General features: G+C 54.8%; 102 protein-coding genes and 1 riboswitch (1 of these 103 running past the window's edge). Of the genes, 47 read left to right on the top strand and 55 right to left on the bottom strand.

Annotated features, from left to right (window positions below; translation table 11 throughout):
- Positions 1 to 107: 107 nt before the first annotated feature.
- Entirely contained in the window at positions 108 to 1,895 is a 1,788-nt protein-coding gene (locus O5O45_RS21885) for a GAF domain-containing protein (protein WP_305901460.1), read from the bottom strand.
- Between the two features lie 317 nt (positions 1,896 to 2,212).
- Here O5O45_RS21885 and ltaE point away from each other — a divergent pair, with 317 nt between their 5' ends.
- Both ltaE and O5O45_RS21895 read left to right on the top strand, forming a co-directional pair.
- Positions 2,213 to 3,220, top strand: coding sequence for a low-specificity L-threonine aldolase (gene ltaE / locus O5O45_RS21890; protein WP_305901461.1), 1,008 nt, complete (start codon positions 2,213 to 2,215; stop codon positions 3,218 to 3,220).
- Between the two features lie 220 nt (positions 3,221 to 3,440).
- Positions 3,441 to 4,190, top strand: a complete 750-nt coding sequence (locus O5O45_RS21895) for a DUF975 family protein (protein WP_127968450.1) — start codon at positions 3,441 to 3,443, stop codon at positions 4,188 to 4,190.
- A 62-nt stretch (positions 4,191 to 4,252) separates the two neighbouring features.
- Here the strand turns inward: O5O45_RS21895 and O5O45_RS21900 are convergent, their stop codons facing one another.
- The 8 genes from O5O45_RS21900 to O5O45_RS21935 form a co-directional block, all read right to left on the bottom strand.
- On the bottom strand, positions 4,253 to 4,642 hold the full coding sequence (locus tag O5O45_RS21900; protein WP_305901462.1) for a DUF2721 domain-containing protein: 390 nt from the start codon (positions 4,640 to 4,642) through the stop codon (positions 4,253 to 4,255).
- Positions 4,643 to 4,780: 138 nt separating this feature from the next.
- A complete protein-coding gene (gene choV, locus O5O45_RS21905; protein ID WP_371747869.1) occupies positions 4,781 to 5,959 on the bottom strand; it encodes a choline ABC transporter ATP-binding protein in 1,179 nt (392 codons plus the stop codon).
- A gap of 45 nt (positions 5,960 to 6,004) precedes the next feature.
- Complete coding sequence (choW, locus tag O5O45_RS21910; RefSeq protein ID WP_305901463.1) at positions 6,005 to 6,850, bottom strand: choline ABC transporter permease subunit; 846 nt, start codon at positions 6,848 to 6,850, stop codon at positions 6,005 to 6,007.
- A 12-nt stretch (positions 6,851 to 6,862) separates the two neighbouring features.
- Positions 6,863 to 7,801, bottom strand: coding sequence for a choline ABC transporter substrate-binding protein (locus O5O45_RS21915; protein WP_305901464.1), 939 nt, complete (start codon positions 7,799 to 7,801; stop codon positions 6,863 to 6,865).
- A 66-nt stretch (positions 7,802 to 7,867) separates the two neighbouring features.
- The gene (gene betA / locus O5O45_RS21920; RefSeq protein ID WP_305901465.1) at positions 7,868 to 9,544 is read right to left on the bottom strand and encodes a choline dehydrogenase; all 1,677 of its coding nucleotides are present in this window, start codon (positions 9,542 to 9,544) and stop codon (positions 7,868 to 7,870) included.
- Between the two features lie 9 nt (positions 9,545 to 9,553).
- On the bottom strand, positions 9,554 to 11,017 hold the full coding sequence (gene betB / locus O5O45_RS21925) for a betaine-aldehyde dehydrogenase (protein WP_305901466.1): 1,464 nt from the start codon (positions 11,015 to 11,017) through the stop codon (positions 9,554 to 9,556).
- Positions 11,014 to 11,610 (bottom strand): choline-binding transcriptional repressor BetI, encoded by a 597-nt coding sequence (betI, locus tag O5O45_RS21930; protein ID WP_305901467.1) that lies wholly within the window; start codon positions 11,608 to 11,610, stop codon positions 11,014 to 11,016. Before betI ends, betB begins: the two co-directional genes overlap by 4 nt.
- A 365-nt stretch (positions 11,611 to 11,975) precedes the next feature.
- Positions 11,976 to 12,452: a winged helix-turn-helix transcriptional regulator gene (locus O5O45_RS21935; RefSeq protein WP_305901468.1), complete on the bottom strand. Its 477-nt coding sequence runs from the start codon at positions 12,450 to 12,452 to the stop codon at positions 11,976 to 11,978.
- A 134-nt stretch (positions 12,453 to 12,586) separates the two neighbouring features.
- Here O5O45_RS21935 and O5O45_RS21940 point away from each other — a divergent pair, with 134 nt between their 5' ends.
- Positions 12,587 to 14,890, top strand: a complete 2,304-nt coding sequence (locus O5O45_RS21940; protein ID WP_305901469.1) for a molybdopterin-dependent oxidoreductase — start codon at positions 12,587 to 12,589, stop codon at positions 14,888 to 14,890.
- A 104-nt stretch (positions 14,891 to 14,994) separates the two neighbouring features.
- On the opposite strand, the gene O5O45_RS21945 is transcribed toward O5O45_RS21940, so the two are convergent.
- Positions 14,995 to 15,891, bottom strand: coding sequence for an alpha/beta fold hydrolase (locus O5O45_RS21945; RefSeq protein WP_305901470.1), 897 nt, complete (start codon positions 15,889 to 15,891; stop codon positions 14,995 to 14,997).
- Positions 15,892 to 16,085: 194 nt separating this feature from the next.
- Here O5O45_RS21945 and O5O45_RS21950 point away from each other — a divergent pair, with 194 nt between their 5' ends.
- On the top strand, positions 16,086 to 17,129 hold the full coding sequence (locus tag O5O45_RS21950) for a GlxA family transcriptional regulator (RefSeq protein ID WP_305901471.1): 1,044 nt from the start codon (positions 16,086 to 16,088) through the stop codon (positions 17,127 to 17,129).
- Here O5O45_RS21950 and O5O45_RS21955 read toward each other — a convergent pair.
- The 4 genes from O5O45_RS21955 to O5O45_RS21970 form a co-directional block, all read right to left on the bottom strand.
- On the bottom strand, positions 17,126 to 18,592 hold the full coding sequence (locus O5O45_RS21955) for a sensor histidine kinase (RefSeq protein ID WP_305901472.1): 1,467 nt from the start codon (positions 18,590 to 18,592) through the stop codon (positions 17,126 to 17,128). The genes O5O45_RS21950 and O5O45_RS21955 overlap by 4 nt on opposite strands.
- A 26-nt stretch (positions 18,593 to 18,618) precedes the next feature.
- On the bottom strand, positions 18,619 to 19,476 hold the full coding sequence (locus O5O45_RS21960; RefSeq protein ID WP_305901473.1) for a hypothetical protein: 858 nt from the start codon (positions 19,474 to 19,476) through the stop codon (positions 18,619 to 18,621).
- Positions 19,424 to 20,179 (bottom strand): MBL fold metallo-hydrolase, encoded by a 756-nt coding sequence (locus O5O45_RS21965; protein WP_305901474.1) that lies wholly within the window; start codon positions 20,177 to 20,179, stop codon positions 19,424 to 19,426. Before O5O45_RS21965 ends, O5O45_RS21960 begins: the two co-directional genes overlap by 53 nt.
- Positions 20,180 to 20,424: 245 nt before the next feature.
- Positions 20,425 to 21,108 carry a hypothetical protein gene (locus O5O45_RS21970; protein WP_305901475.1) on the bottom strand — a complete coding sequence of 228 codons (684 nt, stop codon included), beginning with the start codon at positions 21,106 to 21,108 and terminating at the stop codon, positions 20,425 to 20,427.
- 583 nt (positions 21,109 to 21,691) lie between these two features.
- Between O5O45_RS21970 and O5O45_RS21975 the strand changes: the two genes are divergently transcribed.
- The 6 genes from O5O45_RS21975 to O5O45_RS22000 all read left to right on the top strand — a co-directional run bounded on the left by O5O45_RS21975 (position 21,692) and on the right by O5O45_RS22000 (position 27,980).
- Complete coding sequence (locus O5O45_RS21975; protein WP_305901476.1) at positions 21,692 to 22,474, top strand: type IV pili methyl-accepting chemotaxis transducer N-terminal domain-containing protein; 783 nt, start codon at positions 21,692 to 21,694, stop codon at positions 22,472 to 22,474.
- Between the two features lie 380 nt (positions 22,475 to 22,854).
- A complete protein-coding gene (locus tag O5O45_RS21980; protein ID WP_305901477.1) occupies positions 22,855 to 23,640 on the top strand; it encodes a type IV pili methyl-accepting chemotaxis transducer N-terminal domain-containing protein in 786 nt (261 codons plus the stop codon).
- A 160-nt stretch (positions 23,641 to 23,800) separates the two neighbouring features.
- On the top strand, positions 23,801 to 24,649 hold the full coding sequence (locus O5O45_RS21985; RefSeq protein WP_305901478.1) for an alpha/beta hydrolase: 849 nt from the start codon (positions 23,801 to 23,803) through the stop codon (positions 24,647 to 24,649).
- A 176-nt stretch (positions 24,650 to 24,825) separates the two neighbouring features.
- Complete coding sequence (locus O5O45_RS21990; RefSeq protein ID WP_305901479.1) at positions 24,826 to 25,743, top strand: hypothetical protein; 918 nt, start codon at positions 24,826 to 24,828, stop codon at positions 25,741 to 25,743.
- A gap of 161 nt (positions 25,744 to 25,904) precedes the next feature.
- The gene (locus O5O45_RS21995) at positions 25,905 to 27,173 is read left to right on the top strand and encodes a pectate lyase (RefSeq protein WP_305901480.1); all 1,269 of its coding nucleotides are present in this window, start codon (positions 25,905 to 25,907) and stop codon (positions 27,171 to 27,173) included.
- A 153-nt stretch (positions 27,174 to 27,326) separates the two neighbouring features.
- Complete coding sequence (locus O5O45_RS22000) at positions 27,327 to 27,980, top strand: HAD family hydrolase (RefSeq protein ID WP_305901481.1); 654 nt, start codon at positions 27,327 to 27,329, stop codon at positions 27,978 to 27,980.
- A gap of 38 nt (positions 27,981 to 28,018) precedes the next feature.
- Here O5O45_RS22000 and O5O45_RS22005 read toward each other — a convergent pair whose 3' ends face one another.
- Both O5O45_RS22005 and O5O45_RS22010 read right to left on the bottom strand, forming a co-directional pair.
- Positions 28,019 to 28,243, bottom strand: a complete 225-nt coding sequence (locus O5O45_RS22005; RefSeq protein ID WP_127968414.1) for a hypothetical protein — start codon at positions 28,241 to 28,243, stop codon at positions 28,019 to 28,021.
- Between the two features lie 133 nt (positions 28,244 to 28,376).
- Positions 28,377 to 30,689: a M4 family metallopeptidase gene (locus tag O5O45_RS22010; protein ID WP_305901482.1), complete on the bottom strand. Its 2,313-nt coding sequence runs from the start codon at positions 30,687 to 30,689 to the stop codon at positions 28,377 to 28,379.
- 264 nt (positions 30,690 to 30,953) lie between these two features.
- On the opposite strand from O5O45_RS22010, the gene O5O45_RS22015 reads away from it, so the two are divergent.
- Positions 30,954 to 31,982: an AraC family transcriptional regulator gene (locus tag O5O45_RS22015; RefSeq protein WP_305901483.1), complete on the top strand. Its 1,029-nt coding sequence runs from the start codon at positions 30,954 to 30,956 to the stop codon at positions 31,980 to 31,982.
- 11 nt (positions 31,983 to 31,993) lie between these two features.
- Here O5O45_RS22015 and O5O45_RS22020 read toward each other — a convergent pair whose 3' ends face one another.
- The gene (locus tag O5O45_RS22020) at positions 31,994 to 32,245 is read right to left on the bottom strand and encodes a PnuC protein (RefSeq protein WP_305901484.1); all 252 of its coding nucleotides are present in this window, start codon (positions 32,243 to 32,245) and stop codon (positions 31,994 to 31,996) included.
- Positions 32,246 to 32,578: 333 nt separating this feature from the next.
- Between O5O45_RS22020 and O5O45_RS22025 the strand changes: the two genes are divergently transcribed.
- The 4 genes from O5O45_RS22025 to O5O45_RS22040 all read left to right on the top strand — a co-directional run bounded on the left by O5O45_RS22025 (position 32,579) and on the right by O5O45_RS22040 (position 35,149).
- Positions 32,579 to 33,253 carry an esterase/lipase family protein gene (locus O5O45_RS22025; RefSeq protein ID WP_305901485.1) on the top strand — a complete coding sequence of 225 codons (675 nt, stop codon included), beginning with the start codon at positions 32,579 to 32,581 and terminating at the stop codon, positions 33,251 to 33,253.
- 34 nt (positions 33,254 to 33,287) lie between these two features.
- On the top strand, positions 33,288 to 34,163 hold the full coding sequence (locus O5O45_RS22030) for an SGNH/GDSL hydrolase family protein (RefSeq protein WP_305901486.1): 876 nt from the start codon (positions 33,288 to 33,290) through the stop codon (positions 34,161 to 34,163).
- 88 nt (positions 34,164 to 34,251) lie between these two features.
- On the top strand, positions 34,252 to 34,707 hold the full coding sequence (locus tag O5O45_RS22035) for a thioesterase family protein (RefSeq protein WP_127968402.1): 456 nt from the start codon (positions 34,252 to 34,254) through the stop codon (positions 34,705 to 34,707).
- Between the two features lie 13 nt (positions 34,708 to 34,720).
- Complete coding sequence (locus O5O45_RS22040; protein ID WP_305901487.1) at positions 34,721 to 35,149, top strand: hypothetical protein; 429 nt, start codon at positions 34,721 to 34,723, stop codon at positions 35,147 to 35,149.
- 17 nt (positions 35,150 to 35,166) lie between these two features.
- Here the strand turns inward: O5O45_RS22040 and O5O45_RS22045 are convergent, their stop codons facing one another.
- From O5O45_RS22045 to O5O45_RS22065, 5 genes are all read right to left on the bottom strand, one after another.
- Positions 35,167 to 36,042: a type 2 periplasmic-binding domain-containing protein gene (locus O5O45_RS22045; RefSeq protein WP_305901488.1), complete on the bottom strand. Its 876-nt coding sequence runs from the start codon at positions 36,040 to 36,042 to the stop codon at positions 35,167 to 35,169.
- 162 nt (positions 36,043 to 36,204) lie between these two features.
- Positions 36,205 to 36,936: a glycine-rich domain-containing protein gene (locus O5O45_RS22050; protein ID WP_305901489.1), complete on the bottom strand. Its 732-nt coding sequence runs from the start codon at positions 36,934 to 36,936 to the stop codon at positions 36,205 to 36,207.
- Positions 36,937 to 37,047: 111 nt separating this feature from the next.
- Positions 37,048 to 38,259: an Ig-like domain-containing protein gene (locus O5O45_RS22055; protein WP_305901490.1), complete on the bottom strand. Its 1,212-nt coding sequence runs from the start codon at positions 38,257 to 38,259 to the stop codon at positions 37,048 to 37,050.
- Positions 38,249 to 38,764 carry an outer membrane beta-barrel protein gene (locus tag O5O45_RS22060; protein ID WP_305901491.1) on the bottom strand — a complete coding sequence of 172 codons (516 nt, stop codon included), beginning with the start codon at positions 38,762 to 38,764 and terminating at the stop codon, positions 38,249 to 38,251. Before O5O45_RS22060 ends, O5O45_RS22055 begins: the two co-directional genes overlap by 11 nt.
- A gap of 364 nt (positions 38,765 to 39,128) precedes the next feature.
- The gene (locus O5O45_RS22065; RefSeq protein ID WP_305901492.1) at positions 39,129 to 39,707 is read right to left on the bottom strand and encodes an HD domain-containing protein; all 579 of its coding nucleotides are present in this window, start codon (positions 39,705 to 39,707) and stop codon (positions 39,129 to 39,131) included.
- A gap of 383 nt (positions 39,708 to 40,090) precedes the next feature.
- Here O5O45_RS22065 and O5O45_RS22070 point away from each other — a divergent pair, with 383 nt between their 5' ends.
- Positions 40,091 to 41,179, top strand: a complete 1,089-nt coding sequence (locus tag O5O45_RS22070; RefSeq protein ID WP_305901493.1) for a beta-galactosidase — start codon at positions 40,091 to 40,093, stop codon at positions 41,177 to 41,179.
- Positions 41,180 to 41,362: 183 nt separating this feature from the next.
- On the opposite strand, the gene O5O45_RS22075 is transcribed toward O5O45_RS22070, so the two are convergent.
- The 4 genes from O5O45_RS22075 to panB form a co-directional block, all read right to left on the bottom strand.
- Complete coding sequence (locus O5O45_RS22075) at positions 41,363 to 42,253, bottom strand: type 2 periplasmic-binding domain-containing protein (RefSeq protein ID WP_305901494.1); 891 nt, start codon at positions 42,251 to 42,253, stop codon at positions 41,363 to 41,365.
- Between the two features lie 139 nt (positions 42,254 to 42,392).
- Complete coding sequence (locus tag O5O45_RS22080; protein WP_305901495.1) at positions 42,393 to 42,902, bottom strand: endonuclease V; 510 nt, start codon at positions 42,900 to 42,902, stop codon at positions 42,393 to 42,395.
- Positions 42,903 to 42,941: 39 nt separating this feature from the next.
- Positions 42,942 to 43,505: a 3'-5' exonuclease gene (locus O5O45_RS22085; RefSeq protein WP_305901496.1), complete on the bottom strand. Its 564-nt coding sequence runs from the start codon at positions 43,503 to 43,505 to the stop codon at positions 42,942 to 42,944.
- A gap of 99 nt (positions 43,506 to 43,604) precedes the next feature.
- On the bottom strand, positions 43,605 to 44,441 hold the full coding sequence (gene panB, locus O5O45_RS22090; RefSeq protein WP_305901497.1) for a 3-methyl-2-oxobutanoate hydroxymethyltransferase: 837 nt from the start codon (positions 44,439 to 44,441) through the stop codon (positions 43,605 to 43,607).
- A gap of 346 nt (positions 44,442 to 44,787) precedes the next feature.
- Between panB and O5O45_RS22095 the strand changes: the two genes are divergently transcribed.
- The gene (locus O5O45_RS22095) at positions 44,788 to 48,579 is read left to right on the top strand and encodes a response regulator (protein ID WP_305901498.1); all 3,792 of its coding nucleotides are present in this window, start codon (positions 44,788 to 44,790) and stop codon (positions 48,577 to 48,579) included.
- A gap of 44 nt (positions 48,580 to 48,623) precedes the next feature.
- Here O5O45_RS22095 and O5O45_RS22100 read toward each other — a convergent pair whose 3' ends face one another.
- From O5O45_RS22100 to O5O45_RS22115, 4 genes are all read right to left on the bottom strand, one after another.
- Positions 48,624 to 49,388: an SDR family oxidoreductase gene (locus O5O45_RS22100; protein WP_305901499.1), complete on the bottom strand. Its 765-nt coding sequence runs from the start codon at positions 49,386 to 49,388 to the stop codon at positions 48,624 to 48,626.
- Positions 49,389 to 49,553: 165 nt separating this feature from the next.
- The gene (locus O5O45_RS22105; protein ID WP_305901500.1) at positions 49,554 to 51,221 is read right to left on the bottom strand and encodes a lytic polysaccharide monooxygenase; all 1,668 of its coding nucleotides are present in this window, start codon (positions 51,219 to 51,221) and stop codon (positions 49,554 to 49,556) included.
- A gap of 267 nt (positions 51,222 to 51,488) precedes the next feature.
- Positions 51,489 to 52,217 carry a carbonic anhydrase gene (locus tag O5O45_RS22110; protein WP_305901501.1) on the bottom strand — a complete coding sequence of 243 codons (729 nt, stop codon included), beginning with the start codon at positions 52,215 to 52,217 and terminating at the stop codon, positions 51,489 to 51,491.
- A 134-nt stretch (positions 52,218 to 52,351) separates the two neighbouring features.
- Complete coding sequence (locus O5O45_RS22115) at positions 52,352 to 52,819, bottom strand: thioredoxin family protein (RefSeq protein WP_305901502.1); 468 nt, start codon at positions 52,817 to 52,819, stop codon at positions 52,352 to 52,354.
- 289 nt (positions 52,820 to 53,108) lie between these two features.
- On the opposite strand from O5O45_RS22115, the gene O5O45_RS22120 reads away from it, so the two are divergent.
- The 7 genes from O5O45_RS22120 to O5O45_RS22150 all read left to right on the top strand — a co-directional run bounded on the left by O5O45_RS22120 (position 53,109) and on the right by O5O45_RS22150 (position 61,316).
- Positions 53,109 to 55,946, top strand: coding sequence for a monovalent cation/H+ antiporter subunit A (locus O5O45_RS22120; RefSeq protein WP_305901503.1), 2,838 nt, complete (start codon positions 53,109 to 53,111; stop codon positions 55,944 to 55,946).
- Entirely contained in the window at positions 55,947 to 56,312 is a 366-nt protein-coding gene (locus O5O45_RS22125) for a Na+/H+ antiporter subunit C (RefSeq protein ID WP_305901504.1), read from the top strand. It begins immediately after the preceding gene.
- On the top strand, positions 56,312 to 57,817 hold the full coding sequence (locus tag O5O45_RS22130) for a monovalent cation/H+ antiporter subunit D (protein ID WP_305901505.1): 1,506 nt from the start codon (positions 56,312 to 56,314) through the stop codon (positions 57,815 to 57,817). Before O5O45_RS22125 ends, O5O45_RS22130 begins: the two co-directional genes overlap by 1 nt.
- Positions 57,817 to 58,320 carry a Na+/H+ antiporter subunit E gene (locus O5O45_RS22135; protein ID WP_305906237.1) on the top strand — a complete coding sequence of 168 codons (504 nt, stop codon included), beginning with the start codon at positions 57,817 to 57,819 and terminating at the stop codon, positions 58,318 to 58,320. Before O5O45_RS22130 ends, O5O45_RS22135 begins: the two co-directional genes overlap by 1 nt.
- Positions 58,314 to 58,583, top strand: coding sequence for a K+/H+ antiporter subunit F (locus tag O5O45_RS22140; protein ID WP_305901506.1), 270 nt, complete (start codon positions 58,314 to 58,316; stop codon positions 58,581 to 58,583). Before O5O45_RS22135 ends, O5O45_RS22140 begins: the two co-directional genes overlap by 7 nt.
- Before the next feature lie 27 nt (positions 58,584 to 58,610).
- On the top strand, positions 58,611 to 58,970 hold the full coding sequence (locus O5O45_RS22145; RefSeq protein WP_305901507.1) for a Na+/H+ antiporter subunit G: 360 nt from the start codon (positions 58,611 to 58,613) through the stop codon (positions 58,968 to 58,970).
- 150 nt (positions 58,971 to 59,120) lie between these two features.
- The gene (locus tag O5O45_RS22150; protein ID WP_305901508.1) at positions 59,121 to 61,316 is read left to right on the top strand and encodes a YgiQ family radical SAM protein; all 2,196 of its coding nucleotides are present in this window, start codon (positions 59,121 to 59,123) and stop codon (positions 61,314 to 61,316) included.
- 16 nt (positions 61,317 to 61,332) lie between these two features.
- Here the strand turns inward: O5O45_RS22150 and O5O45_RS22155 are convergent, their stop codons facing one another.
- The 3 genes from O5O45_RS22155 to O5O45_RS22165 form a co-directional block, all read right to left on the bottom strand.
- Positions 61,333 to 61,932: a hypothetical protein gene (locus O5O45_RS22155; protein ID WP_305901509.1), complete on the bottom strand. Its 600-nt coding sequence runs from the start codon at positions 61,930 to 61,932 to the stop codon at positions 61,333 to 61,335.
- Between the two features lie 146 nt (positions 61,933 to 62,078).
- Positions 62,079 to 62,399 (bottom strand): hypothetical protein, encoded by a 321-nt coding sequence (locus O5O45_RS22160; RefSeq protein ID WP_305901510.1) that lies wholly within the window; start codon positions 62,397 to 62,399, stop codon positions 62,079 to 62,081.
- 41 nt (positions 62,400 to 62,440) lie between these two features.
- The gene (locus O5O45_RS22165; RefSeq protein WP_305901511.1) at positions 62,441 to 66,796 is read right to left on the bottom strand and encodes a PAS domain S-box protein; all 4,356 of its coding nucleotides are present in this window, start codon (positions 66,794 to 66,796) and stop codon (positions 62,441 to 62,443) included.
- Positions 66,797 to 67,117: 321 nt separating this feature from the next.
- Between O5O45_RS22165 and O5O45_RS22170 the strand changes: the two genes are divergently transcribed.
- A complete protein-coding gene (locus tag O5O45_RS22170; RefSeq protein ID WP_305901512.1) occupies positions 67,118 to 67,492 on the top strand; it encodes a cupin domain-containing protein in 375 nt (124 codons plus the stop codon).
- 53 nt (positions 67,493 to 67,545) lie between these two features.
- Here O5O45_RS22170 and O5O45_RS22175 read toward each other — a convergent pair whose 3' ends face one another.
- The 3 genes from O5O45_RS22175 to O5O45_RS22185 all read right to left on the bottom strand — a co-directional run bounded on the left by O5O45_RS22175 (position 67,546) and on the right by O5O45_RS22185 (position 70,713).
- Complete coding sequence (locus O5O45_RS22175; protein ID WP_305901513.1) at positions 67,546 to 68,142, bottom strand: DUF488 domain-containing protein; 597 nt, start codon at positions 68,140 to 68,142, stop codon at positions 67,546 to 67,548.
- Positions 68,139 to 69,002 carry a DHH family phosphoesterase gene (locus O5O45_RS22180; RefSeq protein WP_305901514.1) on the bottom strand — a complete coding sequence of 288 codons (864 nt, stop codon included), beginning with the start codon at positions 69,000 to 69,002 and terminating at the stop codon, positions 68,139 to 68,141. Before O5O45_RS22180 ends, O5O45_RS22175 begins: the two co-directional genes overlap by 4 nt.
- A 142-nt stretch (positions 69,003 to 69,144) precedes the next feature.
- Positions 69,145 to 70,713: an inorganic phosphate transporter gene (locus O5O45_RS22185; RefSeq protein ID WP_305901515.1), complete on the bottom strand. Its 1,569-nt coding sequence runs from the start codon at positions 70,711 to 70,713 to the stop codon at positions 69,145 to 69,147.
- Positions 70,714 to 70,884: 171 nt separating this feature from the next.
- Positions 70,885 to 70,976, top strand: a riboswitch (SAM-I-IV-variant riboswitch).
- Between the two features lie 241 nt (positions 70,977 to 71,217).
- Between O5O45_RS22185 and O5O45_RS22190 the strand changes: the two genes are divergently transcribed.
- Both O5O45_RS22190 and O5O45_RS22195 read left to right on the top strand, forming a co-directional pair.
- Entirely contained in the window at positions 71,218 to 71,577 is a 360-nt protein-coding gene (locus tag O5O45_RS22190; protein WP_305901516.1) for a hypothetical protein, read from the top strand.
- A gap of 170 nt (positions 71,578 to 71,747) precedes the next feature.
- A complete protein-coding gene (locus O5O45_RS22195; RefSeq protein ID WP_305901517.1) occupies positions 71,748 to 72,851 on the top strand; it encodes a GGDEF domain-containing protein in 1,104 nt (367 codons plus the stop codon).
- 5 nt (positions 72,852 to 72,856) lie between these two features.
- Here O5O45_RS22195 and O5O45_RS22200 read toward each other — a convergent pair whose 3' ends face one another.
- Positions 72,857 to 73,312, bottom strand: coding sequence for an EVE domain-containing protein (locus O5O45_RS22200; protein ID WP_305901518.1), 456 nt, complete (start codon positions 73,310 to 73,312; stop codon positions 72,857 to 72,859).
- A 188-nt stretch (positions 73,313 to 73,500) separates the two neighbouring features.
- On the opposite strand from O5O45_RS22200, the gene O5O45_RS22205 reads away from it, so the two are divergent.
- Both O5O45_RS22205 and O5O45_RS22210 read left to right on the top strand, forming a co-directional pair.
- The gene (locus O5O45_RS22205) at positions 73,501 to 73,950 is read left to right on the top strand and encodes a flavodoxin (protein WP_305901519.1); all 450 of its coding nucleotides are present in this window, start codon (positions 73,501 to 73,503) and stop codon (positions 73,948 to 73,950) included.
- A gap of 202 nt (positions 73,951 to 74,152) precedes the next feature.
- The gene (locus O5O45_RS22210; RefSeq protein WP_305901520.1) at positions 74,153 to 76,771 is read left to right on the top strand and encodes an EAL domain-containing protein; all 2,619 of its coding nucleotides are present in this window, start codon (positions 74,153 to 74,155) and stop codon (positions 76,769 to 76,771) included.
- 5 nt (positions 76,772 to 76,776) lie between these two features.
- Here O5O45_RS22210 and O5O45_RS22215 read toward each other — a convergent pair whose 3' ends face one another.
- Both O5O45_RS22215 and tesB read right to left on the bottom strand, forming a co-directional pair.
- Positions 76,777 to 77,775 (bottom strand): MBL fold metallo-hydrolase, encoded by a 999-nt coding sequence (locus tag O5O45_RS22215; protein ID WP_305901521.1) that lies wholly within the window; start codon positions 77,773 to 77,775, stop codon positions 76,777 to 76,779.
- Positions 77,776 to 77,862: 87 nt separating this feature from the next.
- Positions 77,863 to 78,726 (bottom strand): acyl-CoA thioesterase II, encoded by an 864-nt coding sequence (tesB, locus tag O5O45_RS22220; protein WP_305901522.1) that lies wholly within the window; start codon positions 78,724 to 78,726, stop codon positions 77,863 to 77,865.
- A 237-nt stretch (positions 78,727 to 78,963) separates the two neighbouring features.
- Here tesB and O5O45_RS22225 point away from each other — a divergent pair, with 237 nt between their 5' ends.
- The 3 genes from O5O45_RS22225 (at position 78,964) to rimK (ending at position 81,868) form a co-directional block, all read left to right on the top strand.
- Positions 78,964 to 79,200 (top strand): cysteine-rich CWC family protein, encoded by a 237-nt coding sequence (locus tag O5O45_RS22225; RefSeq protein WP_305901523.1) that lies wholly within the window; start codon positions 78,964 to 78,966, stop codon positions 79,198 to 79,200.
- 249 nt (positions 79,201 to 79,449) lie between these two features.
- Positions 79,450 to 80,934, top strand: coding sequence for an OmpA family protein (locus O5O45_RS22230; RefSeq protein WP_305901524.1), 1,485 nt, complete (start codon positions 79,450 to 79,452; stop codon positions 80,932 to 80,934).
- A 22-nt stretch (positions 80,935 to 80,956) separates the two neighbouring features.
- Complete coding sequence (gene rimK, locus O5O45_RS22235) at positions 80,957 to 81,868, top strand: 30S ribosomal protein S6--L-glutamate ligase (RefSeq protein WP_305901525.1); 912 nt, start codon at positions 80,957 to 80,959, stop codon at positions 81,866 to 81,868.
- A gap of 17 nt (positions 81,869 to 81,885) precedes the next feature.
- On the opposite strand, the gene O5O45_RS22240 is transcribed toward rimK, so the two are convergent.
- Entirely contained in the window at positions 81,886 to 83,046 is a 1,161-nt protein-coding gene (locus O5O45_RS22240; protein ID WP_305901526.1) for an NAD(P)/FAD-dependent oxidoreductase, read from the bottom strand.
- Between the two features lie 52 nt (positions 83,047 to 83,098).
- Positions 83,099 to 83,266, bottom strand: a complete 168-nt coding sequence (gene rd, locus O5O45_RS22245) for a rubredoxin (RefSeq protein ID WP_011394749.1) — start codon at positions 83,264 to 83,266, stop codon at positions 83,099 to 83,101.
- A 235-nt stretch (positions 83,267 to 83,501) separates the two neighbouring features.
- Between rd and O5O45_RS22250 the strand changes: the two genes are divergently transcribed.
- From O5O45_RS22250 to phoR, 5 genes are all read left to right on the top strand, one after another.
- Positions 83,502 to 84,059 (top strand): hypoxanthine-guanine phosphoribosyltransferase, encoded by a 558-nt coding sequence (locus O5O45_RS22250; RefSeq protein WP_305901527.1) that lies wholly within the window; start codon positions 83,502 to 83,504, stop codon positions 84,057 to 84,059.
- Positions 84,060 to 84,116: 57 nt separating this feature from the next.
- Positions 84,117 to 86,090 carry a monovalent cation:proton antiporter family protein gene (locus O5O45_RS22255; RefSeq protein ID WP_305901528.1) on the top strand — a complete coding sequence of 658 codons (1,974 nt, stop codon included), beginning with the start codon at positions 84,117 to 84,119 and terminating at the stop codon, positions 86,088 to 86,090.
- A 49-nt stretch (positions 86,091 to 86,139) separates the two neighbouring features.
- A complete protein-coding gene (gene ubiA / locus O5O45_RS22260; protein ID WP_305906238.1) occupies positions 86,140 to 87,042 on the top strand; it encodes a 4-hydroxybenzoate octaprenyltransferase in 903 nt (300 codons plus the stop codon).
- 138 nt (positions 87,043 to 87,180) lie between these two features.
- Positions 87,181 to 87,873, top strand: coding sequence for a phosphate regulon transcriptional regulator PhoB (phoB, locus tag O5O45_RS22265; RefSeq protein WP_011394745.1), 693 nt, complete (start codon positions 87,181 to 87,183; stop codon positions 87,871 to 87,873).
- Between the two features lie 56 nt (positions 87,874 to 87,929).
- A complete protein-coding gene (gene phoR / locus O5O45_RS22270; RefSeq protein WP_305901529.1) occupies positions 87,930 to 89,258 on the top strand; it encodes a phosphate regulon sensor histidine kinase PhoR in 1,329 nt (442 codons plus the stop codon).
- Between the two features lie 6 nt (positions 89,259 to 89,264).
- Here phoR and O5O45_RS22275 read toward each other — a convergent pair whose 3' ends face one another.
- From O5O45_RS22275 to O5O45_RS22285, 3 genes are all read right to left on the bottom strand, one after another.
- Positions 89,265 to 90,143 carry a response regulator gene (locus O5O45_RS22275; RefSeq protein WP_305901530.1) on the bottom strand — a complete coding sequence of 293 codons (879 nt, stop codon included), beginning with the start codon at positions 90,141 to 90,143 and terminating at the stop codon, positions 89,265 to 89,267.
- A gap of 115 nt (positions 90,144 to 90,258) precedes the next feature.
- Positions 90,259 to 91,032 carry a sulfate transporter CysZ gene (cysZ, locus tag O5O45_RS22280; protein WP_305901531.1) on the bottom strand — a complete coding sequence of 258 codons (774 nt, stop codon included), beginning with the start codon at positions 91,030 to 91,032 and terminating at the stop codon, positions 90,259 to 90,261.
- Between the two features lie 52 nt (positions 91,033 to 91,084).
- Positions 91,085 to 91,900 (bottom strand): hypothetical protein, encoded by an 816-nt coding sequence (locus O5O45_RS22285; protein ID WP_305901532.1) that lies wholly within the window; start codon positions 91,898 to 91,900, stop codon positions 91,085 to 91,087.
- 27 nt (positions 91,901 to 91,927) lie between these two features.
- Here O5O45_RS22285 and O5O45_RS22290 point away from each other — a divergent pair, with 27 nt between their 5' ends.
- Positions 91,928 to 92,326, top strand: coding sequence for a VanZ family protein (locus tag O5O45_RS22290; protein WP_305901533.1), 399 nt, complete (start codon positions 91,928 to 91,930; stop codon positions 92,324 to 92,326).
- A 475-nt stretch (positions 92,327 to 92,801) separates the two neighbouring features.
- Here O5O45_RS22290 and O5O45_RS22295 read toward each other — a convergent pair whose 3' ends face one another.
- Complete coding sequence (locus O5O45_RS22295; protein WP_305901534.1) at positions 92,802 to 93,476, bottom strand: class I SAM-dependent methyltransferase; 675 nt, start codon at positions 93,474 to 93,476, stop codon at positions 92,802 to 92,804.
- Between the two features lie 364 nt (positions 93,477 to 93,840).
- Here O5O45_RS22295 and O5O45_RS22300 point away from each other — a divergent pair, with 364 nt between their 5' ends.
- The 6 genes from O5O45_RS22300 to O5O45_RS22325 all read left to right on the top strand — a co-directional run bounded on the left by O5O45_RS22300 (position 93,841) and on the right by O5O45_RS22325 (position 99,363).
- Positions 93,841 to 94,659, top strand: coding sequence for a mechanosensitive ion channel family protein (locus O5O45_RS22300; RefSeq protein WP_305901535.1), 819 nt, complete (start codon positions 93,841 to 93,843; stop codon positions 94,657 to 94,659).
- Positions 94,660 to 94,737: 78 nt separating this feature from the next.
- Complete coding sequence (locus tag O5O45_RS22305) at positions 94,738 to 96,024, top strand: OmpA family protein (RefSeq protein WP_305901536.1); 1,287 nt, start codon at positions 94,738 to 94,740, stop codon at positions 96,022 to 96,024.
- A gap of 171 nt (positions 96,025 to 96,195) precedes the next feature.
- Positions 96,196 to 96,723 carry an aminoacyl-tRNA deacylase gene (locus tag O5O45_RS22310; RefSeq protein WP_127968330.1) on the top strand — a complete coding sequence of 176 codons (528 nt, stop codon included), beginning with the start codon at positions 96,196 to 96,198 and terminating at the stop codon, positions 96,721 to 96,723.
- Positions 96,724 to 96,763: 40 nt separating this feature from the next.
- Entirely contained in the window at positions 96,764 to 97,561 is a 798-nt protein-coding gene (locus O5O45_RS22315; protein WP_305901537.1) for a substrate-binding periplasmic protein, read from the top strand.
- Between the two features lie 102 nt (positions 97,562 to 97,663).
- Positions 97,664 to 98,947 carry an FAD-dependent monooxygenase gene (locus tag O5O45_RS22320; RefSeq protein ID WP_305901538.1) on the top strand — a complete coding sequence of 428 codons (1,284 nt, stop codon included), beginning with the start codon at positions 97,664 to 97,666 and terminating at the stop codon, positions 98,945 to 98,947.
- A 53-nt stretch (positions 98,948 to 99,000) separates the two neighbouring features.
- Positions 99,001 to 99,363, top strand: coding sequence for a histidine triad nucleotide-binding protein (locus O5O45_RS22325; protein WP_305901539.1), 363 nt, complete (start codon positions 99,001 to 99,003; stop codon positions 99,361 to 99,363).
- Between the two features lie 47 nt (positions 99,364 to 99,410).
- Here O5O45_RS22325 and O5O45_RS22330 read toward each other — a convergent pair whose 3' ends face one another.
- The 10 genes from O5O45_RS22330 to O5O45_RS22375 all read right to left on the bottom strand — a co-directional run bounded on the left by O5O45_RS22330 (position 99,411) and on the right by O5O45_RS22375 (position 112,615).
- A complete protein-coding gene (locus tag O5O45_RS22330; RefSeq protein ID WP_305901540.1) occupies positions 99,411 to 100,298 on the bottom strand; it encodes an alpha/beta hydrolase family protein in 888 nt (295 codons plus the stop codon).
- 101 nt (positions 100,299 to 100,399) lie between these two features.
- Positions 100,400 to 101,767, bottom strand: coding sequence for a sodium:proton antiporter NhaD (nhaD, locus tag O5O45_RS22335; protein ID WP_305901541.1), 1,368 nt, complete (start codon positions 101,765 to 101,767; stop codon positions 100,400 to 100,402).
- Positions 101,768 to 102,342: 575 nt separating this feature from the next.
- Positions 102,343 to 103,170 carry a DUF2059 domain-containing protein gene (locus tag O5O45_RS22340; RefSeq protein WP_305901542.1) on the bottom strand — a complete coding sequence of 276 codons (828 nt, stop codon included), beginning with the start codon at positions 103,168 to 103,170 and terminating at the stop codon, positions 102,343 to 102,345.
- Between the two features lie 126 nt (positions 103,171 to 103,296).
- Positions 103,297 to 103,689 (bottom strand): gamma-glutamylcyclotransferase family protein, encoded by a 393-nt coding sequence (locus O5O45_RS22345; RefSeq protein WP_305901543.1) that lies wholly within the window; start codon positions 103,687 to 103,689, stop codon positions 103,297 to 103,299.
- A gap of 98 nt (positions 103,690 to 103,787) precedes the next feature.
- Positions 103,788 to 104,507, bottom strand: coding sequence for a phosphate signaling complex protein PhoU (gene phoU / locus O5O45_RS22350; protein ID WP_305901544.1), 720 nt, complete (start codon positions 104,505 to 104,507; stop codon positions 103,788 to 103,790).
- Positions 104,508 to 104,545: 38 nt separating this feature from the next.
- Positions 104,546 to 105,418, bottom strand: coding sequence for a phosphate ABC transporter ATP-binding protein PstB (gene pstB, locus O5O45_RS22355; protein WP_371748013.1), 873 nt, complete (start codon positions 105,416 to 105,418; stop codon positions 104,546 to 104,548).
- A 54-nt stretch (positions 105,419 to 105,472) separates the two neighbouring features.
- Entirely contained in the window at positions 105,473 to 107,137 is a 1,665-nt protein-coding gene (gene pstA, locus O5O45_RS22360) for a phosphate ABC transporter permease PstA (RefSeq protein WP_305901546.1), read from the bottom strand.
- 66 nt (positions 107,138 to 107,203) lie between these two features.
- Positions 107,204 to 109,480, bottom strand: a complete 2,277-nt coding sequence (locus tag O5O45_RS22365) for an ABC transporter permease subunit (protein ID WP_305901547.1) — start codon at positions 109,478 to 109,480, stop codon at positions 107,204 to 107,206.
- A gap of 274 nt (positions 109,481 to 109,754) precedes the next feature.
- On the bottom strand, positions 109,755 to 111,446 hold the full coding sequence (locus O5O45_RS22370; protein WP_305901548.1) for a TIGR03545 family protein: 1,692 nt from the start codon (positions 111,444 to 111,446) through the stop codon (positions 109,755 to 109,757).
- Between the two features lie 197 nt (positions 111,447 to 111,643).
- Positions 111,644 to 112,615, bottom strand: coding sequence for a PstS family phosphate ABC transporter substrate-binding protein (locus O5O45_RS22375; protein ID WP_305901549.1), 972 nt, complete (start codon positions 112,613 to 112,615; stop codon positions 111,644 to 111,646).
- A 343-nt stretch (positions 112,616 to 112,958) separates the two neighbouring features.
- Between O5O45_RS22375 and O5O45_RS22380 the strand changes: the two genes are divergently transcribed.
- The 3 genes from O5O45_RS22380 to O5O45_RS22390 form a co-directional block, all read left to right on the top strand.
- Positions 112,959 to 113,498 carry a TRAP transporter small permease subunit gene (locus tag O5O45_RS22380; RefSeq protein ID WP_305901550.1) on the top strand — a complete coding sequence of 180 codons (540 nt, stop codon included), beginning with the start codon at positions 112,959 to 112,961 and terminating at the stop codon, positions 113,496 to 113,498.
- 1 nt (position 113,499) lies between these two features.
- Positions 113,500 to 114,879, top strand: a complete 1,380-nt coding sequence (locus tag O5O45_RS22385; protein ID WP_305901551.1) for a TRAP transporter large permease — start codon at positions 113,500 to 113,502, stop codon at positions 114,877 to 114,879.
- A gap of 98 nt (positions 114,880 to 114,977) precedes the next feature.
- Positions 114,978 to 115,343, top strand: partial view of an acyl-CoA thioesterase gene (locus tag O5O45_RS22390; protein ID WP_305901552.1) — the 5' portion only. 30 nt of this gene lie beyond the right edge of the window; the window shows 366 of its 396 coding nt (coding positions 1–366); its start codon is at positions 114,978 to 114,980; its stop codon lies beyond the right edge, outside the window.

Genomic DNA, 115,343 nt, shown 5'->3' on the forward strand with positions numbered 1-115,343 from the left:
TTATTTGTTCGCTAATTTGATCCGCATGAGTGGGCACAACCTTTCCACGAATCGAATTATAAATCAAGTTGAGAGATGGCATAGCCCGCTATGCAGGCCGCTTAGCCTCAGACCGCCTGTTTGCGGGGACTGGCGCGGTATCCGCTGTCGATGGAGAGCGCGCACAGGCCCGCCAGCGCCCGTACGAACGCCAGCCTCTCTTCCGGCGCAGCCATGCCACTTTCTTCATCGGGCTGAAACAACAGACATAACAGACCAATGCGTCGCCCCTGACGATTCTTGAGTGGCATCGCTACGGCGCTGAGACGCTCGCTGCCCACGTGATTCAACAGACTTTCATGGGTGCCGCAACGGGCGGCGGAGTCGTAGGTGACGGCGATAACGCTTAGATCCTCCTGGTAGGTCGCCTGCACAAAGGCGATATTTTGATCAGACAAACGCAGCGATGGCATAGCATGATGGGTTTTGGCGCCGTGACGGGTCTGGAAGCACGCCGGCCACAGATGCTCTTCTTCAGGATCGATAAGATAGACCAAAGACCCTTCCGCCTGACTCATATGCATCGCATTCAGGGACACTTCGTGTAGCAAACGGTCGAAGTCCTGCTCTTCCGCCAGCGTGCGAGTCAACCCAGTGAAGCGGCTGATGGTGTTTTTCATCAGCTCAATCGCAGACGCGAGGGAGTCGATATCACTGATGGAGGACTTCACCGTCAGTGGCGACACGAAATCCAGCCGCTGGATACGCCGGGTTTCCTCCGCCAGATTTTTAAGCGGGCGCGCAATCTGGTTGGCGAAAAACAGGGCGAACGGCAAAGCCAGAATTACGATAATCAGAGTAATAATGCCGGACTGATTGGTGATTTCGTAAGCCTCGGCCAATAACTCAGATTCCGGCGCCAGTATCATCAGGTTGGCGGTGAAGCCCACCAGATTAACGGGACGGGTCACCCCCAGCCAGCGTTCGCCATGGGAGTCAAAGAAGAAATCAGAGTCGGAGGATTCTTTCTGCCGCGCGATAAAGTCGCGAATCTCAGGGCTTTTCAGATCCGCCAGTTGCAATATGCGCAGTTTCTCGGGGTCGTTGTCCACCACGATCGAGGCGGGATCCAGACTACCAATCACGCTACCGTCATGGGTATAGATCAGCATTTGCGAGGTAGGACTGACCCGATTCTCCTGTAAGGTCTGCGACAACGATTCCAAGGTGATGTCCGCCGCGAACACAGCGCCGCTGGAGGGATCCTGCTTTACAGCCGTCACCCCGACCTTGCCGATAAAATAATATAAATAAGGTTGTGTGGTGGTGACGTCGCGAGTATAAGCCGCCAGGCGATACCAGGGGCGCACCGTGGGATCGTAATTGGTGTAGCCGAGGTCTTTCTCGCCAATTCGATTCAGCGCTTCATCGTAGTAGAAACGCATAAAGGCGTTAGCTCCGTCGCTGCGCTCAATGTTGTCCACCACATAATGCGCGCCCAATGGCGCGTCAAAACGCTTCAGCAGATATTCCGAGTTCAGGTTACGAATGATGAAGTATTCCGAGTCCGCATACCCTACGGATAAAGCAGCGACTTGCGGCTGCGCGCGTAAAACGGCGACCAGACTGGGCAAGTGCTGCAAACGGCCTTCAAGGTCGCTTTCCTGCATCAACGGCGATAGTGAGAGCAGTTTGACGGTGGCGGAGACGGGGGAGTAGCCTGCGTAAAACGCGCCGCTGACGTCTGTGGCGACTCTATCGAACAAGTGATGGGTGGACGTAATGAATATGTCCGACATTTTCTGGTGGTGAAACCAACCAAGTACTGCGCCGAAAGTCAGTAACAGCGCAATAAAGGCCATCGCCAAATGAAACTGGATTGAGTGCTTGGCTCTACGTCTTTTAGTTCGAAACACGTTGTCGTCCGAATCTGGGCGTGTTAATCCTTACTACCCTCAATACGGTTTACTTAGCCGCATAAACCGTCGACTACAGAGGCATACGTAGTAACACGTAACTTTAACACAATTGGGAGGGCCAGGCTCCGCAATTTCGCGATTAATCCGTAATATTCGCTCTGGTCTAGTCCTTTAAAAAAAGTCAGGGGCGCTCAGAATTACCAAATTAGCATTGGCTTGACAACTCGTTCCTGTCCTCTCGGACAGGATACCCGGCATCAATGATTTGGGCTGCCCGACCAAAACAGAACATTCTATCGCATTGGGATCCAATTATGATTGATTTTCGCAGCGACACCGTTACCCGCCCCAGCCAGACCATGAGAGCCGCCATGGCGGCCGCAGAAGTCGGCGATGACGTCTACGGCGATGACCCAACGGTCAACCGCCTGCAGGACATGGCGGCGGAGATGCTGGGCTATGAAGCCGCCCTGTTCGCCTGCAGCGGCACCCAAACCAACCTGCTGGCGCTGCTCACCCACTGCCAACGCGGCGACGAGTACCTGGTAGGCCAACAGGCGCACACATATAAATATGAAGGCGGCGGCGCGGCGGTGTTGGGGGGTATTCAACCGCAGCCTATCGAGCATGATACGGACGGAACTATCCCGCTGGCGAAAATCGAAGCCGCTATCAAGCCAGACGACTTTCATTTCGCCCGCACCCGCCTGCTTAGCCTGGAAAATACAATCGGCGGCAAGGTGATTCCGCAGGATTACATCAGAAACGCAACGGACCTGGCCCGCCGCCGGGGGCTCGCCACGCACCTGGACGGCGCCCGTCTGTTCAATGCGACCGTCAAGCAAGGCATAGACCCCAAAGAGGTAACGCAGTACTTCGACTCCGTTTCTATTTGCCTGTCAAAAGGCCTCGGCGCGCCAGTCGGATCCTTGTTGTGCGGCGATAAAACCTTCATCGACACCGCGCGGCGCTGGCGCAAAGTCTGTGGCGGCGGCATGCGGCAGGCTGGCGTGCTGGCGGCGGCGGGCATCATTGCACTGCAGTCAGGCGTTGAACGGTTACAGGAAGATCACGACAACGCCGCCTATCTGGCGCAACGCCTGGCGGAGACCAATCTGTTCGATATAGATATGAGCCTGGTGCAAACCAATATGGCGTTCGCCACCTACCGAGGAGAAGACCTCAATGCTCTGGCGCAGCATCTGAAGGCGCAAAATATTTTAATTTCGCCTTCTCCAACCATCAGATTCGTCACCCACCTCGATATTTCACGGGATGACATTAATCGACTGGCGCAAGCGGTGATGGCGTTTAAAAAATAAGTGCTGCATAGTGGGGCCTGATTAAAGGCTCCACTACTTTGCGTCCAGCTCAGAAACACCACAAATAGTTCTCTTTTTGAGCAACTTCCCTCCTTGCGGCACAAGCTGCGTAACTCTTTGTAAAAAATAAATTTTCCAGTCTGGCTACCTGTTAGGAATAATATGCTATATTTTGTCTGTTAATTATTTTTAATAAAACAACGGGCATTAAGGAATAACTATGAGCGACGTTTATTCTACTCCGCAATCCAACCTCACTCCGGAGCGTAGTGGAGACCGCAGGTGGGGCTCGCTGGAAGACGGCGTTAACGGCAACTACCACTTTCGGGTGGGCGAACTGATCAGTGAGGCCTGGGAGCGCACCAGTGGGGCCAAGCTGACAATGATCTTAGCAGGTATTGTTTACTTCGCCGTCATGTTCGGCGTATCACTGGTTATGGGCTTTGTCGTAGGAATTGTAGGTCCAGACAGCGGTGGCGCTGCTATCGTCTTCGCCATACTAAACCAAATAGTTATCACAGCCGTATCGCTGCCACTTGGCATGGGTCTATTCATGCTGGGCTTGAAGCGCTCTGTCGATGCGCCTTTAAATGTTGGGGAGGTATTCAACTACTTTAATAAAGCGCTGCCTTTATTATTAACTGTAATCGTGATGTACATCCTGATTTTCATTGGTTTCATACTGTTAGTAATACCCGGTATTTATTTGGCGGTGAGTTATTACTTGGCGCTGCCACTGGTTGTTGAGAAAGATCTGTCAATCTGGCAAGCCCTGGAGGCCTCTCGCAAAGCCATCACCAAACGCTGGTTCGCCGTTTTGGGTCTGTTCCTGTTGCTGGGCTTGATTAACTTTGTCGCAATGATTCCACTGGGTATTGGCCTGATTTGGACGATCCCCATGAGCATGATCTGCTACGGTGCGCTGTATCGGAATATCTTCGGCGTTGAAGAGCAAACGATGGCGGGCTAGCCGCCACTCAGCTCCAGGAAAGAAAAAGCCAGCGTCATGCTGGCTTTTTTATTACGCGGATATCAGAGGTCTTCCAGATTATTCAACTGGATGCTCAACGCAGCGCCAGAGATATGAATCTCCACCAGACAAATAATCAAAGAACCTAACAAAAACAATAAACTCCCTCCAAGCAGCCATTCCCCAACATACTCCAACTCCAAAATCAGACTGCCCATGGAAAGCGTACACATAATAAAAGCCATTACTCCCAGACTCTGCATCCAGCGAATCAGATGAATCCGCTTCCGCAAATGCAGAATCTGCTGCTTCATATGACGCTCCTTCGTCTCATTCAATTGCTTGTACAAAGAACGTATCAACTGAGCGATCACCAGAAAGCGGTTGGTGTAAGCCAATAATAGGAGGGATATGGCTGGAAACAGCAGAGCGGGCGTGGAGATATTCAGCATAATAGTGCGTGGCGCAAGTCTCAATTTAACAACAAGAGAAAACCATCAAATCACAAAGCGACATGGGGCGCCAGATGGATGAGGCATCGCACAGGGAATGATAGAAAAGAAAACGGCTCGCAAAGCGAGCCGTTAAGATCAGTTGTCGTCGAGGTGACGGCCCAGGAGGGCGTGGTAGATGTTCTGGTCGTTGATGACGCCGGATATTTCCTTTTCGCCACCGACCAATATGGCATGGCCAGTGAAATGGCGGATGGCCACCACGTCCCGCATAAGCGTATCCGCAGGAATGATCGTGGGTAGCTTTTGCAGGCTTTCCACCTCCTGCTCCGAACTCCAGCGTTGCACGGGGAATACGGCGTCGGCATATCGAACCTGGCTGTCCTCCAGCTTGTCCGCCGTTTTCAGCCAATAGTCGTAGCGCTTACTGACGCAGATTTCATCCGCCACCTTTTCCGCCGTCGTCAGCGGACGCATCAGCGATTGCGCAAGCAGCACATTGACCGGATTGGTGTGCGATACAAAACTGCGCACATAATCATTGGCGGGATTCAACACTATGTTTTCCGGCGTGTCATGCTGCACGATGCATCCGTCTTTCATAATGGCGATATGGTTGCCGAGCTTCAGCGCCTCATCCAGATCGTGGCTGACGAAGATCACCGTTTTGTTCAGTTTCTCCTGCAAGCGCAGCAATTCATCCTGTAGCTGATTTCGGATCAGCGGGTCCAGTGCGGAAAAGGGTTCATCCATTAGGATGATGTCGGACTCCATCGCCAGCGCCCGCGCCAAACCAACCCGTTGCTGCATACCGCCGGACAGCTCGCCGGGCTTGGTGTCGCGCCATTGCGCCAGTCCCACCAGCTCAAGTTGCTCATCCACCCTCTTTCTCACCTGAGCACGGTTCATGCCTTTCATTTCCAGGCCGAAAGCGACATTCTCTCCCACCGTCAGCCAAGGCATTAGTGCGAACTTCTGAAACACCATGGTGATGCGCTCCAGCCGCAGCTTACGCTGCTGCTCGACAGGCAGGGCGAAGAAGTCCTGCTCGCCTTCTTCCGTGGTGATGAGCACCTGCCCTCGGGCCACTTGATTCAAGCCGTTCGCTGTGCGCAACAAACTGGACTTACCGGAGCCGGACAGCCCCATCAGCACACAGATTTCGCCCTTTTCCACTCTCAGGCTGGCGTTATTGACGGCGACGGTGTGTCCGGTGCGGTCGAGAATCGCTTCCCGATCCTGGCCTTCATCCAGCAGAGCGATAGCCTGCTGAGGCTGGTCGCCGAACACCACGTCTACGTTTTTAAACTCAATCATGGCAATTGCCCACTACTTTTTCAGCAGAGACCAAGCGCAGCGCGCTCAGGCTCTTTTAAACAGTCTGTCCAATAAAATGGCGATCAGTACGATAGCCAGCCCGGCTTCAAATCCAGTGGCGATATCCACCGTATTCAAGGCGCGCACCACCGGTTTGCCCAGTCCGTCGGCGCCGACCAGGGCGGCGATGACCACCATGGACAAAGACAGCATGATGCACTGAGTGACGCCCGCCATAATGCTAGACATCGCTGCGGGTATCTCTACTTTCAGCAGTAACACGCTGGGTTTGCAGCCAAACGCTTTGCCCGCTTCCAATAATTCTTCCGGCACCTGTGTAATGCCCAAGTGAGTCAGGCGGATTGGCGCGGCGATAGCGAAGATCACGGTTGAAATCAGGCCAGGCACCACTCCCAGACCAAATAACGTCAGGGTCGGTATCAGATAAACAAAGGTCGGGATCGTCTGCATCAAGTCCAGCAAGGGCCGCATGCCACGATACAACCAGGGACGATGCGCGGCGGCGATGCCGATAGGAACGCCGAACAGCACGCAGAACCCGGTCGCAAACAGGACCAAAGCCAGTGTTTCGATCGTCTCCTCCCAGTACCCCATATTCCAGATGAGGCCCAGAGCGATCAGTGCGAACAAAGGCGATGACCAATTGCGATGACGCCAAGCGGCGAAAGCCACAATGGCGGCGATAAATAACCAGGGCGGTGCAAACAGCAGCGCTTCGGTGAGCCCCTGGATCAGGTATTCCAGACAAACGGCGACGCCGTCGAAGAAGGCGCCGCCATGGTCGATGAGCACATCGACCAGGCTTTCCATCCAATCGCCGACTGGCAGTTTGTAGCTGCTGAGAGCGCTTAAATTACTACTCCAGTCCATACCTGCGCCTGCTTACATCAGGTCCAGGTGTTTTTTCACTGCCGGCGCCGCTGGCTTGCCGTCAATGGTTTTCACGCCCTGCAACCAGGCTTCGACGCTGTCGAAGTTTTCTTTCAACCAGGCTTTGGCCGCCGCTTCAGGCTTTTTCTTGTCATCCAGAATAGCGCCCATGACTTCGTTTTCCATTTCCAGGGAAAACTCCAGGTTGTTCAGCAGTTGCGCCAGGTTACCGCACTCATTCATCAAGCCTTTGCGCACATTGGTGAATACAGACGCGCCGCCGAAGTTGGGGCCGAAGTAGTCATCGCCGCCGCTGAGATAGGTCAGCTCAAAGTTGGCGTTCATCGGATGCGGCTCCCAGGCCAGGAACACAATCCACTCTTTACGCTTGACGGCTCTTTTCAGCTGCGACAGCATGCCTGCTTCACTGGACTCCACCACTTTGAACTCCTTCAGGGCGAAAGCGTTTTTATCGATCATGTCCTGAATCAGACGGTTGCCGTCATTGCCAGGCTCAATGCCGTAAATACGGTCTTTGAACTTATCCGCGTGCTTGGCGATATCCGCGAAAGTCTTCACGCCCGCTTCCGCCACATAGGAAGGCACCGCCAACGTGTACTTGGCGCCGTCCAGGTTCTTACCGACGACTTCAACGGACTTGTTTTCCACATAGGGGCGGATATCCGCTTCCATGGTCGGCATCCAGTTGCCCAGGAATACGTCCACATCGCCATTCTCCAGCGACTTGTAAGTCACCGGCACAGACAGTAACTGGGATTCTGTGGAATAGCCCAGCCCCTGTAGAATGACGGAGGTCAACGCGGTAGTCGCAGTGATGTCAGTCCAGCCGACATCCGCAAAAGTGACTTCTTTGCAGCTTTGCGCGCTGTAGGCGTTAACACTCGTCAATAACATCAGACCGCTGATTAACAGTCGCTTGAAGTGGTTCATTATTTTTCCTCTCTTCAATCGTTCCAGAAATGGTTGGGGTCCGCCCTCTCAATAGGACGGCCTTGGCTACCGCTGCTTGTTCGCGTAGTCGGGATGAATCCAGACTGGCGCGTCGCTGGGCGGCAGCATCGAAACACCAAGAATGTGATCGGCGCACTTTTCGGCCATCATAATGGTCGGCGCATTCAGGTTGCCGCTGACGATACTGGGCATGATGGACGCATCCACCACCCTCAGCCCCTCAACGCCTCTGACTTGCGCCTCGGCATTCACCACCGCCATGGGGTCGTCATCCGCCCCCATTTTGCAGGTACAGGAGGGGTGGTAAGCGCTATCAGCCCTCTCACGGATGAATGCATCTATTTGCTCGTCGCTCGTCACCGCCGGGCCAGGACGCAGCTCTTCGCCACGGAATGGATCGAACGCTTGTTGCGCGAAAATCTCCCGGGTCAGCTTCACGCACTGACGCATTTCCCAGCGATCGCGCTCCGTCGCCAGATAGTTCGGCTCCAACAGCGGATGCTTACGCGGATCGCGGGAGAGAATCTTCAGATAACCTGTCGACGTTGGCCGCATAGGGCCCACATGGGCCTGATAGGCGTGCAGCTGCGGGTCCACGCGCCCGTGGTCGATCACCTGCGACGGCAGGAAGTGGTATTGGATATCCGGATGCTTCACGCCCGCTTCAGTGCGGATAAAACCGCCCGCTTCCAGGTGCGCGGTGCGGCAGGCGCCACTGTCGTGATTCAGGAACCACTTCACGCCTTCCAGTGTCTTACGGGGCTGCTTGGTGTAGGTGTACAGAGTCAACGGTTGCGCACACGCTTGCTGAACATAGAACTCCAGGTGATCCTGCAGGTTCTGGCCAACGCCGGGAACGTGCGCAACTACTGGAATGCCCAGAGACTGCAACTGTGTTTCATCGCCGATGCCGGACAGCATTAACGTCTGCGGCGAGTTAATGGCGCCGCCGGACAAAATGACTTCACGCTCCGCTTTCACCTTGATCAGCGCGCCGTTTTGTTCGTACTCAACGCCAATGCAGCGGCCTTTGTCGAATAACAGACGGGTCACCATCGCGCCGGTCTCGGCCGTCAGGTTGGGCCGAGATAAAGCCGGACGCAAATACGCCTGCGCTGCGCTCCAGCGTTTGCCGTGCTTGATGGTCATATCCATCACGCCCACGCCTTCCTGCTGATAGCCGTTCATGTCTTCGGTGTAGGGATAGCCGGCTTCCATCCCTGCTTTGATGAACGCGTCGAACAAGGGATTCTTTTCGTCACCGGTATGCACGTTCAAAGGGCCGGCGTTGCCGCGATAGGCGTCGCCGCCGCGCTCACGGGTTTCCGCCTTACGAAAATAAGGCAGCACGTCTTTATACGCCCAGCCCTTGGCGCCTTCTTCTTCCCAGCGGTCGTAATCCAGCGCATGTCCACGGATATACACCATGGCGTTGAGGGCGGAACCGCCGCCCCACACTCTTCCCCGCGGCCAATACAGGCGGCGATTGTTCATGAACGCCTGGGGTTCGGTGTGGTAATACCAGTTGTACTTGTCGTCCGCCAGATTGAAAGTCAGTGCGGCGGGCATGTGAATCTTCCAGGTATCGTCTTTGCGGCCCGCTTCCAGCGCCAGCACATTGAACTTGCCGCTTTCGGACAAGCGATTGGCCAGTACGCACCCAGCGGAGCCGGTCCCGACGATGATGTAATCAAAACTATTGGTAAACTGCTTGTCAGCCATAACGCTCGCTCAAAAAGGTGATTCCAGGTCCGTCATGCCGACGTAGACGGCCTTCAGTTGGGTGTAATGATTCAGGGTGGCCATGCCGTTTTCGCGGCCGATGCCGGATTGCTTGTAGCCGCCTACCGGCATCTCCGCCGGCGAATAGCCAAAGCTGTTAATCCAGCAGATCCCCGCCTGCAGCCTGCCGATCACACGGTGGGCGCGACGGATGTCATTGGTGAACACTGCGGCGGCCAGACCATATTCCGTATCGTTGGCGCGCCGAATGACTTCTTCTTCGTCCTCAAAGCTGAGCACACTCATGACGGGCCCGAATATCTCTTCCCGCACGATGCTCATGTCATCGCGACAGTCGGCGAATACCGTGGGGGCGACGAAATAGCCGTCCTCTACACCTTGCGGGCGCACCCGCTCGCCGCCGCAGATGAGCCTTGCGCCTTGCTGTTTGCCCAGTTCGATGTAGCCCATGACTTTTTCCAGGTGCGGCGTGGAGATCAACGCCCCCAGATTGGTGTCGGGATGCATGGGGTCGCCAATGCGCACATTACTTTCGACGCGCTCTTTCACTCGCGTCAGAAAACGGTCGTAAATCTCTTTGTGCACAAACACGCGCGTGCCGTGGGTGCAGACTTCGCCCTGGGTGTAGAAGTTTCCGAGCAGGGCGGCGGAGACGGCGTTTTCCAGATCGCAATCATTAAAAATCACCAGCGGAGACTTGCCGCCCAACTCCATGGTTACGTCTTTCAGGGTGGCGGCGGAGTCCGCCATCACCTTCTTGCCTGTTCCCACTTCACCGGTGAAGGAGACTTTGGCGATACCCGGGTGGGCGGTCAGCATGCGACCCACGCGATGATCGCCCTGCACTACGTTGAAAACGCCGGCGGGAACGCCCGCCTCGATAAAAATCTCCGCCAGCTTCAAGGCGCCCAACGGGGTTTCCTCAGAAGGCTTGAACACCATCGCATTGCCCGCCGCCAAAGCGGGCGCAGATTTCCAACAGGCGATCTGCAAGGGGTAATTCCAGGCGCCGATGCCGGCGCAGACGCCTAACGGCTCCCGGCGCGTGTAGTAAAAATCTTCGCCCAGGGATTGCTGATTACCTTCGATAGACGCCGCCAGACCAGCGAAAAACTCAATACTGTCAGCGCCGGTCACTACATCCACGACACTTGCTTCCTGCCAGGGCTTGCCGGTATCCAATACTTCGATGCGCGCCAGCTCGTCGTTTCTTTCCCGTAACAAGGACACGGCTTTCTGCAACACGCGTCCCCGTTGCATGCCGGTCATCGCGGACCATTCGGCAAACCCGCGCTGCGATGACTCCACCGCCGCCTGCACCAGACTTTCGCAAGCCTGTTCAACGCGGTAAATCAGTTCGCCTGTAGCGGGATTCACCACATCGAAGGTCTCGTTCGATGTGGACGCCCGATAAGCGCCGTCAACAAAAGACTGATAAACAGGAATGCTCATGCTTTGTGTTTTCCTTCAAACAACTCACTTACGTAGTTCTTACAAATGCGCTCCGCCTGTACGACGGACAATCCGCCGGAACTGAGCGCGCTGCGCAGCCACAAACCATCGATCAGGGCGGCGATGGCGTGGGCCTGATCCTCGACCTGGGAAGGCGGCAGGATTTCCCGCAGGCTTACTTTCAAATTGGAGAACAATCGCCGTTCATTGACCCTTTGTAATCGAGCCAGTCGCGGGTCATGCATCGCCTGAGCCCAGAAGGCCATCCAGGTTTTCGCCGCGCGCTCGCTGACCTGCAGCTTGCTGAAGTTGGCTTCGACAATGGAAAGAAGGCGGCTGTGAGGCGAGCCGTTCGTGGATTTGGCCAGTTCTTTCAGCAGGGACTCTTTTAGCGCCCCCAGCAGATAGCGCACGGTGGCCTCCATCAGCGCCTGCTTACCACCGAAGTAATGACTGATGATGCCGGTGGAGACCCCTGCATAACGACTGATGGAGTTAATAGTCGTGCCCTGAATGCCATAAGCCTCCACGGACTTAAGGGTGGCCTCGATAAGCTGCTCTTTTTTCTCTGCTTCGACGACGATTTTGGGCATTTTTTATTGATTGAATGTTCAATTAAAAACACACCCTAATAGTTTGAATTCAATATTTCAATTTTGAAAAACAAGACAAGACAGCCAACGCGCCTAACGAAAAGCAGATTAATTTACTTTAATTACAAATAATTAGGCGATAACTTCAGAAATGGATTCGCTTATTGTAATTTTTTGTAACAGTACGATATTTAGCACTCTAATTAGAAAAGAAGCCGAATTTCCAAATTTACTTTGAATAGCAACAATCTCTCAAAGAAGAGCTGACAAGAAGTGGATGCACGACAGGGGAGAAACAGAGAAACAGAAATTATCTCAGCGTCAGCCAGACACCGATAAAGGCGCCAGATGTCGCGCCTCTGGCTTTACTCGCCAGCCTTCTTCGCCAATGCGTTGAGCCCAGGACCCAGCATAGGTTTCACAGACTTGGCGTCAATCGGTTCGCCACATTCAGAGCAGATCAGCGTGGCCGTCATCTTCTTGCCGCAGCCCAGGTGGACATACTCCACCGGCGGACCCGCATCGCCGGCCATATATTTGTCGCCCCACCCCGCCATAGCGAGAATTACGGGGTACAAATCCATCCCCTTGCGGGTGAGCCTATACTCATAACGGGCCGGGCTCTCCTGGTACAGCGCTTTACGCAGCACGCCGCTCTCCACCAGCTTATTCAGTCGATCCGACAGGCGATGGCGCGTGATCTCCAGGCGCTTTTGAAACTGCTCAAAACGACGCACGCCCAGAAACGCTTCGCGAATGACCAGCAGGGTCCAGCGGTCGCCGATGACAGATAAAGTGCGTGCGATTGAACAAGGGATATCTTGGATTTCATTCCAGCGCATAGGTGAGTACGGCGTCTTATCTGGGTTAGCGGAGGAGAAATGGAGAATGACGGAAGTATAGCTTTACAGGTTCCAGTTTGGAATTTACTATTTTTAAAGTTCCAAAATAGAACTAACAAAAAAGGAGAATGATCATGCCTGGCGACAAGACCGTTGAAGAGCCCGCAGACCAACAAGAGTGGCGGCCTACCGCATGCATTCTATGCAGCATCAACTGCGGCCTGGAGATGCAGGTGGACCAAGGACGCATCGTCAAGGTCAGGGGCGATAAGCTGGCGCCGAATTCAGAGGGCTACATCTGCCAGAAAGCCGCCAAACTTGATCACTACCAGAATCACCCGGCCCGTCTGCGACAACCTCTAAAACGCTTACCAAACGGCGATTACGCCCCTATCTCCTGGGATGCAGCCATCGCCGAGATCACCACACGCATGCGCGACATAAAGGCCCAACATGGCGGCGGCGCATTCGCCTATTACGGAGGCGGCGGTCAGGGCAATCACCTGGGAGGCAGTTATTCCGGCGCATTGCGGGCGGCGCTGGAAACGCCCTACTTATACACCGCGCTGGCGCAGGAAAAGACCGGGGATTTCTGGGTAAACGGAAAACTGTTCGGCCGCGAAAGCTGCTTTGTGCTGGAAGGGATGGAACACTCCGATTACTGCATCGTGCTGGGCGCCAACCCTTATATGGCCCACGGCGTGCGCAAAACCCGGGACCTGCTGAAAGCCTACAAGAAAGATCCCAACCGCACCCTGGTCGTCGTTGATCCGCGCGTCAGCGAAACCGCCAAAGAGGCGGACATTCATTTGCGGGTGCGTCCGGGGATGGACGCTTACCTGCTTTCCGCCATTATCGCCGTCATTTTTCAGGAAGCGTTGGAAGACAAAGAATTCCTGCGCCAACACACTCACGGCTACGACGAATTGCGCCGTCATTTCATCGACCTGCCGGTAGAGCAATACGCCACCACCGCCGGCGTAGATCCCGACCTGGCGCGGCAGGTCGCCCGCGGATTCGCCGCCGCCAAATCCGCGACGGTCAGAGCGGATCTCGGCATTCAACACAGCTTACACAGCACACTGAATTCCTATCTGGAAAAGCTATTGTTTCTGGTGACCGGCAACTTCAACAAGCAGGGCGGCAATCATTTGATGGCCCAATTCGCCCCGTTGATCGGCCATTCCAAAGCTGATGATCAGAAAACCGCCGTCACGGGTATGTACGGCATCGCCAAACTGTTCCCGCCAAACATTTTGCCGCAGGAAATCGATAGTGATCATCCTGACCGCATCCGCGCCTTGGTGGTGGATAGCGCCAATCCCGCCTTATCCGCCGCTGACACAGAGGCCTATCGGCGCGCGTTCGAGAAACTGGAACTGATGGTGGTGATTGACGTGGCGATGACCGAAACCGCCCGCCATGCGCACTACATATTGCCAGCGGACAGCCAGTTTGAAAAAGTGGAGTCCACCTATTTCACATTCGGTTTCCCCACCAGCTATTACCATCTGCGTCGCCCCATACTGCCACGCAGTGGCGATACGCTTCCCGAGCCAGAAATCTACCGACGTCTGTTGGTGGGCCTGGGGGCCATTCCCAACCGCTTCCCGCTACTGGAAAAGGCGGCCAAACTGGACCGTAGACTTCCCTTCAGCCGCGCCTTTCCATTAGCGCTGGCGGCGGCGTTGAAACGCCACCCACAGTGGCGCAAGTACGTCCCAGTCATTTTATACGCCACCCTCGGCAAGGCGCTGCCGGAAGGCATGCAGTCCGCAGCGGCGATCTGGGGCGTCTGCCAGATGTACGCCGCCAAGTTCGGTTCGCAAGTCCGACGCACGGGGCTGCAAGGCAAAGGCTACGCATTGGGGCTGGCGCTGTTCAACCGTTTCCTGGAGAGTCCCAGACCTGCGCCTATCGCCACCTTCAAGGTGGAGGAAACCTGGAATCTGATTAAGACCAGGGACAGCAAAATAAACCTGTATATACCCGAACTGACTGAGTGGCTGGATCGTTTGAAAACAGAGGCCCTCAGTGAAGATAGGGATTACCCGTTCATCCTCGCCGCCGGCGAACGCCGCGCCTATAACGCCAACCAGATCTATCGCGGACCGGAGTGGCGCAAAACGGATAAGGAAGGCGTATTGCGCATTCATCCGTCCGATCTGGCCAAACTGGGGCTGGTTTCCGGGGATAAAGTGCGCTGCCGTTCCCGACGTGGCGCGGTGGAAGCCATCGCCTCCGCGGATGAGAGCGTTCTCCCTGGCGTGCTGACCTTGCCTCACGGCTTCGGCATGCTCTATGAGGATGAACAGGGAAGGCAGTTGCGCAATGGTCCGGCGATCAATATGCTCACCGACACAGATCACTGCGATCCCATCGCCAAGACGCCCTATCACAAATACGTGCCAGTTGCGTTGGAAGCGGCGGAAGCCTGAGGACAGCAAAAAGGCGACGATACGCGCTCATTAATGAGGTCGTATCGTCGCTGCGCCAGCCTGTCCGAGGGACCGTCCCTTAACCGCAATGTCCCTCACCGGCGTTAATCAGGGAGTCGGTTTATGAACTTCACAACTTCGTCGATGACGCTTTCATCCCGCAATACCCGGTAATGGCCCAAACCCGCGGTCTGTAAGAAACGACTGCCGCGCCATTTGAGCGCCAGCGCTTCACCGTACGCAGCGGGAACTTCCGCATCGTCTATATCTGATACGATCATCCCTTCCGCCTGGATGAGTGGAACGTTTTTCATCAACGACAAACGGTCCCAAATATCGTCGCCAAACTCCTGCTCCATCAGTTTGCAATGTGCGAGCATGACGGCGTCTGGAACCTGTAGGCGCTGCTGGAACACATCCAATACCACCCGCATGTCCGCCGGCGGCGCCAGCATAATGACTTTATTGGTCAACAGCCCTTGCCGCACCGCCAGGGCGGTGGCGATAGAACCCAGAGAATGGGCGACCACCGCGTGCACGCCCAATGTCTGCGCCGCCACTTGCAGGATCGCATCCTGCATCTGCAGCACATTGGTGCGCACGCCCTGAGCCCGTCCATGACCGGGCGCGTCAAAGGCCACCACTCGATACCCATGTTCCACCAAGGGTTTCACCATCGCGCCAAACTGCACGCCGGAGCCGGACCAGCCGTGCGCGCACAACACCACCGGGCCTGTTCCCCAGCTATAAACCGGGATAGTCAACGCGCCCACCTTCAGGTTCATAAACACATCCGCCTTATCCAACAGGGCGTCAAAACGCGAGCCCAGACCATAACGCTGCGGTGTGAACCACAGACGGTTAAGCATGCGGCCAGCGCCTTGAGAGGATATGCGGGCGTACGCACGAATCGCCCAACGCATAGCTTTCAAGGCGAAGGGAGCCTGCGGTTCGCGCAGAGGCTTGGACGGGGCGACAACCAGGGGAATATTCGCAGACATGGCGCTTCTCCTCTTAACTTGCTGAATACAATCGCTGGCGTCACGCCGTTTTCCGGGGCTTTGTCGCAGCGGCTATGACTACAAGATAAGGATTGCAATGCATTAGCGGGAGTGTCATATTTGACACTTAAATTGCTTTTTATGACATTTCATCTTTTCCTTTTTCACGACCGAACAGGATGAAGGAGTCGCCCATGAAGATCGTTTTACTCGCCCTTCCCCACTGCGCCGCCGCCTCTGTGCATGGCATTCTGGATATATTCATTACGGCGAATTACTGTCACGCCCGACTGTCCGGCGCTGCCGGTAAACGTCTCCAGGAGCCTTACTTCAACATCAAAGTCGTGTCGCAGAACGACCAGCCCGTTATCGCCTATAACGGCATGGCTATTGCGCCGAATGCGGCTTTCGGGTCAGTAGAGCCGGATCTCATCATCGTCGCCTCCGCAATTGAAGCCATCACTGCCGGCGCCGCCCTGCCTGAACATCTGGCGCAATTTCATGAGGCTTACGAGTGGCTCCGCAACCACGCCCAACGCGGCGCAGTGATCGCCAGCGCCTGCACCGGCAGTTTCGTTCTGGCCGAAGCCGGACTCCTGGAAGGCAAAACCGTCACCACGCACTGGCGCGCCGCAGAGCATTTCCGCCAGCGTTACCCGGACATCAGATTGGACATAGATCGATTGCTCATCGATAGCGGCGACATCATCTGCGCGGGCGGCGCCACCGCCTATATCGACCTCAGTTTTCATCTGATCGAACGCTTCGCAGGTCAGGGACTGGCGTCCGCGGTGTCCAAACTGCACCTGTTCGATAGCAAACGCCAGCAACAAACGCCTTACATCACCTTCTATGGCTACAAGTCCCACAAAGACAACGCCGTAAAAAAAGCGCAGGAGTGGATGGAGTCTCACTACGCCGAACACTTTTCCGTGGACGATGTGGCGGCCTTGGCCGGCCTGGGAGGACGTACATTCAAACGCCGCTTCAAGGAAGCCACCGGCGAGAACCCGATCAATTACCTGCAACAATTACGGGTGGAAGCGGTGAAGCACCAATTGGAGACGACGCTCAAGTCGTCGAATGAAATCATTTGGGAGGTCGGTTACGAGGATATCAGTTCGTTCCGGCGACTCTTTAAACGAGCCACCGGATGCACGATGGAGCAATACCGCAAACGCTTCAGTTATGTGACGCCGCCGCGGGTAGGCGTCCCGGCTCTGGAAGGACGTATTTAGGCTGGAATAGACACTTTGATGCGGGCGCCCGCTTGCGTGTTTTCCGACTCGAAGCGTCCGCCCAAGCTCATGGCGCGTTCGCGCATGGAGATCAGCCCAATGCCCGCGTCCTTTTCCTGTGAAGGCTTAAAGCCCACGCCATCGTCCTGAATCACCAATTCATAATCCTTGGGACGATGTAAGGAAATCGCCACTTCTTTCGCCGCGGCATGCTTGACCGCATTAGTGACGGCTTCCTGCACAATACGATAAATGCCGATGTTGCGCTCTTCATCCAAGTTGTCGCAGTGATCGCCAATCGACAACATAAACGAACACCCACTTGAAGACTGATTGTAATTGTTCACCAGCTCTTCCAGAGCGCCACTCAAGCCCAGCGTATCGATAATCTCAGGCCGCAGCCGGGAAACCAGGCTTCTGGCCGAGCTGTAAGCATCCGTAACGATGGATGTAATTTTCCCGCCCATGCTGGCGATCTGCGCGTCTTCGCCGCCTTCCCGGGCCAACTGCTCAATTTTCTGAGAGTACATTTTGATAGCGACCAGGGTGGCGTTGAAGTTGTCGTGAATTTCCTGAGCGATCAATTTACGCTCGTCTTCCAACGCAGTGCGCAGCGTCTTGCCGAGCATGCGATTTTCCTCAACCGCCACTTCAAGCGCGTGAGTTCTCTCTCTCACCTGCGCCTCAAGGATGTTTTTGTGGTCGAGAATTTTCTCGCGATAGGCCAAAAACGACTGCAGCAACTGCCGTATTTCCATAATGTTGCTGCCGGCGAACTGGTGCGCCCCCAGTCGATTCAGTTCTTCCTTGGCTTCAGTGTCGTCCACGGAGTCAACAAACCGCGTCAGCTCCCTTACCGGAGCGGTTAGCGCCCGCGACAGTAGCAACGAAAGCGCCACACCGGTCGCCAGGATAAAAATCAACGCCATGGAGCTGATAATCAGGGTGTCCACAAGGTGTTCTCGTTTGATCAGCCTGGGAACCAGAAATGTCACCAACGAACCGATTTGTTCTCCCGAGGAGTGCTCAAGCACCGGCGTCACTTTGCGAATAAAGGAAACGCCATCCGCTACCGCCTCAAAAGGAGCCGTGGGCGCTCCCTCGAACTTAAATGCGCCAGCCTCAAGGTTCTCCCAGTCGTAGCAGCAGGGAACGTCAACCGCGGCGGACTTGTGACTGGCCGCCGCCACCTTGCCGTCGGCGTCCAGCACATAGGCGAACAGAAGAGGGCTTTCCTTAACCAATTGCGCCAAAGCGTCTTCAATATGGACAAAGTTGCCCCGTCCAAGCAGCACGGAAATATGCTGCCGGTTAATCAACCCGGAAGTCTGATTGGAGACCTTGATCGAGTTCGCCAGCACCTGATACTGGTGTACGAAAAAGGAAACCGCGAATCCAAACAAAGCGACCAGAACCGTAAACTTGATGCAACGCTGAAACGAGTACTTTCTAAAACTATCCATATTGTTAGACGCACGTTGTTAGCTGATTAAATTCCCTTAAAAGAATATACGCTGTAGATATACTCTTCGCCCTTGCGCACCGCATAGGGGCCGCCGCATTCAACAGGCAGCGCCGTATCCTCCTTGGAGAAAATCAGCATGACGTCTCCCGCGCCATAAGTCCGATGATTTCCGTTCAATTGAAGGAATTCGACCTCTCCTTTATCAAATCCCGGATCCAGGTCTTTTACTGACACCTGATACGTGTCCGGGCAAACGATAGGGTCGTAGGAAAATACGGAAGGCGCTTTATAGGCTTGCGCAGGTTCGCCCATGACGTTGGTCATGTCGATAGAGGCGTCGCCATACTGCAGTGAGTTGTTGAGTTCGCCGTACACCACCGCCTTCACATACCAGGCCCAAAAAGCGGCCTTTTTCAGGTATTTATCTTCCACCTTCGCTTCCTCGCGAGTGGGAAGAATCACCTGTACTTCGCCGTCTCGCTTGCTTAACGGCGCGGCGTCCTTGGCGCTGGCCAGGATGGTTTGCGGATGGTTGGCGATCTGCGCAGGCATGAAGGTAATGTAGTCATCGTCGCCGATAAAGTAGACGTTATCGTACCGCCACTCTTTCGACGACAATTCGCTCACCGGCACGCCTGAAAAAACGTGCTCCTTCTTCTCACTATTCAGATATCGGTGTGGCGTATTGGAATAAACGTCGATGCGCTTGTCGCTGTCATTCGTCTCCACCACACGATAGTCCGCGGCGTTTTTATTGATGACGAAGATTTCCTTGGCGACGACGTTGAGCGACAGCGCACAAGCGCCGGCAGTCAGTAACGCGCTGGTTTTAAAACTCGAAAGTTTGCCCCGAACGGGTGATAAACAGTTTGTCCTTTTCAATCTCATTCTCCCTTACTAACTTATCATAGGTCTCAGTAATGACGCTGATTTCATTCCGGCACATATGGGTGACGCCAACACTGGCGGCCACGTCGGATTGAGCGAGTTGCAGCACTTCGCTGAATGAATAGTGACTGGGGATATTGTTGTTAAGCTCGTAGACTTCCTGCAAATGCAGTTCGACGCCTTGAATCAGCTCAACGGCTTCCGGCGTCAGCTTGCCGTCTCCAGAGATAGAGAAGGAACGGCCGTCAAAATCCAGTCGATACAATAAGTTCGGGATAGAGTGTACGGTGGGCGCGCAGCGAATGGAAACATCCCCGTATTTTTTACTGTCCAGGGCGCCAAACTCGGCGAACTCAATCGTGTACTTGAAATACTTGGGCACGCCGGGATAGCCGTGCTCAAGAAGACTTTTAATGAAACTTTCCGTGCCCGCAGGTCCCCAGATCTTCAGAGGGCGGGTTCTTTTTTCTTCCAGATAGCGGACCAACAAAGGTACGACTCCGAAGGAGTGATCCGCATGGTGGTGGGTCAGCAGCACCAGATCAATGTTCTGATGCAAATCGCCCGCCCATAAGCGGGGCGGAACCTGATAACCGCAGTCGATAAGAATGGAGCCATCGGCGGACTGCAACAGGAACGAGGTGTTGCACTCTTCCGAGAAGGCCTCTCCATTACCGACAATCAGCAAATTCTTCATAACAAAAGCTTTCCGTGTTTTCCATTTTCCATCTCATCGCGCAACGCGGAGATGGCGCTCCCATGCCTGCATGGCGGCAACCTGTTGATTGCCGTCGGGATTATGCCACTAACCTATTGGTTTATAAACGGGACGCCATTGACTGTAATGAAAGGCGTTGAAATATAGGGGGGGGGAAAGAAAACGCAGAAGCAGGCCGACGTTGAGTCGTCGGCTGCACAATTCCGTGAAATGAAAGCGCCCGGTCAGAGAGGTTGGAAATTAGGAAACAGTTCGCGGGTAATCCCAGGACCGCCGCCCTTCCCTACGTTGTAGTAAATGGTCCACAGACCGCCGGTGCGCACGCCGAACACGCTAGTGGGGCTGGCGTAACCTTCTCGCGCCTTGGCTCCGTAGTCACTGGGCTTGAGCATTTGCAGACCCGCGTGGGAAATCACGTTGTTAGTGATGAGTTGCTCGGTGACTTGTCCATAGAACTGGTCCTGCGCGGCTTGCAGATCAAAGTTATATTCTTTGATATCCCCGCTGTTGGGGAAGTTAACCAGATTTTCATTGGCTGGCTGGCAGTTCATGTGCACAACAAAGGGGGATACCGGATTACCCGACACGACGAAGCAGCATCCGGTCAAGTTGGCGGTAACGAAGAAGTTACAGGCGCCTTGAAGCTGTCCCACGACAGCGCGCCATCCCCGCCAGGGCAACCAATAGCAGTTGCCGTTATGAGCAGTGGCGACGGTGACGGTTTTGCCGCCCGCCACATGGGCCCCTTCCTGCAAATTGGCCCGCTCCAGCTGATTCACCAGATAGCAGTTGCGTTGGATGTTATTACATTTGACGCTGTAGGTAGCATGAGAAATATTTGAGGACTCCGCGCCGGTCACGGTAATTGACTTGTTCGCATTCTGTTTAAAAATATCCGCCAGGGCCATCTTGTCGTCTCCTTAAACTCGTTATTGCTGACAGTCACTGCAGCCTCGCCTTAGTTCTTACTCGTTTTGGGAAGAGGCGCCCCGCCGCGCGCGTGACCGGATACTAAACCTAGCGTCAATCCAGCTATGGCGCCCCTCATATTTTTTTATAATGTTTTGTTATCAGAACTAATTTTATTCATCTATAAACCCATGCAGCGGAGAAAGCAGCGAGAGTCAGGCCGTTTTTAAATCAAAAAAACAGTCATCCTTTGATGCTTTTTTCAAACATAACCGTCAATACACCCGGCGATAAGAACGTGACATACAATTCGTAAAAGAAAAACAATGTAAAATTTATTAAAAATAATACAGTATAACGAATCATATACTCGCCTCTTTTTCTTCATTGAAATGCAACTTTTAGTTACATAAGTGTGCATTAAATTCACTATTACAAAACATATTGACACATATATTTTGTAAGAAACGAACAGTGTCTATTGACTTCGTAAATTACTTATATGTCAAAGGCCAATTGGCGCTTGATTTTTGATCTAAATCCTTCAATATGCACGCCATTTTTAGCACTAGGTAAACTTTAATGCAGTCGTTCAGAAAGATTTGTTTCTTACTTGTCACACTTACCGCATTCGGCGCCAGCCTGGCTCGCGCGGAAATATCGAGCATGGATCAGGCTCTGGACATAGCGGGTCAACAAAGAATGTTGAGTCAAAGAATCGTTAAAGCCTATTTATTGATTGGACAGGACATTCTTCCTGACAAATCTTCGATTCAATTACATGACAGTGTGGCGCAATTTGAATCTCAACTGTCCGACTTGGAAGGCTATTTAAAAGCGGGGGAAATGGCGCGCGATTTGAAATCAGTTCGTAAAGAATGGGCCTCCTTCCGCAAATTGGCCACTACCGCTCCCAACCAGGAAAATGCCGCAAAGCTGATCCAGCAAAGCGAAGAACTGTTGAGCCTGACTCAGGGCGTCACCAGCAACCTGGAAAAACAAGTCGCCGGCACGAAAGGCCGTCTGATCAATATTTCCAACGAGCAAGGCATGCTGTCTCAGAAAATCGCCATGTACTACTCTGCAATGAGCTGGAACCTGGGTGTTTCCGACCTGGAAAACGATTTTAAAGCTGCGGTTAAGAAATACGACGCAGGCTTGAGCGAGCTGCGTAAAGCTGACGCTAACAGTGAAGAAATCAACAAGGCGCTGGATAAAGTCATTTCGCAGTGGTCATTCTCCCATTCTGGTTTCGAGAAAATGGACGGGCAAGACTTCGTACCCTTCGTTATCGCTATGACCACTGAAAGCATGTTGAAAAGCATGCGCAAGATTTCGGACATGTACGCAGGCCTGAAAAGCTAGTCCGCAAAGGCTGAACTCACACACCAAGTTCCTGTTTTATTCGTCTTCTTCGTTTAGTGCGGCGCAAGCCGCACTCTTTTTCCCACAAGTTCAACCTCTTTTTCCTTTCCTTACCAGCGCGCAGTCCACCGCCTAGAAACGCCTCCTTGCAACTCGCAACGCAACTCACGCGCCCTCTCCTCTTGTTTCTGAAAGTCTTTTTTGCCTCCGCCCGACATCGCTCTTTGTCCATACCCACAAATTTCCGGTTTATTTGGCGCCTAACTTGCGCCAGATCAGCGATGCGTTAACTACCTACCCAGTTACCACATCGTAAGCATCTGATATCTATAGATTTTAACTTAGACTGCACCAGATTGAACCACATGAGGTAAATGCATATGCGCCATATAAGGAACTTTAGTCTGCTTGTTTTCTCCCTTTTCGCACTATCCTGGAGCTACACGGTCACCGCAGACATTACCGACCTGGACGAAGCCATCAACAAGGCAGGGCGCCAACGTATGTTGAGTCAGCGCATTGTGAAATCATATTTGCTGATCGGTCAGGATATTCAGCCAGATAAATCTTCAAGCCAGCTCACGGAGAGCGTCGCCTTGTTCGAACAGCAATTAGGGGAACTTGAAGCTTATTCAAAGTCGCCGCAGGTCTCAGGGCTACTAAAGTCCGTGCGCAAGGAGTGGGCCGGGTTTCGTCAATTGGCGACGGCTAAGCCAGCGAAGGACAAAGCCATTGCGCTGATCAACGCCGGAGAGCGCGTTCTCGCACTCAGCAACAAAGTCGTGCTGTCACTGGAACAGCAGTCTGGCGCTCCCAAAAACAAAATGATCAATCTCTCTGGCCGGCAACGAATGCTGTCCCAGCGCATCGCACTTTATTACTCCGCATTGAGCTGGAATCTGGATCAGGCGGATCTGGAAAAGAGCTTCACCCAGGCGGTTCAGGAATATGATGAAGCTCTACATGAGCTACGTCAGGCGAAAATCAACAATCAGGACATCAACGCCGCGTTGGACAAAGTGATTTCCCAGTGGAGCTTTTCACGCTCTGGATTCCAGTTGATGCAAGGCCAAAGCTTTGTGCCTTTCATCATCGCCACCACCACAGAAGGCATGCTGAAGAATATGGAGACCATCACGGGTCTTTACGAGAATCTGCAAAGCTAAATATCCATCCGTGCTCCGGCGCAGCTCAACGTTGCGCCATCACTCTGCGACAGGTCCTGTAATAACCGGTTTCCGAAAGGGTCGCGAACCGACATACTTCGCTATAAGCGTTCCAGCGCCGATGCGGACGTCTGTCGCCACAATGAAGTCACCCGATCCCATGAGAAAACTCAAAAAAACTATCGCTTTCGCCACAGGCGCACTGACGCTCGGTCTCGCGGCGGTGTGGACCGCCGGTGGCGCGCTATCCGCATCGGTCAATCACACCCTTCCCTCACCCCCCGCCTCGCTGCACGCGCAAGCGGTGCAGTTTGACGGCGTCAGCGGTTGGTATGCGCCTGCGGTCGGCCAGCAATGCGTGCTGCTTCTACACGGCGTGCGTTCTGATCGCACCAGCATGATCAGACGCGCCCTGTTCCTCCAGAAGTCAGGATATTCCTCATTGCTGATAGATCTTCAAGCCCATGGCGAAACGCCGGGAGAGCAGATCACGTTTGGTTACCGCGAGTCCGACAACGTCAGGTCCGCCGTCGCCTATTTACGCACGCAACGCCAGTGCGCCAAAGTCGCGATTATTGGCGTATCTCTCGGTGGGGCGGCAAGCTTGTTGGGACAGTCGCCCGCGCCTGCGGACGCTTATATTCTGGAAGCCGTTTACCCCAACATCGAACAAGCTGTCAGTAATCGACTTTCGATGCGACTCGGCCTACTGGGAGAATGGTTAGCGCCACTATTAACCGCACAGATTCCTCTACGTTTGGGCGTAAGCATAAATGAGCTGAAGCCGGAAGAGGCCATCAAGCGCGTGCAAGCGCCTGTCCTGATCATTGCCGGCACAGCGGATGAACACACGACCTTACCGGAATCAAAGCGCCTTTTCGCCAATGCTCCAGAACCCAAATCTCTCTGGCTGGTGACAGGCGCCCATCATCAGGATTTCTATGACTTCTCTGCACAAGAGTATGAGGAACAGGTAACCAGATTTCTTCGCAGGTCCCTGAAGCGTTAATCGCTCCACGCCTCAAGATCAAGCCCAGCAATTGTCATGGCTAGACACCTGATCACTCAACCAGTCTAAGCCGTTTAACCGGTTTCACAGCCTGAGTAGATTAACTACTATTCAATGCGCTCAACGCATATTGATTAACAAACAACCACTACAACCTAATAACAGGAGTCATGGATATGACCAGGTTCTCAGCCGGCATTTCGGCGTGCGCATTCGCCTGTGCGGCGGCGGCCATTTACCTGTGGGTTGAAAATAAAAATCTAGAATTTAAATTCGACCAAGAAAGAAAACGTTTTCAAGAACATGCGCAACAGCAAGCCGCTCGTTATCAGGACGCCATCGACGCGTTCAACGCCTATCTTGAGCAAGCCGGAGAGCCAAAGGGACAGCATGCGTCTCTCCTGAGACCGGAGTCACACACTACCTCCGCCCAAGCCGAGGCAGTCCGCTCACCGCAAGCTTACGCCGCAGCGCAATCTCTATTGGAAGCAGGAGAACTAAGCTGGCGACAGGCCGTCAACGAAAAATACCGTGTGCTGTTTTCCGAAATATCTCTCGACGCCTCAACTGAAAAACAACTGCAAAATCTGCTACAGGAACGAGAGCGTCTCGCCGCGCTGCCCACCGTCAACTACTTCACCGCCCCAGACAGTTTTACAGAGCACGCCGAGCTGCGCGTCATGGCCCTGGACGAGCTGGACCAACGCATCGTCGAACTACTGGATGCAAATAGCTCACGCCTGTTTGAACTCACCCGCAATTCAGAGTTTGAACAACATCAACTCAAGGAAGTCACCGACAGTCTGAGCGCCGCCAATCCGCTCAGTCGGGAACAGGAGCGTACACTGCTCCTCGCCAAACTCCGCCACAAAGAAGCATTTAATATCGCCATGCGCGATTACGCCGCCGCCCAGGGCAACAAACGCGCTATGGCGGATGAAGCCATCAAAGCGCTGACCCGTTATCGCGATGACTATTTGCAGGAAGCCGCCGCCTATCTCAACGAGGAGCAAATGGCGGCGCTGACGGATTATGAAGCACTGAGCTTTGAAGAGATGGAAGACAGTCTGCTCGCCTCCCTGCAGACGCAATGAGCGGGGAGGCCTCAGAAGACCAGCGTAGGCAGGAGGAAAAGCAAATCAGACCAGGCTCAACCGGATCAAGCCGACGCCGCACACATCACTACGGATAAGCCAAAACAACAACAGCACATTCGTTTCCAGGGTAAACAAAAAACATAAATTCGGAGAACACGATGTTTCGTAAACTCGCTTTAGGCCTGACTCTGCTTGCTTCAGCAACAAGTATTCAAGCCGCCGCCAATAGACCAGACGGCTTCACCACCATTTGTAAAAGTGGGCAGAGATGCCTGGTGGGCAGTCAAACTCAGGTGGCTTTTGGGGCCGCCGGGAAGTTCGTTTTTAAATCGCTAAACGGCGCCTTCTCCTGTGACGTCGCCACTTTCGGAGCCGACCCCAATCCCGCCAAGTCCGTGAAAGAATGTTCCGTCCCTGAAAACGTCACCCATCCCGGCAATGGCGCGGGCGCCGCTGTCAATGTGACACTGAAGGCCAGCAGCGGCGACGGCAAGGTGGAGTTGTCGTGGAGCGCCAGCAGCGCCCTGCGCAATGTGCAGGTAATGCGCGACACCGACGCTAACCCCATTGGCCGTCAACGCATCGCCAGACTCGCCGGCGACGCCCGCACTTTCACTGACGCCAATGCCAGAAACGGAACCACTTACTGGTATTGGATCAAGTACACCGATACTAACGGCAAAGTCTCCAACTCCGCCGCACAAACCACCACTCCATCCGGCGGCTCCGGCAACGCAGACGAATGTTTCGCCGGCGCCACCATCAGAAATAAAAGCGTGGATTGCGGCGGCAAGACCATCGGGTTGTCCTGCAACAACGATGACGAACATCAACCGCCGGTGCTCACCCTGATCAACGCCAGCGTGAAGAACCTGCGTATCGCCGCCGATGGCGGTTCCGATGGCATTCACTGCAACAGCGGCAATTGCACGCTGGAAAATGTGGTCTGGGAAGACATCTGTGAAGACGCCGCCACCCACTCTGCGGAAGGCGGAACTATGACCATCATTGGCGGCTGGGCTTACAACAGGAATGGCGGTCCCGGCGGCAAGCCGGACAAGATCTTCCAGCATAACTCCAAGAACAGCACGACTATCATCAAAGGCGACTTCACCGTCAAAGGCGACAACGGCAAGCTATGGCGTTCTTGCGGTGACTGCAAAAACAATGGCGGTCCCCGCCACCTGATTGTGGAAGATGTCTTCATTGAAGGAACGCTTTCCAGCGGGCTCGCCGGCGTCAACAGCAACTACAAGGACACCGCCACCATTCGCAACCTGAAAGTTAAAAACTACGATACCCGCAAACCCAAAATTTGCGTCGAATACGAAGGGGTGAAGAAGGGAGACGGCAAATCCAAGAAGAAAGGCGAATTCTGGAACACCGCCAGCTGCAAGGTGGATAAATCAGACGTTTCCAGCTACTGATTTCCCCGTTTCCATTTATCAAAATGGTTTCTCCTAACCGGGGGAAGCCATTTCTTTTCCCTGCCTAGACACACGTATAAATGCCGTTAGGGCGATCCGACCGTTATACTGTCCGAACGCACCTCCTCTTACTTACTCACCCTGGATCAATGCATGCAGAAGTATATGTACGACGCTATTATTTTTGATTGCGATGGCGTGCTGGTGGATACCGAGCGCCTGACCAACGAAGTATTCATGAGCCTGCTGGCGGAACAGGGGCTGCATTTGTCCCATATGGAAATGCACACCCACTTCACCGGGCAAACCACAGAAGCCAATCTGATCACCGCTGCCGGCCTGCTGGGGCGGCCGCTACCGGAAGACACCCACCATCGACTGCGCACCGGCTTCTGGGAAGCCATGCACACCGGTCTGACAACCGTCCCCTACGTCGAAGAAACATTGCAGTCTATCCGTCTGCCTAAAGCCATGGCCACTAACGCCTTGCGCGAAGACATGGAGTTCAAACTCAGCCGAACCGGCCTGCATGCGTATTTCGATCACTGTTTCTGCGTTGAGGATGTTGAGAACCCCAAACCGGCGCCGGATATCTATCTGCGCGCAGCCTCCGCCTTGGGAGCGGCGCCTGAACACTGTGTGGTGGTGGAGGACTCCACAGCGGGCATCACCGCCGCTGTGGCCGCAGGTATGACGGTGTACGCCTATAGTGCGGACATGGATGCGGAAAAACAAAAGGCCGCGGGTGCGGCCTTATGCTTTCATGACATGAGAGAACTGATCCATTTATTGAGCCGGCGGCCATAACGCAATCCGGGCGGCCACTGGCTCATTACGCGCCTGCCTCAGGCGCTTTCCAACGCTAATAGATTCAGAGGCATGCCCACCTCTGCTTCTATTTTTTTGTACTCCTCCTCCAAATAATGAAGAAGGTGATTCAAACTCACCAAATACTCGAAGTGACTTTCCGAATCGTTTAAGAAGCCGCCGTCCATAATCGCGCGATTGAATTGAATCGCATCCGATACGGCTTGCAGAAGAATGGGAGCAAGTTCATTTCTGATATTCATTTTGATTTTGTCTCTATACTGCCGCGTTGTTATTTTTGAGGGTGGCAGCCTCCTCCGGGCTGAAGGTCCGGCGCCGCGTCAAAGTCCCAGCGGGCCGGCAATAAAAGGGGCGACAAGCGCCCCTCAACGCAGATTATCTCAGCGTGATTTCGTCGATAGCGTACCAACGGCCGTAGTTGCCGTAACGCATGGTGACCAACACGTACTGAGAGTTGGCTTGCAGCGGGATATCCACGGCGCCGGAACGATACTGTCTTATGCGTTGCGCGCGCACCCACTGGCCGTTCTGCCAGACGTAGATATCATAAGACCCGGCGAAGTTGCCGCCATCCCAATTGATGGTCATACCGGACATGCTTCTGGCGCTGCCCAGATCCAACATCACCCACTGTTGCTGATAGCTGTTGTAGATGGTGGAGGACACCCAAGGCGTAGACAGAGAACCGTCATGCAGATTGGAAGGCAGGTATCTGTTGCTATAGGTGCTGGAGGCCTTCGCGCTGGAAATCGAAACGGAGCCAGTATCGCCGCCGTTATCTCCACCGTCGTCACCACCGTTATCGCCACCATCATCTCCGCCGTTGTCGCCGCCGTCGTCTCCACCGTCATCGCCGCCATCGTCACAAGGCGTCCAACTGCCCTGCACTTTCACTGCGTCGAAAGACTCATGAATGGAATGCCATTCCTGGGAACATTCGCCGTACAACGTTTCCGCTGACTGCGCCAAACGGGTCCGCGCGGAAGCAAAGTTGGTGGAGGCCGTGAATAGATTAGTGTTGGCGTGATAATAGATCGCCAACGCTTTTTCCATTCCAATGCCGGTCACCCGGTTGGTGGTTTTACCGCGAGGATGCACGCCGCCTTCAGACAACAGATAAAACGCCAGATTCATGATGCCGCTGTTAAGATGAACGCCACCGTTATCCTGCGTACCGGTGTAACGGGAATCGTAGCTGTCGCGACTCTGCCCATCGGCCACAGGGTCGCTCATGTCGCGCATCATGCTGCCGTTCACAGAAGCCTTCTCACCCAGCGTCCAGTTGCTGCGCTGAGGCTTCAGGCCGCCGGAAGGTTTACCGCTCGAGCTGCCGCCGGACATAATGTAAGTTTCGGCGCCAGCGCCAAAAATATCAGACAGCGCTTCGTTGATAGCGCCGGACTCGTTGCGATAGGTCAAGTTGCTTTCAGAGAACGTCACGCCGTGAGTCAACTCGTGGGCGACGATATCCAAGGCGCCAGCAGGGTTCTGTAGCATGCTGCCGCCTTCACCGTAGATCATCTGCTCGCCGTTGAAGTAAGCGTTATCGCCGGAGCAGCCGCCGTTCGGAGATGAGAACATGGCGTGTACGGTGCTGACCATCTTCTTACCGCGGCCGTCAAAGGAGTCGCGGTTGAACATGTTGTCGTAGAACCAGTAGGTGTAGCCGGAGTTGTCGTAAGCCGCTTTAGCGTGCTCGTCAGCGTTGGGAGACACTTCACGGCCCGGCAGGATGTTGCTGCCCCAGTTAGGATCGAAACACTGACGGTCGATGGAGTGAACGCTGCGCGATAGCGTCGAGTAGAAGCGCGGCAGTTTATCCACGATTTTGCCGCTGTTGGCGTCAACGAAGATTTCATCCACGCGATAGCCTTCGTCAGTGGTGGTGTATTCCACCACGGAGCGCCAGGTCAGGACCGGACCGTCCACTTCAGAGACGTAAATCTGCAAACTGGGATCTTCGCGGAATCTTGGCTCGCCCTTGAGGGTGTCGCGCATGCTGTCGACCGCTTTGTTGAACGCCACCTGGCCGTTCAATCCAGGATTAACGTCCAATTGGATGCCCGGTTCGAATTCGCCGGTCACCAGACTGATTTCGTCTTTGCTGGACGCCTGCACCACCGTTTCACGACCATGAACAGGTACGCCGTTATATTCCTGGGTGAATTTGTAATAGACGTTGCCTTCGTCATCGCGCTTGGAGGTTTTCAACTCCAGGTCGTCGTTTTCGCTGATATTCAGTAATTGTTTGCCGCCCATCATAATCGCCTGCTTGGCCATGTTGGCGTCGCTGGCCACCAAGGGTTGATCGCCGGCCGGTTTCAGATGGAAAGGCGCGCCGACTCCAGCAGTGCGCTCGCCCTGAAATAGGTCAGCGCCGGCAGCAGGGGGCGAAAACTGTGCATTGGGGGACTGATAACCTGTATCCGCCTGATCATCTAGATTGGCTACAAAGTCCTCAACATCCGCCATGCTGGGCGCATCGCCTGCTGATTTCGCAGCGGCGGGCGCACCCGCTGGCGTTGCGGCAGGAGTCATCGCCGTCGCGGCTGCGACAGTCTGAGCGGATGATTGAGCATTTTCCACCGACGCCGATGTGGCGTCCGACGATCCATCGCCTAACTGATGGTATAAGGCGTAGCTGCCTGTCATGGCGGCCATGACAGCTACTAAAAGCTTTAATTTCACGAGTAGTTCCCCTCTCTTGTTTCTATCATTTTGATTTTTTGGAGCGAAACATCCTAACTACTGAAAATCTATTCGACATGTCATTGCGCGCTATTCACCTGTCACTTGCTGCCATTTTTTTAACAGTGTGAAGTACGCCTATTTCGTTAGGTTATTTGGCCGAGTTTTCCTTGGCCTTTGATTTGCTATATTCGAATGTGCATGGGCGGCGACCCTGCGGCAGGCTAGTTATTTCGCCAAGTCTATGGAAGAGAAACTACTCTTATGACGCCACAACTGGACGACCCCTTCATCATCGCCAACTGGGTGAAAATGTGTCTGGACGCCTTTGAGAAGCAAGGGCTGGACGCCTATGATTTAATGCAGTCAGCGCAACTCTGCGCCACCGAATTGCAATCCCCTCTCGCCCCCGTGCACACCGACAAAATCAACGCCTTATTCGACGCCGTCATCGCGACAACCCAATGCGAAAGCATTGGCATAGAGGCAGGTAAGAATATCAGTCTGACCACCTTTCACGCTCTGGGTTACGCAGTTATCGCCAGTCAGTCTTTGTGGGAGGGATTCTCTCGTGTGATTCGTTATAACTACGGCATTTCCAACGTCACCCGACTGTATCTTCAGACCAACGGCGATGAAGTGGAATTGGGCGTGGTCCGCGAAGGCGAGGCGCCGCTGCACCACGCCATACTGGACGCAGCCGCCTGCATGATGGTGCGCATCTGTCGCTTTCTCACGCCGCAGGGAACAGACTTGTTACGCGTATCCATGGGCCGCGATAAACCGGCGGACTATGAAAACTACGAGCGCTATTTTCGCAGTCCGGTAAGTTGGGGCGACAGTCGTTATCGCCTGGTTTTCAGCCGTAACTATTTTCACTGTCGTTTGCCTAACGCCGATGTGTTGTTAGCGAATGAAAACGAGCGCCTTTGCGAAATCTACTTTGGCCGCCTGTTCAACAGAAAACTGACCCAGCGTGTGCGCTCGCTGCTGCGCCAGACCATGGCGACAGAGGAAACGTCTTTACAGAAAGTGGCGCAGACGCTGCATTTAAGTGAGCGTTCGCTACAACGTCATCTCAGTCAGGAGGGAACCAACTTCCGTGAGCTGGTTGATGAGGTGCGGCAGGAAATTGCAGAGCGCTACCTGAAATCCTCTTCCATGAGCATTTCCCAGATCGCATACAGTCTGGGATTCAACGACGCCGGTAATTTCAGCCGCGCCTTTAAACGCTGGTTTTCCTGCTCGCCAGAGACTTACCGGCAGAGCCTGCAGGAGTCTCCGTTACTATAAACGACGTAACTTCAGGCGGTATCCGCATGAGCGGTCGTTTCCTGCTTCGCCCATTTACAGGCGGCGCGCCAGTTCATTGAGAGAAAAACCGCATTCGCCAGAAAAATGGCGGTGCTCTGGCCCATGATACCTACCATCATCCATCCCACATTGGCCAGCATCATCAACCAAAAACCCGCTTTGTTCTTATTACCGATCTGCCACACCGCGACAAACGTCAACAACATGGCGATCCAGTCCACACCATAAAATCGCATATCCATCTCAGCCCCCTGCTTAAAGCCCCTTGCATACGAGATAGTTCATTCATAAATTCGCTTTATTTGTTTAATTATCAAGCGAAAATTCCCTGTGGATAGCATCCAACGCGTTAGCTAACCTTAGCCATTGGTCTAGTATAGATGATTGCCCGCGCCGAGTGTGTTTTCAATTGTTTTAGCTTGTCCTTTATCAATTAGCGCCTAACGCCAACGCCTTATTTGGTATTGGTAAGCGCAACTCAAAGGATTATCTGACGCCACCTCACCTTCCGCGGCGCCCCACCTACGTCCGCTCCCCTAGACTCTACCGACCTATCCTTCAGTGGAGCCCCAACCATGAATCATCGACCTCCTTCCCTGACGCGACCGCCGGTTGCGTTATTGCACGGCTTAGCGCGCACGTCCCGCAGCCTGAACACGATGCAACGCTATCTCGACGCTCAGGGGTTCGATACGTTCAACCTGAACTACCCTTCCACGCGACACTCCCTGGAATCACTGGCGACGCAGCATATCTATCCCGCTTTACTCAACCACTTCGGCGCCCACAGCTCTCCAATCCACTTCGTCACTCACTCCATGGGCGGCATACTGGTCAGGGTTTTGAATGCATTGAAGCCTGACATTCCCATAGGTCGGGTCGTTATGCTCAGCCCACCCAATCAGGGCAGTGAAGTTGTCGACAAATTGGGTAAGCTGGCGTTATTTCAATTAATTAACGGTCCGGCTGGCGGGCAATTGGACACAGCTAACAACGGGCTACTACAAAAACTAGGTTCACCCGACTTTGAATGTGGCGTCATCACCGGCGACCGCTCCGTCAATCCTCTGCTCTCGCTCATGATCAAAGGCCCCAACGACGGCAAAGTGTCGGTTGAGCGGGCAAAGCTGACTGGCATGAGAGACTTTCTGGTGCTCCCTGCGTCGCATCCGTTTATCATGCGCAACCAGACTGCGCTGGAACACACCCTGCATTTCCTGCGGGAGGGACGCTTTCAACATAAGCGCTGAATCATCAGGAACATAAGGACAGACAATACAGGTCATGGCGAGACAAATAGGACAACACTACATCAGCGGGAACTTGAACGAATTTATTGACGGCGTCAGACAGGGAGTGCGGCGCGAGTACCCGAATATCCTGCTGGAAGGCGATTCCTGGTTTGATTATCCAGGTCGCGGCTGGGGCGCTTTGAGCGCTCCCAATAATATTTTCGAAGCGATCGCCATGCTTGACCCGCTGGGAGCCAATTGGATGGACCTCGCCATTTCCGGGGCCACCACCCTGCAGATGCAGCCCCATTTACAGCACTATCGCAGGCTGAAACATGCCCATGTCCGACTTGATTATGTCTTTATCAGCGCAGGCGGCAATGACATATTCGCCAACCTGGCGCCGATACTCGTCCCCTATGAACCGGGCCTGACGGCGCAACAATGCCTGCGCCAGGACATTCTCAATACGGTGTTGAGCAGTATCACGGATTTCTATAGAAGCAGCCTGGAAATGCGCGATCTTTACCACCCCAACGCCATTGTCGTAAGCCACGGCTACAGTGCGCCGCTGAGTCGCGAAAGGGGGTGGAAACTGTTTTTATATCTGCGCTCAGGCCCCTGGATCTCTTCGGTATTTGAGCTGCATGGATACCCTCCCGCCGAGGCTTCGCCGTTACGTCATGACATCATCCGCACCATACATGGGCGCCTGTCCGACGCGATTGCTGACACGCTCGCCCAATACGAGAATACGTTGTTCTATAACGCGCAGACACGCCGCTTGGATCTGGCCGGAAAAGAATTCTGGGCGGATGAAATTCATCTTTCCGCAAAGGGATATAAAAACTTCGGCGCGGATTTCATCCAGTTTCTGGAAGAAAATCAGGGCTACGCCTGGAGGCGGAAACGGGCTATAAAAGCGTAATCTCAACAAACCTTTATGTCTCATGGGCGCGTCCTTGCGCTTCTGCTTTAATGAGACATTCCGCCCAACAAGGTGAAAGGCGCATTGCATGGACAAAGCACAGCTGATAGAAACGATTACTGCTTATTTTAACGAGCATATCCCCTTTAACCGGCTGGTCGGCATCAAAGTCCGCGAGGTCAGCAAGGAGAAAGTAGTGCTGGGGCTGGAAATGAAACCGGAGCTGGTCGGCAATACGTTTCAGAACATCCTGCACGGCGGCGTCACTGCAACGCTGCTCGATGTCGCCGGCGGGCTGGTGGCGACGATCAGCATTATTGAGCGGCTGACGGAAATTGACCCGAAAGAAGTGCAGCGTAAGCTGCGCAGGCTCGGTACGATAGATATGCGGGTGGATTATCTACGTCCCGGGCGCGGCGCGTTTTTCGTGGCCTCCGCCAGCGTCATTCGCCACGGCCAGTCGATAGCGGTGACACGCATGGAGCTGGTCAATGACAGAGAACAGACGATCGCACTGGGCACGGCGACTTATACAGTATCCTAAGGAGATTTTCAGGATGAACCTCAAACCTGCAGCGCTGTTGTGCTGTCTGCTATCCCCCTCCGCTTTCGGCGGCGAAACCGCCAAAGATTTCCTCAGAGATTTTGTCATCGGCGCTTACCAACTCATCGGTCAAGCGCCTGACTCCACCAGCACCTATCAGGGCGCGCTGCAAATTTATTCTGAGAATCACCAACTCAAGATTAAGCGGGAAATCGGAGGCGCAGTGATATTCGGCGAGGCGGCTATTGAAGAAGCCGTGCATGGTGAAGCCACCGTTTTACGCATGCGATTTCAAGAAAACAGCATTGCCTATGAGAGCACTTGTCTGGTGCAAAGCGATCTCGATAACTACGCCCGCATTAGCTGTCATCTGTATCAGGCCAATAAAGGCAGTAAAACTCCCGGCCTGGAAGCCCTCTTCATCGACCACAGCAAAATCTGACGTCAGCCAAGCGGCGATTACTCTACTGACGGGGCGCCTTCATTCAGAGGCGATTCCGGCAGCCACCAGTGCGTATCCGGCGCCTCGGTTCCGGTAGGAAGAGTAGGGTTTTGTAGTAAGAATACACGTCGCTGCGGCAACTGCGCACGATCTAAAAACGCCTGGTGATGCGCAAGGAACAACCGCTTGAACGAGCCGTCCTCCAGCGCTGCATTCAACCCTTTTTCAATCAATCGCGCCAGGGTTTCGTCTCCTTTGCCCACAAAGAAGTACACCGGATAGGGGTAATACAACGCCAGTGTGGGCTCCACCGCCAGATCGGGATATTGCGCCTGACGTTCCTCCAGCTCTTTCCAGGCTTCGTTCAGCCCCCTGGGGAAGTAATCGAAGCGCATCTCCATCAGCATGTCGAATAAAAGTCCATATTGGGGGGAGTCCTCCACCTTGAGATGGTTGCCGCGCAAGATCTCAATGTCGCTCCATTGCGCGCCAAAGCCAGCGACAAAACGCTCGCGCAGGTCATCCAGGCTCTTAACCAGACTTAAAGCGGGAAGGCTGTGCTTATGCGTCAAAAATACGCGATAACCCAGGATCCCCCTCAAAATAGGAACTTTCACCGCCCGAAAACGCCGCTCCAAATCGACGGTGGTAGGCAGGAACGCCACATCCAGTTGACCGTGCTCCAGTAAAGCCAGCCCCCTTGCTGCGGTCACATTGTCCTGCAGGGGACGCAGCATGAACTCGTTCCCTACCCCCGCCTTCAGCAAGGCCAACTGCAGCAACTGAATTCGATATTCGTAGCGACTGTCTTTTTGATAATAACGGAGCGGACGTTGGTCCGCGCAGGCGGACACCGCCATCAACGTCAGCCACAGGCCACACAACAGCTTCATACCCTGATCCCGTATTCAATGAGACAATACGCCTGCGCAGCGACAAGCCTCTGGAGGCAGGAGCTGACATGCGCAACCGCTCCTGTCGTTTGCAGACAAATAGAAGGACACTAATTGTCTGCCGGACTATTAGGAAAATATTAGCAGGGATGAAGCGTTCTATCAGTCGCCTCCGCCACAGCCTCCACCGCAACTGCTGCCGCCGCTGTCAGAGCTGCTGTCGCTACTGTGTCCGCGATCACTGTCATTATCATTGTAGCGACGGCTGGAGCCGCCGCCCCAATCGCCAGCGCAGTCGCCGGAGCAACTGGAGCTGGAACTAGAGCACCCTATATTAGACGCGCAGTGGTCATTGCGGCCGGTGCAGTCCAGCGAATAGTAATAGCCATCGGGAATCTTCAGTTCCGCATCCAAAGCGAACAGGATAGGCAAAGCCTTGGGTCGCAGTGGATCAATGTTCTCCCTTAAACAACTCAAGCGCCAGGCCAGTTTCACCCCGTCCTGAATATTTGCAGGTTTGCCCATGGCTTCCGCTGGCGTGTGATGCAGAAAGCGCCCAAAGGCTTCGTCACAGAACTTTTCATAGCGGCGCGTGAATAAAATAAATTCATGCCAGGCGACATCGACCACCTGTGAAGGCATGGAAACCATTCGTCCATCCGCCATGCGACTGATATGGAAATATTCGCGTAAACCGGTAAGCACTCTTTCAACCTGCGCAGACGTCAAGTGAGGGTATTTCTTGACGATACGGCGATTAATGGTTGGCAGAAATCGATAGTTTTCGATAAATCGGGCGCGTCTTTTGCGCACCGCTTTGCGATACTGCTGATAACCGTAATAGGAAAGACCTGCCAGGACAGCAAGTACGAGGACAATAATCAGATAATTCAAGGCAGCCTCCTTAACAACGCCGGCGCCCATTATCCACATTGCCCCCCTGTCAGAAAAGAGAAAGGGGCGATAAATCGCCCCTTTTCCAAAGAGTTAGAGAATTCTTACCAGCTATTTCTCGATATTGATGGTCAACGATTTTGAATTATCGTTATATTCAGCTCTAACGGTAATAGAAGTACCGCTGTATCCGCTGAAGTCATTCTTCATCGTGAGTTTGCCATCGCCATTGATATCCGCGATTTCGTCACCGGTAGTGATTTCCCAGTCCGCTTTAGAAGAGATATTGGTCTTGGTGTTGTCAGTGTAGACCTCATAGAAACTCAACTGCCGCACTTCTCCTTCCTCCAGAGCGGTGTCCCCTTTAAGATCCGACAATTCATACTCGGAAATCTCCAATACTTTCACCGTCGTATCCGCAGTCAGACCACCGCAAGCTGCGGTGACAGTCGTGGAGCCCGTGGACACGCCAGTGACTTTTCCGCCATCCACCGTAGCCACACCCGTATTGCCGCTGGTCCAGGTAGAGTTGGAAGTAATGCCAACGTTGTTAGATCCATCGCTGTAGTCGCCGCTGACGGTCAATGTCGAACTACCGGACTTGCTGACTGAAATCTCGCCGCCTTCGTTAATCTTCAAAGACGCCAGTGTATCGTTGACAGTGACAGGCAACACCGCAGAGGTAACAGCACCTCGACTGACCGTCACATTTACATTGCCGCTGTTATGCGTCACCAACGCACTGCTGTCGCTGTTAATCGTCGCCACCGCAGTATCGCTACTATTCCATGTCAGTCCAGTCACCAAGGGGCGTTGAGAGCCATCGGTGTAAGTGCCCGTTGCGCTCAGGGTCAGGCTGCGGCACTCATCCACTTCGGAGTCGCTGGCGCTCGCCTCAATAGCGGACAACGTGGCGTCAGACACCGTAACCGTCAACTGTGCGTTGAGGCTCACCAATGACGCGGTGATCACCACATCCTGATTGCCAACCGGAGTCCCGGTCTTCATCTTGCCGGCATTGTCGACCGTCGCCAGTGAACTATCACTGGTGGACCATTTCACTTTGCTGGTTATATCCTGCGTGGAGCCGTTATTCAGCTCCGCCACCACTTTCAGTTGCCAGCTTTCATTGGGTTCAAACAGCGCTTTGTCGGAAGTGGAGGTCAGAGTCAGGCTCTTGGCGTCCAACTTGCCTGCATCAACAGCGTCATTCAACGCATCGGTATCGCCACTCCCTCCGCCGCATGCAGACAACAATGCGGAACACAGCGCCAACGCAGCGAAACTCGCTACAAGGCGGGTTTTCCTGATTTTAGAAATCATATTGCAATCCCAGGCCAAAGTTTCTGATCTTCACACCGTCGTCTTCAAACACATGATAATAGCCGGCGGACAGCTTTACGCTGGGATAGGCTTTGAGAGGCTCTTCCAATCTGATCGCCAAGCTGGTCCCGTCGAAGGACAAGTCGGAGCTTTGACCACCAACCTCTGTCGTCAGCTCGGTGGATACATAGCCCACGCCCAATGTCGCCAAGGTGGTGTCGCTGAGCACGCCCGTGTATGTCAAATAACCACCCGCCATGCTGCTCAGCTCCATATTGACGTTCGCTTCTTCAGCGTCTGTCACGCCCGCCGAGAATAAGGCTTCAAGACCAACGCCGTTTTCAAGACGTCCGCCCAGACGAACATTCGCCGCAGGGATGTAAAATTTCTCTGAGGAGGCTTTCACCATAGCGACGCCGCCATCCGCTCCCACATACCAGGTTTCCGCCAGAACTGGCGCGGAGAAACAGGCTAAGCAAGTAAAGATACAAGTTATTTGACGCATTGGACTTCTTTCCGTGATTGGTATTTTGGCAGTGCCAAGACTGCAGAAAAGTAAGGGTATATTATGGAAATCAACCAGCTATTGCTAATTACAAAAACCGGCTTAAACAAGTTGTAATAATGTACTGAGGCGATGAAGGAAACTCAGGAGAAGCGGTTAACCGCCTGAGGCGCGCAATGCGTCGCCGACAGGCGGTAATATAGTACTGGGTTTATCAGTAAGTACTATAGGTGGGCATAAATTACCTTGAATGTCGCTTAACGTCCAGCGCAAAACCTCATGCCATTTGGTCTAGCCGATTATGGAGTATGTTATTTTACCTGCACTTTATGCGCGCGCCATTCGTCTGTTTTTAAATCAATTTTTAGCCTAACAAGCCCTCTTTATGGGATTCATGCAGTCGACTACTGATCATCTCCCAGAGCTCGTCACTGAAGTCGGCCAGAATACCTGTTTTAGAAAGCACCTGCTCCAGACGCACGCTATTCTCCACCCAGCTTTGGCAGCCGTTATTCAGGTTGATCAGTACCGGCATCAACCGATCCATAGCGTATGCATAGCGGGACTCTGGAGTGCGCCTCTCTTCATATTCCAGCCACAAGGCTTTGAACTCGTCTCCCACTTCCGGCGGCAACATCCCGAATATCCGTTCCGCCGCCTTCATTTCATTTTCCGTGTCCGCATGGGCGGCGGAGAAGACAAACTTGTCGCCAGCGTCAATTTCCACCACATCATGTAATAACAGCATGCGCACGACCCGATTGATATCCACCTTCTCTTTCGCGAAACTCTCCAGAGACATCGCCAGCACTGCAATTTGCCAACTGTGCTCAGCCGAATTCTCCCGGCGATCGGTTCCAATCACTTTGGTCATGCGATTGACGCTTTTCAGCTTTTCCAGTTCGATGATGAAACTGAAAATCTTCTCCAGCTCTACTTTCATGAATGCCATATCCTCGTCACTGTCATCTTAGGCGGCTGTTAACGCGGCGGAGTATATCCCTTTAACGTCATAGCAGACACCTCAACAAGCGGAACGATCACATTCCCACTGTGCGGCAAGTCCCATTTCTGCGGTTTCACTACAGAAATATATTCTTTAATTTCACATACATATAGATACATACCCAGCCAAAACCATTAACTTGCGTTGGCTTATGGTAACGCCCCGGCAGGCACTTCACAGTTTTACGGAAACTGCCTTTAACCCCTCCTCCCTGATGCCTATTCTGCGCCCAACGAATGAGCTGAGCGGTACTTTCGAGAGTTATTAACCCGATTATCCAATGTCCCATTTATGGGCGGAACATAAGCAGGTATAGCATCATGTCCAAGGAGTTCTTCACCATCAGTTCACACACTTTCTCTTCTATCCGCAACAACTGGAAAGCGGCTTTCAATTCTTTACTCATCAGCGGAGCCATGGTCGCTTCCGGCGCTGTCTCCAGCACAGCCAACGCCATGCAGAGCCCGAACCTGTCCGGTATTTACTGTAGCTGCAGCCCGACCACTGAGCGCAATTCCTCCGTCTTCCACAACGCCGGCGAAATCGAATACATGGATGGCGTACTGGTGCGCATCAGCTGGGCCTTGCTGGAGCCAACGCCCGGGGTATATGACTGGAGCCGCCTGGACAGCCAGCTGGCGAAAGCGCAACAGGAAGGCGTAAAAGTCGCCCTGGCGATCACGAACGGAGCGGAAGCGCCCTCCTGGCTGAAGACGGAAGGCGCGCAAACTCTGGACTACCTGTTCCGCAGCGTATATCCCAAGAGCATGCCGCTGCCATGGGACAGCGTTTTCCTGGACCGCTACTCACAGTTTATCGACGCCCTGGGTCAACGTTACGACGGCAATCCTAATATTGAACTGGTGCATATGACCAACTCCACCACCAACGGTTTTGAGATGCAGTATTTCTTCGATCGTGATACGGAGAGTCGTTTCAGATCAATGGGCTTCTCCAACGAAGCGCTGGTGGCATCTTGGAAACAGATTATGGACGCCTACGATGAGGCTTTCCCCAACACCAAACTGGACGTAGAAATACATCCGGTATTCCGCAGCCCAGTAGTGGCTCAGGAAGTCGCCGCATACGGCCATACGACTATCGGCCCCAGATTTGGTTTGTTCGCCGCCTGGTTCAGCGAAGAGAACGCCATGAACGCCTACCCGGAAATGTACAATTTGCTGGTGTCCGCTCAGGCGACCAGTTTTGCAGCGGTGCAAATCGTCGGCACAGCGTCTTCCGACCGCGCCAACATCCAACTCACCGAAGAGGAGTTGCTCGGCTCCATTCAGTTCGCACTGGATTCCGGCTTCAGCTATATCGAAGTCTGGGCGGCGGACCTGAAGAGCGACGCCCTGAGCGACGACCTGACGCTGGTACACACCAGCATCCAACTGGCGTCAGAATAACCCCCATTCGGCAAGGCTTGCCGAAACTCTCTCACCACAAGGAATCAGTGACCATGGCGACCTGTATGCTCACAGGGAACGGGATCATTTTGTCCCGTCAACACGACGCCGGTCCTATTCAGGGCCGGCGTCCCTGGATCAATCAGAAGTGAATCGCATCCGCCGCTCAATGCGACGATCAGTTCATTGGGAATGGTTCTTCACATAGGCTTCCACATCAAACCAGAGCGACTCGTCGTCCAACGGCGTCTGTCCGGTCAGCAGCGGATTCTGCAGCTGAAAGATACGACGATGTTTGAAGTCCACCGCCTGCAACGCGCGGCGATGAGGCTCAAACCCATAAAGTAGACGTTCGAACTTGCCATTATCAATGGCTTTGCGCAGCCCCAGGCGTATCCGCTCCGCCAAGTCCACATCCTCCCGCCGCACGAAGAAATATACCGCCGTCGGGTAATGCAACAGAATGCTCTCCTCCACCATCAAAGTATCCTGATCATAGGCGACCAGTTCATCCCAGGCTTCCAACACGCTGCGCGGGAAGTAGTCGAAGCCGCCCTGCGCCAGCAGTTTGAACAGTCCCTTGTACCACGAGCTGGTGTTCAGGCGGTAACCATTGGCCTGCAGGATCTGCGCATCAGGCCAGTCGTGGCCCTGATAAGCCAGCAGCGCCTTGAGCTGTTCCGGCTCGGTGATCGCATTAAACTTGTAGCGGTCCTCCTTGCGGATGACCAACACCCGGTAGCCGATTAAACCTCGCATCAAGGGGATACGGATTGGGTGATAATTGGTTTCCCTCTCTTTCGAGGTCATAGACCAGACGACATCGACCAGCCCCTCCTGCAGGCTTTTAAAGGCCCGCCCCTGAGACATTGGCGCCTGAATCTGCTTCATTTCGTAGGGCCCTACTTCCGACGCGGACTCTTCCAGCGTCAGATGCAACAGGCCGATAAAGTAATTTTTGCGGATATCGCCAACGTCTTCCGGCCCCACATGGCGCACCACCACCGGTTCCGCGCTGACAACGGAGGAGATGGCCAGACAACCGCCAAGACACAGACACATCAAATAACGCACGTGGCTCCCCGCTCTGCGGCTCACTCGCAAAGCTCTGTCACCCGTTCTGAATTAATTGCAACGCCCACCGACCTGCTGGATATCTCAGCAAGTCACAGGCATTATTTTTCAGTATAGAACAGCGGGGAAAATACTCTTCTTACGGACGCCAGGAGCCGCGACACAGTTGATCGACTCTCTTGAGAAGAGTAGGAATGCGGTGCTTGCCATGCATTGAATGAATCCAGTCCCGGGCTTGCGGCAATGGAATCCCTACGGCGGAAACATACAGGGGTTTAAGGCTGTCGCCGCGCAAAATCTCACGGTCCGGCGGCGTGTCCAGAAAGGCTTTTTTAGCCACGCCAATGACTGGAATACGTTGTTGCAAAGCGTTATGCAGATGCATGCCAAGACCGGGGCGATCATCCGCACCCAGCGAGACATAGCCATCCACGACAATTATATCTACGGTTTCCGGGATCGCATCCAGCAACTGCAGAATACAAGGCAGCTCACGCTTGTAGAACTGGCCAGGCTCATAATCCTGCACCTCGCTGACCTGCGTCAGGACCGCTCGCGCTGGCTCCGGGTCATTCCAGTCCTTGAACAGAACGCCTGCGACGGTCGCGCCGCCATCGTCTTCATATTGCACGTCTACAGCTAGAATCAATGTTTCACCTTTTCCCGACCAGCTACTTTTCTCGACCAACTACTTTTCTAGATCAACTATGTAAGGCATCAGTTTCGCCATATTGCGGGCGTCGTCAATACCACGGTGATGGGAGCCTTCCAGGGTCAAACCAACCAGACTCAACGCCTTCGCCATGCCGTACTTTTTCTTATGCCCTTGCGTCGCGGAGAACTGCTTCTTGATGTTCAGATGCCCACTGGCGAAGGGATAGGCGACCCGATGATATTGGCAGTCCTGCTCGAACTGACCTTTATCGTAATCGCCCCAGGAGCAAAACAGATAATTGGGGTAATGGCGCATCCAGCCTTGCAGGGACTCGATAGCCTCCGGGTAAGTCGGCGCATTATCGACTTGTTCCTGCTTGATGGTGGTCAGTTCGCGACAGAAGTCCGTTAACTGCGGGTGTCGCACTGGCCGAATAAAGGTCTGGAACTCATCGACCACCGCCAGGGACGTGGCGTCCACCAGTACTGCGCCAATTTCAATGGTTTCCATTTCCCTACGGGGAACGGAGCCCTGGTCGCAACAGGTGGCCTCAAGATCAATGATCAGGTAGTAATCAGGTTTTGCAGGTAAATCCATTTTATTACTTCTTCAATAACGTCTAATGTCTGAGATAAAGCCGTCGCAGACTCGACTGTGCGAACGGCGACGGCGTTATCTTTGGATTTTCGCGAGGAGTCAGCCTCCTTCGCTGTTTTTGCGAACGCCAAAGCAATGTTCCATAGCCGGGAACTCGCCGGAGCGCACTTCATGAGCGTACCTGGAAAAAGCCTCTTTGATGGGTTGGCTCAAATCCACGTAGCGTTTGGCGAATTTGGGCGTATAGCCCGAAAACAGGCCAAGTATATCCTCGGTCACCAACACTTGGCCATCGCATTGCGGCGAAGCGCCGATGCCTACGGTAGGAATGTTCACCGCCGCGGTGACCTTGCGCGCAGCCTCTTCAAACGCGCCCTCCACCAATAACGCGAATGCGCCCGCTTCTTCAAAAGACTGCCCCAGCTTGATGAACGCGTTGATCTCCTCTTCGGTGCGGATCTGCGCCTTGAATCCGCCCTGCACATTGGCGTGCTGCGGCGTCAGGCCAATATGGGGCATTACCGGGATGCCCCGACGCACCAGAAAATCAACGGTTTCCAGTAACTCTTCACCGCCTTCCATTTTCACGCCCTGCGCCTGGGTTTCCACCAGAACGCGGGCGGCATTGCGATAGGCCTGTTGCGGCGACTCCTGAAAAGTCCCGAATGGCATATCCACAATCACACAGGCTTTGCTGACTCCCCGCGTCACCGCCGCGCCATGGTTGATCATCATGTCCAGAGTGACGGACATGGTGGAGTTAAAGCCGTAGGCCACCATACCTGTGGAGTCTCCCACGATAATCAAGTCCACGAACTCATCCATCAGTTGCGCCATGGGCGTTGTGTAAGCGGTCAGGGACACGATGCTTCCCTTGCCCTTCATCGACCGTATCTGCGGAATGGTGATGCGCTTTCTGTCAACGTGCGTACTCATAAACCCTCCCAGGTCCGTCGCCTTTGCTTTTTCAGTATTTTCAGAGGTTCTTTAATTGCATGGGATGGTTATTTTTATTTGGGCGAAACTATAACGAATAATTATGTTTTCCCCAATAACATTAACGACGACGGTTCAAGCATCGCTGTCATCGCGGAAGCGAGCCCGGCGATACATGCTAAGCTAGAATCTAGGGCTTGCTGGCGAGCCAGAAACGCCATCAAGCCATCGGTGAAGGAAGAGGTTTCCCCATAGGAACAACGGCAGTCCTCAAACATTAATGACGCTGGATGGCTTGGCCGCCAGCCCGAACTCAATGTAGCGGAACTCTTGGACGAAGCGATTTATGAACAGCCAGCCTGGGATAAAGGAAGGCGCAACTCGTGACCGCCCCATGCAACAGCCGGATAGCAGCGGCCCCGGCAGGTCCAAGTGGCTGTATCGCAGCGCGGCGCTGATCATCACGGTTGGCGTGATCGCCGCGGGCTTTTATATTGACCGTCTCAACAATATTCGCCATGAGCAGGAAATCCGCAATGCCGTACTCAGTCAGTTGAGCGTAGTGCGTGCGCGTCTGGAAGGCTCTATCAGCAGCAATATCCAAACCGTCCGCGGGCTGGTGGCGGCGATCAGCGTCGAGCCGGACATGAATCAGGACCGCTTTACCGAGTTCGCCCATCCCCTATTCGACGGTCGCGCGCAATTGCGCAATATCGGCGCCGCGCCGGACATGGTCATTCGACTGGTTTATCCGCTACAAGGAAATGAGGCGGCCATTGGGCTGGACCTTAGCGCCACCCCGGACCAACGCGAAGCCGCTGAACAGGCCCGGCACTCCGGGCAGCCTTTGGTGGCGGGGCCAGTCAAACTGGTGCAAGGGGGATATGGATTTATCGGTCGCATTCCTGTTTTCACCTACTCGGAAAGCGGTAAAAAAGAGCGTTTCTGGGGACTGGTATCCGCGGTCATTGACGTCGAGGAGCTATACAAGGCCAGCGGCCTGACAAGCGCAGCCCAGGGGCTGGATATTGCGATCCGCTCCGCCTACAACAACGATACGGACAGCGACGTATTCTATGGAGACCCGGCGGTTTTTCACGCCAATCCGGTTATCGCGGAAGTCACGCTGCCCAATGGCGCCTGGCGTATCGGCGCCACCCCCCAGGGCGGCTGGCCGCAATTGGCGGAAGGCGCAATCGCATTGCGCATCAGCGTACTCACAATCGGGCTGCTCATACTGGCGCCGACACTATTAGTGTTCCGGCAGATACGCAAACGCCACGAGAATGAACTGTTGCTGCGCAGCCTGTTCGACATGTCGCCCCTGGGCATCGCCCTCAATGACTATAAAACCGGTGACTTTCTTGAGGTCAATAACGCATTACTGGGCCCGACCGGCTACACCCGCAAAGAATTTCTGATGTTGAGTTACTGGGACATCACGCCCAAGGATTATGAGGAGAGTGAGTCGCAGCAGTTGGAGCAGCTCAGCATTCGCGGGCGTTACGGGCCTTATGAAAAGGAATACATACGCAAAAACGGCGAGCGCTATCCTGTACTGTTGAACGGCGTACTGATTTCCGACACCCAGGGCCGGGAGTATATCTGGTCGATCATCGAGGACATTACCGAGCGCAAACAGGTGGAGGCGGCAAGCCGCGCAGCGCGTCAACTGATCGAACAGTCTCAGAAGGAGCTGCAGAACTTTTTCGACCTCTCCACCAACTTCCTGTGCATCGCCAACACTGAAGGCTACTTCGAAAAAATCAACTTCACCTTCAGCAAGGTGTTGGGTTACTCAGAAAGAGAATTACTGTCCGAACCCTTCGTCCACTTCATACACCCTGACGATGTGGAGAGCACATTGCAGGCGTTGAAAAAACTGTCCCGGGGCAAACCCGCTATCTCTCTCGTCAATCGCTATCGCTGTTACAGCGGAGAAGTCGTGACCTTGCTGTGGAACGCCGCCTGCGATCCTGTTTCCGGCAAGATTTATGCAACAGCGGTGGATATCACCGCTCAGCGCAATGCGCAACTGGAGCTGACCCAGGCGAAAGAGGCCGCCGAGGCCGCCGCCCGCGCCAAGAGCGATTTTCTGGCGACCATGAGCCATGAAATTCGCACGCCGATGAACGGCGTTCTGGGCATGCTCAATCTAGTGCTGCATTCCAAGCTTGATTCGGAACAGCTACGCAAGGTCAACATCGCCAAATCCAGCGCGGAATCCTTGCTGAGCCTCATCAACGACATCCTCGATTTCTCAAAAGTGGATGCAGGCAAACTGGAGCTGGAACTCCTGGACTTTGACCTGCGCCACCATCTGGATGAATTCGCCGGCACCATGGCCTTGCGGGCGCAGGAAAAGGAACTGGAGCTGGTTCTGGATCAGAGCGCCGTCGAGCAATCCATGGTGCGGGGCGACCCCGGGCGGCTGCGGCAGATCCTCACTAACCTGGTCAGTAACGCCATAAAATTCACCGTCGATGGTGAAATCGTCATCCGTTGTCAGTTGCAGCCCGAAGGCAATCACCTGCTGTTGACTGTAGCCGTGACCGACACCGGCATCGGCATCCCCGCGGAGAAGATCGGCGGGCTTTTCGAACCCTTTACCCAGGTGGACGCCTCCACCACCCGTCAGTTCGGCGGCACCGGGCTGGGCCTAGCTATTTGCAAACGCCTCTGCGAGTTGATGGATGGCGGTATCACCGTCCATAGCGAACAGGGCAAGGGCAGCTGCTTCGAGTTTTGCATCCGTCTGCAACGCAGCGAATTAACGCAACCTATCCTCCCCAGAGTGGATATGCGCGCGCTTTCCTTGCTGGTAGTGGACGATAACGCCGCCAACCGCGAGGTGCTCTGTGATCAACTCAGGATGTGGGGCGCTCACGTGCTTGAAACCGGCAGTGGCGAGGAGGCGCTCGCCATGTGCGAGGCGAAAATCAACGGCTCCCCCGCCGCTTATGGTCGCCCCTTCGACATCGCTATTCTGGACATGCATATGCCCAAAATGGACGGAGCCATGCTGGGACGCGAACTCAAGGCCAATCCGGCTTACCGCACCATGGCCTTAGTGATGATGACCAGCATCGGCCACCGGGGTGACGCGCGATACTTCGCTGAACTTGGGTTCAGCGCCTATCTGCCCAAACCGGTCACCGTCGCAGAGTTGAGCGCTGCTCTCTCCGTGGTGGCGGAAGGCGGCGACGCATTGCGTCAGGCCAAACCGCTGGTCACACGCCATTACGCGCGCTCTCTCCCCGCCAGCAACGCCTCTGAGTCGGACATGACGGAAACGCATCCGCCAATGCAATGGCCTGCGCACAGCCGCCTCTTGTTGGTGGAAGACAATCAGGTAAACCAGGAAGTGGCGCAACTGATGCTGGAGGAAATGGGGTTGCCTGCGGATGTCGCCGGCAACGGCTTGGAGGCGTTGGCGGCGCTGCAAAGCGCGCTGGAAGACGCGCCCTATAATTTGGTGTTGATGGATTGCCAGATGCCGGAAATGGACGGCTATGAAGCCACGCGTCAAATTCGCGCGGGTAAAGCCGGTGAGCATAACCGCCACGTTCCTATCGTCGCCATGACCGCCAACGCCATGAAAGGCGACCGGGAAAAATGCCTCGCAGCGGGTATGGATGATTATCTCAGTAAACCAATCAACGCAGCCGGTTTGGAGGAAAAACTCAAGCTATGGCTATTCCGCCGCTCCAGCGCCAAACCCGGCGTCCAGATATATGGCGTCACTGCCGTAGAAAGCGCCGAGATGGAGGCTGTAGAGCAGGAGCCATTGCAGCTTTGGGATGAAAAGGCGGCGCTGGAAAGTCTGATGGGGAAACATGCCCTGTTGAGTCGCTTACTAAGCGGATTTTGCAGTCGACTGCCCGAACGCTTGGCGGCGCTGCAGGAAGCCATCGCCGAGAACGATACAGGCAAAGTGGAGTTCATCGCCCACTCGATAAAAGGGGCCGCCGGGCAGTTGCACGCGCAACAATTGCAGCACGCCGCCAGCGCATTGGAGAACGCCGCCAGCCTGGATGACATCGAAGAAGTTACCCGCCTGTCGCCAGGGTTCATCTCCGCCAGCGAGCAATTGGCCCGGCACTTCGATCATTACCTCAACACCCGCCCAGTCAGTTAAGCCAAAGGCGCGGTATACAAGCCGCAATCATTAAACAAGAAATGCTATAATCCGCCGGATACGTCCAAAATAGCGCCAGTGACATAGGACGCCTCCTCTGACAGCAACCATAAAATCGCATTGGCCAGCTCTTGCGGTTGACCGCCCCGGCGCATGGGAATGTTCGCTTTCACCCGGTCCACGCGCCCCGGTTCGCCGCCGCTGGCGTGGATTTCTGTATATACCGACCCCGGCCTCACGCCATTGACTCTCACGCCCTCCTGCGCCAGTTCTTTCGCCAGGCCCACCGTCATGGAGTCTACAGCGCCTTTGGAGGCGGCGTAGTCAATGTATTCCCCCGGAGAGCCCAGTTTCGCCGCAGTGGAAGAGACGTTTACAATCACGCCGCCACAACCGCCATAGGTCGTGGACATGCGCTTGATCGCTTCCCGCGAGCACAGGAAGTAGCTGACGACATTATTGCGGAAGATACGCGTCAGCCGTTCGCCGTCCATGTGATCCAGACGCATCTGCCGCTCCAGCACACCGACATTATTGACCAGGGCGGAGATCTTCCCGAGTGCGCGATCCACCGTCGCAAACAAGGCCTGCACGCCCTCTTCCTGGGAAACGTCAGCCTGCACGGCGATCGCTTCGCCACCGTTATTCCGAATAGACGTCACCACTTGCTGCGCGGCATCATGATTGCTCAGATAGTTCACGCATACCGCGTAACCACGAGCGCCCGCCAGCATCGCTGTCGCCGCGCCAATTCCTCTTCCCGCGCCAGTAATAATGACGACTTTTTTGCTGGTTGACGCACTGGACATACCGCGAAGACTCCTTAGTAAACGTTTCTCTTATCGACACGACAAACTAAAGAGTAACGTAAAAAGGCGTCCTCGCGATCAAGCAAAAAGTCTGACTTTTCCATGAAAAAGCCCATGCCTCAGGATGGTTAGAGGCATAGGCTACAAGTATTGGCGGTTAACAGGCTACCGCCCGCACTCAGTCCCGTTAAGCTTAATGATCGCTGGGATGCTGGCGGGAGCAGAGCCTTTTTTGCCGATGAAGCCGAATGTGGAGGTTCCACCGTTAGCGGCCAAAGTTCCGTTCCATTGTGTCGCGGGAACTGCTGCGGTCACCCCGGCGCCATCTGCGCTGAAGTTGGCGTTCCAGCCATAGTCGAAGCTTTCGCCTGCCCCAAGTGTCCAGGCCAACTCGTAGCCACGCACAGGTTCGTCGCTGTTATTGGTGATAGTCACCAGGGTATGGAATCCACCGCCCCACTCATTCACGACATCATAATCGACCGCACAGTCCGCCGCCGGCTCACCGCCACCTTTCTTCACTTGCAGATAGGCGTTCGCCACCGTCGCGTCAGTTCTAGCGTAAATCTTGTTCGCCACTGCGTCGCGCACCGGATTCACTGCGCCATCCGCATCCACCACACCGACTTTGATTTCCGCTTCCGCCGCGTTGACCGCCTGCGCCAACGCATAGGGCCATTCCGCCGCCGCAGAATCAGCGTCGCCAAGCGCCAAAGGCTGAGCCGGGTAGTAGAGGTCTCGTCCATCCTGCAGCACCACGCGCACGCTGACCTTGTCTCCTGCGGCCAGATTCATTGGCTGCGCAGTGAGCGCGCCCAAGTCCAACCAGGGAGAGGAGCCTGCCGGCAGGTGTGTGATAGCGACACTGGCGTCGTCACTGTCATCGGCATTGCTCACATGCAAAGAGATAGTGATGCGACCGGCGGTTTCCGGATTGGCCATACGCAAAGTGGCGACTTTCTGGCTGGCCCCTTCCAGTTCATAAAGCGCCGGAATCTGCGACGACAGGCTCCATTGATAAGCAAGGCCTTCGCCTTGAGATCCGCCGGCGTCCAGACGCAACTCTCCCGCGCCAGTGAACTCGCTGACATCTGGCGTCACGCCAATTTTTGCGAAAACGTTTTCATCATCACCCGGATCAGTTCCGTCAAACACGACATCTACACATCCATGGAAGCGCTCATAAGTGTATTGGTTACGTCCCCACTCGCCATAGATCACATGCCGACCACTACGCTCTGGAATATCGCAAGTCGTGCGGAAACGCGCGTTGGCCTTGTCCGGCGACACATTAGGGTTGGCGTCGGGATTCTTGTCGTCATAGTTGAGAACGCAAAATGCCTCCTCTTCAAAGTCGTCCCAAGTCAGCGGACGCCCGGACTGAAACTGAAACCCCGGCTTGGTGATCCAGTAGCGAAACTCTTCTGTGTCGTCAAAGTGAGGCCCCCAGGAAATATTCCAGGTAAAGGTTTTCGGGCCAGGACTCAAGTGGGAGACAGGCCAATCGATAGCGCTGTCCCAAGGGGTTGCGCCGCCCTGCCAGGTTTCGCTGCCGAAACCACAGACGTGCTCTGGCAATGGGTCCACCACAGCACGCCCCTGAGCGTGGGTCAACACGCTCATAAACTGGTAGCCGCCCACCGGATCCTGAGCGAAGGCGCCGCGGCACTCTTCGTATTCCGCTGTGCCGTTGTCGATTTCATCAGGCTTGGTCACTGCGCCGCAATACCAGTTGCGGGAGGGCGGATCTTCAATAAGGCCGTGGGCGTTAACCCCGCCAGCCAGGCATGCCAGCAGTGCGCCAGCGGAGACGGACCTATAGGTTCTATTCATGGTTGTTCCTTCCGTAAACTCATTATTTGGCGGTAATGGGCGCGTGTCTTACGCGCTATAAAAAGCATAGCATTCAGATTATGAATACGTTTTCATAATCTGAATTCACGGCCCATGGGTAAATCCCCCATACGCCCTAGAAAAATGGGTTGAGCCATCAAGAAAGATTGGTCGCCGCGCTTAAGCATTTGCTTTGGCCAGCGTCCGCCAAGTGAAAATTGAGGGGAAAAAGCAGGCCCTGTGACAGAGCCTGCGCGGAGGTGAAGATCAATGCAGAATGATGCGCGCGTTCATACCCTGAACTGGACGGTTAGTTGGACCGCCCATGGTTTCCATAAACTGGTTGATCTGCTCTTTGGACGCCGTGCGGTGCTCCTTCATCACCAGCCAGCGCACGCCTTCAGAACAAGGCGGCGTGGTCAACGAGCCGTTAAAGCGATAGTAGCCTGAGTTCGCTGACACCATGTCGCCGGCGTTAACGCTCGTCGGCAGCGCGTTGGCGTCGCCCGCTTCCTTCGGCATATGCTCCCAGACTTTCGCCAAATGCTCGTTGTGGTCGCCCTCTTCATACAACACGGACAACACCGCCAACTCGCCGTTTTCATTAGCGTGCACGAAGTGGGCTTCCAGCGGGAAACTCTTGCCGTCTACAGTATTCTCGCTGGGTGCATGGAAGTGGAACTGCTTGAGTTCGAACTCCCGCCCTTCCACGCTGGCCTTACTGCCCGGTTTATAATTCACTTGGATGGTATGGCCGTTGTTGACGACCTCATGGCCGCCGCTGCTGTAGCTCATTCCCACCGCAGGCAGGTCGCCTTTGATGAGGCCGCTGATATCCACCGGCGATTGGTTTTTCCCGGCGGAGCACATGGTATATTCCGGTTTCAATTCTCCCCAGCGCTCGGGCTTATCATATCCCCAATGCGACTCACCACTGGCCAGTGCGTGACCGCATGCGGTCACGCCAGCCACTACCCATATCAGACGTCTGATCATATGCCTTTCTCCTTGTTCACAAAAATGTGCAACCAGACACCATCTAACTCGTTGTTTTCTGGCTCTTTATTTTTTGGGCATATTTACCCGTTTCTATGCCCGCGCACAACCCATAAGGTGAATCACAGCAACACTCATTGCTTCAACGTAGCCAGAAATTCAAAAAACTCCTTAAACTTCTCTTTTCCCATACTGCGCGCCGTCGCCAGCTGCCCGCCCCGGGTGGCGAAAAGCACTTTGTCGTCATTATCCGTGACGACTATGGCGGGTATGCCTTTCTCAATAGGGTTGCCGTAGGTCTCGACAATATCCAGGTTCTTGTCCCAATCGCCAATATCGATTTTGACGACCTTAAAGTGTTTGCTGACCAGCGCGGCGATTTCAGCATCCTGCATGGCTTCATCGAAAACGCGACAATCCGGGCGCCAATTGGCGCCGAAGGTCAGTAAAACCAGCTTATGGTCCGCGCTCGCGGCGGAGCGCGCCGTTTGAATATCGCGCTTAGCATCGGCGCTTTCATCATAGGGCAAAGGGCCTGCCATGGCGGTGTAAGCCAGCAGGCCAAAAATCAGACAGACACAATTCCTGATCCACGTATTCATATTTCTCTCCTTGAAATGGTTAGGGGCTGCGCTCAATGGCGAGCAGATAATGTAGCGCAAAAAGATAATTCTGCGCTGGCTGGAAATAGTACATCAATCGCGCGGTGCTGCGCCCCAGCTCCCCTCTTATTGATGATTTTTTCGCCTCAACCCCGTCCCGACGCGCCGGAGAGACTATAATCCTGCCTTGAGCATTCCCTTTTGCAGTCAGACCTTTATAGTGTAAGGCCCCGTCCGGAAGCTCCGCGCCATACTGACGGGTAGGAAAAACAAAGGAGTACGTCTGCGGATGAGTTTGTATTTAATCCCACTGGCTCCCCTGTTGGGAGCATTGGTTCCTGTATTCTCCGGACGCTCGGGCCGCAGCGCCCTGGCGCTCTCCGTCGCGCTGTTTCCCGCCTGGGCGCTGGCCTATGTATTGATCCAGGCGCAAGCTGTACTGGATGGCGAGACCCTCCGCTTCAGCCTGGACTGGATACCCGCCATCGGGCTGCAACTGGCTTTCCGACTCGATGGGCTCGGCCTGCTATTCTGCCTGTTGATACTGATCATCGGTTTGCTGGTGATTCTGTACGCGCGTTACTACCTTTCAGAGCAGGAAAACATGGGGCGGTTTTACTCCTACCTGCTCCTGTTCATGACGGCGATGCTCGGCATCGTGTTATCCAATAACCTGCTGCAGCTGTGGATTTTCTGGGAACTCACCAGCATCAGCTCATTCCTGCTGATCAGTTTCTGGTCTCATAAAAGCGACGCCCGCAAGGGCGCCCGCATGGCGCTGGCCGTCACGGGGGCGGGAGGGCTTGCGTTATTAGCGGGACTGTTGCTGATCGGGCATATTGTCGGCGACTACAGTCTGGACACCGTGTTGGCCAATGGCGCGCTGATCAAGGCGGACCCCGCTTATCCTATCGCGTTGATTTTGCTGTTGTTGGGTGCGTTTACCAAGTCCGCTCAGTTTCCGTTTCACTTCTGGCTGCCTCACGCCATGGCGGCGCCGACGCCGGTCAGCGCTTATCTGCACTCCGCCACCATGGTGAAAGCGGGCATTTTTCTGCTGGCGCGCATGTATCCGGCCATGTCCGGCACCGACATGTGGTTCCTGGCGGTTAGCATGACCGGTTTGATCACCCTGCTCTACGGCGCCTTCACTGCGCTGTTTCAACACGATTTGAAGGGGCTGCTGGCGTACTCCACCATCAGTCATCTCGGATTGATCACCCTGCTGCTGGGGATGAACACCCGGCTGGCTGCCGTTGCGGCGGTGTTTCACATCATCAATCACGCCATCTTCAAGGCCTCGCTGTTTATGGCGGCGGGCATTATCGACCACGAGTCCGGCTCTCGTGATATGCGCAAACTCAACGGGCTCTGGAAATACATGCCGCATACGGCGGCGCTGGCCATGGTGGCGGCCTCCTCCATGGCGGGCGTGCCGTTGCTGAACGGCTTTCTGTCCAAGGAAATGTTTTTTGCGGAGACCTTGGACCAGAGCACTCTGGGCGGATTATCCTGGGTCATTCCGGTCCTGGCGACTGTCGGCGGCGCGTTCTCCGTGGCGTATTCGCTGCGCTTTATCCACGATGTCTTTTTCAACGGCGACCCGATTGATTTGCCGCGTACGCCGCACGAGCCGCCCCGCTATATGAAGGTTCCGGTGGAGATACTGGTCGCGCTTTGCCTGCTGGTGGGGGTATTCCCCAACTATGTTGTCAACAACCTGCTGAACGCTGCTTCGGCTGCAGTGCTCAATGGGCGTTTGCCGGATTATAATCTCGCCATCTGGCATGGCTTCAACATCCCCATGCTGATGAGTTTGGCGGCCATGGCTGGCGGTCTCTACATCTATTACAACCGGCGCACGCTGTTCCAGTTCCACGCCCAATTTCCTCAACATGACGCCAAACAAACCTTCGAGGGTGTCGTGCAATATATCTCCAAACAGTGCGTGCGCATCATCGACGCTCTGGAGAACGGCTCTCTGCAACGCTACGTATTTTTGCTTTTATTGTTCGCGTTGATGTTTATGGCTGGTCCCTTGCTGGATTTACACCACAGCGCCGGCCCCCGCCCACAGCTTGAACTCAACGGCGTGGTGGTGACCGGGGCCATCCTCCTGAGCCTGAGCGCGGTGGCGACTGTGATCTGGGCGCGACGGCGCTTTATCGCCCTGCTGTCATTGTCGGTGACGGGGTTGATCGTCTCAATCGCCTTCGCTTACTTCTCAGCTCCAGACTTGGCGCTGACGCAACTGTCCGTTGAGATCATTACCGTCATTCTGCTGATGTTGGCGCTGTTCTTCCTGCCGCAGACGTCCCTTAAAGAGTCCAGCCCCAACCGGCTGACCCGCGACCTCAGTCTTGCAGCGCTGATAGGCGGCGTGGTCGGGAGCATCAGCTATGCATTGATGACGCGTCCGCTGCTGAGTATTTCCGATTACTACCTGACTCACAGCAAAACCGGTGGTGGCGGCGATAACGTGGTCAACGTCATTCTGGTGGACTTCCGCGGCTTCGACACGCTGGGAGAAATCACCGTGCTGGGCATCGCCGCCCTGGGGATATACAAGCTGATCGCCGGCATGCGATTGTATATGCCTGCGGGAGATGAAAACGGCCGCCCCTGGAGCCAGGATCGTCATCCGATGATACTGGCCCTGGTGTCGCAGAACCTGTTGCCCCTGGCGTTGCTGGTGTCGGTATACATCCTGCTGCGCGGCCATAACCTTCCCGGCGGCGGCTTCATTGCGGGCTTGATCACCGCCGTGGCGATTATTCAGCAATACATCGCCCATGGCGTGGATTGGATCAAACACCGAGTACATATTAACTATCAGGCTTTGATTGCTGGCGGCATTCTGCTGGCGGCCCTTACCGGCGTCGGCGCCTGGCTATTCGAACGCCCCTTCCTGACCAGCTGGTTCGATCATTTCCATCTGCCCTGGATCGGCGACTTCGAACTCGCCAGCGCCATGCTGTTCGATCTTGGCGTCTATTTGACCGTGGTGGGAGCCGCCATGTTGATCCTGGCGAACCTGGGCAAACTCACCACCAGCGAACGCCCGTCTTTTATTGAAAATGGCGACGCCTCGCGCGCGCCGGCGACGCATCAAAAAGAGGAGTTTTAAATGGAAGGCGTTTACGCATTCTGTGTCGGCCTGCTGACGGCCTGTGGCGTATTTTTATGCCTGCGCGGACGCACTTTTTCCGTAGTGCTGGGACTGACGCTGCTGTCCTACGCCGTTAACCTGTTCCTGTTCGCCAGCGGTCGCCTCACCCTGTACGGCGCAGCGGTCTTGGGCTCATCCGAAAAGTACGGCGATCCTCTGCCGCAGGCTCTGGTATTGACCGCCATCGTCATTGGATTCGCCATGACCGCCTTTTTGGTCATACTGGCGATGCGGTCGCGGGCGGATCTGGGCAATGACCATGTGGACGGACGCATTCCCTCAGAGCCTTCTCTGGTGCAAAGACGTACGGGGAGAAAAGGGTGATGCTGCACTTGCCAATACTCCCCATCGTCATTCCCTTGCTGGCGGGCGTGCTGTTATTACTGCCACCGCTCTGCCATTCTCTGCCCAGACAGCGATTCGTCGCCGTCGCCGTGAATCTGGCGTTGATCGCCACATCCGTCATATTGCTGCAGCGGACCCATCTGGAAGGCGCGCTGACCTACGCATTAGGAGACTGGCCCTCGCCCTTCGGCATTGTACTGGTAGCGGATCGCATTTCCGCTCTGTTGACGTTGCTGACCTCTCTGTTGGGCCTCGGCGCGTTACTGTACGCCTGCGCCGGCGACGACAAAAATGGCATGTACTTTCATCCACTGTTTATGTTCCAACTCATGGGCGTCAACGGCGCGTTTCTGACTGGCGATATCTTTAACCTGTTCGTTTTCTTCGAAGTTCTTCTTATCGCCTCCTATGCATTGTTGATCCATGGCGGCGGCAAGCAGAAGACCCGGGCGGCAGTGCATTACGTGATTATTAACCTGGTGGGCTCCTGTCTGTTCCTGTTCGCATTGGGAACGCTGTATGGCGTCCTGGGTACGCTCAATATCGCGGATATGGCCGCCAAAGCAATGCTATTGGGACCAGATGAGCAACCGTTGGCGAAAGCCGGCGGGTTGCTCTTATTGGCGGTGTTCGGCCTGAAGGCGGCGTTGTTGCCGTTCTACTTCTGGCTGCCGCGTTCCTACTCCTCCGCCTCCGCGCCAGTGGCGGCCTTGTTCGCCATCATGACCAAGGTGGGCGCATACAGCATCCTGCGCATTCATACGACAATTTTCGGGGCCGGCGCTGGCGCTTTGGCGGAAATAGCCACCCCCTGGTTGCAGCCTCTGGCATTGCTGACGCTGGTCATCGGCTCCATCGGCGCTCTCGCCAGTCCCAGTCTGCGTACGCTGACCGCCAACCTGACGCTGGTCTCCATGGGTATTCTGCTGACCGCCATCGCCCTGCAACGCGCCGACGCCACCGCTGCGGCGCTGTATTACTCCATTCACACCACCCTGGTTACCGGCGCCTTGTTCTTGTTGGCGGATATGATTGGTCGACAGCGCGGCAAGGCGGAGGACCGTTTCGTCGCGTCACGGCGTATGCAGCGCCCGGTCGCTTTGGGCGTGGCCTTTCTCCTCGCAGCCATCGCCGTCACTGGCGCGCCGCCATTGTCCGGCTTCGTCGGCAAGGTATTGCTGCTGCAAGCCACTGAGGGTCCCGTGGAAGCCGGCTTGATCTGGCCCGTTGTGCTGATCAGCGGTCTGGCGGCGATTATCGCACTGTCCCGCGCCGGCTCATCCCTGTTCTGGCGTCACAGTGAGGACTCGCCCCTGGCGGAGCCTACGCCAGCGCTTCGGATGATCGCAGTCTACCTGCTGCTGGCGGCGTCGCCTTTGCTGGTCGTGTTCGGCGGTCCCGTGACAGAGTTCGCTGACGCCGCCGCAACACAATTGCATGACTCAGCCGCCTTGGGCGGCATGATGCAACAAGGAGGCTCATGATGGTCAACCGCTTACGCCTGTTCTGGCTTCCCTCGCCCTGGCTCAGTCTGCTGCTGTTTGTCGCCTGGCTGATGCTCAACAACAGCGCAGCGCCGGGACACTTGGCGCTGGGCGCTTTATTGGCTGTCGCGATTCCACGGCTGACCGTCCGACTTGGCGACCCGCAACCCAGCATGAAGCGGCCTGTACTGGCGATCCGCTATGTTCTGCGCGTGCTGGGCGACATTATTCGCGATAACTTCCGCGTCGCCCTGTTGATCATGGGGCCAAATCGACGTTTACAACCCGCCTTCGTGGCCTTGCCGCTGGAGCTGCACGAACCTCTCCCACTCACCATTCTCGCCGGCACCATTTCGTTGACCCCCGGCACCGTTAGCGTGGAAGTCTCCGAGGATAAGCTCTGGCTTTACATCCACACTCTGCACCTGGACGACGAGGCCGAGCTGATTGCGCATCTCAAGGGCCGTTATGAAGCCGCCTTGAAGGAGATATTCGAATGCTGAATCTGGCTTTGCAAATCGCCATCGGCATGGTTTCCATCGCCATGCTCCTGAACCTTTGGCGTCTGCTGCTGGGCCCGGAATCCGCCGACCGGATTCTGGCTCTGGAAACCATGTACCTCAACAGCATGGCGCTAATCGTTCTGTTCGGACTCTGGCAGGGCGCCGCCCTGTTCTTCGAGGCCGCACTCCTGGTGGCCATGCTCGGTTTCGCCAGCACCGCGGCGTTGTGCAAGTTTCTCCTGCGCGGCGACATTATTGAATGACGTCTGAAAGAGTGTGAGATCATTGATATGAGCTTTACGGTAGAACTGATTATCTGCGCCTTGGTCCTGCTTGGAGGACTCTTCGCCCTGCTGGGCTCCATTGGCGTGCTGAAAATGAGCGACTTTTATACCCGATTACATGCGCCAACCCTGGCCGCGACAGTAGGTATGGGATCGCTGTTGATCGCCTCCATCATCGCCTTCACCGTGCGTGAGCAGAGCCTTTCCGCCCATGAACTGCTGATCACCCTGTTTGTCATGATCACCGCGCCAGTCACGGCGCATATGCTGGCGAAAGTTGCGCTGCACCAACGCCAGCAGTCGGTTGCGAGCACTCAGAATCAGGCGCTGACGGAGAGAATACGCAAACGCCTGCCTCCTGAGTAAAGCAGACTCAGGAGGCAGCGCCGTTGGGACCCTGTAATACCCGGCAGAAGGGGAATTCTTCTCTGCGCCGGGACTCCGCTATCGCGTCCGCAGTAATAATCGAGTAAAATACTCGGCCATTTTTTAATCAATCCTCCCGGTGAGTTCTGTATGCACGCGGCGCGTCCTCTGTTTTCCTATCAACGCTATTGGGCCGAATGCTTCGGCACGGCGGAATTTTTGCCGATGTCACGCAAGGAGATGGAGGCGCAGGGCTGGGATAGCTGCGACATTATCATCATCAGCGGCGACGCGTATGTCGATCACCCCAGCTTCGGCATGGCGGTGATTGGACGCCTGTGGGAATCCCACGGTTTCCGCGTCGGCATCATTGCGCAGCCGGACTGGTCGTCGAAGGACGCCTTCATGGCGTTGGGCAAGCCCAACCTGTTCTACGCCGTGTCCGCCGGCAACATGGACTCCATGATCAACCGCTACACCGCGGACCGCAAACTGCGTCACGACGATGCTTACACGCCCAATAACGAAGGCGGCAAACGCCCCGACCGCGCGGTTCTGGTGTACACCCAGCGCTGTAAAGAAGCCTATAGCGACGTGCCGGTGCTGGTCGGCGGCATCGAAGCCAGCCTGCGCCGCATCGCTCATTATGATTACTGGTCGGATAAAGTGCGCCGCTCGGTATTGTTCGACTCCAAAGCCGACCTGCTGGTCTACGGCAACGCGGAGAGAGCCGTGGTGGAGATCGCCCATCGCGCCGCCGCCGGCGAGCATTTGAAAGATATGACCAACATTCGCGGCACAGCCTGTGTATTGTCGGAGCTGCCCCATGACTGGGAAGTGAAAGACTCCACCCGCATCGACAAACCCGGGCGCGTCGACCCGCTCCCCAATCCTTACGCATACGCCAATGAGGAAGGGACGGAGGAAGGTTGCGGCTCCAAGCAGGCCGCCGCTAATGAACCGGAAGAGCAAGTAGTGCATATTCTGCCGCCTAGCGGCGGCCACAAGCGCTTTATTCTGCTGCCGTCCTATGAAAAAGTGCGCAACGATCCCGTCCTGTACGCGCACACTTCCCGCGTTCTGCATTTGGAAACCAATCCCGCCAACGCCCATAACCTGGCGCAGAAGCACGGCGACCGCTTCTTGTGGGTGAACCCGCCGGCGATTCCACTGCAGACCAAAGAACTGGATGACGTCTTCGAACTGCCTTATCAGCGCATTCCTCATCCGGCGTACGGCAAGGCGCGTATTCCCGCCTATGACATGATCCGTTTTTCCGTGAACATCATGCGCGGCTGTTTCGGCGGCTGCTCCTTCTGCTCCATTACTGAGCACGAAGGGCGCTGGATTCAAAGCCGTTCCCAGGACTCCGTCATCCGCGAGATCGAGAACATTCGCGACAAGACGCCCGGCTTTACCGGTACTATCTCCGACCTGGGCGGTCCCACCGCCAACATGTATCACCTCAACTGCAAGAGCGAGGAGATTCACGCCAACTGCCGTCGCCTGTCCTGCGTTTATCCGACAATCTGTAAGAACCTGAAAACCGATCATTCGGAGACCACGCAGCTCTACCGTCGCGCCCGCGCGCTGCCCGGAGTGAAGCGGGTGATGATCGCCTCCGGCTTACGCTATGACCTGGCCGTGGAAGATCCGGAATACGTACGCGAGCTGGTGACTCACCATGTCGGCGGCTATCTGAAAATCGCACCGGAGCATTCTGAGGAAGCGCCCCTGTCGAAAATGATGAAGCCTGGCATGGGCACCTACTACAAGTTCAAGGAGATGTTCGAACGCTTCTCCAAAGAAGCGGGTAAAGAACAGTATCTGATTCCCTACTTCATCGCCGCCCACCCAGGCACCACGGATGAAGACATGCTGAATCTGGCGATGTGGCTGAAGGAAAACGGCTTCCGCGCCGATCAGGTGCAGGCGTTCTATCCTTCTCCGATGGCCAGCGCCACCGCCATGTATCACTCTGAGCGCGATCCCTTGCACCGCATCAACTATAAGACGGACAAGGTATACATCCCGAAAGGCGAACGGCAGCGCCGTCTGCATAAGGCGTTTCTGCGCTATCACGATCCGGACAACTGGCCCATGCTCAGAGAAGCCCTGCAGCGTATGGGCAAGGCGCATTTGATTGGCTACGGCAAGAAGCACCTGGTGCCGCCGACGCAGCCAGCGAATCACCCCAGCGCCAAGAAGTACGGCTCCAAGCTGAATCCACAAGGCGGACAGCCGCGCAAAGGCCGGGTTCTAACCCAGCACACTGGCCTGCCTCCCCGTCAGGGCGCCGGGCCCAAACGCGGTAAGTCTGCTGGACGCTCTCCGGCTAAAGGCTGAAATAGATCGCACCGCTTCAGATGACATCCGTCGTCTGAAGCTTTTCTTCCGCCTCAGTACTCACAGGCTCAGCACTCGGGCGTAAACGCCTTTTCTCCTTACTCACTTCCTCTTTCCTTACGCCTTTGCGATTCTCTTTACCGCTCTCCCAGACACCGCAGATAACCCCCAGAACAATGCTGGTCGGCAGAACCATATACAGCATAACGAAACTCATTTTAGGTGACAGAGAAAAAAGCAGAAAAAACAAACCGTAGTCGAGCAAGGCGACGACCATGCTAATCAGTGTGATATGCAAAACCACCGTCTTTCTCGAATATTCCTTAAAGTAGGTCCACAGGAAATATCGACTGACAGCGACTGAAAATAAGACTGAATAGATGATAAGAGGGAAAAGGCCAGGCGGCAGCTCCTCGACCCCCATAAAGGCCACCAGATAACCCGCAATGGTGGAGATGAAAACAGAACCTAAATAGACTCCCAGCGTTTCAACGCCCCTGTCCATGAAAAAGTCAGGAGCTTGAATCGCGCCCATTACGAAGAAAACCGTCACCAAGGAAAACGCGCTAAAAAACGGCCCGGTGATAAGCGTGAACAGTAATACTCGTAACTTCATATGATCCTTGCGCTACTGGAGGCTGTTAGTCCTGTGCATCGACAGCCGCTCGATTAAATCCGGGCGGCATTATGCTCACATAGACTCACGACCGCCAGCGCGTAACCGCGAAGGCGAACTATCAGCTCTCCTTATTTTGAACTGTCTCACTCCTTTTTAAGTTCGTAGGTGAAGCCCGCCATATCCGCCGTCATCGTGTCGCCGTCGAAAGCCAGCACTTTGATTTTAGCGTAGCCCAGGTCAATGGTTTGCCCTTTCACCGTGAAAGCGTCAGGATAAATGCGCCGTCCGCCCAGGTTCTGATAGAAGTTATCGCCCTCAAACTCCCACTTGTCGTTCTCGTCGTCAGACTCTCCGTTCATGGACAGAATCAACCAGCTTCCCTGCAAGGCCTGCTTACTGAGCTCCGCCGCTTGCGCGCCTATAGCGAACAGCGTCAGTGCAATAAATATGACTATTTTTTTCATCGCTTTACCATTCAAAGTCCTTAAGCATAGTCGAAAGACCGTTAACCGACTTCACGCCGCTGCAGCAGTAATTCCGCCTCCGTGTAAGCCGCCTTGATGCTCAGCCTGAGCTGCTCCAGCAACGCCTGATAGCGGGCGTCGTCACGCTCCCCTTTCACCAGATTTTCCAGTTGCGCCGCCAGCTCCGACACTCTGTTGGCCCCCACCGTAGAGGACATGCCTTTGAGGCTGTGATAATTCCGCTGGGTCTCCTCGGGCTCTGAGGGCCATTGTGTGGGATAGAGCTCCATCATTTTCGGCGCGTCACGCAGAAATAACTGAATGGCGCGGCAGTATATCCCCCAGTTGTCGTTCATCCGCGCCAGCGCGCAAGAGGCGTCTATGGCGCCGCTGCTCTCTACCGCGCAGGCGGCTTTTTCCGGTGTAGCTGTTTCTTTTTCCATGACTGTTTCTGATTCTATTTTGTTTTCTATTTCCACGTCTGTTAATGGCGCACCATCCCAGCCCGTTTGTTTTATCAATACATCCAGCAAGTGATCAAAGTCGAAGGGTTTGCCGACATGCTCGTTCATCCCGACGGATAGCGCCGTCTCCCGGTCCGAGGACATTGCGTTAGCGGTCATGGCGATAATGGGCAGCGCGTTCATTTTCAGTTTGCCGCGAATCTCACGGGTGGCGGTGTAACCATCCATTCCCGGCATCTGGATATCCATCAGCACAGCGTCAAACTTCGATTCCGCGCTCTGTATCGCCGCCACCGCTTCCAAACCGTCACCGGCAATGCTTACGTTCGCCCCTTCGCTCTGCAACAGCTCCATGGCCACCTGCTGATTAGTGGGGTTGTCCTCAACCAGCAATATGGTCATGCCATGCAGGCGCTTGCCGGCGACCGCGTCGTTGAGCCAACTGCGGGAGCGATCCAGTTTCATGGTGTCCGAGGCGGCGTCAAGAATCATTGAGGCGGTCACTGGCTTGGTGAGATAGCCGTCAATGGTGTTGGGCGACGAAAGGCGACGACGCTCCATTTCATCCCGCGCCTGGGCGCTCACCATCATGATCAGCGGCGCCTGCCCCACCGGATATTGCGCCTTGATCAGCTCCGCGGCGCGCCAGCCATCTATACCCGGCATCATCCAGTCCATCAAAACCAGGTTGTAAGGAGTGGCGAAATCCGCAGCCTCCAATAATTTGGCCACGCCCTCCTCGCCGTTGACCGCGATATCCGCTGTCCAGCCGAAGGACTCAATAATGCCCTTGAGCACTTCCCTGGTGTTGGCGTTATCGTCCACCACCAATACACGCAGCCGTTTCGGCAGACTGCAGGCTTTTTTCGCTGCGCTCCAGGCTTGCGCCCTGAGGCAGGAGATAGAAAAGCGGAACACGCTGCCCTCGCCTTCCTTGCTTTCCGCCGTAATTTCTCCTCCCATCAAGCGCACCAGACGCCGACATATCGCCAACCCCAGACCAGCGCCGCCAAAACGCCGGGCGGTTGATGCTTCCGCTTGCGTGAACCCTTCGAAGATGCGCTGCAACTGCTCTGGAGAGATACCGATACCGGTGTCGCGCACAGAGAAAGACAAAACCAGATTATCGTCTTGTGCGGACTCCAGCCTGACGGAAATCTCCACCTCTCCCTGCTCCGTGAACTTCACGGCATTGCCCGCCAGATTTATAAGAATCTGCTGCAAACGCAGGCCATCCAGTTCCAGCCAGTCAGGAATTTTCGGATCAACGTCGAACAGCACCTCCAGCGGTTTGTCGCCGATATTCGCGGAAATAATCACCCACACATCCTGCAGCAGTTTATCCAGGCTGCAGGGCTCCAAATCCAGGGTCAGTTTGCCGGCTTCGATTTTGGAGAAATCCAGAATGTCATTAAGAATGCCCAGCAAAGCGCGGGCGGAAGACTCCGCCTTCTGCACGTAGTCTCGCTGACGCTCTTCCAGGTCAGTGCGCTTGAGTAGGTTGACCATCCCGAGAATGGCGTTCATGGGCGTACGGATTTCGTGGCTCATGTTGGCCAGGAACTCGGACTTCGCCTTACTGGCTTTGTCGGCCATCGACTTGGCTTCACGCAGACGCTGTTCGTACTCACGCTGCTCTGTGATATCTCGGTTGACGCCAAGCACCAGAATCGGCTTGCCCAGATCATTGAATTCCACCACTGCGGCGGCCTGCACATAACGCACCTCGCCACTGGGTCGCACTATGCGATAAATGGGATCGTAAACCCCCTCTCCCGCCATAGCCGCCTCCAGCTTGGCCGTGGTCGCGGCTTCATCCTCAGGATGCAGCGTGTTGCGCCAGTGACGATGACTCAAGCCGGCATTGTTCAGCTCGTAGGGAACCTGGTAGATCTCGAACATCTGCCGGTTCCAGGTCAGCGTGTCGCTCGTCAGATCCCAGGTCCATATCCCCAGCTCCGCCACTTCCGCCGCTTTCAGCAGCTGATCCCGCATGGAGGTCAGATTGCGTCGATCCTGCACCTGCCGGGAAATATCCGTTGCGACGCCGAGATAGCCGCTGGCGCGGTTATTTTCGTCCAGCAGTTCGGTCACGGACAGTTGCACCGGGAATCGACTTCCGTCTTTACGCACATAGGTCCACTCATGTTCATTGGGAAGTCCGCGCTTGGTCTTGGCGATAAACACATCAAACCCAGGCGCCAGCTTCTCGCGCAATTCTTCAGAGAACTCTCGCGCCCGCGCCACTACTTCCTCCCGTAGGTGGAAGGTCGCCGGCGTTCTTTTCCCCACCATTTCATCAGCGCTGTACCCTAACATGCGCTCGGCGGCGGGATTAAAAAGGGTAATCACGCCCTCCAGATCCGTAGCGATAATTGCGTTGCCGGCATTATTGAGAATCGCCTGCTGTAACGCCAGATAGCGCTGAATTTCCGCCGTCCTCGACTCGACCTGACGCTCCAGAGACGCATTCAGCTCACGAATTTGATTCTCTATGGACATCTGTCGGCTGATATCACGAATCGTCTTGGCGGCGCCGACGATCTCTCCGTCCGCATTCCTGATTGGCGATACGGACACCGACACTTCCACCATGCGTCCGTCCTTGCACTTACGTTGAGTGTTGAAGGGTTTAACCGGCCCGCCGTCTTCAATCCGGCCCAGAATACTCGTTTCTTCAGCAACCCGCTCCGCTGGTACGATAAGTTTCTGCACGAAACGTCCAATCGCCTCGTCGCCACGATAGCCGAACATCAATTCGGCGCCATGGTTCCAGTCCGTGATCACTCCATCCAAATCCATACCCAGCACAGCATCCTGGGCGCTTTCCACTATCGCCGCCAGACGCGCCTGCCCGGCGCTGACCAGCTGTCTCTGCCGCATATTCAGCCAGTAGAGGTAGAGAAAGCCGCCCACCACCGCCATGCCCCCAAGCAAAGCCAGCATAATGTTGGAAACGTTCCTGCCCACGCGCTTCTCAGCCGCTTCCTGAGGATAAGTGATATAAAGCCTGAGAACCCGGTTCGGCTGTCCCTCCTGCAAAGAAGCCTCCCGACTGACAGCGAGGAATGCGCCCTCATCACCGTCGAATAGAGACATATTTCCGAACAGCTCAGCGTCAACCGGAATATTGGAAAACTCGTCCCCCCAGCGATAGCGCCGACCGAGATCAAACCCGAATTCTTTGTTGCTATCAGCGTGGATCAAAAAATCGCCCGACTGATTAGTTAGATATGAGCGATAGCCCGCCTGGGTCTCCGCAGAGATGTCAGCGAACATAGAGCCTACGTCGATATTGATCACCAGTATGCCAAACGCATTGCCCGCGCTGTTGATGACCGGAGTGGCTACTCGCAGCGTCGGCACATGCGGCCACTGCACCATGTCATATTCACGGTTAAGGTTCAAATCGGAGACATACAAAGAGCCGGGAGGAATACGGATGGCTTCCTGGAAATAATCCCGCTGCGCTTTCTGCTGCAGTTCTTCATCCGCGATAATTTCGGGAAGGTCGCCTTTGCGGTCGACTCGAACAACCTCCCTGCCGCCGTCAGCCACGCCAATTAAACGCACTTGCGTAACTTCGGGATGAGTAATCAGATAGCCGGAGAAAATCGTATTCAAGCGTTGTCGCCACAGCGACAAAGAGCTGTCTTCCCGAACATCGTAACCATCATTTTCCGTCGCGCGGACGATGCCTTGAATAGGAGGGGTGAACAGGAGAAAACGCACGTCATGGGACAACCCTTCCAGACGCTGGGTGATTTTCTCTGTACGGAAAGAAGCCTGCCCCTCCATCAGCGCCTCCAGTTCCGCATAAACTCTGCGGCGCTCCACACCAATGCTGATGTACACCACAAGAAGACAGACGCCGACAATCACAACCAGCGCAGTAAAGATCCGCAATTGAGCTGAGGAGGATTTCCCTGACATCCAAGCTCCCGTCGCCTATCCGGCGGGCCCGAAGAAGTGGCCGCCGCAGATCGGCCGCCTCCTCGCGCCAGAATGAGAAGCTGCGCCGCCAGGGCTTTGAGCGACGCAGCTTTTTATCTATAAGAGATTAGCTGAAAAATCAGGACTACGCGGGTTCCTGTTATGTCGGAAATGGTCTCATGGGGAGCAGATAATGGATCCAGCCTTATACCCTGCGCAGTTACCGCAACCGCCCGCCTTGAGTCAGAACTCCATATCAGGGAATATAATCGCCAAATTATTAGTAAACACCGATAAAACAAAAACTTAGAGGAAGAAAGGATGTGCGTAGTATCCAAGGACAACGCCGAGCATTACATCTGGGGAGAAGGTTGCGACGGCTGGCATCTGGTTAAAAGCCCAACCTTAAGCGTTATCCAGGAACGGGTTCCCAGCGGTTGTGCGGAAGTGCGCCATCTGCATCAAAAGGCGGAGCAATTCTTCTTCGTCCTGTCCGGCGTCGCGACGCTGGAAGTGGACGGAGAAACCTATACCCTGCATCCTCACCGGGGCAAGCACGTCCCTGCCGGCATGCCCCATCAGCTGCGTAACGAGTCAACAGAAGACTTAATATTCACCGTGACCTCAACCCCGCCCAGCCATGGGGATCGGATTGAGCATAACGTACAGAGGGTCGAGGGATCGCCTGCAGGTTAATTAATACTGCCGAGTGTGCGGCAGTTCAACCAATGCGATCAGTGAAGCACATGTCACTCCGGCTTACGATAAGCCATGACCTGACAATATTTTCGATAGGCCAGGTCGCGGCACTCTTCTTCTGGGGTCAGCATATCCGGTTGAATGCCGGTGAGTTCCATCAGGCGGCGCTCCAGTTCCGGTTGCGCCTCGATGTCGCCCTCATGGGAGATATGTCTGACAGTGACGCCTTCACGTTGCAGGGCGTAGGCGATCAGCAGGCTGCGATGGCAACTTGCGGGATCTTTCTCAGCGCACATCAGGGCGATGCGAAAGCCTTTGTCCATTCCGTCTTTTAGCCTTCCCACTCCACTCTGAAACAAATCGGATTGAATCAGACGGTCAAACTGAACCTGCCTGCTTTCGTCATAATGGGTAGGATCTTTGGAGCGCGGCCCCAGTTCCTCGCCAAGGTAGACGTAACGTAAGCCATGGTCCTTGAGATGCTGGACCAGGGTTTCCCGATGGTAGTCGTGAAAAGCGCGGCTATATGGCACAGAGCGGACATCGGCGACCACATCGATATGATGATTCTGCAATTGACTGATAAACACGGCTATCGGCTTAGTGGCGTAACCAATGCTGTAAAGAGAAGGCTTTGAGGCGCTCATTCCGCTTCTGCTTCCGTCGGCTCCAGGGTCAACCAGCGTTCATCAATGCGGGTGGAGAAGCCTGCTGCGCGCGGGTGCCCGCCGCCGCCAAACTTTATCGCCACCTCGGCCACATTAACGCCATCGTCTGTGGATCGCAGCGACCAGCCGCGCTTACCGCCCTTATCACTGTACCCCGCCGCGAAGGGATGTCCCTGCGCCAGCACATTGAGCAGTTCGCTGGTCACCGCGAGAGGACAGTTAACAATAGGCACCGCATAGCCGGCGATCTCGCCCATCACCGACCGTCCCTTGTAATATTCGATCATCTGTTCACGAAACCGGTTAATGGCGCGCCCCTCGTCCGCCAGACGCGACAAGGCGGCCCCGGATTGGGCCAATTCATCCCATACTTCAAAATCCTTGGGGTAAGACATTAACGCCGCATTGACGTCACGGCTGTCGGCCATGCGCCATTGCCAGAGGTCGCGGTCCTGAATCATCGCCAGCAAGGCAGGAGGCGGCTCTTCGTGAAAGTGCTCCCAGGCGATCACCGCACCGGAGCGACTCATATCAAACGTCAGACTTAAATTCAGGCACTCCTGATCCAACCCGGCGACCTCTTCCGCCGCACTGATATGGTGATCCAGCACGATGACAGCGTCGGCGCTGACGCACAGTTGCTTCAAAGCCTCTCGCTTGTAGCAGAAGTCCAGAAGGTAAACGCGCTTGCCCGCGCAGTCCGGCGGCGGCTCGCCGTGGGTCGCCGCGTAGTAGTCCGCATCCTGTTTATCCAACATCGTCAGGCGCCGGTAGGCCGCATAAGCCGCACCGAAGCCATCCAGGCAATTGCCATGATAAATTACGAGGGTCTGATTCACCGATCACTCACCTTACACAGTCCTTATCATTGCATATATACGCTAAGTGCAGAGGACGGCTCAACGCCACTTTCCGGTAAGCCAAAATGAAAAAGCCCGACTATCCTTCGGGAAAGCCGGGCTTACACAGAGCAGAAACAGCCTATGGCAACAGCATACCGCGGATCATGAAATACAGCAGGGCCGCCAGTAATGCGGACACAGGCACCGTAATAATCCAGGCGGCGACGATCTTCTTGATGCTGGCGCGCTTGACCAGTTCTTCACGATACACATTTTTCAGACGCTTGCGCTCTTCTTTGGTAAGAGGCACGTCTTCTTTGTGTTTCTTGGCCTGCTTCAACATCTGCTTCATATCTTCCACAGACGCTTTTTCGAAGTTGTTCAGAAACTTCTGCAGCTTCTCGCGCTCCAGACCCGCATGCTCCTCCAGAATAAGATGCAGCTGGCTGGCGTAGTTCACTTTCAAATATTCCCGCAGGAAACCGACGCCAAAGACTGCGCCGACAGCGATATGAGTGGAGCTGACCGGCAAGCCCAGCTGCGAAGCGACAATTACCGTGATAGCAGCGGCCAGAGCGATACAGAAGGCGCGCGTCTTGTCCAGTTCAGTGATCTCGTTACCGACTGTCTTGATCAGCTTTGGTCCGTACAGCAACAGACCAATTGCGATACCCAACGCACCGACCATCATCACCCATAACGGAATAGACGCCTTTTGCACCACGCCGTGATTAACAATCGCGTCATTGATCGCAGCCAGCGGTCCAATCGCATTGGCCACGTCGTTGGCGCCATGAGCGAAACTCAGCAACGCCGCCGCGAAGATCAGCGGCACGGTAAACAGCTTGTTGACGCTTTCACGGGTGTTTTCCATTTTCCGCGCAGCGCGCCCTACCATTGGCAGCAACGCAAAGTACAACGCCGCCGAGACTCCCAGGCCTATGAGCAAGGCGGTCATGAAGTCCAGTTTAATGATGTTCTTGGCGCCTTTAAGCAGCAGGTAGGTGACGAACGCCCACGCCATGATTGCGATCAGGATAGGAACGTAACGACGCGCCGCTCCCAGCTTATCCTCTTCATACAACATTGAGCGCTTGACGAAGTACAGGGTCCCCGCCGCGATAACGCCGCCCATTGCAGGCGAAATCACCCAGCTGGCCACGATAGCGCCCATCTGTCCCCAGTTCGCAACGCCAAAGCCGCCGGCGGCGATGCCTGCGCCCAGTACGCCGCCAACAATGGAATGCGTGGTGGATACAGGCGCGCCCAGATAGGTCGCCACGTTCAACCACAGCGCACCGGCCAGCAGCGCCGCCATCATCAGCCAGATGAAAGTAGTGGAATCTTGAATGAAGTCCGGGTTGATAATACCGTTCTTGATGGTGCTGACTACGTTGCCCCCGGCGACCAGCGCCCCCAGCGCTTCAAATATCGCCGCCAGCGCCAGCGCGCCCAGCAGAGTGATCGCTTTCGAGCCCACGGCGGGCCCCATATTATTGGCTACGTCGTTGGCGCCGATGTTCAGCGCCATATAACCGCCGATCATAGCGGCGACTACAAGCAGGTATCCTCCCTCAAGATCGCCGATCCGAAGGTTGGTGTATATCAGGATGCCCAGAATAAAAAGTAGCGCAATACCAATGCGAGCCAGTTCCTGCTGCCCACTGGAGGCGGCTTCTTCCAACTGACCCAGGTTGCGAAACTCCATCAGATTTTCCCCTCAATAAATTTGAAGGCGCAACTTTAACAAAACAGTCATCTGATGGACATAGTCCAAAATCGCGGAAATAACGGCTATTAACGGGGAAATTCCTGGAAGATTGATCTGCGTCGCGCCAGGTTATTGATTCAACCGATTATTTTGTATACATTAAGCGAGTTCGTGCATCAAGAGAAGGACTGACGTCCTCACCAACCTGCCGACCTGGGCAAGGTGGTGCCAGAACCGTTACAGGAAACATTTTGTTTAAGTCATTAATGTCGATTACCAAACGAATTACCAAGGGCATGTTACCAACCGGTAAATAAGCCCCCGATCGTTTGCGCCTCTTTAGGCAATAGACATTAGAAAACCTCCCTCGTGCGGGAATGACTTAATCAAAAAAACTGTTTTCCGGGTTCTGAGATGTGGCCATCCTGGCAACTCACAGGCAAGCCCCACGTCAGTTCTCGCACGTTTTAATCGATAGTATTAACGTGGAGAACCTAGAACATGTCATTAACCGCTTCATTAGCAGATCATGCTGAAGCCCATGAGCTTCAGGATCAGCCCGAGCTGCCGTCGCCCAATCTCGAACAGCTTCTCACGTCCAGTGCGACGATCCGTCACTACGTTCACCTTTGCCCCCTGAATGTTTGGATGGCGCAAGGCTCATACCGATGCAAGACTCAGGGGAGCCACGCCAGCTATTGGGTCTACGCGGAGTACCGCGACCGCCGCGGCGCCAGCCGTTACGCCAGTTTCAGGTTTGCTTCCGCGCAACAGGCGCTGGACTTCGTACGCTTCAGGCTGGCCGCTATTTCACTGCCGGGAATCAGCTCAGAGCAAACCCATCGCCGCCCGTTAGGTTAATCCGACGGGCGCCGCCTGATTTCCTGACCTTTCGCCGACCGCCGCCATCGCATTCCGAAATAATATTTAACAGTTGTTGCGGGAAATACCTGATAGTGTCGGCAATTTATCGAATATATGTGGACTATAATAGAAACAGTCACTTGCAGAGGCGGCCATAACAATAAGACATGACAGAGCGTAACCGCAAAACCAACTTCCATCTGTTAAGCGCAGTCCTCGACGAAGAAGCCAAGGTCGTTAGCGTCATTAAAGCGCTGGCTTATGCGGCGTCCTTCATGTCCTTCGTTATTGGCGTGAAGTCCTGGCTGTGGTCCCATACTGCGCACGCATCCGCGCTGTTCCTGTTTTGCGCGCTGATGCTGATGAACGTGATTTCCTACAACCGCACCCTCAATCAGCAACTGTTCAAAACCCTGTTCTTATGGCTGGTCGGTCTGTTGTTCCTGTATCTCATCGCCGGCGGCGGCGAGAGCAATACCGGCATTCTCTGGTTTTATGTGTTCCCGCCTTTCGTCTTTTATGTGGCGGGACTACGCACCGGCAGCTGGATGTTGATCATCATGGTTGCGCTGATCGCCATTATCTTCCGCTTTCCGGAACTCCCCTGGGTGCGCACCGTCTATAATCTGGACTTCCAACTCCGCTTCGCCGCCACCGTTTCCTTCGTCTCCGTCTTCGCCTTTGTGATGGATCACTCCAGGCGCAAAGCGCGTCAGGAGCTGATCAACATGGCGCGTCTGTATGAGAAAGCGGCGCGCACTGACGAGTTGACCCAGTTGCCCAACCGCCGCGACATGCAGCAACAGCTTGAGAAAGAATATTTCCGCTACAAGCGCCATGGCAGCCACTTCTCAGTTATCCTGCTGGATATCGATCACTTCAAGATGATCAATGACACATACGGCCACGACGCCGGCGACTTCGTGCTGATGAAAATTTCAGAGTTATTGGTCAACGCCTGCCGCAAAATGGACATGGCGGCGCGCTGGGGCGGAGAAGAATTCCTCATTCAGTTGCCGGACACCTCATTGGTGCAGGCCCTGACCCTGGCGGAAAGGCTACGCAAAAGCATCGAGACCAGTCCGCTGCAGTACAAAAATCAGGAAATCAGCTACACCATCAGTTGCGGCGTCTGCTCCATCAGTCAGGCGAAAGATCTGGCCTCTCTACTGAAGCAGGCGGACGTCAATCTGTATCAGGCCAAAATCAAAGGCCGCAATATGGTGATCCCTTTGGTTGTGCAAAAAGCCAGCGAGGATGAACCCGTCTAAGCGCTTCACGCCATCGCCATGACAGCGTCCCACTCATGGGGTTGCACCGGCATTACGGAGAGACGACTGCGTTTGACCAGCGCCATGTCCTGAAGCGCAGGGTTCAGCTTAATCTCCGCCAGCGGAACGACCTTTTTCAATTTAAGCACGAACTTCACTGAGACGCACCACCAGCGGGGGTTCTCCTCCGTAGACTTGGGATCGTAATAAGGCGACTCAGGATCAAAAGAGGACGGGTCCGGGTAGGCTTCCCGGCAGACTTCGGCGATACCCGCTACGCCCGGTTCGGGGCAACTGCTGTGATAGATGAACACCTGATCGCCCACTTTCATATTGTCGCGCATAAAGTTACGCGCCTGATAATTCCGCACGCCATCCCAGCCGGACACGCCTTCCGGCGAGTTCGCCAGATCATCGATGCTGAATGCGTCGGGTTCAGTTTTCATCAGCCAGTACGCCATAGGTTTGTCCTCCTGTTGAGCTTCTAGATGGCGGGGCCTAAACAATAAATGCAAAGCCAACAAAATTCTAATGCGGAGCACTCCTAAAACAATTCCTGGCGGAGACGCTTAAAATTCCTGCCGCGGATGCTTACAATACCCGACTGAATTAATCGGACATTGAATCGTCCCAGTAACCGGGAAAGAGCATGAAAAAGATTGTTATCTGCGTCGGCACTGTATACGGCGCTGCGCTGGAAACCGCCGAAGCGGTGCAAAAGGCGCTGAATGAGGAAGGATATGCAGCCCGGGTGGCGCAAAATCCCACTCTGGAAGACATCACGGAAGCGGACTCCGCCGCGTTAATCTGCACCTCCACCACCGGCAGTGGCGACCTGCCCGACAATATCGCGCCTTTATATACGGCGCTGACCACGCAATTCCCCAATATCGTCGGCAAGCCCTTCGGCGTCATCACCTTGGGCGACAGCTCTTATTTCGACAGCTATTGCGGCGCGGGCGAACTGATGGAGCACGCCATGACCGAGCTGGCGGCGGTGAAAGTGGGAGACGGACTCAAAATCGACGCGATGGAAACCGCCGATCCCGCCGCGGAAGCCGTCGCTTGGGCGCAGACTTGGGCGCAGCAATTGGCTTAGCCGTTCTCGTCGCCACGTCAGTCCAGGCTCCCCTTTCAACAGGCCATTGATTCGCAATGGCCTTCTCTTTTCTCTCCCTGATGAGCGCCCCAGGTTGGCGTGATCGCCCATCCCTACCTAATCTTAAGTTGTATACGCCGCCTTCGCTTCTCCCCATTACCGCCTAGATGGGGCGACGCTAATTGTTGATTTCAAAAGAAAAATGCCAAATATCAAAGCGTTCCTGTTCCTATGTCTGCTCGTACTAAGCGCCCACTGCCACGGGGAAGCTGAAGCGCCGCGCAACTATGTCAGCGCCGAGGATAAGGCGATACCGGTTGTCGACTACTGGCGTGACGCTACCGGGGAGGAAAGTCTGGAAGAACTGCTCAGCCATGCCGACCTCACCTGGGAAACGATCGCCGCCAACCACGCCAACTTCGGTTACACCAAAGACAGTTTCTGGTTTCGCTTCACCCTGGCCAACGCCACCGATAAACCGAAACGTCGCCTGCTCGTAGTCAGAGCGCCTCATTTGGATGATGTGCTCTTTGTCGAGCTGGTCAATGACGAGGTCGTCCGGCGCAGCCAGACCGGCGAATATTATCCGTTCAGCCAGCGGGAGACGCTGCACCCTCTTTATATCTACCCCGTGGAGCTGGAGCCCGGCGAAGCGCATGATTTTTTGTTCCGCATCCAAAGCGAGGGCTCCCTGAGTCTGCCTCTGGAGATATGGAAGGAAGACGCGTTCTACCTGCGCAATGACCGGGAAGTCCTCACCCACGGTCTTTATTACGGCTTCCTGCTTTTTGTCGTCACGTTCAACCTGTTTATTTTCCTGGCGCTCCGGGAGCCCATGTATCTGTTCTACGTCATCTTTACCTTGATGATTCTGCTGGTGCAAGCGACGCTGCAAGGCCGCACTTTCCAATTCCTCTGGCCCAACGTACCGCAGTTGCAGAACTTCACTATCCTGGTCTCCGTGCCGCTGATTGCGCTATCAGCGGCGGAGTTTTCCCGACGTTTCCTGAAATTGCCCGTCAAAGCCCCGCGCCTGAATTACCTGCTGATCGGCGTCAGCATTGCCGGGGTGGCCTCGATAGTCGGCGTTTTCGCTGCGCCAGCGCACCTGTCAAAAGGCGCATCCACCGCGTTAGTGCTGGTGACAGACCTGATTCTCGTCATTATCGGCCCCTATCTCTGGTGGAAAGGCGTGCGCTCCGCTCGCCTGTTTACTTGCGCCTGGCTGATGCTGGAGTTGGGCGCCAGCTTGACCCTGTTATTGGTCCTGGGCATCGTCCCGCATAACCTGCTGACGGCGTACGGTTTTGAAATTGGCTCTGCTGCGGAAGCCGTGCTGCTCTCCGTCGCCATTGTGGAGCGCATCTATGTTGAACGGAATGAGCGCCTCAAGGCCCAGGAACAAATCATCGAAGAGCAGCAGGAACTGCAATTGCTGGAGCAACGTCGCTTATATGAGGCGACCCACAGTCATGTCACCGAGTTGCCCAGCCGCGCCTATCTGGAGCGCTTCATCACCGATCGCATCAGCGCCAAGCCGGGCGGCGCCTTTATGGCCTGCCTGATCAGCCTGCAGCGCTATCGTGACATAGACCGCACTCTGGGCAATGAAAACGCGCGCCAGCTGATGTACCAGATCGCCCATCAACTCAATGAATTCGTGGAAACGCTGGATGGCGTCATCCCCATCGAGCAGTCCGTACAGGGGCCGCTTTATGTCGCGTCGCTGGACGAAATCACGCTGGCGATGCTGCTGGAACGGCGTCGCGACAGCGAAGCCGATCAGGAAGTGCTGGCCCTGTCGAAGTTTCTGGGACGGCGCATTCAGTTCGGCTACCTTTCACTCGATCTTGATCCTCGCTTTGGCCTGGCTGCCTACCCCCATCATACGGACAGCGCCGAAGGCCTGTTGCGACTGGCGCGCATCGCCTTGGACGCCACCCATCACAGCAAAGGCTGCGCGGCGGTTTACCAGTCCCAGTACAACCCTTACAGCGAGCGTCGCCTCACCCTGCTGGCGGAGTTGGACAAAGCCATCGACGCCGACAAGCTCAGTCTGCATTTTCAACCGCAGTTGGACATTGAAGCCGATGTCATCACCGGCTTTGAAGCCTTGATTCGCTGGACGCATGATGACTTCGGCCAAGTATTCCCCGACGAGTTCATTCCGTTGGCGGAACAGGCCGGCCACATTACCAAGCTCACTCTCTGGGTAATCAGGCAGGCGCTCATCCGCCTACAGGAGTTAAGCGAAGCCGGTTACGAAGACATTGGCATTGCAGTGAACATTTCGATGGTGGACCTGGAGAACGACAGCTTTATAGAGAAAGTGCAACGATTACTGGCCAGCGCCAGCGTTCCCCCCGCGCGACTGACGCTGGAACTCACAGAGACTGCCCTGATGCGGGATCCCGAGGGGGCGCTATCGGCGCTAAAGGCCCTCAGAGCGGCAGGCGTGCTGATTGCACTGGATGACTTCGGCGTAGGTTACTCCTCCCTCTCCTATATCAAGAAGCTGCCCTTGCATAAGGTGAAAATAGACCGCTCCCTGATCAGCGATCTCGCCAGCGCGCCGGACGCCGGCGTCGTGGCGCGAACCGCCATCGATATGTCTCATGGGCTGGGTTACGAGGCTATTGCGGAAGGTGTGGAGGATGTTGAGTCGCTCAACCTGCTGCGGTCCATGGATTGCCGTTACATTCAAGGATACTGGCTGGCCCGGCCGATGCCCTGGGAGTTCGCCATCGAATGGCTGCGCACTTACGCCGCCCATGCTCAGGAACGGGCGGCGGAACGGGACATGCGCGCCAAGTCCGGCTGAAGCGGTTACAGCGCAGATATCGCGCGGCTTTCGCCGATTTTCATAACTCGTCTCTGCGGCCCGGAGCCAGGGGCCAGAAAACGCTCTTTAGGTTCCCAGAACGGTTCAGTGGTCAACCGCACCGTGCCCCAGTGCATTCCCACCAGTTGCGCCGCTTTCAGGTCTTTGCCCATTGAAACCGCCTCTTCCGGACTGGCGTGAACCCCTGCGAAAACTTCCCGCGGCGCATAGGCGCCGATAGGCACAAGGGCGATATCATAAGGCCCGGTCAGCTCGCCAATGCGTTTAAATTCATCGCCATATCCGGTATCGCCAGCGAAGAAACACTTAACGCCCCCGCCCTCTATAGCGAAGCTCGCCCACAAGGTCTGATCCGCATCCCAGAGCGAACGTCCGGAAAAGTGATAGGCAGGGAGCGCGGTGTAGAGCACGCCTTGAATACGGCAGCTTTGATACCAGTCCAGCTCGACGACCTTGCGATACCCCAAGCGGATAAAATCCGCGCGTAACCCTAAAGTTGTCACCACCTGCACGTTTTCTTTGTTCTTCAGCCGCGCCAGCGTGGGCGCGTCAAAATGGTCATAGTGATTATGGGACATGACGATGACGTCGACATCCAGGTCTTCAATCTGCAATGGCGACGCCACTAGGCGCTTGGGGCCGCTGAACTGCAGGGGCGAGGCGCGCGCTCCCAGAAACGGGTCCGTCAGTATTCTCTGATCCCCCAGACGCAGATAGAAACAGGACTGCCCCAACCAAGTCAGACTTTGCTCCGCCTGCACCGCCGCTAACTCCGCAATCGCCGCATCACGATGCAGGCAATGATCGTGAGTGGCGCGCACCGGGTCATTGCCATGCCGGAACAGCTCCCACAGGACTTTCGCCATCTCCGAGGAATGCCGGCCGTCATGATGCCCTCCTGGCGGAGACCGGAAGCGACCGCCTACATGGTGGGGTCGGTTGCGGTACGCGTGGGGAACATCCAGATCCAGTATTTTGGTCATGCGCCAGTCTCTCAGTGATAATAGAAGTCTTACGCCCTCGAATTCTCCGGAGGCGTTTTGCGTTACGAATGAAGCATACTCTAAGGCTCAATCCGTGCGTTGACGAATCAGCGCCTCCTGCGCGGTGGAAGCCACCAGCCGACCAGAGCGATCATAGATCAACCCTCGATTAAAGCCGCGTCCATGGGAGGCGCTAGGACTATCCATCGCGTATAGCAACCAGTCATCCACACGAAAGTCGCGATGAAACCAGACGGCGTGATCCAGGCTCGCCACCTGCATGCCGCGTTGGAAAAAAGAAACCCCATGTGGATGCAGGCTGGTTCCCAATAGTCCGAAATCCGATGCATAAGCCAATACGCAATGATGCCAGCGCGCGCCCTCGGGCATATCGCGCACCGCACGGAACCAATTGTACTTTTTCGGTTCCTGCTTCTCGGGATTCAAAGGGTTCACCGGATTCAACGGACGAATCTCTATCGGCCGCTCACGGGTCAACTGTTCACGGCGGCTTTCAGGAATCAGATCCTTGAAGCGACGGCGCATCTCCAATTCCGATACGATGTCTTCCGGCCCGACCACGTCGACCATCGGCTCCTGATGCTCAAACCCCTGTTCAGGCGTCTGGAACGAGACCATGAGAGTAAGTATTTCCTTACCATGCTGGCGAGCGGCGACACGTCTGGCGCTGAAGGAACGACCGTCACGAATCGGCGTCACCTCATAAATAATGTCATGGTCAGGATCGCCGGCGCGCAGGAAATAAGCGTGCAGGCTATGGGCGACCCGTGTCTCATCGACAGTACGGTAGGCCGCCATCAAAGCCTGACCGACGACCTGCCCGCCAAATACATTTTTAAACCCCAGGTCTTCGCTTGAGCCCTGAAACAGGCAATCATCAAGCGCACGCAACTGCAACAAATCCAACAGTTTCTGGACTACATCGTTCATCTTGCTTTCCTGTTTGAGTAAGTCATAAAACTTTAACTGACCGCCGGCCAGCAGTAAATCAACCCGCTTTCCTGGACGGCTTGCGTCAGATTTCAAATACCCCTAACCTAAAACAGGCCGCCTTTAGTGCAGGCGCCCCGTCCTTATATTGACTTGGAAGTCGTCTAAGTATAAAAAGCAGCCCGCAGCTATCGGGCTGGCTAACGATCCAAACTACAGCTTCCGGAGACCGGCAAAGTGAAAAACGCCGTCAATATCGCCTTTCCCGACCCCGCTTATTCGCATGCCTGTCCGGGCTGCGGTCGTCCTGCTCAATGCGATCTGGAGAAAGGTAAATCCACATGCTGGTGCTTTTCCCTCCCTCCTTCGGGACTGACCTCCGAGTTATTCACGGAAGGCGCGAAGTGTTATTGCAGAAGCTGTCTGAACGAGCGCCTGAAAGCCAAACAAAGCGAGACGGATGCGGCTGGCTGAGCTTCATTGAAGTGCGTCTGCGCCGCATTCCTCAGCACGGGCGAGCCTTGCCCCTTCCGTGAACAATCGATGAATCGGAATATAATGATAATCCAGGTTTGGTAAACTTTGGCCCGGCGTCATTTTGAGCTAGTATGCCAGCCAAATAACGTACAACAGAACGACATAAGAAAAGTTCAACTGGGGAAGGCAGATAGACTCTGCATCCGGCCTTATCGCCGCCTCAAATCAAACACGGACTACCGAATAATGTTTATTTCCAAAAAGCTATATCGTCTCTTCACCGCCTCCTCCCTGGCCCTGGCTATCACAGCCTGCAGCAGCACGCCGGTATTGAAGCAGGAGCCCGCCGCTGTTTCTTTGGATGAGGCGAAGCAGCTATACGCCCAAATGGAAACCGCGCGCGACAACGATGTGCACCTGTATGCGCCGGACGCTTATGGAAAAGCCGTGGAAGCCTATAATGAAGCGCTGGATCTTTCCCGCAGCAAACCAACAGTCGCCGCCGCCAAAGCCCAGGCCGGCCTGACCTACGCCGCCCAGGCGGAAAAGCAGGCGGACGCCGCCCGCGGAAAGCTGCAAGCCATTGAGAACGCCCGTCAGGCGGCGATAGCTGCGAGCGGAGAAGAGCTGCTCGGAGAGGAGTTCGCGTCCGCCGACAAGCAACTGCGCGATATCGCCGCGCAGCTGGAGAAGCAGCCAGGCGCTGACAACAGCAAGGCCCAGACCGCCCTCGCAGGCGTATACCGGGATATCGAACTGCGCTCACTGAAACTGGACGTGACAGGCAAAGCCCGCAAGGCGATCGAACAGGCGCGCAAAGAGGATATCGACGACCGGGCCCCCAAAACCCTGCGGGTAGCGGAAGAAGAGATGTTGCTGGCCCTGTCTACACTGGAAAATGACCGCACCCAGCAGGAAAAGGCCCGTCGCCACGCCAACAGCGCCCTGACCCAAGTACAACACGCCCGCGTCATCGCAGCTCAGGCCGCAGAATTCGACGCCAGGGACGCCAGCCTGGAAGATATTTTACTCTGGCATGAAGCCAGACTGGCCGAGGCCGTGCAGCCTGTCGTTCCAGAAATCCCTTTCGAGAAAGGGCCTGCGCAGGTCAAAGAATCTATCAACGAGGCTCTGAACAGACTGCAGCAGGAAAAGCTGACCCTGCGTCACGCTCTGGCGGAAGCGGAAGTCCGCGAGGTCCAAAGCGCCGCCAATCTGGAAACGATGAAGCAGGAAATGGAGCAAAAGCTGTTGGCGGTCCAGTTGGAGACCGACGCCGCCAAACGCGCCAGCGAAGAAATTCAACGCCGTTTTGAATTCGTGCAGGAGCTGTTCACCCTGACGGAAGCAGACGTTTACCGGCAGAACGCCAATGTGCTGATCCGCGCGCACGGCTTCAAATTCGCTTCCGGTTCCAGCGAAGTGCAACGTGACAACGTCACCCTGCTGAACAAGATCATCGACGCAATTGAAGCCTTCCCCAATTGCAAAATTCGCATTTCCGGTCATACTGACAACCGCGGCGACCGGGCCCTGAACCAGTCTCTTTCTGAGAAGCGCGCCAGCAACGTCGCCAAGTTCCTCGCCAATGTCGGCAGCATAGATTCCAGCCGGATAGAAGCAGAAGGCTTCGGAGCATCCCGTCCGGTGGCGAACAATGACACCAAAGAAGGGCGCGCTGCTAATCGCAGGGTTGAAGTGCTGATTATCAACGACGCCAATCTACCTTAGTTCAATATTTCCTTGGTAACTTATGAAAATAGCCATTTTGTCGCGCAATCCTTCCCTTTATTCCACCTCACGTTTAAAGGAGGCAGGTGAAAAAAGGGGGCATGAGGTGCATGTCATCGACACACTGCGTTGTTACATGAACATGGCGACCCACAAACCCACCATCCATTACCAGGGTCAGGTGCTGGAAGGGTTTGACGCCATCATTCCCCGGATCGGCGCATCCATCACTTTCTACGGCACGGCGGTGTTGCGCCAGTTTGAAATGATGGGAGTTTTTCCGCTGAATGAGTCCGTGGCCATCTCACGCGCACGCGACAAATTGCGCTCTTTGCAATTGCTCTCACGCAAAGGCGTGGGTATGCCGGTCACCGGATTCGCCCACTCCCCTGACGACATTCGCGATCTGATTTCCATGGTCGGCGGCGCGCCGCTGGTCATCAAGTTGCTGGAAGGTACGCAAGGCATTGGCGTGGTGCTGGCGGAAACCCGCAAAGCGGCGGAAAGCGTTATCGAAGCCTTTATGGGCCTGAAAGCCAACATCCTGGTGCAGGAATTCATCAAGGAAGCGGGCGGCGCCGATATCCGTTGCTTCGTCGTCGGCGATAAAGTCGTCGCCGCCATGAAGAGGCAGGCGCAGCCGGGCGAGTTTCGCTCCAACCTGCACCGTGGCGGCCAGGCGTCCGTGATCAAGATTACCCCTGAGGAGCGCTCCACCGCGGTAAGAGCCGCCCGCGTCATGGGCTTGAACGTAGCCGGCGTCGACTTGCTGCGCTCCAACCATGGACCATTGGTCATGGAGGTTAACTCTTCACCGGGTCTGGAAGGTATTGAAAAGGCGACCGGAAAGGATATCGCCGGTTTGATTTACGCCTTTATCGAGAAGAAGATTCAGGAGAATAAATCCAGCACCCGCACCAAAGGTCAGGGCTGAGATGACAAGGGCCCCATTCAGTCGTTATGAATGGGGTCCAGTTGCTGGGCCAGCTTCTGTTTTTCCATCACATACGCACCGGTTAGCGCAAACCCTTCCAATACGCCCTTAGCATTGATGAACAGAGCTTTGACGTCACAGTCGCCGGATTGCTCCACTTGCCAATCCCCTTCTGCGCCAACGGGAGGCGGAGCCACCACCACCGGACAAGCGGGCGTTTTTACCACTACCGGCATCACCCCATAACTGACCTTGGTCGGCTCGCCCGCCAAGCTCTTCGCCAGCGCCTTCGCGCAAGCCATCAAAGGCAGTACATACAAGAGCACATGCCCGTCCACTTCCGCGCAATCTCCTAATGCATAGATATCCGCCGCACTGGTGCGCATTTCCCTATCCACCACAATACCTCGGTTAACCTGAAGGCCGGCGTGTTTGGCGAGAACCGTCCGCGGCCGCAGTCCTACGGCGGACAACACAATATCCGCCTGAACTTTAACGCCATTGTCCAACGTCAACTCCACGCCATCGCCAGCATCCTCCACCGCTGTCGCCACTTGCCCTAAATGGAATACCGCACCCTGGTCCTGCAAGCCTTTCACCACCGCATCGCCAGCGGCCTTCGGCAGCATCCCCGGCAGCGCAGTATCGGAAGGCGCAATCAGCTCCACCTCATAGCCGCCCTGCAAAAGGTCGTTGGCGAACTCACAACCGATCAAGCCGGCGCCGAGAATCGCGACTCTCTTTTTGCCTTGCAAGGCATCCCGAATGCGGCGGTAATCCATTAAGTCATTAACCGCGAAAACCTTGCCGGCGCCGGAACCGGGGATATCCAGATGAATCAGATCCGCGCCCCAGGCCAGCACCAGTTTGCTGTACTCCACCGCCTCATCCCCGATATGCAAACGATGGCCTTCCGGGTCCAACGCCGTCACCGTGGCGAACGTGCGCACTTCGATATTCAATTGCTCCGCCATCTTGCCGGGATCCGCCATGGACAGTTGATCCGCAGTTTTGGCTTTAGCGAAGCCCGTGGAAAGCATCGGCTTGGAGTAAGAGTGGCCGTCGTCCGCTGTCAGCATCAGCACCGGCGCGTCTTTGCTGAGTTTGCGGAACTCACGAGCCAGCGTGTAGCCGGCGAGACCGGTTCCGATAATGACGATGGGCGCAGTATCCGGCATGACGTATCCTTTAATGTTTCCAGTAGAGAGTTGAGCTGGCTTGGAGAGCGGATTAACCGATTTGAATCATTTCAAAGTCTTCTTTGCCGACGCCGCAGTCTGGGCAAATCCAGTCTTCCGGCACATCTTCCCAGCGGGTTCCGGGAGCGATACCGTCTTCGGGCCAGCCTTCCGCCTCATCATAAATGTATCCGCACACCACACATTGCCATTTACGCATCACAGTACCCTATTCAAATTTGTCAAAAAAGCCGCAAAGAGCTTCTTATTTATGGTAAAACGCCTGATTCACAGTGTGTGCATTTATAAGGTTCCGGCAGGCATTGATCAAGTCATTCCGGGGCTAAATCGTTATACTAGGCTTTGTTGAGACGCCAGCGTCGCCAACAAACCCTGTAACTTTTATAGATTCTTAGAACATTTATCATCACAACGGTAACTCTCAGGTAATTCCAATGTCCCATAATATGGAAAACATGCAGCAGGTATTTCAGGAAGCAGACCGCCTATTTGACGAAGCACAGGTTGACCAGGCTATTGAACGTCTGGCCCAGGAAATCACGGCGCAGCTGAAAGACAGCAACCCTTTGGTGTATTGCGTGATGACCGGCGGCGTCGTGTTTGCAGGCAAGCTGCTTCCCAAGCTGCGCTTTCCGCTGGAAGTCAGTTATATTCACGCCACCCGCTATAACAACCAGACCAGCGGCGGCGGTCTGAGATGGAAAGTGGAGCCGGCGGAAAGCCTGGAAGGGCGTACGGTCCTGATTCTTGACGATATCCTCGACGAAGGCGCCACCCTGCACGCCATCTGCGACTACTGCCAAGACAAGCAGCCGGAGAAAGTTTACACCGCGGTGCTGGTGGATAAGCAACATGAACGCAAAGTCTATCCTGGCCAGAAGTGCGACTTCACCGGCCTGGAAGTCGCTGACCGCTACATATTCGGTTATGGCATGGACTACAAAGGCTACTGGCGCAATGCACCCGGCATCTACGCCGTAAAAGGCCTTTAAGCCAAGCCCGCCCGCTAAACCAATTCACTAACAGGCGATGTTGGTTCCTTACCTCTTATGCATGAAGCTAATCTGAGTCAGTTTTTGGTGCTGATAACCGCGGCGGTCGTCGTATCGTCGCTGTTCCGGCGCATGAACATTCCCTCTGTCCTGGCTTACCTCGCGGTGGGTCTTGGGGTCGGCCCCACTGCTTTGGGGTGGGTGGACGACGTGGAAACGATCCAGGTGCTGGCGGAGTTCGGCGTTGTATTTCTGCTGTTCTCCCTGGGACTGGAGTTCTCTCTGGCCAAAATGATTGCTTTACGCAAGGTGGTGTTCAACCTGGGCGGTTGGCAGGTGGCGGTGAGCAGTCTGGTGATTTTCGGCATCGCCCGGCTATTCAAAGCCAGTACGGAAGAGGCCATTATCATCGCCGGCGCCCTGGCGCTGTCCTCCACAGCGGTGGTCAGCAAAGAGCTGGTGCAGCGCAATGAACTGGGGCAGCCTCACGGCGTGATGTCGATGGGGGTGCTGCTGTTTCAGGATCTGGCGGCGGTTATCTTTTTGATTCTGGTCCCCTTCCTGGCGGGCGGCTCAGACAGTTCCCTGGCGGCGGCCCTCGCCATCACCCTCGGCAAAGGCGCTCTTTTATTCGCGCTGATGCTGGCGATTGGTAAATACCTGCTGCCGTTTATTTTCACGGAAGTCGCCAAGTCCCACTCGGAAGAGCTCTTCGTTCTGACCGTGCTGATGGTGTCCCTGCTGGCGGCGGCGTTAACGCACAGCTTCGGGCTATCCATGGCGCTGGGCGCGTTCATCGCCGGCATGATGCTGTCGGAGACCCACTACAAACATCAGATTGAGGCGGACATCCGTCCTTTCCGCGACCTTCTGCTGGGCCTGTTTTTTATCAGCGTGGGCATGATCGTGGACTTCCAGGAAGTGCTCGCCAACTGGCCCTGGATTCTCCTTATCACCGCGATGCTCCTGCTGGCCAAAGCGACGCTGATCGGCGCCCTCGCCTATCGTCACCAGAAAGACAAGGCCGTAGCGCTGAAGACCGGGCTTTATCTGGCCCAGGGCGGCGAATTCGGTTTCGCCCTGTTCGCACTGGGCGAGAAATTCCAGCTGATATCCAAACAAGCCGGCGCGGTGGTGATCACCACCGTCATTCTAAGCATCTCCCTGACGCCCTGGCTGATGAATCTGGCGCGCTACCTCAGCGCACGCTTCCCCTCAGATAAAGGTCAGAGCGTCGCCCAGACCCGCGTGGAAGCGTTGACCGACGCCTGTTCCGAATTGGAAGGACACGCCATTGTCTGCGGTTTCGGTCGGGTCGGACAAACCGTCGCCCGCTTCATGCGCCGCAGCAATTTGCCCATGACCGCCGTGGACAAAGACCCTGTAAGGGTAAAAGAGGCCGCGGCCGCTGGTGAACCTGTGCACTACGGCGACTCCGAACGTCTGGATATTCTCAAGGCGCTGGGTCTGGAGCGCGCGCGGCTGCTGATCATTACCTATGCCGATGTGGACAAGAGCCTGGCGGTCATTCGCAAAGTCCGCTCCACCGGCTCCAATGTGCCTATCCTGGTGCGCACGGCGGATGATTCCAAAATGCCGTTGCTACTGGAAGCAGGAGCAACGGAGATCGTACCGGAGACGCTGGAGGCCAGCTTGATGTTGGTGACTCAAGTGCTTACTCTTATGGGCGCGCCGGCCAGGAAGATTCATCGTCAAATTGAGGAAGTGCGCCGTAGCCGCTACAAAATGCTACACGGTTATTACCCGGGTATTAACTCCCAGTTGGTAGGCGCCGACGGTACGCCGCTGGAAAAACTGCATGCGCTGACGCTGCCGGATGGCGCTTACAGCTGCCATCGCTCTCTGGGGCAAATGAAGCTGGCGGCCTGTAATGTCGACAGTATTCGGCGCGGAGATGAGGAGTTCTTCGACCCCTCCGGCGATTTTATTCTGCAGCCCGGCGATACGCTGATTCTGCATGGTTCGGCGGATCAGGTCGAACAGGCGGAAAACAAGTTGCTGGGCGGCTGAACTTGAACGCAGTTGCAAACCATATACTAGATCAGGATTCTGTTTGGCTATGAAATCCCAAGGGCGTCCACTTCCATCCCTGGCGGAGCAAATCAAGGCGAAATTGCCGGTTTATATCGATCTCACGCGACTGAACCGTCCTATCGGAACTTACCTGTTGCTCTGGCCAACGCTTTGGGCGCTATGGCTGGCCTCAGAGGGCGCCCCCTCCATCAAGAACCTGTTCATCTTTGTCGTCGGCGTTCTGCTTATGCGCTCTGCTGGTTGCGTCATCAACGACTACGCCGACCGCCGTATAGACATGCACGTCGAGCGTACAAAAGGCCGTCCATTTGCGCAGAACCGGGTGACGGAAAAAGAGGCTCTCACCTTGTTCGGCGTTCTGGTTGGCGTTTCTTTCATACTGGTGCTGTTCACCAACGCCCTGACGATTTATCTTTCCGCTGGAGCGCTGGCGCTGGCATCTACTTACCCCTTCATGAAGCGCCATACTTACCTGCCCCAGGTCGTACTGGGCGCGGCCTTCGCCTGGGGCATCCCCATGGCTTTCGCCGCAGAACTGGACGCTGTGCCGCAGCAGGCATGGCTGCTGTATACCGCAACGGTGGTATGGACCGTCGCCTATGACACCATGTACGCCATGGCGGATCGGGAAGACGACCTCAAAATCGGGGTGAAGTCCACCGCCATTCTATTTGGAGAGGCTGATCGCGCCGCGGTGGCGGGCCTGCAGGTATTGACGCTGGGCATCCTGTTCATGGTTGGCGCGCAATACGAACTGGGCGTTTACTACCAAGTTTCTCTGATCGTCGCCGCCGTGCTGTTTGTATATCAACAGCACCTGATTCGCGACCGCAGTTCCCAGCACTGTTTCAAGGCGTTCCTTAACAATCACTGGGTCGGCGCCGCCGTATTTCTTGGCCTGGCGCTGGAGTTTGTCTTCCGTCTCTAAGCCCGTCCCGCCTTGCTTTCAGCCCGACCGAGAGCGGCCGGGCTCATTTCCATCACATTAATTAAGCGCCTGTCATATACTTGTAACAAAACGCCGTTGTAATAATTCGGCAATCGAGTATTCAAAAAGGTGTTTTGCATGGCAAGCAAACAAGTTCTCATTGTGGACGATGAGCCCGCCATCCGGGAAATGATCGCAGTCGCTCTGGAAATGGCTGACTATGACTATCTGGAGGCCGGGGATGCGCGGGAAGCGCATGCGCTGATCATTGATCAGAAGCCGGACCTCATACTGCTGGACTGGATGCTTCCCGGCGTCAGCGGCATTGAATTCGCACGCCGATTAAAGCGTGACCAAAACACCTCGGAAATCCCTCTCATCATGCTCACCGCCAAAACCGAAGAGGACAACAAAGTCCAGGGTCTGGAAGTGGGCGCGGACGATTACATCACCAAGCCATTCTCCCCCAGAGAACTGGTTGCGCGCCTGAAAGCGGTGCTGCGTCGCACCGCCGTACAAGGTATGGAGACCCCCATTGAAGTCGAAGGGCTGCGCCTCGATCCAGTGTGCCACCGCGTCACCGCCAAGGGCGATGCGCTCAACATGGGCCCCACGGAATACAAGCTCCTGCAGTTCTTTATGACCCATCAAGAACGGGTGTATACTCGCGGGCAGCTTCTGGATCAGGTATGGGGCGGCAACGTCTACGTGGAAGAACGCACGGTGGACGTGCATATTCGACGTTTACGCAAAGCACTGGAGCCCAGTCATCATCATCTGGTTCAAACCGTGCGTGGGACGGGCTATCGCTTTTCGACCCGAGCGCCATAAGCGCCGCGATCCGTCTTAAAAAATAAATAATTCCAAAAGAAGTATTCATAAAACGCATGCGCAATCACTGGCGTCATTATGTACGGCTACTGGTTTACAGTTTGCTGGGCTGTATCGTTGTCGGCCTTATTATCGGTTCGGTGGCCTGGGCGCTGGTGTTCGGTCTCACCGCCTATCTTGGTTGGACGCTCACCCAGGCGTTTCGCATGCACCGCTGGCTGTATCAGGCGAAAATGGAAGACCCTCCCGAGAGCCGTGGACTGTGGGGAGATCTGTTCGACGGGATTCATCGTCTTCAGGTTCAGCACTATCGCTCACGCGATCGCCTCCAAGCCATGATCGACCGCATCCAGGAGTCCACCAACGCCCTCAAAGACGCCGTCGTCATGACCAACAGCGAAGGCGCCATGGACTGGTGGAACCAATCCGCAGAGAAATTACTGGGCTTCAAGTACCCGACCGACCGGGGTCAGCTGATTTACAACCTGATCCGCACCCCCATTTTTAAACGCTATTTCACCTCCAAGAAATACCAGGAGCCGTTGATCCTCAACGCTCCCAATAATCCCAACTTGAAGTTACAGTTTCATATCACGTTGTTCGGGGAAGACGATCGTCTGCTATTGGTGCAGGACGTGACGCGCTTGTACCGCCTGGAAGAAATGCGACGCGACTTCGTTTCTAACGTATCGCATGAGCTACGTACGCCATTGACGGTCATATCCGGCTATCTGGAGACCCTCATTGACAACGCTGACGAATTGCCTCCGCGCTGGAATCGCGCCTTGAATCAGATGCAGCAACAAGCGCAGCGTATGGAAGCCTTGGTCAATGATTTACTGCTGTTGTCCCGCATTGAGAACGATGGCTCCAACTTCAAAGCTACATTGGTGGATGTAGACAGCATGTTGCGCGCCATTTGCGACGACGCACGCGCCCTGAGCCAGGAAAAAGGCCACCGCATAGAGCTGAGTCTGGATAGCCCAGCAGGACTTACCGGCAACGAAACGCAATTACACAGCGCCTTTTCCAATATCATTATGAATGCAGTGAAATACACACCTCCCAATGGCGAGATTCGGGTGCGCTGGTTCGAGGATAAGAAAGGCGTGCATTTCGCCGTAAGGGACAGCGGCATCGGCATCGATCCCCTGCATATTCCCAGACTGACGGAACGTTTTTACCGGGCTGACCCTTCAAGGGCTGCAGACACCGGCGGCACAGGCCTGGGACTTGCAATCGTCAAGCACGTCCTGATCAATCATGATGGCGAGCTGGAAATCACCAGCCACATCGGCGAAGGCAGCACCTTTACCTGCCATTTCCCGCGCAGTCGCATGGCTTCTGCGGAGGCGTTGGCGGAAGCCGAAGATGTCAGAGATTAAGCAGGTTTAGAATTTGGCGATAAACTTGGACAGCGACGCCATCTTATCCGGGTCTTCATCCACAAACCGAATAACGATGCTGATAAAGTCAGTGTCCACCCGCTTCTCCACCGCCTGCAGCATGTGCACGTAGCCGTTGATCCGCTCCAGAGTTTCGCCATCGTCGACTTCTATATCCACCACGGCAGGATCAAGAATCATCGGGAACTTCTGCCCCCGCTTGGCGACCACCTTTACTTCGGTCAGAGTAATGGCCTTTATCACACAGGGCAGGTTGAACTCAGCAAAACGAATCTGCGCCAGCGCTTTTTTGCCTGACGTTGCGTCCGGCGTTGATTTTCTGGGCGATGCGGAACCGCCAGTCAGCAAGGCTGCACTATCAGCAAACGGGCCTGGCGTTACGGCCGGAGCCGAGGCCTGCTTGGCGCTGTCAGACGCTTGCATCAGTACGGAAGCGGAATCAGAGCCCGAACGGGCGGAAGAGGATTTTTCACCAGCAGCGCGTTTAAGCTTGGCGGCCAATTGCTTGTTGACTTTCTGCGCCAGCATTTCGGGACTGAAGGGTTTACCCAGATAATCGGAAACGCCGCTTTGCACCGCCTCCACCACATGGCCTCTATCGCCACGGCTGGTCACCATTACGAAGGGGGTTTTCTTGTAGGCGTCTTGTCCACGCGCCCACTGCAACAACTCCAGTCCTGACATTTCCGGCATTTCCCAGTCGCACAGGATGAGATCATAGTGCGTCTTATTCATCAGGATCTGCGCTTTTTTCCCGTTGATGGCTTCTTCCACCGTCACCTGAGGAAAATAGGTTCGCATCGCCCGCTTGACCATATCACGGACGAAACTCGCATCATCAACCACTAACACCTTTAAAGCCATGTCAGAGCTACACTTTCCGTTAATCACATAACTATAAGGCTAGCACTGTCTGACAAATTTCCCACTTTATTCAGTGCTTAAGCGGCGACGTGGCCATCACGCCGCCGCAACGGGATCACCTCACCGCTACTCCAGCGCCAGAAGCGGGATTCGCTTTGGGTAATTGACCATGTTCTTCCAACCAGAATTTAACGCCGCCGGCGACCGCCGCCTGCATGGACACCAAGTTCACGATGGGAATCAGGGTGCTGCCCCAAACGCCTAAGCCGAAGCCCAGCGTCCGACTGCGACGTTCGCGCATGAAACGAATCACGTCATCAATCTTGCGCTTGTTGTTGTCCGCAGGATAGTCCACAAACTCAAGCGCCATGATCCATGAGGAGAATACCGCCCAAAGCACCGGCGACGCCAAGTTCACCACAGGGATGAAGCTCAGCAATAATAGCCCCAGCGCACGAGGAAGATAATAAAGAAACTTCTTGATCTCACGCCAAACACTGGCGGGAATATTCATGATCACTTGTTTCCAAGGGGTCTCTTCATCCACCTCTTTACCGGTCAGCAACTTCTGCGTCTGTTCCGCCAACAAACCATAGAACGGTGCGCCAACCAGTGTGGCGACAAACACAAAGGTGTAAAACACCAGTACGCCCACCAGAATGGCGAAAACCAGCCATACCAACCAGCGTAAGAAAGATAACCAGTCGGGTAGCCAGCTGACCATGGCGTCCACCCAGCCGGAGAAGTAAGCGCTCATGCCCCAGATGAAGCCCACAAATACCAATATATTGATTATCAAAGGGATAATGACAAAGACCCGCAGTTTGGGATGCTGAATCAGGCGAAACCCTTCCAGCAGGTCGTTAAAACCTTTAGCGAATAATTTCACGCTCTTTTCCTTTCTGCCTCATACAAAAAAATAGTGAGAGCCGCCGTAGAACTTAATTTAAAGGCTCCGCGTTAAGGCGAAACCGGGACGCGCTCATTTTCATTTGAAAAGTCCGCAATTGACGGTAGCGCATATCCACCTGAAGCAGTTGCGTCAACGCATCTCGTAGTTCAGGGTCCACGGCGCAGCCGAATATGATCGCAGATATGGCGTTGGAGGGAAACTTACAAAGGGACAATGCCTCACCATCCCATTGTATTTGCTTCTGTCCCGTATCTAACGGGCGCAACAAGCGCCATTCCCCCTCCCCGGCAAACTCTGTGGCGCATTGGAACAAAGGACTGAAACCGAATGCGCCAGTCTGCGGCCTTTCGTCACAATATTCGACTTTTTTAAACGTTTGCGGGCTGCCTTGGTAGTGTCCTTCCATCAGTCCCGCTTTACCGGAGTCTATCTCCAGTGCGACGCCACGGTGGCGATCTCCTTGAAAGCGCCATAACGCAACGCTTTCAACTGACTCAAACAGACTAATCACGCCCAATGAAAGCATAAAACGGGGGCTGAGAAACAAAGGCTCGCTCGCTGCGCCCTGCAATAAAATAGCTTCGATTTCCTTGCGTTTATGCTTGGCCTGCTGCAGATAATACTCGAAGGTGACCAGGCTGCTCAGCTCCTCGGGAAGCGCGTCATATTGCCTCTTTACTTCCGCCATGAACTTCGCTTGAGTGATATCCCTGACCGGAGCGGCCGCCAAGGGCAGTTCTGGACTCAGAAAAGGATCGTGCAAGCCGGCCAGCCCACGCAGGGGCAATTTTCCCTCTCTCAAGATGGTAATGCTCAGCTTGTCGGCGTACAGATATAATTTCATGTTTTGATGCCTAGGAAGCGCTTTCCCATGTTCAGTTCGTCTCAATTATATAAAAGCTTGATCGTTCTTGGAGGTCATTGGTCTGCTCGTGTCGCCTTCTACTTACTGATGGTGATAGGGCTGATCATTGCGCTCACTCCCAACGAGTACACGCCACTGGGAACGGTTAACGATAAAATACGGCATGCGTTTTCTTTCGCTGCAATGAGCGGCATGGCCATGTGGAGTCACCGTAATAGCCAGGTCTTTCATGTTTTTATCGCTATGACTTGCTATGGCCTGCTCATTGAAGGCCTGCAAAGCTTGATTCCCTACCGGGACGGCAGCTTTGGAGATATTGTGGCCAATACGATCGGCATTGCGATTGGCGCGTTCCTGGCGAACTGGCTGATAGTCTCCGTCCGTCCCCCCAAGGCCTCCTACTGAAACCGCCCTCAAGGATTTCCCGATAAGCAGGCTTCTACAGAAAATGCACTAATGTATTAGTAGTAAGAAATAAGCCCGAAAGTTTGTAAGAAATATCTCACAAAGCCGTAGGAAATTAGCGAAAGTTACTGTAATCATTACGGATTTACTTGCTGAGACATTTCATAACATATTGTTTTATATGAATTTCCAAAAACAAGCTTGGTTAAGCGGCGCACTCGCTCTTGATGATTGTCACAAAAACGTCATTCGGCCCGAGGTATATTTACAACCGTCAGGGCAGACAAGGAAATGGAATCCAGCCAGGATGGTTTCTTCGCAGGAAGCGAAGGGAAGCAAGGATAGGGAGTGATGCTTGAGGGAATTTTTGGAGTTAATCCAGGAATAAAACAGGACAAAGTTGGCGCATAGGATGGCGCTTTACCAAGGAACGGCGGATAGGAATCCAAAACCTATTCCAAATGAGGCGACCTGATTAGTCGCCTTTTTTTTCGCTTGGGATATGGCGCCCACTCTCATAAATTCTCACCTCATTAAACTCTTCAAATTCATTAAGGTCTGGGAACGTTCTGCCGGATGCTGTCTTCTTCAGCTCATATCCAGGAGCCGCCAGATTACGCACCCGTGAATCCGCCAGCAGCACTTTCGACGCTTTATCGCGCCACTCAGGCAGCCATTGCAGGTTCTCCCTATCATAGAGAACATCCGCCGCAGTGATCACGTCAGGCTTGTCGGCAGGCGGCAATGTCTCACACACCGTCACCCATACTCCATTCAGCCTCGCATTCTCTATTGTCGCCACTTGCGCCGCCGCATCCAAATCACACGCCAAAACGTCGGCAGCCCCTGCGAGAGCCGCTGCGATCGCCACTACACCAGATCCGGCCCCAATATCCCAAACCGTTTTCCCCTTCACTACCTCAGGATGATCAAGGATATAACGCGCCAATACCTGACCGCTGGCCCAGCAAAAACTCCAGTAAGCCGGCTCGGCGACGACGGCCTGGGCCTCATCGTGGGAGAGAGGCCCTTCCATCACCTCAGGGTCGAATAAATACAGACGGATTTCAGGAATAAGGGACGGCGCGGCCAGCCGCAGAGCGCTGCGAGGCAAAGTGCGTTGCAGCAAAGGCAGTAATCGATTCAACATAAGAAGTTAATCCGCTACTGAAAGCAGGTTATCGAATTAGACGAAAATTTCGGGAAATAACAGCAATTATGTCACATAAAATAGCGAAACTGCGGAAATCCGGTTAAAGAAACGTTTCGTATTCCTTACTTTAAAACTTGCGTCAGAATTTCGTCACACCTACGGAAATGCACCTATTGCGCGGCTAAGCCCGGGATTCTGCGTGTAAAAGCGCTTGGCAGAGCGCCGGCTTCTGCTAGACTAGCGCTGTCTGGCTTCAATGTCCGCACGTTCGCCGTCATCTTTTGCACTGCAAAAACCAACCTCACCTATCCCAGGTGGCGAGCGCTGACGCATAAGAACTAAAACCGCTAAGGAGTCTTCAATGGAGAACCTAGATCAGTATTTAGATAAAGCTGTCGAGCTGGTGATGGAATACGCGCCGCAATTGTTGCTAGCCATCATTACACTCGCAGTAGGTATGTGGCTGATCAATAAAGCGCTCAAATTCACCGACGATCGTTTGCAGAAAAAATTTGATCCGACCCTCACCAAGTTTGTTCACAGCCTTGCGTCGGTTGCCCTCAAGGCGATGTTGCTCGTCAGCGTGGCGCAAATGGTGGGCATTGAAACGACTTCCTTTATCGCGGTTTTAGGCGCCGCCGGTCTGGCTATCGGCCTGGCTCTACAGGGTAACCTGTCGAACTTCGCCAGCGGCATTATGATCCTGGTGTTTAAGCCTTTTAAGGTTGGCGATGTGATAGACGGTGCCGGCTATATCGGTACGGTCAGGGAAATCCAGATCTTCACGACGATTTTGATGACCCCCGACAATCGCCGGGTCATTATTCCCAACTCCAATCTGGCCAATAACCCATTGATCAACATCGCAGCGGAAGCAACCAGACGTGTGGACATGGTATTCGGCATCAGCTACGGCGACGACATCGACAAAGCGAAAAATATAATTAAATCCATGCTGGAAGCCGATTCACGTGTGTTGAAAGACCCCGCTCCCGTTATCGCCGTGCTGGCGCTGGCGGACAGCTCCGTAAATCTCGCCGTACGCCCTTGGGTCGCCACTGCGGATTATTGGCAGCTGTATTTCGACATGCATGAGAATGTGAAGAAGCGCTTCGACGAAGAAGGCATCACCATTCCGTTCCCACAAAGGGATGTCCACATTTATCAAGAAACTCAATAACTCCCTTAATCCCTTTTATTTTTGGAAAGTTCCCCCGGACCGGCCAGGTCCGGGAATAGATTACACAAAGAGGTGGCAATGAAAGCAAAACTACTCCCATCTATTTTACTTGTGAGCGCCATTGCATCCGCGCAGCCGGCGCTTGCCGACGGACGCGAAAAAGGCGCTTATTTCACAGGCCTGCTCGGCTACACATTTTTCGACCATGAGCGTCAAATTGAAGACGATCCCAGTTTGGCGGCAGGTTTGGGCTATAACTTCACGCCAGCTATCTCCGCTGAAGTTCTGATCGGCGCAGCGGATCTAGAGCGCAAACATAACACAGGCTATCTTGATAGCGTGTTCTATCGTGTTGACGCTCTCTATCACTTCAACCAGGGAGAAGCGTGGCGCCCCTATATTGTTGGCGGCGCAGGCAACTATAGATTCAAATACGACGGTGGCGGCAAAGATGAAGAAACCCAGTACAACCTGGGCGCCGGCATCAAGCACGCTATCAGTGAATCCATGGACGTGCGCTTTGACGCCCGTGGCGTATATGGCGATGAGGACGAAACCAAAGACGCCATGTTGAACCTGGGCTTCACCTACATGTTCGCCTCAGCCGCGGCGGCGCCTATGGACAGCGATAGAGACGGCGTATATGACGACGAAGACGCCTGCCCTGGCACACCCTACGGCGCTACTGTCGACGCTCGCGGATGTGAAGTGATCGGCGATGCGGATGGCGACGGCGTGACAGATGATAAGGACCAGTGCCCCAACACCAAAGCTGGCGCACGCGTTGACGCCACTGGCTGTCCAGTTGTCGGCGACGATGACGCAGACGGCGTACCGAACGAAAAAGACCAGTGCCCGAACTCTCCCGCAGCGGCCAAAGTGGACAGCAGAGGCTGCCCGCTGGACACCGACCGTGACGGCATCACCGACGGTCTGGACGCATGCCCTGACACGCCCTATGGCGCGAAAGTGGACAACCGCGGCTGCCGTATTCAGTTGAGCGAAACTGTAACTATTACACTGAACGTCACCTTCCCCACCAACTCAGCCGCGATTCCGGACGAGTTCGTATCCGAAGTAGAGAAACTGGCTGAATTCATGCGCCAGTATCCAGACACGAAAGCTGTAGTGGAAGGACACACTGACGATCGCGGCCAAGACGCCTACAACCAGAAGCTGTCTGAGAAGCGCGCCAACGCCGTGCGTCAGATGGTCGTTGAGCGTTTCGGCATCGCCGGCGAGAGAATCTCCAGCGTCGGCTACGGCGAAGCCCGTCCGATTGGCGATAACAACACTGCAGAAGGCCGTAGCGCCAACCGTCGTGTTGTAGCAGTCGTGGAAGCGACCGTTAAAACCAATCAATAACGGCTCATTCGCCAGATAATCCAAGCAAGGGGAACTCAGGTTCCCCTTTTTATTTTTCCCATCCGTTACCCAGTTCCCAACTTTCAGCCCCTTGGTTTGCTGCAATCGCAACTTAATAGGCTATCTTAATTAATAAGAGCGAATGTTTCTTATCCAGGCTGGAGGTGGCTTATGCCTGTACAATCTTTGAAGAACTTCCTCGATGGACATCAAGTCCGATATGTGTCGATACAGCACTCCCCTGCTTATACAGCCCAGGAGATCGCTCAATCCGCGCATATCTGCGGGAAGATGCTCGCAAAAACCGTGATTGTCATGATGGACGGCAAGTTCGCGATGGCGGTTATGCCCGCCACATCACGCATCCGTTGGGACCGTTTCATGCGCGCGATGGGTACGGATTTCATAGAGTTGGCGGACGAAGAAGACTTCAAAGATCATTTTGCGGAATGCGAAGTCGGCGCCATACCTCCTTTCGGCAATCTGTACGGCATGTCCGTCTATATGGACGAGCATCTGCGCAATAACGAAGAGATCGCCTTCAGCGCAGGCACTCACAGCGAGATCCTGCGCATGTCCATGAGCGCATATGTCGACTTGGCGCGGCCGCTTATCATGAATGAAGGGTTCGTTCAGCCCAACAGCCCGCCGCTACAGAGGGTGCGGCAAGGCCGCAAACGCGCCCACAGGCACGCCTGACCCCGGAGCAGTCAATATTCGCCAGCATAGACCGGCAGCGTTGCCGATATACAAATATCTGACGCTTACGCTGGCGGCGTTATGGCTGCTCGCGGGTTTCGCCTACGCTGAGAAGCCGACGCTTATCCTGGGCGGCCCTCCCTGGCCGCCTTACTTGGATGAAGATCACCCACACCGTGGCCTGGCCACGGAAATCGTGGAGTCCGCCTTCCATAAAGCGGGCTATCCGGTGCAGATTAAGATCTTGCCCTGGCCTCGTCTGTTGCGGGCAGCAGAGTTCAAAGAAGTTGATGTCATGATAGGCCTTTGGTGGACACTTGAAAGAGAAGAAGCCTTTATCTTTTCCTCTCCCTATTATGTCAACGTCATCGGTTTCGCCGCGCCGACAGAGAGCACATTCAAACCATCGCGCCTCAGTGATCTCACCAATGTCCGCATTGGCGTGCGCCAAGGCGCCCGCTTTTGGAGCCCTTTTGACTTCTCGACTTCACTGAACAAAGTCACCGTCAACACAACAGAAAGCGCCCTCAATATGACCGCTGTCGGACGACTGGATCTGACCGTGGAGGACGTCAGGATTCTGAAAAATCTCATCAATCATGATGAAAGGCTGAGCGAGAACCTGAAAATACTGCCTCTGCCCTTGGTGTATCGCCCCTTGCATATGGGGGTGCGTCGCAACCTGGACAACGCCGAAGTCATCGCCGCCGACTTCAACGCAGCCCTGGCCGGGCTTCTGCAAAGCGGTTGGGTGGCGACCATATATCGACGCTACGGCATAGCGGAGAGCCCTTTGGATATCCTTACCCGTACGCCGCCCTCCATGGCGGACGAATAAGGCCCTGGCGCCTGCGCCAAGGCTTTGCAGTCCCCTTCCCTATTCCTCTATCATTAGGCTCCCGGCTTATCCAGCCGCCGTCCGGAACGCATTGACATTACTATGACAGACAAGGCTTCTTCCCAGCTTAGCGACGCCCCCGATTATGACGTCATTATCGTCGGCGGAGGCATGGTCGGCGCAGCCATCGCCGCAGCGTTAAAGAACACCGCCTTAAAAACAGCGGTTATTGAGAGGGAGCCGCCGGCCCCCTTCAGCCCTGACGAGACGCCGGACCTGCGCGTATCCGCTATCAATTTCGCCAGCGAGCAGTTTCTCACTCAGATTGGCGCCTGGGAACACGCACTATGTATGCGCGCCCACCCCTACCAACGACTGGCGGTGTGGGAAAAACTGGGCAATCCCCTGGGCGAGCGATTGTCGTCGGTGGTCAACAAAACAGAGTTTGATTCTCGCCAGGTCGGCCACTCCCATCTTGGTCATATTGTTGAAAACCGGGTCATTCAATTGGCCCTGCTGCGCGTGGTCGAGCAGGCGGAAAACGTAACCTTGATCAGTGGACGGCGCATTAACGCCATCAACTTTCGCGCATCGTCTCCCGAAGTCACACTGGACGATCAAACCCTACTGCGCGGACGCTTGATCATCGGCGCAGATGGCGGCTCCTCCCTGGTCCGGGAACAGGCGCAGCTCGGATTATTCAGCGACGCCTACGAGCAGCATGCCCTGGTGGTCAGCGTCGCCATAGCAGGCGAGCCCCAAGATATTACCTGGCAGGCATTCCGACCCCATGGACCACTGGCGTTTCTGCCATTGTGCGCCATCGATGGCGTCGCCTACGCCTCCTTGGTCTGGTACGACCAGCCCGCCAAGTTAAAGGCTTTACAGCAACTCTCTCAGGAAGAGTTTATCCAAGCCCTGCGCAAAGAGTTTCCCCGGCAGTTGCCGAGATTACTCCAAGTGCTCGGTAAAGGCTCATTCCCACTCGTTAAACGACACGCTCAACACTATGTGGCTCAGGGCGTCGCGCTGGCGGGCGACGCCGCGCATACAATTAATCCCCTGGCGGGACAGGGGGTTAACCTCGGGTTTCAAGATGCCGCCGCCCTTGCGGAAGTTATTCAAAAAGCCGCTGAACGAGGACTAGACATTGGAGATCTCCAGACTCTACGCCAATATGAGCGACTGCGCCGAGGAGAGAACCTGAAAATGATGACGCTGATGGATGGATTTTATTACGCTTTCAGCAACAATCTGGCCCCAGTGAAGTTGGCGCGCAACCTGGGTCTCGGGCTCGCTGGCTTGTTAGGGCCTGCGAAGCGCAAGGTCATCGCCTACGCCATGGGGCTGAATGGCGCGCAGCCTGAACGTCCGCTGACGCGCTGACTGTCGCAACAAAACATAACCACACTGTATACGCAGCCAAAGGATGCAAGACCATGTCTGAAACGATTTTCAGCAAAATCATCAAACGGGAAATTCCCGCCGACATTATCTACGAGGATGAGTTCTGTCTGGCGTTTAACGATATCAACCCCCAGGCGCCAGTACATTTTCTGGTCATTCCCAAAAAGCCCATCGCCACCATCAATGACATTGAGGAGCAAGACCGGGAACTAGTGGGCCACCTGTACATCGCGGCGGCAAAAATCGCCAAAGAAAAAGGGTTCGCCGACGATGGTTATCGTGTAGTGATGAACTGCAATGAAAGCGCGGGACAAACGGTTTTCCATATCCACCTTCACGTTCTGGCGGGGAAACCTCTGGGCTGGCCGCCGTATACGGACAAGCTCAAAGTCTAGGCTTGCCCTTCTAGACGATGGAAAGGGTAAGGCGCGAACTTACCCTTTCAACCCCCCTCCGAGACAGCCAAAGGCGTCTCAGGTCGCAATGCGCTACGCTCCAGCCAATCGCCAACTCGTTGCGCCAGACTCTCTGAATGCTTGATCCAGTTGAAGTGCCCAACGCTGGCGCCGCCGAAATCAGCATCCGTTAGACGCCAGTGCGTTACCTCCGCAGAAGGCATTTTGCGATACAGGTTCGCCACCGCTTCAGCCGGAGCCAGCTCATCCGACTCGAATGAGATCGCCAGTACAGGTTTAGTGACCGCTCCCAAGAGACGCTCATAATTTATCGGGCTGCGCTCTGGGTAGTAATCGCCGGTGCGGGCGTTGCGCGCCCAATCGCGTATCAGTCGACGCGCCTCCCGCCCGGCGAAGCCGATACGATCCCCCGGCATATATCCCCATATCTCACTAACGCCGCGTAGAAATTGCGTGCCGGCGAGAATCCGCCAAGGCTTGGCGTATCCTTTGAAATACACATTACAGGAAGCCAGCAAAATCAGTCCCGCTACGGATCCTGGCTGCTCCGCCATGTAAAGAGAGCTCAATTGTCCACCCAGACTATGACCAAGCAGCCAGATCGGCGAGTCCGGCAGATGCAGCCTCACACAGTCCAGCACTGCCGGCCAGTCGTACTGGACCATTTCGTAGTAGCCGAAGTTAGTGCGCCGGGAAGCGCGCACGGAACTACTGCCATGACCACGCAGATCCGCCGTTACACAGTGCACGCCGCGAGCGGCCAACGCCTCCGCCAAGGGCGCATAAAAGCTGGCGCGCACACCCATGGCGGGCATGCAGACAACCACCGGCGCCGCCGTCTCCTCCGTGCGATACAGAGACAGCGTGGAATGCACTTGGTCCTGGCTACTGACCGGTATTATCTCAGGGGACATGGTGAAGGCTCTCTAGCGTCAATGTGTTCCATGCTAACATTGATAGGCTAGACAGGTGAAGACCCGGTTTAACTTCCACCGGGTCTGCCCTGAGCGTCGACTCAGGTTCCGTTGATCGCCAGATGCGCGGCGATAGATACACCGTAGCCGATCAAAATGGCCCAAGACCATTTCAGATGAGACAAGAAGGTATAGCTGCCTTTTGACTGCCCCATCAACGCCACTCCGGCAGCCGACCCGATGGACAGCAGACTGCCGCCCACTCCCGCAGTAAGCGTGATTAACAGCCATTGGTTGACATCCATATCCGGCTCCATGGAAATGATTGCAAACATCACCGGGATATTATCCACGACAGCAGAGATAGTTCCCGCCACAATATTGGCGATAGTTGGACCCCAATTATCGTACATGCCATGGGACATCATCTGCAGATAGCCCAACGTCGCCAAGCCGCCCACACAGAAGATAACACCGAAAAAGAACAATAACGTGTCCCACTCCGCACGCGCCACCCTTCGGAAAATATCAAACTGGATATCATCCTCCACCGTGCCGGTTTTACGTAGAAAATAAGCGAAAAACATGAGTACAGACATACCCGTCATCATGCCGAGAAACGGCGGCAGATGGAAAAAGCGCTCAAAGCAGACCGCCGTCGCAATGGTGAGTAGAAACAAAGCGCAGATGCGTAGCCCGCCTCGCTTGATTGGAACCAGCCCACCATGTCCTGAAGGAACGCCATTAGGCAGGAAAAAGTTCATGATCAGCGCAGGCGTTACAAAATTCAGCACGGAAGGAATGAACAGCGCAAAAAACTCTTCAAACTGAACTTTCTTGGAGGCCCACACCATCAAAGTCGTAATGTCCCCAAAAGGACTGAACGCCCCTCCTGCGTTAGCGCCCACCACCACGTTGACCATCGCCAAAGAGACAAATTGCGTGTCTTTGCCCCCCACCGCCATGATGACGGCGCCCATCAACAACGCCGTTGTGAGGTTATCCGCCACTGGCGAAATGAAAAACGCCAGCCATCCGGTAACCCAGAACAGCTTACGATAACTCATGCCCTTGTGAACCAGGTACGAGCGTAAGGACTCAAAGACATGACGCTCTTCCATCGCATTGATGAAAGTCATCGCCACCAATAGAAATAAGAATAAAGCGCCGTATTCCAACAAGTTGTGAGAAACGGCGCTGTGGATTTCGTCATCGCTGCGTCCCATGTCCTGAGCCACGCTGGCCACCAGGACCCAGATTAATCCAGCGGCGAAAATAACCGGCTTGGATTTCCTTAAGTGCAACACTTCTTCCGCCATGACGGCGATATAAGCGACGATAAAAATTATGACGGCGAGTATCGCCTTGGGTGAATCAGTGGCGTCGAGGACGAACATGCCTCCTTCAGAGGCCCAAACAGGACCGGCCATGCACAGCAGACCGCCCAGCAGAAGTGGAAGTTTTCTCATTCAGCTAATCCGTACTTTAGTTCTCGGTTATTGTTATTGAGCGCGCCCCTGTCAACGATTTACTACAAACCACCGCCTGCAGGCGCAGAACATAATGAAAAACGTTGAAATTTTATGGGCTGGGAAAAGATTGCGCAATTAAGCTTAAGTCTCTGATGGCTTGTAGGCGCTAAGCATAATCCGGATAAAACGCCGGGGTTGTTGATATGCGTCAACCCTGAGGCAAAGGGAATTGGTTACAGTTGCGCTCAGCGCTGGCGGAATAGCGGCAGGACTGAGCTCAAGGGGTCCGGTGATGTTGCAACGCCATCCAGCGCTCCATCCGGTTTCGACAGGGTGGTCGCTCGCGGGTCATCTCTCCCTCCTCCCGACCCGCGGGCAACTTATTAATCAGGCAGACAAATAGCTTCCTTCTATTTGTCTGCAACGACAGGGCCTGCACATGTCAGGCCTGTCTCCCGCGGCTAGCCGCCGCGCAGACGCATCCATGCGCCTGGTTATTAACATGTCAATATTATTGCCATGTTAATAATTTTCAGGTTCGGCGTTCAACGCCATACAAGGAACCCTCGGGCTTATTGCGCCCCAGCCAACTGATTCAGTCTCTCGCCCAGCATCTCTGAACGTTCTTCCAGTACATCAAACAATGCCGTCTTTAACGCCTCCACGAAACGCGCCCCCTCATCGGTGCGGGCGAACGCAATGTAGCCCTTCATGTCTGCAAGCGGCACATCCCGATAGGTATAGAGATAATTCAGATAAACTTGCTGTCCCACCATGCCCCGCATGGAAAAGCGACGCTCTTCAATTACCCTTTTCAGATCATGATACGAAGGCAGCTCAGGTCCTTTCGCAACCGAAGTGATGGCGGCGGCCATGGCCAATTGAATAGTGACGGTATTATCCAACATGGAGTCCGTCGCACGGGTGGCGCGATCATAGGCGGAGAATAAGTGTTCCCTTTCGCCGCCTTTGTTTTCCTCACTCAGGCTCTCCATTCTTTTCTGCGCCTCGGCATACTCCTCCGAGCTCATTGCGTTGAGTTCCGCCGCCACGATTTTCTGGCCGATTGGCGAGCGATACCACTGTAAAACATGGCGCATTTCCGTTGGCGACAGCTGCTGCTCCAGGCGTCTTTCCACCTGACTTTGCAGATCATCCGCCTGATAAGCGCCATCCACCACCCGTTCAAACAGATCCATCAGATCTTCCGACGCACCTGTGCGGCGGATGTTGGCGCGAATCCCGGTTTTTATCATATCCGGGTAGCGCGACAGCAATTCATCCACACCAGTTTGAGCCAGCAAATCTGCGGACAGCGAAGCGTCCGATTTGACGGCGAAAACCGGAGTGGAAAGCAGAATAGCGGACAGCAGACAGAAAACAGCGCGGAACAACTTCATATGAGAGCATCCCAAAAACAACGACAACAGGAAAACGCGGCGAGCGGCGTGAATCCGTTCGCCTGTTTTCCAGTATAGTTGTCTAAATTTTCAGCGCTTTGGAAAACCGGCTTATATTACAAAAACCTACAATTCACTAAGATAGTTAACCAGACTGTCTCTTAGAAAGGTTTCGTAACGCCAGAGACGGGTGGTCAGTTTCTCAGGCCGGCGATAGAGGTAAACCCAAGCAGTAAGGCGGCCGCCTCCCGGCGTCCTGACAGAGCAGTAACGACGCACATAATCATCGCCTTCGTAATGGTCAAGGCGGGCGATGTCATGCTGGGTCAGACCATGATAAAGGTAACCGGGGCAAATGGCGTTACGATCGCGCCAAAGGCCAGGATAAGCCTTACCAACAACCTGTAGACAACGATATCCCGACAATCTGGCGGCGGAGGCTTCGGGCGCCCATCCTAACAGCCGTTGCATCACATGAGGATGACGCAGCGTGCCATAACAAAAAAGCGGCGTAGACAATGCACAAATCCTGATAGCAGTAGTTGAAACAGCGGCGCCAGACGCAAAAAACGCAGCCGAAACTGCGTTTTACCATGAAAAGAGCCGCCGAAAAAAGGTCAGGACCTCTCGATAAGCTTCTCTGTCTTCTCCAGAGAAACATGGCGCACGTCCTTGCCTTTCACCATAAAAATCACGTGCTCACAGATATTTCTGGCGTGGTCGCCGATACGCTCCAGCGCACGCAACACCCACATGACGCTCAGGATACGGGAGATACTGCGTGGGTCTTCCATCATGAACGTCACCAGTGAACGCATCGCGGTTTTATACTCGATATCCACTGACTTGTCTTCTTTCATGACTTCGAAGGCCAGATCCAAATCAAAACGGGCGAAGGCGTCCAAAGCGTCATGCACCATTTTTCCGACATGACTGCCGATATGACGCACTTCCACATAGCCGCGCGGCGCTTCGCCCTCTTCCAGCAATTGCAACGCGTTCTTGGCGATTTTCTCCGACTCGTCGCCGATGCGCTCAAGGTCGTTGACCATTTTCGCAATCGCCACCACCAGACGCAGGTCGCTCGCCGTGGGCTGGCGCTTGGCGATCACCCGGGTGCATTCCTCATCGATGGTGATTTCCAGTTTATCGACGTCATTGTCATTCTGGCGCACCATCTCGGCCAGTTCGGAATCCCCCCGCACCAACGCCTCAACCGCGTCCGCCACCTGCTTTTCCACCAAGCCGCCCATCACCAGAACATGGTTCCGAAGCTCCCGCAAATCCACATTGAACTGTTGAGAAATATGCTGCAAATGAACGTCTGAGTTCGCCATATATGCTTCCTATTACTAATTTCCACCGGGGAAAACTGTTACCCGTAACGCCCGGTAATATAATCTTCTGTCTGCTTGCAGGACGGATTGGTGAACAGCTGGTTGGTGCTGCCGAATTCAATCAGGTCGCCCATATACATGAACGCAGTATAGTCCGATACTCGCGCCGCCTGCTGCATATTGTGGGTGACGATGACGATGGTGTAATCGTTTTTCAGCTCATGGATCAGCTCTTCGATCTTCAGCGTTGATAACGGGTCCAAGGCCGACGCAGGTTCGTCAAGCAGGAGGACTTCCGGTTTCACCGCCACCGTGCGGGCGATAACCAAACGCTGCTGCTGGCCGCCGGACAGACCCAAAGCGCTGTCATTCAGACGGTCTTTCACTTCATCCCACAACGCTGCGGACCTGAGCGCCCACTCCACGGTTTCATCCAGAATACGCTTCTTGTTGATGCCCTGAATTCTGAGCCCGTAAGCCACGTTCTCATAGATGCTCTTGGGGAACGGGTTCGGCTTCTGGAACACCATACCCACCCGACGGCGCAATTCCGCTACATCCACGCCTTTACGGTAGATGTCTTCCTTTTCCAGCAGGATCTGCCCGTCAATACGACATCCATCAACCAGATCATTCATGCGGTTAAAGCAACGCAGCAGGGTGGACTTACCACAACCCGACGGACCAATAAACGACGTCACCCGCTTCTGCGGGATGCGCATATCAATGCCGTGCAACGCTTCTTTCTCGCCGTAGAACAGTTTGAGCTTGTTCACCTCCAGGGCGATCGTCTCATTGTCGATCGACAGATCCTCCATCGAGCGCTCAATCGCGCTAATGTCGATACCGTGAGAACGGTGCTTGGATTCGTTGAATGGCTGCTCTTCGTTCACTACGTTCTGATTGGTCATAGTTTCACTCATTATAGTCCTCCCCACCGGCTTCGGGGCGTCATCCGGCTCAGGTTACATCTCAAGGGCTTTGTACTTTTCACGCAGGCGGTTACGAATCGCCACTGCACTCAGGTTGAGCAATGCGATCACCACCACCAGCAACAGGGCCGTCGCATAAACCAGTGGACGCGCCGCCTCGACGTTCGGGCTTTGAAAGCCGACGTCGTAAATATGGAAGCCCAGGTGCATAAATTTTTGATCCAGATGCAGGTAAGGATAATTGCCATCCAACGGCAACGATGGAGCCAGCTTGACCACCCCTACCAGCATCAAAGGAGCCACTTCCCCGGCAGCGCGCGCAATCGCCAGGATCACGCCAGTCATCATCGCCGGACTGGCCATCGGCAGAACAACCCGCCACAACGTCTCGGCCTTGGTGGCGCCCAGCGCCAGGCTGCCCTCACGAATCGAGCGGGGAATACGCGCCAGGCCTTCCTCTGTCGCGACGATCACCACGGGCAACGTCAAAATAGCCAGGGTGATAGAGGCCCACAGCAAGCCGGGAGCGCCAAAGGTCGGCGACGGCAGCGCTTCTGGAAAAAAGTGCTCGTCAATGCCGCTACCAATAAAGTAAATGAAAAAACCCAGGCCAAATACGCCGTATACGATAGAGGGTACGCCCGCCAGGTTATTCACCGCGATACGGATAATTCGCGTCAACGCGCCCTGATGCGCATACTCCCTCAGGTACACCGCTGCAATCACCCCCAGAGGCGTCACCAGCACGGACATGATAATCACCATCAACACCGTACCGTAGATAGCGGGGAAAATACCGCCTTCTGTGTTCGCCTCGCGGGGATCATCGCTGATGAATTCCCAGATTTTGGCGAAATAGAATCCGATTTTTTCTCCCAGTCCCATCTGATTCGGCTGAAAAGCGCGCACCACTTTGGACAGAGAAATTTCCAGTTCCTTACCATTCATCGCGCGAGCCACCAGGGCGTCGCGTTTGATTTCCTGATACAGCTCGTTCAGGTCTTTCTGCAGCACTTCATAAGTGGCGTGCTGTTCAGCTCGCTCAGCTTCAATCTCCGCCATGGCTTCCGGCGTCTTACGACCGTCCAGCTCAAGGCGACGCTCCTTTAGACGCAGGCGCTCCAGCGTATAGTTCACCTTACCGATCTGCTGCTTCTCGATGTCGTAAATACGGTCGTGCAGCGACAAGGCGCGATCGATGCGGGATTGTAACTCTTCCCATGCGCCGGAACCTGAGGCCACTATCGAGCCGTTTTCTTTGACGGACACCAGATAGCCATAAAAATTACCCCACTCGCGACGCTCCAGCGTCATCAACTCTTTGGGATAGCGCACGTCGCGCATACGATCCGCCAGCACCCAACGGAAGTCGGAGCCGAGCACATCCCGATTGCCGGTCTTGATCAGATCACGGCGCATATAATCCACGCCCGGCGGCACCTGTACACCAGCGGCGTGCAATTGCTCCGCAGGCACTTCTTCCGTTTCAACGACCTCACCAATCAACAGCGTAGTTTTATCGTTCTCGCCAAGATAATCCGTTTCCATCAGGCTGTGAGGCCAAAAGTGGGCCAAGCCGCGCACGCCAATCAGCAACAGCAGACCGAACACCATCACCAGACTGATCGATACGGCGCCGGCGTTAATCCAGATCCAGGGATCGCCTTTGTTAAACCAGGTTTTCAGTGAAACGCGCATTCTGTTCTCTCGATTCTCTCAGATTTCTTGACTGCCCATCGGACTTCCGCATGACTCAGCGTGACCTTAGATCACGCTGTACTTGGCCCGTAGACGCTGGCGCACGAATTCGGCCACGGTGTTTACCAGGAAGGTAAACAAGAACAACACGAACGCCGCCAGGAACAGAATCCGGAAGTGGGAGCTGCCAACTTCGGACTCCGGCATTTCCACCGCAATGTTAGCGGCCAGCGTACGCATGCCCTCAAAGATGTTCATGTCCATAATCGGCGTGTTGCCTGTCGCCATCAGCACAATCATGGTCTCACCGACAGCGCGTCCCAGACCGATCATCAGTGCGGAGAAAATACCCGGGCTGGCGGTCGGCAACACCACGCGAATCATGGTTTGCCATTGTGTTGCGCCCAGCGCTAGTGATCCGTAGGTCAGATGCTTGGGTACGCTGAATACGGCGTCTTCGGTAATGGAGAAAATAGTGGGAATCACCGCAAAACCCATCGCCGCGCCAACCACAAGAGCGTTGCGCTGGTCATAATCCAAGCCCAGGTTGTCTTTCAGCCAAAGAGGCATATTGCCGGCGAACAAAGCGATCTCTACAACAGGGCTGATAGCGAAACTAAGCCAACCGATGAAACAGATAACCGGCAACAGCAACAATGGCTCCCAACCTTCCGGAACCATCAGACGTACGGACTGCGGCATATTGGCCCATGCGAAGCTAAACACAAGAATCGCGATCGGGGTCAGCACCAACAGCGTAAATACGCCCGGCATGTGAGACTCCATGAATGGAGCGAAAAACAAACCAGCCAGAAAGCCCAAAATAACCGTCGGCAACGCTTCCATAAGCTCAATCGCCGGCTTCACTTTCCGACGCAAAGTCGGCGACATGAAATGAGCGGTATACAAGGCGCCGCAGATTGCCAGAGGAATTGCGATCAACATGGCGTAGAACGCCGCTTTGATCGTGCCGAAGACCAGGGGCGTAAGGCTGTACTTGGGTTCAAAGTCATTACTGGCTGCGGAGGACTGCCAAACATAATCAGGCTCGGAATAACCTTCATACCAGACTTCGTTCCAGAGCGCGGACCAGGATACGTCCGGATGTTCATTGTCGATGCTCCAGAAATGCAGACGATCATCCTGTGACTGCAGCAGCATGAAGTTGGCTCTGGGCGCGACCGCCATATGCTTGACGTCGCCATCGACGACCTGCTCCTGCAACAAATGGCGTTCAGCAGTGGTATTAAAAATCGCCGCGTCACCCTGAGCGGTAGCAACCAGAAAGCCTTTGCGTCTTGGCTCTACCGCAATTCTGGCGATGGCCGACTTACCCGCCTGGAAGCTGCGCACATGCTGCAAGTGATATTGATTTTCAGCGTCGCGAACGGGGAACCACTGGCGTATCTCGCCACGGTTGTTGGCGATCAACAAGGAATAGCCGCCCAGCAGAAACCTCATGTCAGTGATCTGGGAACCAGACGCGACAGCGTCGACGCGCGCGATCAGATCCGGCGACTGCTTGTTGGAAATGTCGTACATATCCAGCTTGCCGCTCTTGGTAGCAACATACAGCCAACGGGTATCTGGACTGATCTGAATGGAAACGATATCGCCATTCACTGATGGCATAGTGACGGAGGACTCTTCCAGCGTCACGTCGCCAGTCAGGAAGTTCGCTTCCTTCTCGTAGAAGCTGGCGAACAGCTTGTTCGACTCATTGGCGCCGACGACCAGCAGGTAGTCATTATTATCACGCACCGCCACATGGGTCAGCGCCGAGCCGGATGGATCTAACGCCATCGGAGACTCGCCATAGGGAAACTCCAGCGATGGAGTGATTACCCTGACATTGTTGGGCCAAGTGATATTATAAGTGTGCTTGAAGATAACAACGCCGCCGTCACTCACTCCAGCCACCACGGTATTGGAGCCCGGCGCGCCTTCGTTAACGCCTGTCAATGACGCGCCATCTGAAATAGGCAGACGGGTAGCGGAATCAACGGAGCCATCTTTTAAATTAAAAAAAGTGACATTGCCATTATCATCCAGACGCATTCCCTTCTCGGCTTGCTCTTCCATGCCCAGCAACAGGGTCGCGCCCTTCTCGCCGGGAATGTCATAACTGGCGACAGCGTCTACGGACGCGGATTCAAAAATCGGCGCCACTTCATACAGTAAGTAAAAGAAGATTAGGGTGACTGCAACAATGACGCTCACACCGCCAGCGGCGATAAACCCTTTCGCCATTTTGTCTTTCAGGGTTCGGATACTGCGGTGACGCTTGAGCTGGGGGGTATTGAAGTCTATCTCCGGGGCTTTGACAGATACCGCCTCATTCATAGTGAAATCCCAATATTAAAAGATGCGCAAACGATAACGGCACAATGTGACATTTATGTTACAACCCTGTCACATTTGTCGCTGGCGGAGACTTCATTAAAGCAAAGGGATTTTAAGCTTCTATGACAGCTTATCGGGACGTGGAGCCAGCAACCGCCAATGCTCCAGGCGACAAGCAAGTAACGGGCGACGTAAGGGATAAAGAGAGGGAGCGTTAGCGAGGATGAAGCCGTGTCATCCCCGCTTATTAACGCTGATTAGAGCAGAATCTCAGTTACAGCAGGTTGGAAAAGTCGCCGATGCGTTCTTGTAACAGCGCGTTGATATCGACCAGTCCATTCAACTCACTGTCCAGTCCGCCGACTTTCTCGCTGACGATTTCATTCAGTTTCGCCTGCACTTTTCCAGAAAGCTTTTTCTTTTCCTCATCGATCAGCCCTTTCACGCTTTGCGACAGAATTTTGTCCAGACTGGAGGTAATCTTCACTTCTGGGTCCTGCAACGCGCCTGAGGCCAGCATATTCACATCGAACTGAGAAATATTCTTCAACGCGTTCAGCAACGCCTTCTTCAGGGGAGCGCTCTCGCCCTCCAACAGATTGGCCAGTTGGACTTCCAGGAACTTGGCGTCGACATTCATCGCCAGCTTGCCGTCTGTAATGTCGGCCTTGCCCGCAATGGCAGCGATGGCTTTGCTCAAGGTCACGGGGAAGTCTTCTTTATCAGAGAAGACGATATCGGTGACAGGTAAATCCTTCAGGTCGAAGGAGAACGAGTCTTTAGCGACAGCGGTGACGTGATCAAGGACGCCTTTGAAGTCCATCTTTCCAATGCCCTGCGCCTGGCTTTGCAACGCTAATTGCGCAGGCTTACCCCAAACATCCGCGCGATCCGTCAAGTTGTTGAACTCACCGGAGAACGGCACATCCTGCTGTGGGATCGGCAATTTACCGCTGATGCTCAGCGTCTTCACCAGGAACCGTGGCAAGCCATCGCTGTAATCCGTTGTGTCGGGCTCTGAGGCGGATTTCTGCGTTTCATCGCCAGAGCCATTGATGTAAGGCTGCAAACGACCGTACCACATGTAGGCGTTGTTCGCCCATTTCGCCACCTCATCGCCGAACAAGGCTTTCGCCAGACCTTCCCAGGCGCCAGGATTCAAACCGGCCAGCTCCATCACACGCTTCATATCTTCCTGCGGCGCGGCTTTTACTTTGGCCAGATCCGCTTTCAACTGGGCAACTTCTTTTTCCAGATCAGCCTTGGCGTCGCGAATTTTCTGCAAGTCTTTCTTGGCGTCGCTCTGCAAATCCTTCACCTTGGCGACCGCCTGCAGTCTTTCCAGAGGATTTTTCGCCTCTTTCAACGCCTTGATGCGCTGCTTATAGCTTTCCAGGGTTTCTTTATTGGGCAAGCCATCGATACGCTCTTTCCAGGCTTTCTTGCGCGCAGCCAGAGACGCCTCCATCTCTTTGGCCATGGCTACGGTCTTGAGGTCCACTCTGGCCAGCAGTTCATTCGGATCTGGAATATCAATGGCCGGCAGTTTCATATCTTCTTTGAACTGATCAACCAGCGACGGTTCCTGACTGGGCGGCGGCGTTAATCCCGGCACAGCGCCGGTAACCGAGCGCGCAGTATTAAAACGCATTCCTTCCAGCGCAGCGGTCTCCACAATTACTTTGGACTTCAACAATGGCTCCCAGTCCAGGTTCGCGTCGATCAGTTCCGCTTCAAATGCATTGGTCATCGGCGCCTGAGGATTAGTCACCTTCAAACCATAAATTGAGGCGCCAAGAGGAAAGAAACGGACATCCACCGAATCGACTTCCACTTTGGCCTTAACCGCTTTGGTTCCTTCTTCTTCAATCGCGAACTTGGCGATGATATCTATAAAAAAGAGAGCGGCTATGACTATTACGATCAACAGAACGAATACATAGCCAACCAACTTAAGTGCGCGCATGGCTTTTCCTTATGTTTTCTTTGGCGAGAGAGTTACCCCGATAATCGCATAAGATAGCAGCGCGGATGTGAAATGTGTATTGCGGGATGGCGGGGATTATGCGTAGAACCCAAGCAGGTAAGTACGCCCCACAAAAGAAAAAACCGCCAGCAAGAGGCGGTTTTTTTCGACCTTTCGGCTTTGTCTGTAAGTGAGTCTTACAGCGCCAGCTCTTTCAGGTACTTGCTGGTGACGGAAGCAGGCAGCGGCACGTAGCCGTCTTTCACAACCACTTCCTGACCCTGCTTGGACATGATCATTTTGATGAACTCGCCAACGATAGGGTCCAGGTCTTTGTTTGGAGCCTTGTTAACGTATACGTACAAGAAACGGGACAGTGGGTATTCGCCAGTGATCGCCGTTGCAGGTGAAGCTTCTACGAACTTGTCGCCGTCTTTCTTGGCCAGAGGGACCAAGCGTACGCTAGCGGTTTTGTAACCAATGCCAGAATAACCAATGCCATTTACAGATTCAGACACGCCCTGAACGACGGATGCCGAACCCGGCTGTTCGTTAACGTTATTTTTGAAGTCGCCTTTACACAATGCGTGCTCTTTAAAGTAACCGTAGGTGCCGGAAACTGAGTTACGACCAAACAATTGAACGGAACGGTTCGCCATGGAACCGGTTAAACCCAGATCGCCCCAGGCAGTGACGTCTTTGCTGAAGCCGCACTTGCGAGTGGAGGAGAACACGGCGTCAACTTGCGCCATGGTCATGCCTTTAATGGGATTGTCTTTATGTACGAACACCGCCAAGGCATCAATTGCAACGGGGATCGCGGTTGGCTTGTAGCCGAATTTCTTCTCAAAGGCTTCCAGCTCTTTGTCTTTCATCTTGCGGCTCATTGGTCCCAAGTTGGAAGTGCCTTCGGTCAATGCTGGCGGAGCGGTAGAGGATCCAGCAGCTTGAATCTGAATATTGACGTTTGGATAGTTACGCTTGAACTCTTCAGCCCACAGTGTCATCAGGTTGGCCAGAGTATCGGAACCTACGCTGGATAGATTGCCGGAAACACCACTTGCTTTGCTGTAATCAGTCAGCTTGGGATCCAGATCCGCGGAAGCTGCGCCTGCCCAGAATGAAGCAGCGACAACTGTGGCTGCCGCAAAAAATTTTTTTAATTGCATAGGGATGAACTCCTGATTTCGATTGCGACGTATCCGATAGGTTCGTCGGATTGATCGCCACTATAGGATTCGAATGTGACAGGGATGTTACAAAATGACGCGTTGTGACATGCAGATTGCAACGTGATTTCACCCAAGGCTCATCGCATTCCCCCTTCACTCAGGTTAAACTTAGCGGTTGAATTTCCGCCCCGGTTAAGGAAACAAGAGACTGCTTCACATTAGGGATTTTTCGGGCGTCGTATGCATAGATATGTCAGAAGTAAGTGCTGTGGACATAAAGGGCTGCTGACTCGGTCGTTACGCCGATAGCCCCATCTAACAACAAGAAGGAAAATCCATAATGACTAACGGCCTCACTGCTGTTGTGAGACTCATTGACGCATTTACCGAGAAAACCGGCGCGATCATCGCCTGGCTCAATATCGGAATGGTGGTCGGAACCGTCGCCGTCGTCCTGCTCCGATACGTCTTCAACAACAGTTCCATCGCCCTGCAGGAATCCGTGCTTTACATGCACGGCTTTGTATTCATGATCGCATCCGCCTACACCCTGAAACACGACGAACACGTCAGGGTGGATATTCTTTACCAACGATTTTCCGTCCGCGGCAAAGCGATAGTGAATCTGTTGGGAACCTTGTTGCTGCTTTTCCCTCTGATCATTTACATCGGCATAGAAAGCTGGCCTTACATTGCCCAAAGCTGGCGCATTCGCGAAGTGTCTCCAGAAACGGCTGGCCTGCCTGCCGTCTTCATCCTCAAATCACTTATTCTGGCGCTGGTTTTTGTGCTTGGCGCTCAGGGTATTGCGGAGGTTCTGCGCAACCTTTGCCTGATTATCGCCCCCAGCCATTCCAGCGGACAGAAGGAGCAAGACTGAAATGGAGTATATGTCGCTGTTCATGTTCGCTGCGGTATGTCTGGTACTGCTTTGCGGTTATCCCGTCGCGTTCTCGCTCGCCGGCACCGCCCTCGCCTTCGCTGGCATTGGCGCCATGGCGGGCGTCTTTGATAACAGTTTCCTGCTGGCCACTCCCAGTCGCTTATATGGGTTAATGAATAACCAAACACTGCTGGCGGTTCCTTTATTCGTCTTTATGGGATGCATGCTGCAGAAGTCAAAGATCGCAGAGAACCTGCTGGAAAGCATGGCCATGCTGTTCCGTAATATTCCTGGCGGTCTGGGGATTTCCGTCGCGGTCGTCGGCATGTTGCTGGCGGCCAGTACAGGCATCGTCGGCGCTACGGTGGTGACCATGGGCCTCATCTCTCTGCCTACCATGCTGAAAAGCAAGTACAGTAAAGCGGTAGCGACGGGCACAATTTGCGCCACGGGAACTTTGGGCCAGATCATTCCCCCGTCGATCGCCTTGGTATTGCTGGGCGATGTACTTTCCAGCGCCTACCAACAAGCCCAGCGCGACATGGGCATATTCAACCCGGACACCGTATCCGTGGGCGACCTGTTCGTTGGAGCGCTGATCCCCGGTCTTGTACTGGTTCTGCTGTACATCATTTATCTGTTTGTGCTGGCGCTGGTTAAACCTGACCTGTTGCCTGCGGGTGAAAAGCTGAGCAAGCAGGAAATGCACTCACGGGAACTCTCCCTGCTACGCGATCTAGCGCCGCCTCTAGCGCTGATCGTCGCCGTTCTCGGCTCAATTCTGTCCGGCATCGCCACACCAACGGAAGCCGCAGGCGTCGGCGCATTCGGGGCCATAATCCTGGCGACCTATAAACGCCAGATCTCAATTTCTGTACTAAGGGACGTTTGCCAACAAACCACCCGCGTCACCTGTATGGTGTTCATGATTCTGATTGGCGCCACCATTTTTTCACTGGTGTTCCGCGCTTATGGCGGCGATGAGCTAATCAAAGAAATTTTCACCTCCATGCCCGGCGGCGTCTTCATGGCGGTACTCGTGGTGATGCTGGTTATTTTTTTATTGGGCTTTATCCTCGACTTCATTGAGATCACCTTTGTCGTCGTGCCCATAGTCGGCCCGGTATTGCTGGCGATGGGCGTTGACCCAATCTGGCTGGGCATCATGATTGGCTTGAATTTACAAACGTCGTTCCTGACCCCCCCTTTCGGGTTTTCGCTGTTTTATTTACGCGGGGTCGCCCCAAGTCATGTGAAAACGACGGACATTTACATGGGCGTGGCCCCATTTATCGCTATCCAAGTATTAATGCTTTGTTTGCTGGCGGCTTGGCCGTCACTGGCGACCTGGTTGCCGGAGGTGGTTTACGGGCCCTGACCGCCTCATTAGTTTAGCGCCTTCGCTACTGCGGAGAAACGCCGCGACAGCGCCTAAACTTGCAGATATCGGATTTTCATAAATACAAGAGAACTGTCATGAAAGCTTCTAGTAGCTCAGCACCCAACGGAGAACTGGCGCTTCGCGTCATTGCTCTCGATAAGGACACCAACTCCAACGGCGATATCTACGCCGGCTGGTTGATGTCGCAGATGGATCTGGCAGCCGCCAGCATGGCCGGTCGCATCGCCAAAGGCCGCACTGCGACGGTATCCGTAAAGCAATTGGACTTCCTATCTCCGGTCAGAATCGGTGCGGAAGTCAGTTGTTATGCGCGCATGGTTAACATCGGCACCAGCTCCATGCACATCGAAGTGGAGGTTTGGACCCGAGACAACCATCAGAATACTCCCCGCAAGGTGACTGAAGGCGTATTTGTGCTGGTCGCGATTGACGACTCAGGA

This window comes from Hahella sp. HNIBRBA332, from assembly GCF_030719035.1.
Taxonomy (GTDB): Bacteria; Pseudomonadota; Gammaproteobacteria; order Pseudomonadales; family Oleiphilaceae; genus Hahella.

Coding starts and splice junctions, on each gene's coding strand:
- ltaE (WP_305901461.1), top strand. CDS start 2,213: ATGATTGATTTTCGCAGCGACACCGTTACCCGCCCCAGCCAGACCATG.
- O5O45_RS21895 (WP_127968450.1), top strand. CDS start 3,441: ATGAGCGACGTTTATTCTACTCCGCAATCCAACCTCACTCCGGAGCGT.
- O5O45_RS21900 (WP_305901462.1), bottom strand. CDS start 4,642: ATGCTGAATATCTCCACGCCCGCTCTGCTGTTTCCAGCCATATCCCTC.
- choV (WP_371747869.1), bottom strand. CDS start 5,959: ATGATTGAGTTTAAAAACGTAGACGTGGTGTTCGGCGACCAGCCTCAG.
- choW (WP_305901463.1), bottom strand. CDS start 6,850: ATGGACTGGAGTAGTAATTTAAGCGCTCTCAGCAGCTACAAACTGCCA.
- O5O45_RS21915 (WP_305901464.1), bottom strand. CDS start 7,801: ATGAACCACTTCAAGCGACTGTTAATCAGCGGTCTGATGTTATTGACG.
- betA (WP_305901465.1), bottom strand. CDS start 9,544: ATGGCTGACAAGCAGTTTACCAATAGTTTTGATTACATCATCGTCGGG.
- betB (WP_305901466.1), bottom strand. CDS start 11,017: ATGAGCATTCCTGTTTATCAGTCTTTTGTTGACGGCGCTTATCGGGCG.
- betI (WP_305901467.1), bottom strand. CDS start 11,610: ATGCCCAAAATCGTCGTCGAAGCAGAGAAAAAAGAGCAGCTTATCGAG.
- O5O45_RS21935 (WP_305901468.1), bottom strand. CDS start 12,452: ATGCGCTGGAATGAAATCCAAGATATCCCTTGTTCAATCGCACGCACT.
- O5O45_RS21940 (WP_305901469.1), top strand. CDS start 12,587: ATGCCTGGCGACAAGACCGTTGAAGAGCCCGCAGACCAACAAGAGTGG.
- O5O45_RS21945 (WP_305901470.1), bottom strand. CDS start 15,891: ATGTCTGCGAATATTCCCCTGGTTGTCGCCCCGTCCAAGCCTCTGCGC.
- O5O45_RS21950 (WP_305901471.1), top strand. CDS start 16,086: ATGAAGATCGTTTTACTCGCCCTTCCCCACTGCGCCGCCGCCTCTGTG.
- O5O45_RS21955 (WP_305901472.1), bottom strand. CDS start 18,592: ATGGATAGTTTTAGAAAGTACTCGTTTCAGCGTTGCATCAAGTTTACG.
- O5O45_RS21965 (WP_305901474.1), bottom strand. CDS start 20,179: ATGAAGAATTTGCTGATTGTCGGTAATGGAGAGGCCTTCTCGGAAGAG.
- O5O45_RS21970 (WP_305901475.1), bottom strand. CDS start 21,108: ATGGCCCTGGCGGATATTTTTAAACAGAATGCGAACAAGTCAATTACC.
- O5O45_RS21975 (WP_305901476.1), top strand. CDS start 21,692: ATGCAGTCGTTCAGAAAGATTTGTTTCTTACTTGTCACACTTACCGCA.
- O5O45_RS21980 (WP_305901477.1), top strand. CDS start 22,855: ATGCGCCATATAAGGAACTTTAGTCTGCTTGTTTTCTCCCTTTTCGCA.
- O5O45_RS21985 (WP_305901478.1), top strand. CDS start 23,801: ATGAGAAAACTCAAAAAAACTATCGCTTTCGCCACAGGCGCACTGACG.
- O5O45_RS21990 (WP_305901479.1), top strand. CDS start 24,826: ATGACCAGGTTCTCAGCCGGCATTTCGGCGTGCGCATTCGCCTGTGCG.
- O5O45_RS21995 (WP_305901480.1), top strand. CDS start 25,905: ATGTTTCGTAAACTCGCTTTAGGCCTGACTCTGCTTGCTTCAGCAACA.
- O5O45_RS22000 (WP_305901481.1), top strand. CDS start 27,327: ATGCAGAAGTATATGTACGACGCTATTATTTTTGATTGCGATGGCGTG.
- O5O45_RS22005 (WP_127968414.1), bottom strand. CDS start 28,243: ATGAATATCAGAAATGAACTTGCTCCCATTCTTCTGCAAGCCGTATCG.
- O5O45_RS22015 (WP_305901483.1), top strand. CDS start 30,954: ATGACGCCACAACTGGACGACCCCTTCATCATCGCCAACTGGGTGAAA.
- O5O45_RS22020 (WP_305901484.1), bottom strand. CDS start 32,245: ATGGATATGCGATTTTATGGTGTGGACTGGATCGCCATGTTGTTGACG.
- O5O45_RS22025 (WP_305901485.1), top strand. CDS start 32,579: ATGAATCATCGACCTCCTTCCCTGACGCGACCGCCGGTTGCGTTATTG.
- O5O45_RS22030 (WP_305901486.1), top strand. CDS start 33,288: ATGGCGAGACAAATAGGACAACACTACATCAGCGGGAACTTGAACGAA.
- O5O45_RS22035 (WP_127968402.1), top strand. CDS start 34,252: ATGGACAAAGCACAGCTGATAGAAACGATTACTGCTTATTTTAACGAG.
- O5O45_RS22040 (WP_305901487.1), top strand. CDS start 34,721: ATGAACCTCAAACCTGCAGCGCTGTTGTGCTGTCTGCTATCCCCCTCC.
- O5O45_RS22045 (WP_305901488.1), bottom strand. CDS start 36,042: ATGAAGCTGTTGTGTGGCCTGTGGCTGACGTTGATGGCGGTGTCCGCC.
- O5O45_RS22055 (WP_305901490.1), bottom strand. CDS start 38,259: ATGATTTCTAAAATCAGGAAAACCCGCCTTGTAGCGAGTTTCGCTGCG.
- O5O45_RS22060 (WP_305901491.1), bottom strand. CDS start 38,764: ATGCGTCAAATAACTTGTATCTTTACTTGCTTAGCCTGTTTCTCCGCG.
- O5O45_RS22065 (WP_305901492.1), bottom strand. CDS start 39,707: ATGAAAGTAGAGCTGGAGAAGATTTTCAGTTTCATCATCGAACTGGAA.
- O5O45_RS22070 (WP_305901493.1), top strand. CDS start 40,091: ATGTCCAAGGAGTTCTTCACCATCAGTTCACACACTTTCTCTTCTATC.
- O5O45_RS22085 (WP_305901496.1), bottom strand. CDS start 43,505: ATGGATTTACCTGCAAAACCTGATTACTACCTGATCATTGATCTTGAG.
- panB (WP_305901497.1), bottom strand. CDS start 44,441: ATGAGTACGCACGTTGACAGAAAGCGCATCACCATTCCGCAGATACGG.
- O5O45_RS22095 (WP_305901498.1), top strand. CDS start 44,788: ATGAACAGCCAGCCTGGGATAAAGGAAGGCGCAACTCGTGACCGCCCC.
- O5O45_RS22100 (WP_305901499.1), bottom strand. CDS start 49,388: ATGTCCAGTGCGTCAACCAGCAAAAAAGTCGTCATTATTACTGGCGCG.
- O5O45_RS22105 (WP_305901500.1), bottom strand. CDS start 51,221: ATGAATAGAACCTATAGGTCCGTCTCCGCTGGCGCACTGCTGGCATGC.
- O5O45_RS22110 (WP_305901501.1), bottom strand. CDS start 52,217: ATGATCAGACGTCTGATATGGGTAGTGGCTGGCGTGACCGCATGCGGT.
- O5O45_RS22115 (WP_305901502.1), bottom strand. CDS start 52,819: ATGAATACGTGGATCAGGAATTGTGTCTGTCTGATTTTTGGCCTGCTG.
- O5O45_RS22120 (WP_305901503.1), top strand. CDS start 53,109: ATGAGTTTGTATTTAATCCCACTGGCTCCCCTGTTGGGAGCATTGGTT.
- O5O45_RS22125 (WP_305901504.1), top strand. CDS start 55,947: ATGGAAGGCGTTTACGCATTCTGTGTCGGCCTGCTGACGGCCTGTGGC.
- O5O45_RS22130 (WP_305901505.1), top strand. CDS start 56,312: ATGCTGCACTTGCCAATACTCCCCATCGTCATTCCCTTGCTGGCGGGC.
- O5O45_RS22135 (WP_305906237.1), top strand. CDS start 57,817: ATGGTCAACCGCTTACGCCTGTTCTGGCTTCCCTCGCCCTGGCTCAGT.
- O5O45_RS22140 (WP_305901506.1), top strand. CDS start 58,314: ATGCTGAATCTGGCTTTGCAAATCGCCATCGGCATGGTTTCCATCGCC.
- O5O45_RS22145 (WP_305901507.1), top strand. CDS start 58,611: ATGAGCTTTACGGTAGAACTGATTATCTGCGCCTTGGTCCTGCTTGGA.
- O5O45_RS22150 (WP_305901508.1), top strand. CDS start 59,121: ATGCACGCGGCGCGTCCTCTGTTTTCCTATCAACGCTATTGGGCCGAA.
- O5O45_RS22155 (WP_305901509.1), bottom strand. CDS start 61,932: ATGAAGTTACGAGTATTACTGTTCACGCTTATCACCGGGCCGTTTTTT.
- O5O45_RS22160 (WP_305901510.1), bottom strand. CDS start 62,399: ATGAAAAAAATAGTCATATTTATTGCACTGACGCTGTTCGCTATAGGC.
- O5O45_RS22165 (WP_305901511.1), bottom strand. CDS start 66,796: ATGTCAGGGAAATCCTCCTCAGCTCAATTGCGGATCTTTACTGCGCTG.
- O5O45_RS22170 (WP_305901512.1), top strand. CDS start 67,118: ATGTGCGTAGTATCCAAGGACAACGCCGAGCATTACATCTGGGGAGAA.
- O5O45_RS22175 (WP_305901513.1), bottom strand. CDS start 68,142: ATGAGCGCCTCAAAGCCTTCTCTTTACAGCATTGGTTACGCCACTAAG.
- O5O45_RS22185 (WP_305901515.1), bottom strand. CDS start 70,713: ATGGAGTTTCGCAACCTGGGTCAGTTGGAAGAAGCCGCCTCCAGTGGG.
- O5O45_RS22190 (WP_305901516.1), top strand. CDS start 71,218: ATGTCATTAACCGCTTCATTAGCAGATCATGCTGAAGCCCATGAGCTT.
- O5O45_RS22195 (WP_305901517.1), top strand. CDS start 71,748: ATGACAGAGCGTAACCGCAAAACCAACTTCCATCTGTTAAGCGCAGTC.
- O5O45_RS22200 (WP_305901518.1), bottom strand. CDS start 73,312: ATGGCGTACTGGCTGATGAAAACTGAACCCGACGCATTCAGCATCGAT.
- O5O45_RS22205 (WP_305901519.1), top strand. CDS start 73,501: ATGAAAAAGATTGTTATCTGCGTCGGCACTGTATACGGCGCTGCGCTG.
- O5O45_RS22210 (WP_305901520.1), top strand. CDS start 74,153: ATGCCAAATATCAAAGCGTTCCTGTTCCTATGTCTGCTCGTACTAAGC.
- O5O45_RS22215 (WP_305901521.1), bottom strand. CDS start 77,775: ATGACCAAAATACTGGATCTGGATGTTCCCCACGCGTACCGCAACCGA.
- tesB (WP_305901522.1), bottom strand. CDS start 78,726: ATGAACGATGTAGTCCAGAAACTGTTGGATTTGTTGCAGTTGCGTGCG.
- O5O45_RS22230 (WP_305901524.1), top strand. CDS start 79,450: ATGTTTATTTCCAAAAAGCTATATCGTCTCTTCACCGCCTCCTCCCTG.
- rimK (WP_305901525.1), top strand. CDS start 80,957: ATGAAAATAGCCATTTTGTCGCGCAATCCTTCCCTTTATTCCACCTCA.
- O5O45_RS22240 (WP_305901526.1), bottom strand. CDS start 83,046: ATGCCGGATACTGCGCCCATCGTCATTATCGGAACCGGTCTCGCCGGC.
- rd (WP_011394749.1), bottom strand. CDS start 83,266: ATGCGTAAATGGCAATGTGTGGTGTGCGGATACATTTATGATGAGGCG.
- O5O45_RS22250 (WP_305901527.1), top strand. CDS start 83,502: ATGTCCCATAATATGGAAAACATGCAGCAGGTATTTCAGGAAGCAGAC.
- O5O45_RS22255 (WP_305901528.1), top strand. CDS start 84,117: ATGCATGAAGCTAATCTGAGTCAGTTTTTGGTGCTGATAACCGCGGCG.
- ubiA (WP_305906238.1), top strand. CDS start 86,140: ATGAAATCCCAAGGGCGTCCACTTCCATCCCTGGCGGAGCAAATCAAG.
- phoB (WP_011394745.1), top strand. CDS start 87,181: ATGGCAAGCAAACAAGTTCTCATTGTGGACGATGAGCCCGCCATCCGG.
- phoR (WP_305901529.1), top strand. CDS start 87,930: ATGCGCAATCACTGGCGTCATTATGTACGGCTACTGGTTTACAGTTTG.
- O5O45_RS22275 (WP_305901530.1), bottom strand. CDS start 90,143: ATGGCTTTAAAGGTGTTAGTGGTTGATGATGCGAGTTTCGTCCGTGAT.
- O5O45_RS22285 (WP_305901532.1), bottom strand. CDS start 91,900: ATGAAATTATATCTGTACGCCGACAAGCTGAGCATTACCATCTTGAGA.
- O5O45_RS22290 (WP_305901533.1), top strand. CDS start 91,928: ATGTTCAGTTCGTCTCAATTATATAAAAGCTTGATCGTTCTTGGAGGT.
- O5O45_RS22295 (WP_305901534.1), bottom strand. CDS start 93,476: ATGTTGAATCGATTACTGCCTTTGCTGCAACGCACTTTGCCTCGCAGC.
- O5O45_RS22300 (WP_305901535.1), top strand. CDS start 93,841: ATGGAGAACCTAGATCAGTATTTAGATAAAGCTGTCGAGCTGGTGATG.
- O5O45_RS22305 (WP_305901536.1), top strand. CDS start 94,738: ATGAAAGCAAAACTACTCCCATCTATTTTACTTGTGAGCGCCATTGCA.
- O5O45_RS22310 (WP_127968330.1), top strand. CDS start 96,196: ATGCCTGTACAATCTTTGAAGAACTTCCTCGATGGACATCAAGTCCGA.
- O5O45_RS22320 (WP_305901538.1), top strand. CDS start 97,664: ATGACAGACAAGGCTTCTTCCCAGCTTAGCGACGCCCCCGATTATGAC.
- O5O45_RS22325 (WP_305901539.1), top strand. CDS start 99,001: ATGTCTGAAACGATTTTCAGCAAAATCATCAAACGGGAAATTCCCGCC.
- O5O45_RS22330 (WP_305901540.1), bottom strand. CDS start 100,298: ATGTCCCCTGAGATAATACCGGTCAGTAGCCAGGACCAAGTGCATTCC.
- nhaD (WP_305901541.1), bottom strand. CDS start 101,767: ATGAGAAAACTTCCACTTCTGCTGGGCGGTCTGCTGTGCATGGCCGGT.
- O5O45_RS22340 (WP_305901542.1), bottom strand. CDS start 103,170: ATGAAGTTGTTCCGCGCTGTTTTCTGTCTGCTGTCCGCTATTCTGCTT.
- phoU (WP_305901544.1), bottom strand. CDS start 104,507: ATGGCGAACTCAGACGTTCATTTGCAGCATATTTCTCAACAGTTCAAT.
- pstB (WP_371748013.1), bottom strand. CDS start 105,418: ATGACCAATCAGAACGTAGTGAACGAAGAGCAGCCATTCAACGAATCC.
- pstA (WP_305901546.1), bottom strand. CDS start 107,137: ATGCGCGTTTCACTGAAAACCTGGTTTAACAAAGGCGATCCCTGGATC.
- O5O45_RS22365 (WP_305901547.1), bottom strand. CDS start 109,480: ATGAATGAGGCGGTATCTGTCAAAGCCCCGGAGATAGACTTCAATACC.
- O5O45_RS22370 (WP_305901548.1), bottom strand. CDS start 111,446: ATGCGCGCACTTAAGTTGGTTGGCTATGTATTCGTTCTGTTGATCGTA.
- O5O45_RS22375 (WP_305901549.1), bottom strand. CDS start 112,615: ATGCAATTAAAAAAATTTTTTGCGGCAGCCACAGTTGTCGCTGCTTCA.
- O5O45_RS22380 (WP_305901550.1), top strand. CDS start 112,959: ATGACTAACGGCCTCACTGCTGTTGTGAGACTCATTGACGCATTTACC.
- O5O45_RS22385 (WP_305901551.1), top strand. CDS start 113,500: ATGGAGTATATGTCGCTGTTCATGTTCGCTGCGGTATGTCTGGTACTG.